A 110958-nucleotide genomic window follows, 5' to 3' on the forward strand; every position below is an offset into this window, starting at 1 on the left:
GCCCCTGAGGGGCCGGGCGCCGTCGTCGGCTCGCTCTTCCGAATCAGAACAGCAGCGAGGTGAGCCTCGTGCGCGCCGACGTGACGCGCGGATCGGCGGGACCGATCAGCTCGAACAGCTCGACCAGCCGCTCACGGACGCGGGTGCGGCTGTCGCCGTCGACCGCGGTGAACAGATCCAGCAGTCTGCCGAACGCGTCATCCACATGCCCGCCGGCGAGATCGAGATCGGCGACCTGGAACTGCGCGTCGACATCCGTCGGCCCGGCAGCCGCGGCCGCGCGAACCTGCTGCAGATCGAGGCCCTGCACGCGGTGCAGCAGGCGCACCTGGCCGAGCCCGGCCTTGGCGTCCTCGTCACGCGGATTCTCGGCGAGAGCCTTCTCGTACGCGCTGATCGCGCGGGCGTAGTCGCCGGCTTCGATCGCCTCGAACGCCTCCGCGTGCAGCGGCGGCAGCGGCGCCGGCTCGTCTGCATCCGCGGCCGGGGCCTCGTCGCCGAACGGGACCGAGCCGGTCACGCCGTTCTGTGCGGCGACCTCGAGCAGGCGGGCGAAGACCTCACGCACCTGCTCCTCGGGAACCGCACCGGTGAACATCGGCACAGGCTGTCCGCCGATCAGCGCGACGACCATCGGGATCGACTGGGCGCGGAAGGCCTGGGCGACCTGCGGGTTGGCGTCGACGTCGACCTTGGCGAGCACGACGCGTCCGCGCTGCTCGCGCGTCACCTTCTCGATGATCGGGCTGAGCTGCTTGCACGGCCCGCACCATTCCGCCCAGAGGTCGACGACGACGGGAACCGAGCGCGACAGCTCGAGGATCTCCCCGAACGACTGGTCCGTAACGTCGACGACGACATCCGGAGCGTCATCGCCGGGTGCGGCCGGCACTGCGGGTCCCGCCGGTGCGGAAGCCGCGGCCGGACGGTTGCGCAGAGAGGACAGGTCGACGGCGCCGCGCAGAGCGGCAGCGGAGATCTCGGTCACTGGTTCACCTTCACGCTGAGGAGGTCCTGATGGTATGCGAGGAGACGGATCTGCTCCTTGGAGCCCTGCGCGGGCACGGAGAAGAAGAGCTGGATGCCGTAGGTCGTCGTGAAGCCCTTCGCGGACTCCTTGACGCCGGTCAGCACGCTCGCCTCCTGATTGTCGCCGATCCGGATCACGGCATCGGCGGTGGTCGGTGTGATCGTATCCACGTCGTCGACGCGCACGGCCACCACCGCACCGCTCCCCAGAGTGGCGAGGGAGAGCGGCGTCTCGTCGGGTGCCTTCATGTCGAACGCGACCGACGAGGTGGTGTCGGCCTGCTTCTCCTTGAGCCCGGTGAGGACGTTGGTGCGACTGTCGCGGATACTCTGGGCGAGCTTCTCGGCGGTGGCGTCGAAACGACCGGCGAACTCGCTCTTGTCACCGTCGTCCACGAAATCGGAGAAGGCTTCCGCCACCTGATCGGGCGCCAGCGCGAGGAAAGGCGACTCCGCCGGGATGCGGGTCGTGCCGAGCCAGGCCGGTGCGACGTCGGGGAACTCAGCCGCGGCCGGCATGTCGGCCATCTCGGTGACGTGGTAGTTCGACCACGGATCGTCCTGTGTCATCGTCAGCAGGACGGGCGCTGCCTTCTCGTCCTTCTCGGAGACGGTCAGGGCGAGCACGGTGCGCGGCCAGCTGTCGGTCGCCTCCGGGAGCACGATCTTGACCCTGTCGCGCGGAGCCGTCAGCGGTTCGGTGCGCTCGGCGATGGCCCCGCGCAGAGCGTATTCCGTGCGCCGGCCCTCGAGCACGATGCCGGAAAGACGGGTCTCCGCGCGAGCGATGTCGAGATCTGTGTCGGCCTGCTTCACGACCTTGGCGATCTCCGAGACGATGCGCTGACCCTGCTTCTTCGTCACGACCGGGGGCTTCTGATCTTCGGGGGTCACCACCGTCGGCGTGGGAGTCGGCGTCGGCGTCTCCGCACCGAGATCCGGCCAGGAGTCCGAGGTGCAGCCGGTCGCGAGCACGGCGGTCAGAGTCAGGGCGGGAAGCCCGAGTGCGAGGCGGCGTCGCAGCGCCGTGCGCGGCGTGCGTCCGGATGCCCGTTCCTCGCCCTCGTCGGCGCCGGAGGCGGGCTCGGTCCGACCGCTCGCCGGACGGTCGTCGTCGACGGCGGTTCCGTCACCCTCGATGGCTTCACGCTCGGGAGCACCCTGCATCTCGATCGGCTGCGTCGCCGGAAGCGGCCCCGGACCCTTGCGCAGCGGCCCGCGTCCGCGACGCTGGTGTCGGATGGCCAGGAAGTAGAGCACGAGACCGGCCAGCAGGAGGATGCCGCCGGCGGTCATCAGCGGACCCGCCAGCGGGGTGCGGCTGTCGACGCCCCAGCTGACGGCGACGTCGTCGGGCGCGGGTGCGATGCCGTCACGCGCGATGAGCACGCTGTGTCCCGGCGTCAGCTGCATCCCGGTCACCAGGTAATCCTCCTCGGCGAACGAGTCGAGCCAGAGATCGGAGCCTGCCGGGTTGCGTCCCGAGGTCTCGCCGCCTCCGGCCGGTGCCTGCTGCGGCTCGACGGTCTCGCTCACCGGGCGATCGCCCTTCCCGAGGGTGACCTTCGTGTAGCTCGTGTCGGAGAGCCAGGCCTCGGCGTCGTCGGTGCGGGCGTAGGCGGCGAAGATCTCGCCCTCGCCGCGCACGAGCAGCGTCTGCAGTCCAGGGTGTGCGCTGAGCACCTCTGCATCGACGAGCAGATAAGGCTGTGATCCGTCGACGGAGAGCGCCATCGTCTGCTCTGTGGGCCCCATGAATATGGTGCGCTGGGCGATCCCGGCTCCGATGAGAACCGTGGCCAGCACGAAGGCCACGACGGCCCATACGAAACGCACGAATCAACTCCTTACGTGACCGGGCATCCGCCGCCGGTCCGCTCGACGTTTCAGACTAGCGAAACCAGCTGGGCATTACCCACGAAGCGGAGGTCCCGACCCGGCAGGATGCGCATGCGGCCCGTCGCGGGGGCGTCGCACCGAGCAGCAACTAGGATCTTCGCAGGTCGACCAGGAGAGCCATGAAGATACACAGTCCCTTTCGCACCGCGCTGGTGGCGACGCTCGGCGTGGGCCTGGGCCTGCTGCTGCTCGCCGGGGCGCAGACACTGTCGACGATCATCCTGTACATCGGCACGGCTCTGTTCCTGAGTCTGGGACTCGACCCGCTCGTCACCTTCCTCGAGAGCCGCGGACTCCCCCGCTGGGCCGCTGTGCTTCTCACCATCCTCGCCGTCCTGGGTGTCTTCGCCGCTGTCATCCTGATCGTGCTGCCCGTCGTCACCGATCAGATCACGCAGCTGGTGACGCGCATCACGCCGCTGTTCGTCAACGGCGAGCAGACCGTGAGCGACATCAAGGGCTGGCTCACCGACGCGTTCCCCAACCTCGAGGTGAACCTCGTGTTCGACTACATCGAGAGCTGGATCACCTCCGAGGAGTGGACCAAGAGCGTGACCGCATGGAGCACCACCATCGGCGAGGGCGTGTGGGTGGTCGGCGGCGCCGTGCTGGCCGGCGCGTTCGGTGCGTTCATCGTGCTGATCCTCACGATCTACATGACTGCCTCGACCCCCTCGCTCAAGCGCGCCGTCTACCAGCTGGTGCCGGCGTCCAGGCGCGAGCGCTTCATCGACATCGCAGACCAGATCACCGATTCGGTCGGCCACTACGTGATGGGCCAGGTCTCCCTCGGTGTGATCAACGGCATCCTGAGCATGATCTACCTGTCGATCATCGATGCCCCGTTCACCGCGGTGCTCGCCGTGGTCGCCTTCTTCTTCTCGCTCATCCCCCTGGTCGGGACCCTGACCGGATCGACGATCATCGTGCTCGCCTGCCTGCTGCCCGGGGTCGGTTCACCGGGGACGGCTCTGGCAGCGGCGATCTACTACTTCATCTACATGCAGCTCGAGGCGTACTTCATCGCGCCGCGCATCATGAGCCGTGCAGTGTCGGTTCCGGGAGCGGTGGTCGTCATCGCCGCCCTGTCCGGCGGTGCGCTGCTCGGGCTCCTCGGTGCGCTGATCGCCATCCCGGTCGCGGCGAGCATCCTGATCATCTACCGGCAGGTGCTGATCCCGCGCATGAACGAGCGCTGAGCGAGGATCGGCGCGCTCAGTCGATGCGCCAGCAGCGGGTGTGCCAGTGCCGGCGGGACGCGAGGTCGGCATTCTCCCCCATCACCCCGTCCGCACGCCAGACCACGACATGCGCGGTACCGGGAGAGATACTGCCCGCGCATCCGGGGCACCGATACTCCTTGTGCGCCTGACCCGACGAGATCGGCTGCACGATCCATTCCCGGCCGCGCTTCGTCTCGGTGCGCTTCCACCCGGCCAGAAGCCGGTCGAAGGAGTCGTCAGACGCGGCGCGCTCAGGCCTGCGGCGATGGGAGCGTGGCATGACGCCCGGTCACCACCAGTGGTTGCGCGTCCAGAAGTTGTACGCTCCGGCCCAGCTCCCGTAGCGCCCGACGGCGTACCCGTTGCCCCAGCGGAGGTTGTCGACAGGGTCGTAGCCGTTGCCGGGAACCTTGCTGCAGGGCAGCGCCTGCACGAGGCCGCACGCGCCCGACGACTTGTTGGTCGCGTTCGGGCTCCAGCCGCTCTCCTTGGAGACGATGTAGTCGACGTACGGCCAGTCGCTGCTCGCGATACCGGCAGCAGCCATCCACTCCTCCTTGGAGCCGCCACCCGTGTAGCGCGGCTGCGCGGGCGGGCTGCTCTTGGGAGCCGCTGCCTTCGTCTTCTCCGCCGGCGCCGGCGCGGGCGGAGGGGTGGGCTTCGGCTTCACGTAGACCTCGAAGGCACTGCGGTTGACAGACACGATGTCCGCACTCTCGACCGAGACGGTGATGCTCTGCGTGTCGGCGGAGGCGAGCGAGAAGGCGGTCACGGGCGCATCGGCCGGCTCGGGATCGGCGACAGCGACACCGCTCGGCGCCATCATGGCAGCGGAGATGCCGACGACCGCGAGGCCGGCCAGCACAGCGCTGACACGCTGACGCGTCGGGGTCCTCTTCGCACGCGAGACGGTCGGGCGCGTCGCGGTCGAGATCAATTCGTTATCGGGAGTCACGATGGCCACCAGTCTACGCACAGCTCAGCATCACATCCATGAGAACTCACCGAGAACGCCTCAGCGCACCGAGAGGAGCACTTCCACCGTGGCGTCGAGAAGGGCATCCACCTGCTCCTCCCGATAGCCACCGCGCTGCATGCGGAAGGCGGCGCTGCGCACCTGCTCGACGTCGAGCGGCTCGCCGTCCCGCAGGAATGCCGAGATGCGGTCGCCGACGTGATCGACCTCGTCCATCCGGTAGCCGAAGGTCAGGATGCTCGTGCGTGCGAACCGCTTCTTCGCGGGCCGGCTGAGGTGATCGAGCACCTGCTGAGCGTCCCCCCGCGCGCGAGCCACCCAGGCATCCACACCCACGCTGCTGATCGCCCGCTCGCGGGTGCGCTGCGCGAAAGCATCCTCCACCCGAGCAAGGGCCGCATCGACATCAGCGATGACGTACCCTCCCCTGACCAGGGGGAAGGATGCGGCGCGCACGTCGTCCGCCCCGAAATCGTCGCGCGACGCCTCGAACGCCGCTCGGGCGGAGTCGAGAAAGCTGTCGACCGCTGCACGGTGGTATCCGCGCTGGCGCCCCGTGGCCAACGGGAATGCCGGCGGCACCTCGTCATGTCCGGAGACGAGTGTCTCGAGGTCGGAATCAGTCATCAGGATCCGATCAGAGGGGTGAGGAGGTGGTACAGAGCGAGGGCCGGAACGGTGGAGGGAAGGATGCTGTCGAGCCGGTCGAGCAGACCGCCGTGTCCGGGAAGCCAGGAGCTCATGTCCTTGATACCGAGATCGCGCTTGAGCATCGATTCGCCCAGATCGCCGATGGTGGCGAAGATGAGGATCGCCGCGCCGAAGATCAGACCGCACCACCAGGGCAGCTGCAGCAGGAAGATCGCGAGGAGCACACCCACGGCGAGCGATCCGACCACCGCACCCCCGAAGCCCTCCCAGGTCTTCTTCGGGCTGATCCGCGGGGCCATGGGGTGCTTGCCGAAGGCGAGCCCCGCCGCGTACGCGCAGGTGTCGGCAGCGACCGCGACGGCGATGAATCCGAGCACCCACCACTCGCCGTTCTCTCGGCTCAGCAGCATGAGCGCCACCGAGGTCAGGAACGGCACGTACACCTGCACGAATGCCCCGACCACGACATCCGCGAGCACGGCGCCGTATGTGCGTCCGTCGGCGGCGACCATCTGCGCGATCATCCGCCACACGCTCACGAAGGCGACCGCGGCGATGAGCACGACCCAGCTCAGCCAGAGTGCGGCGAACGGTCCGGTCAGAAGAACAGCGGCACCCGCGATCAGCTGCGGGGCGATGTCCACCCGGCGCCCGCCGGTGCGCAGTGCCCGGGACAGCTCGTAGGTGCCGAGCAGACCGGCCGCGATCGCGATCGGCAGGAACAGCCATTTGATGAACAGCAGGGACGCGATGAGCACGGCGCCGAACGCCACGCCGATCAGGATGGCGACGATCAGATCGCGTCCCGTGCGCTGCTTGATCCGCTCGTTCGCCTGATCGAACTGCTCGCGGGCCTGCGTCACGTGGGACTCGAACTCGCCGCGCCTGGCGCGCCACTGCTCGCGCAGCGCATGCGACTCCGCCCCGTCGACGGCCGGCATCGGCGGACGAGGCGGGATGCGTCCGGCGTCGAAGGCCGGGAACGCCGCATCCGAGAGGGTCCGTTCCGCATCCGCGCCGCCGCTCCCGTCGCCGGCAGCCGGGCGCGCGGACCCATCGCCGCCAGCGGGAGCATCGCCCTGACGGGCTTTTCGTCGCGTCAGCGGCTGCTCGCCGGAATCGCTCTCGCCTGCCATGCCGTCAGACCTCGAGCAGCTCTGCCTCTTTGCGCTTGAGCGCGTCATCGATCGCGTCGACGTACTGACGGGTCAGGGCGTCGAGCTCCTTCTCTCCGCGGGCGAGCTCGTCCTCGCCAACCTCGGCCTTGAGTCCGTCGAGCTGATCCTTCGCCTTGCGACGGATGCCGCGGATCTGCACCTTGGCGTCCTCCCCCTTGGAGCGCACGAGCTTCACGTACTCCTTGCGGCGCTCCTCGGTCAGCTCCGGCATCGTCACACGGACGATGTTGCCGTCGTTCGTGGGGTTCGCTCCGAGGTTCGGCATGTCGCGGATGGCCTGCTCGATCGCCCGCAGCGCGCTCTTGTCGTACGGGGTGACGATGAGCGTGCGTGCCTCGGGGTTCGCCATCGAGGCGAGCTGGGCGATCGGCGTGGGCGAGCCGTAGTAGTCGACCATCAGCTTCTGGAACAGCTGCGGGTTCGCGCGCCCGGTGCGGACCGTGGCGAAGTCCTCCTTGGCGGCGTCGACCGCGCGGGTCATGCGTGCGGTGGTATCAGCGAGGACGTCCGCGATCACGGGTGCTCCTTAGGTCGTGGTTTTGGAACGATTCTATCCGGCGTTGTGCCGCCGAACCCTGAGCGACAGGTCGATCAGGGGGTGACGAGCGTGCCGATCGGCTCGCCGAGCAGCGCCTTGGTGACGTTGCCCGCAGGCTCCATGCCGAACACGCGCATGTCCATGTTGTTGTCCATGCACAGGCTGAATGCGGTGGAGTCGACCACCTTGAGACCGCGCTGCAGAGCATCGCGGTAGGTGACCTGCTCGATGCGCTCGGCGCTGGCGTCCTTCTTCGGATCGGCGGTGTAGATGGCGTCGACCCCGTTCTTCGCCACCAGCACCTCCTGCGCGCCGATCTCCAGCGCGCGCTGGGCGGCCACCGTGTCAGTCGAGAAGTACGGCAGACCGGCGCCGGCGCCGAAGATGACGACGCGCCCCTTCTGCATGTGCCGCTCAGCGCGTCGCGGGATGTAAGGCTCTGCCACCTGGGTCATCGAGATGGCCGACTGCACGCGCGTGGCGGCGCCGGCCTGCTCGAGGAAGTCCTGCAATGCGAGGGCGTTCATGACGGTGCCGAGCATTCCCATGTAGTCGGCACGGCCGCGGTCCATGCCGCGCTGGCTGAGTTCGGCGCCCCGGAAGAAGTTCCCTCCGCCGACCACGATGGCGATCTCGACACGGTCGACAGCTGCCGCGATGTCACGGGCGATCTGACCGACGATGTCGGGATTGACGCCGAGCTGGCCTCCGCCGAACGCTTCGCCGGAGAGCTTCAGGAGGACGCGCCGGCGTCCGGTGCCTTCGGTCATGGATGGGTTCCTCTCGTCCCGATTCAAGATAGTGCCTTCTGGGCATGAAGAAGGGGGTCCGGATCTCCGATCCGAACCCCCTTGAGGCTGTTACGCGCCGACCTTGAAGCGCGCGAAGTCGGTGACGGTGATACCGGCATCCTTCGCGACCTGGGCCACGGACAGCTTGTTGTCCTTCGCGTAGTCCTGCTCGAGAAGCGCGACCTGCTTGAAGTACGCGGTCACGCGACCCTCGACGATCTTCGGCAGAGCGGCCTCGGGCTTGCCCTCGTTGCGGGAGATCTCGGTGACGATGTCGCGCTCCTTCTCGACCTCGGCGGCCGGGACGTCCTCGCGGGAGAGGTACGACGGGTTCGCGAACGAGATGTGCTGCGCGATGCTGCGAGCGGTCTCGGCGTCCGAACCGCTGTACGCGACGACGACACCGATCTGCGGGGGCAGGTCCTTGCTGGTGCGGTGCAGGTACACCGAGACGTCGTCTCCGGTCACGGTGCGCACGCGACGCAGCTCGACCTTCTCGCCGATGATGGCCGCCTCGTCGGAGATCAGCTGCTCGACGGTCTGCTCGCCGGCCGGAGCGGCGAGCGCCGCCTCGACCGAGTCGGCGGCGACGGCTGCGACAGCGTCGGCGACCTTGTCGGCGAGCGAGATGAAGCGCTCGTTCTTGGCGACGAAGTCGGTCTCGCAGGCGAGCTCGATCAGCGTGACGCCGCCGTCGATCTCACGAGCGACGACGAGACCCTCGCTGGTGGAGCGGTCGGCACGCTTCGCGTTGCCCTTCGCGCCCTTGAGGCGAAGGATCTCGGTCGCCTTCTCGACGTCTCCGTCAGCCTCTTCGAGCGCCTTCTTGGTGTCGACCATTCCGGTGCCGAGCTGCTCGCGCAGCGCCTTGATGTCGGCGATGGTGAAGTTGGCCATGTGTGGTGGCTCCTTGCTTCGTATCTGAACGTGTGGGGTGACTTACTTGGCGTCTGCCTCGGTGGCGTCGGCTGCGGAAGCCTCAGCGGCCGCTGCCGGAGCCTCGGCTGCCTCAGCGGCGGGAGCCTCAGCGGCCTCTGCCGGAGCCTCGGCGGCCTCAGCGGCCGGAGCGTCAGCGGCTTCAGCGGCCGGAGCCTCAGCGGCCTCAGCGGCCGGAGCGTCGGAGCCCTCGAGGAGCTCCTTCTCCCACTCGGCCAGCGGCTCTGCGTCGCCCGACTCGGGGTTGTGCTTCTGCTGCAGGCCCTCGGCGGCGGCGTCGGCGATGATGCGCGTCAGCAGGGAGACCGAGCGGATCGCGTCGTCGTTGCCGGGGATCGGGTACTGGAAGTCATCCGGGTCGGCGTTCGTGTCGAGGATGCCGATCACGGGGATGCCGAGCTTCTTGGCCTCGTCGATGGCGAGGTGCTCGCGCTTCGCGTCGACGACCCACAGAGCCGACGGGGTCTTCGACAGGTTGCGGATGCCGCCGAGCGACTTGTGCAGCTTGTCGAGCTCGCGCTTCTTGAGGAGAAGCTCCTTCTTCGTGAAGCCCGACGCTGCGGGGTTCTCGTAGTCGAGCTCCTCGAGCTCCTTCATGCGAGCGAGACGCTTCGCGATGGTGGAGAAGTTGGTGAGGAGGCCACCCAGCCAGCGCTGGTTGACGTAGGGCTGTCCGACGCGGTCGGCCTGCTCGGCGAGGATCTCCTGCGCCTGCTTCTTGGTGCCGACGAAGAGGATGGTGCCGCCGCGGGCGACGGTCTCCTTGACGAAGTCGTACGCCTGGTCGATGTACGACAGCGACTGCTGCAGGTCGATGATGTGGATGCCCGAGCGCTCGGTCAGGATGAAGCGCTTCACCTTCGGGTTCCACCGGCGGGTCTGGTGTCCGAAGTGCACGCCGCTGTCGAGCAGCTGGCGGATGGTGACCACAGCCATGGTCGTCTCCTTGTTCTGACGCTGTCGCGTCGTTGAGGTTGATTCGCCGGTCGATCGACCGGCAGTCCTGGTGCCCGGCGCACACCCGCCCGCTCGAGAAGCGGGACCTGTGGGAGTGGATGCCACGACCTGAGTCGCTGTGGGCACGCGTAGTCACCTCGATTTCGAGGTGCTCCCCCAGTGTACAGGATCGTGCTCTGCGTGAACGTCCTGCACAGGTGCGTGAATCTGCCGGTTTCTCCCCGGTGATCGGCATCCCTCGACTCGCGGCGACGGCGGATGGGCGAAGGTGGGGCGATGCGCACCCGCTTCATCGCCCTCGTCCTCTCGCTGTCCCTGTCGCTCTTCGGCGGCACGGGCGATTCCCCCGCGGTCGAGGGCACGTGGCAGTGGCCGGTCGACGGCATCCGGTCGGTGGTCGAGCCGTTCCGCGCCCCCGCGCATGAGTACGGCCCGGGGCATCGCGGTATGGATGTCGCTGCCGTCGCGGGCGCTGATGTCGGGGCTCCTGCGGCCGGCGTCGTCGCGTTCCGTGGCACCGTGGTCGATCGTCCGCTCATCACGATCGATCACGGCGGCGGTCGTGTGAGCACCTGGGAGCCGGTCGCGTCGGCGTTGTCGCCCGGTGATGCGGTCGCCGCGGGGGATCTGATCGGGACGGTGGCGGCGGGCGGCCACGCGGAGCGCGGCGCGCTGCATGTGGGCGTGCGACTGGACGGGCGCTACGTCAACCCGCTGCCCCTGTTCGGCGCGGTGCCGCGGGCGATCCTGCTCCCGTGCTGCGACGTGTGAGCCTGCGGGCTGCCCCGTGCGTCACGCGCGTGGATGGGCGAGGCGGTAGCCGGCGAGCAGCCGCTCGGCCGACACGTGCGTGTAGATCTGCGTCGTACCGAGGCTCGCGTGCCCGAGGATCTCCTGCACGGTGCGAAGATCGGCCCCGCCATCGAGCAGGTGGGTGGCCGCGGAGTGCCTGAGCGCATGCGGGCCGACATGGTCGGCTCCGACAAGCGGACCGAGCACGCGGGAGACGAGGGCGTAGACGCTGCGGGAGCCGATGCGCGCTCCACGCGCGCCGAGGAACAGCGCGGGCGTCGTCTGCGCGGCGCGGCGCATCAGCGCCGGGCGACCTCTGGTCAGGTACGCGCCGATCGCATCGGCGGCAGGTGCACCGTACGGGACGACCCGTTCCTTGGCGCCCTTGCCCAGCACGCGCACGGTGCGTCGATGCATGTCCACGTCGTCGATGTCGATGCCGCACAGTTCTGAGACGCGCATGCCGCTGCCGTACAGCGCCTCGAGGATCGCATGGTCGCGCAGCGCGACCGGGTCGCCGTCCGCGGCCGCTGTGCGATGCCGGTCGAGCAGCTCGCGCATGCCGTCCTGCGAGGCGACGAGGGGAAGGGTCTTGGCGCGTTTCGGCGTCACCAGACGGAGGCTGGGGTCGACGGCGATGAGCTCGCTCTCGTGCGCCCACCCGAAGAACGAGCGCGCCGCCGCGGCGCGGCGAGCGAGCGTCGACCGGGCGTCGCCGCGCTGCGTTGCCCGCCACAGCCATTCACGCAGCGTCTCGAGGTCGATCTCGCGCAGGTCGGCGTCGTCGACGACGGCACCGAGGTCGGCGAGGTCGGAACGGTAGGCGCGCACGGTGGCGGGCGACAGCCGTCGCACTCGATCCAGGTACGACGTGAAGGATGTCACCGCGTCCGCATACCTCACCTCTCCAGCATGCCGCTCCCCCGCTGCTTCCCGGACGGGCGCGCCGGGAGATCACGCCGTGCTGCTACAGCTGCTGCCGCACGGGCGCACCGTCACTGCAGGCGCACCCACCCGTCGTCGCGCTGTGCGGCGAGGCCATCGAGGGCGACGAGCCCGAGCAGCGAGCGCACCCGCTCGATGGAGAGCCCGCTGCGGCAGGCGATGTCCGCCGTCTCTCGGGCGCTGCGCGTGCTCATCGCGTCGAACAGCCTGGTGCGGTCGTGATCCGGGGCAGCCGACGGCGCCGCCGTGGCCGCCGTCTCGCCCCACAGTTCTCTGACCTCCTGGGCGCTGGTGACGCACACCGCGTCGTACTCCCGCAGCAGCCGATGGCATCCGGCCGATGCCGCAGAGGTGATCGGCCCGGGCACCGCACCCAGCGGGCGGGCCAGCGACGACGCGTGCCCTGCGGTGTTCAGCGTGCCGCTTCGCCAGCCCGCCTCCACAACGACCGTCGCCAGGGTCGAGGCCGCGATGAGCCGGTTGCGGGCGAGGAAGCGCCACTTCGTGGGCGCCGACCCGCAGGGCACCTCGCTCAGCACGACGCCGGCCTGCCGGATCCGATCGAACAGCTGCTGATGCCCGATCGGGTACGCCCGGTCGACACCACCCGCGAGGAACGCAGCCGTCGACCCGCCGACACCCAGCGCCGCCCGGTGCGCCGCCCCGTCGATCCCGTACGCTCCTCCGGAGACGACGAGCGTCCCACCGGTCGCAAGGTCGCCCGCAAGCTCCGCGGCGACGTTCTCGCCGTACCCGGTGGCAGCCCTGGCGCCGACGATCGCCGCCGCGGTCTGAGCGCCCAGCACATCCGCGTCGCCCCGGGCCCACAGCAGCACGGGCTGATGGACGTCGAGGTCGCCGAGCCCGTCCGGCCAGAGCTCGTCACCGGGCAGCAGCAGGCGTGCTCCCACACTGTGCGCAGAGACCAGGGCATCCCGCACGGCGCGCGTGCTCGCACGAGGCCGCCAGCGCGCCATCGCCTCAGCGAGAGCCCGGGGTGCAGCCACCCCTGGGGGCATGAGGCTCGACTCACCGAACACGGTGCGCAGCGCCTCCACCGCACCCAGGCTCTGCAGCAGGGCGCCGGCGACACCATCGCCGGGCTCGACGAGAACCGACCACGCCACCCGCGCCGCCACCTCGTCGGGGTCCGCATCGGCACGCAGCAGGCGTGCGGTCGAGCGCAGATCCGGGTCATCGATGAGTTCGAGTCCCGTGGCGATCATGCCAGGAGTCCTTTCTTGAGGAACAGCGCCTGCCCGAGCTGATCGGCTCCGGGCGATGACAGACCGGCGAGATCGCTGAGAGTCCACGCGATCCGCAGCACCCGGTCGTACGCCCGCAGGGTGACCGCGCCCCGCTCCAGTGCGCGATCCAGCGGAGCCCGCACCGCGGGAGGCAGGCGCAGCGCGCCCTGTCGAAGCCTCTCCCCCGGCACCGCGCCGTTCACGCGCCACGGGCTCGCGCGCCATCGCTCCGCCGCCGCCGCTCGCGCGCGGGCGACGCGCTCGCGCGCCTCCGCGGTCGACATCGTCGATCGTTCGCCGGACGTCGCCCGGGATGCGGCGACCCGCGCGACCTGCAGATCGATGTCGACCCGGTCACGGAGAGGGCCCGACAGGCGTCCGGCGTATCGGCGGATGGCTGTCGGCGGACAGGTGCACTCCGCTGCGCGAACCCCGTAGTTGCCACAGGGGCAGGGGTTCATGGCGAGGACCAGCTGGAACTGCGCGGGGAAGCTCGCCGCGAATCCGGCCCGCACGATCTCGATGCGCCCCGACTCGAGCGGCTGGCGAAGCGCGTCGAGCGCCGCCCGCTGGAACTCCGGCGTCTCGTCGAGGAACAGCACGCCGCGATGCGCACGCACGATCGCTCCCGGCCGCGGCGCGCGGGATCCGCCGCCGACCAGCGCCGCCGCCGACGCCGTGTGGTGCGGCGCCTCGAACGGGGGCAGGACGTCGAGCCGGGTCACCGCGTCGCCGGTCAGCGATCGGATCGCCGCGACCTCGAGCGCCTCGGTCTCGGTCAGCGGCGGGAGGATGCCGGGCAGCCGACGCGCGAGCATGGTCTTGCCGGCGCCGGGCGGGCCGCTGAGCATCATGTGGTGCCCACCGGCGGCTGCGGTGATCAGCGCGTCGACCGCTTCGTCCTGGCCGATCACATCAGCGAGGTCCACCGTCTCATCGGCGGGGTCGCTGCGGGCGGTGAGAACGACAGGATCGGCATCGTCGACCTCGACGTCAGCGCCGTGCGCCACCGCGACCTCGGCGAGGGACACGGCGGCGTGCACCTCGACGCCCGGCACGAGCCGGGCCTCGGTCGCATTGGCATGCGGGACGATCACCCTAGTGAACCCGGCGCGCGCGGCCGCATAGACCGCCGGCAGCACGCCGGGCACGGGCCGCAGTCGGCCGTCGAGGCCGAGCTCGCCGATGTGCACCGTCGAGCGGACGGACTCCCGGCGCAGCGTTCCCCCGGTCGCGAGGGTCGCCACGGCGACACTCAGATCGAAGCCGCTTCCCGCCTTCGGCAGGTTGGCGGGCGACAGATTCACGGTCAGCCGCCGGCGCGGAAAGTCGAGTCCCGCGTTCACGCACGCGTTCCGCACGCGCTGCGCGGCCTCACCGAGAGCCTTGTCCGGCAGGCCGATGATCTGGAATCCCGGGGTCTGGTTGCTGAGATCGGCTTCGACCTCGACCATGTGCCCGTCCACCCCGGTCAATGCGACCGCCCACGTGCGCGCCGTGCTCATCGCAGGTCCTCGAGGTGCTCGAGCCGTGCGTCACGGGCATCCGGGCCTGTGAGCCCGATGATCTCGAGCCTGATTCGCCGCCCTGTCGACAGCTCGGGATGGGCTTCAGCCCACGCGAACGCCAGTCGCCAGAGCCGCCGGTGCTTGCGTTCGTCGATCGCCTCGAACGGATGCCCGAAGCGCTCGGAGCGACGCGTCTTCACCTCGATCACGCAGAGAAGACGCTCTCGGGTGGCGACGATGTCGATCTCGCCCTGCGCGCACCGCCAGTTGCGCTCGAGGATCTCGTAGCCGCAGGCGCTCAGGTGCTGCGCCGCCCGCTCTTCGCCCGCTCGCCCCAAGTCGTCTTTCGCTGCCATGACGACAGCCTGCGGTGTGGCGCGAACGCCGGGGCCCGGCATTCACGGTGATTGTGGAGAACCCGTCGACATCCCCGAACTGGGGACAGAGGTCACTTGCCGTCGAGCGACAGCTCCTCCGGCAGCTCGAACTCGCGGCGCTGCAGCTCTTCGACGTTGACGTCCTTGAAGGTCAGCACCCGCACGGCCTTGACGAAGCGATCGGCGCGGTAGATGTCCCACACCCAGACGTCGCTCATCGAGATCTCGAAGTAGAAGTCGTGCTCGGTGTCGCGGCGGACGACGTTCACCTCGTTCGCGAGGTAGAACCTGCGCTCGGTCTCGACGACGTACTGGAACTGGCCGACGACGTCGCGGTACTCGCGGAACAGCGCGAGCTCGAGCTCGCGATCGTAGTCGTCGAAGGCATCCTCATCCATGATGCCTCCATCCTATGAGCACTCGAGCGCTGATGCGGACTCCTCAGAACAGCGTCGGCGCGTCTGCGATCGCCCACGACGATCGGTGCAGCGGCGACAGACCCCTCTCGCGGATCGCCTGGCGGTGCTCCGGGCTCGCATAGCCCTTGTTGCGCTCCCATTGATAATCGGGATGCTCGGGGTGCAGCCCGGTCATGTGCGCGTCGCGCGCGACCTTCGCGATGACGGATGCCGCCGAGACCGACGCGCAGTCCCGGTCGCCCTTGATGATCGTGCGCACCCTGAGCGGCGCGGAGTGCACGCGGGAGACGTAGTCATGGTTGCCGTCGAGGATCACGAGGGTGCGCTCCAGGCTCGCGCCGGCATCGACGACCGCCTGCACCGCGCGGGACGCCGCGAGGCCGAGGGCGCGCATGATGCCCACCTCGTCGATCTCGGCGGCGCTCGACCAGCCCACGGCCGACAGCGGCACCCACCTGCTGGCGCGCTCGGCCATCTCGGGTCGGCGCTTCTCGGTGATCATCTTCGAATCCCGCAGCCCGTCGAGCACACGGCGGCGGGAGCCGGCCGCATCCATCACCGCCGCCCCGACGGCGACGGGACCCGCGAGTGCTCCCCTGCCGACCTCGTCCAGCGCGATGATGAGGTCGAACTCCTTGAGCATCCGACGCTCGAGCGTGAGCGTCGGGGCGATCACGCTCATTCGGTGGCGGGCACGGAGCGGAACACGTCGTCGTGCGTGTCTATGGGCCCGAACCTGTCGAGGGGCCAGGTGGTGAGGAAGGCGCGGCCCACGACGTTCTCGAGCGGCACGAAGCCGCTGCCGGGCAGATCCTGGTGCGCGCGGGAGTCCTGAGAGCGGTCGCGGTTGTCGCCCATCACCCAGATGCGGTCCTCCGGCACGGTGACGTCGAAATCGGTGTTCGAGGCCGCCGTGTCGCCCTGGGGAAGGTTGAGGTACGCGAGCTCGTTGATCGGCGAGCCGTTCACGGTGACCTGCCCGAGCGCGTTGCAGCAGACCACGTGATCGCCGGGCATGCCGATCACGCGCTTGACCAGATGGTCCTGGGCGTCGGTGGTCGAGATGCCCACGAAGGTGAGGGCCCAGTCGGCCGCCTCGACAAGCGGGGGCCGTGCCGGGGTCCGCGGCGCCGCCGGCAGCCAGCCGCCCGGATCCTTGAACACGACGACGTCACCGCGGTCGTATCCGCTCCAGCGGGGGGTGAGCTCGTCGACGAGGATGCGGTCGTCGACGAGCAGGGTGCGCTCCATCGATCCCGACGGGATGTAGAACGAGCGCACGATGAAGGTCTTGACCACGAACGACACCAGCGCCGCGATGAGGATGATGACAAGCACATCGCGAAGGAAGACCAGTGCGCCCCGGTGCCGCTGCGGTGGCTGAACTGCCGCGGGGGCATCGGATGTCATGTGGTTCCTCTTCATCGGCTCACCGCGCACGCGGCAGTACAAGGGTTGCACACCCGCGACCGAACGACAGAACCCCGGGACGAGTGTCCCGGGGTTCTGGTGCAAGGATGCGACGAGTCAGTTCTCGCGCTTCTCCTTGATCTTGGCCTTCTTGCCGCGCAGGTTGCGCAGGTAGTACAGCTTCGCGCGACGGACGTCACCGCGGGTGACGACCTCGATGTGGTCGATCACCGGCGAGTGCACCGGGAAGGTGCGCTCGACGCCCACCTGGAAGCTGATCTTGCGGACCGTGAAGGTCTCGCGCACGCCATCGCCCTGACGGCCGATGACGACACCCTGGAACACCTGAACACGCGAACGCGCACCCTCGGTGATGTTCACGTGCACCTTGACGGTGTCACCGGGGTGGAAGACGGGAATGTCGGAACGGAGCGAAGCCGCGTCGACGAAGTCGAGGATCTGCATGATCGTCTCTCTCTGCACTCGCCACAGGTCGGGTGCATGAATCAAAGGGATGAGAACGGGTGTGTGCCGAGCGGCGCGCGAGGCGTCCGCGGGTTCCCCTGAGGCAGAACCGGATCACGGCACAAACAGCTATTCTGCCATGAACCGCGCCCCTGCGCCACTCGGGCGGGTCCGTCAGAACTCCCGGTGACGAGACTCCTCGATGATGACGACGCCCGGCTCACTCCCGGCGCGATCGCCGCGCTGCTGCGGGGCGATCGTCGACCACGTCAGCGTCTCGCGCAGCCGCGCTCCCGCATCGCGGGCCTCATTCCAGAGCTGCCAGAGCTGCATCCAGAAGAGCGCGACCGCCGCGACGATGGCGGCCGTGAGCAGCCAGGGGAAGGCGCCGTCGATGAAGAAGCCGACGAGGATCGTCAGGACGTGCCACACCCCGAAGCCGGCGACATCGAGCCACGACACGGCGCGCTCGGCGCGCACCGACGGACGCGAGCGCGTCAGCAGCGTCAGCACGAGCTGAGCGACGAGAACGCCGGGAATCGCCATCAGCAGCACCCAGAGCAGCCCCCAGCCGCTCTGCCCGAAGATCGCCCAGCCGATCAGCATCCACGCCGGAAGGGCGAGCGATGCCGGCAGCAGCCAGCGGAACATCAGCCGTCGCAGGTCCATGCTCCGATGGTACGACCGCGCCTGCCGCTGCGGCCGGGTGTTCGCTGTGGGCATCGGCAGGGTGGGCATCGGGGAGAATGGATGCTGACGAGAGGAACCCCCATGATCGAACTGCGCACCCCCGCCGAGATCGACGAGATGCGCGCCGCCGGCCGCTTCGTCGCCGAGACCCTGGCGACCCTGCGCGATGAGACGAAGGTGGGGACGAACCTGCTCGCCATCGACGCCAGAGCGCATGACCTGATCCGCCGAGCCGGTGCCGAGTCCTGCTACATCGACTACGCCCCGTCGTTCGGTCGCGGTCCGTTCGGCAAGGTCATCTGCACCTCGGTGAACGACGCCGTGCTGCACGGACTCCCGCACGACTACACGCTGCGCGACGGCGACCTCGTCTCGCTCGACTTCGCGGTGTCGGTCGACGGCTGGGTGGCCGACTCTGCCGTCTCGTTCGTCGTCGGCACGCCTCGCGACGAGGATCTACGTCTCATCGACACCACCGAGCGCGCTCTCGACGCCGCCATCGCCGCCGCCGTCGTCGGCAACCGGATCGGCGACATCTCGGCATCCATCGCCGCCGTCGCGCACGACGAGGGCTACTCGATCAACACCGACTTCGGCGGCCACGGCGTCGGCCGCATCATGCACGGCGACCCGCACGTGCCGAACGACGGCCGTGCCGGGCGCGGATTCCCGCTGCGCGAGGGCCTCGTCTTCGCGCTCGAGCCGTGGTTCCTCGCCACGACCGACGAACTCGTGACGGACGATGACGGCTGGACGCTGCGCAGCGCCGACGGATCACGCGGCTCGCACTCCGAGCACACCGTCGCCGTCACGAAGGACGGCCCGATCGTGCTGACGGACCGTGGATTCCTCGGGGTCGACTGACCTCGAGCCGCTCGACGCCGCCCGGACGCTCCCAGAGCTCTCGCATGCGTTCTGCCTAGACTCGCATCCGACACCGCCCGACGACCCCGAGGGATACGCCGCACGATGACGACCTCCACGACCGAGACCTCCTGGCTCGGCTCACTCATCGACGCGGTGATCAGCCTGATGGACATCATCGGTCCGGTCGGCGCCGGCGTCGCGATCGCGCTCGAGAATCTGTTCCCGCCGCTGCCGAGTGAGGCGATCCTGCCGATGGCGGGGATCGCCGCCCACGACGGCGCCTTCGGCCTGTGGGAGGCCGTCGTGTGGACCACCGTCGGATCGCTGGTTGGGGCGCTCGCCCTGTACGGCCTGGGCGCCTGGCTGGGCCTGGAGCGCCTGCGACGCATCGCGGATCGTCTTCCCCTCGTCGACGTCTCCGACGTCGACCGCACGGTGGCGTGGTTCCGGCGTCACGGCGGGAAGGCCGTCTTCTTCGGCAGGTTCATCCCGATCTTCCGCAGCCTCATCTCGATCCCGGCCGGCGTCGCGCGCATGCCGCTGTGGCGCTTCGGTGCGCTGACGACGGCCGGCAGCCTGATCTGGAACACCGCGTTCATCCTCTGCGGCTGGTTCCTCGGCTCGGGATGGCACATCGTCGAGCAGTACGTGGACGTGGTTCAGAACATCGTCATCGTGGTCGTGGCGGTGACGATCGTCGTGCTCGCGGCCATCCGCATCCGCTCGCTGCGAGTGAAGCGCAGCGGCGACACCGCCTCTGAGCCGGGTGACGCGGCCACGGACGAGGTGCCGGTCACGTCAGGGCGCTGACGGCCGGCGCGGTCAGTCGGAGAGCAGGTCAGGACGGCGCGCGCGGGTGCGCTCGAGCTGCTGCTCGTGGCGCCAGGCGGCGATAGCGCCGTGGTTGCCGCTGAGCAGGATCGGCGGCACCTGACGGTCGCGCCACGCCGACGGCTTCGTGTAGGACGGGTACTCCAGCAGACCGTCCTCGTGCGACTCCTCGACCAGGCTCTCGGGGTTGCCGACCACGCCGGGGATGAGCCGCCCGATCGCCTCCACCATCGCCATCACGGCGACCTCTCCCCCGTTCAGCACGTAGTCGCCGAGGCTGATCAGGCGCACCTCGCCGCGTTCGGCGGCGTACTCGAAGACGCGCTCGTCGATGCCCTCGTAGCGCCCGCAGCCGAAGATCAGGTGCTCACGGGTCGCCAGGTCGCGGGCGGTGCCCTGCGTGAAGACCTCGCCAGCGGGCGAGGGGAAGATGATGGTCGGTCGGCCCTTCGACAGACTCGGGGATCCGCTTTCCGAACCGGAGAGCTGGTCGAGGGCGAGGCCCCAGGGCTCGGGCTTCATCACCATGCCGGCGCCGCCGCCGTAAGGCGTGTCGTCGACTGTCCGGTGCCGGTCGGAGGTCCAGTCCCGCAGGTCGTGGACGTGGAGATCCAGGATGCCCGAGTCACGAGCCTTCCCGAGCAGGGAGAGCGCGAGACCGTCGAAGTACGACGGGAAGATCGAGACGACGTCGATTCTCATCGGTGGACGCCGTCGCTCACTCGGAGGGCGCGTCGTCGCCCGCGTCTGCTGACGGAAGCTCCTCGAAGAGCCCCGGCGGCGGCGTGACGACGACACGACCGGCGGCGACATCGACGGTCGGCACGATGGCTTCGACGAAGGGGACCATGACCTCGCCCGACTCGGTCCGGACGATCAGGAGGTCCTGCGCAGGGAGGTGCTCGACCCGCGCGACCCGACCGACGACGACGTCGTCGCGCACCACATCGAGACCGACGAGCTGGTGCGCGTACCACGCGTCGTCCTCGGCCTCGTCGTCCTCGTCCATCCAGAGGATCGCCCGCACGAGCGACTCCGCCGCGGTGCGGTCGTCGACGCCGTCGAGGAAGACGACCGAGTTGCCGTTCATCACGCGGTACTCGCGGATGGTGACGGTCTTGCCGTGCCAGCTGGATGCCTCGGGCACCTGCAGCGTGAATTCGGCTCCCGGCACGAAGCGTCGCTCGGGGTTGTCGGTATACAGCTCGAGCTTCAACGCGCCCTTGAGTCCGTGCGCCTTGAGCAGGCGGCCGACGCGAAGCTGGTTCTTCTCGGCGGCCACGTCAGTCGTCCGCGACGTCGACGCGGACGCGGCGTCCGTCGGCGAGGGCGGAGATGAGCGTGCGCAGCGCCTTGGCGGTGCGGCCGCCGCGCCCGATCACGCGACCACGGTCATCCGGGTGCACGTGCACCTCGAGGAGGTCGCCCCGGGGCGACGCGGATGCGGTGATGCGGACATCGTCCGGGTGATCGACGATACCCTTGACGACGTGTTCGAGCGCGGCGGCGAGCACAGCGGATTACTCTGCGTCGGCGGCGGGAGCCTCAGCGGCCTCCGCGTCGGCGGCGGGAGCGTCGGCCGGGGCCTCCTCGGCCTTCTTCTCGACCTTGGGCTTGACGACCGACTTCTTGGCCGCGTCGACCTCGAAAGCAGCCTTCGGCTCAGCGACCTGGACGGTGGACTTCGCGTCCTTGTCGCCCTTGAACTTGCCCCAGTCACCGGTGAGCTTCAGCAGCGCGGCGACCTGCTCGGTCGGCTGCGCGCCGACGGACAGCCAGTACTGCGCACGGTCGGAGTCGACCGTGATCACCGAGGGGTGCTCGGTGGGGTGGTACTGACCGATCTCCTCGATCACGCGGCCGTCGCGCTTGGTGCGCGAGTCGGCGACGACGATGCGGTAGTGCGGTGCACGGATCTTGCCCATGCGCTTGAGACGGATCTTGACAGCCACGATTCTCCTGAATGGTGTGGAAAGAAAGATGAACCGGTCGCCTGGAGAGTGGGGTGCACATCCGGCGGAAGCTCTGAAGGGGTGACGGATGCTGGATAGAGGGTCGAGCAGCCGTCCGACCCACTATTCTGCCAGATTCGCGCGCTGTCCGCGAAACGACACGTCACGGCGTGCGCAGCGCCTCGGGCCGGCGTGTCAGACTGTGCGCGTGTCGATCGAATTCGCCCCCTCCGCTCGTTCGACCGTGGGGCTGGAGTGGGAGGTCATGCTCGCCGACCCGCGGACAGGAGATCTCGTCGGCCGGGCACCCGAGCTGCTGACCCGCCTCGAGAAGCAGAGCGCTCCGGAGCGTCACACCGTCACCGGTGAGCTGCTCACGAACACGATCGAGGTGACCAGCGGTGTCGGCACCACCGTCGCCGACGCGGTCGACGACGTCGCCGCCGCGATCGCCGCCGTGCGCCGCTCGACCGACCCCGCGGGGATCGAGCTGCTGTCGGCCGGCAGCCACCCCTTCGCCCAGTGGTTCGATCAGCGCGTGACCGACAAGAACCGCTATCACAAGCTCATCGAGCGCACCCAGTGGTGGGGCCGGAACATGATGATCTGGGGCATCCACGTGCACGTCGGCGTCGATGAGCAGGCGAAGGTCCTTCCGATCATGGGTGCACTCGCCGGGTTCCTCCCCCACCTTCAGGCGCTGTCGGCCTCCAGCCCTTACTGGGCCGGTGAGCGAACCGGCTACGCGTCGAACCGCGCGCTGGTGTTCCAGCAGCTGCCGACCGCGGGCCTGCCCTGGTCGATATCGACCTGGCAGGAGTTCGAGACCTTCGTCGACGACATGACCCGCACCGGGGTGATGGCCGATCCCTCCGAGATCAGGTGGGACATCCGCCCGGCGCCGAAGTGGGGCACGATCGAGGTGCGCGCCTGCGACGGCATGTCGACGCTCAGCGAACTGGCATCCGTCGCCGCACTCACGCAGACACTGGTGGAGTTCTTCTCCCGCGAACTCGACGAGGGCCGAGAGCTGCCGACGCTCCAACCCTGGTTCCACCGCGAGAACAAATGGCGGGCGTCCCGCTACGGCCTCGACGCGAAGGTCATCGTCGACCGTGCCGGATCCCAGGTGCCGGTACGCGAGCACATCAGCGCGGTCGTGGAGGACCTGATGCCGATCGCCGCTGATCTGAGGTGCACGGAGGAGCTGCAGGGTGTGCACACGATCGTCGAGCAGGGCGCCAGCTATTCGCGTCAGCTCGCGGCGGCCGACGCGGCGAACGGCGACCTGCGACAGGTCGTGCAGCACCTGATCCGGGAGTTCCGGGCCGGCCCCGAGCGCTCGGTCGACGCCTGATCCGCCAGTTCCGGGCCGGTCCCGAGCGTTCGGTCGACGCCGGAGACCCCGGTCGCCCCCGACCGATGGGCCCGGTCGGTCCAGACCCGTCCGCCCGTGCCGTCCGGTCAGTCGCTGTCGAGCAGTCGGCGCGCAAGTGCGTCGTCGAGCACGACGTCGGTGATGAGTCCGGCGCCGATCGCCGCCCGGAGCGAGCCGAGCTTGGCCGAACCCGAGACGACGCACACCCGGCGCGGCACACGCCTGAGCCGGTCGAGCCCGGGGCCGGTCGAACGTGCATTCAGCCGCACGTCGCGCCAGCTGCCGTCCGCACGGAAGAACACTGTCGCGACGTCGCCGATGACGGCATCCTCTTCCAGACTCCGGTAGTCGTCGCGACCGAGATAGCCGCCGACATACACACGGCTGGGCACATCGGCCCCAGGCGACCCCAGACCGAACACCGCGATGTCCATCTTCGCCTGGAAGGCGAGCACCCGTCGGGTGCTGCGCTCGCGCCACATCGCCTCGCGCGTGTCGGGGCTGTCGAAGAAGGCGGGGACCGGGAACTGCTCGACCTGGGCGCCGAAGGCATGACCGAAGCGCTGCAGGATGTCGCTGGAGTACTCCAGGCCGCTCGTCTGCGTGTTGCCCGCCCCGTTGAGCTGCACGAACGTCGTGCCGTGAGTCTCCTTGGGGATCAGCGAGCGGCTGACCGCACTGATCGTGGAACCCCACGCCACCCCCGCGACCATGTTCGAGTCGATGAACTGCGACAGGAGACGCCCGGCGGTGAGCGCGACGCGCTCGAGTCGCTCGACCTCACTGACGCGCTCCGCGATCGGGGCGATGTGCGCGGTGATGCCGTGCCGATCGTTGAGCCGCTGCTCGAGCATCCCCAGTCTCTCGAGTGGCGAATGGATCCGGATGTCGACCAGGCCGACCTCGCGGGCGAAGCTGAGCAGCCGCGACACCGACGATCGCGACGTCCCGAGGTCGCGGGCGATGACATCCATCGTCTGGTCCTGCATGTAGTACAGCTGCGCCGCGGTCAGCGCGGCGATCAGCTTTCGGTCGTGTGCGGCATCCGTGGCCATGTCGTCCTCCGCCGCGATTCTTGCACATATGTGCATCGGGGTTGCACGTGGCGCGCTGGGGGTCGATGCTGAGAGCATCCAGAGAAGAGGGAGGTCGAAGATGATCGAGTCGACGCACTCATCACGCGAACGCCAGCAGGTCGAAGCGGTGCGCGAGTCAGGACGCACCACGGTTCTCATCATCGGTGCGGGGATCAACGGCATCTCCACTTTCCGGGATCTCGCCCTTCAGGGCGTGGACGTTCTGCTCGTGGAGCGCGGCGACTTCGCATCCGGAGCCTCCGCCGCGTCGAGCCACATGATCCACGGCGGCATCCGCTACCTCGAGAACGGCGAGTTCCGCCTCGTGCGGGAATCCGTCCAGGAACGCAACGGTCTGCTCAAGATCGCGCCGCACTACGTCAAGCCTCTGCAGACCACCATCCCGATCTACTCGACCTTCTCGGGCATCCTCTCCGCACCCCTTCGCTTCCTCACGCACCGCAGCGGGAAGCCGCAGGAGCGCGGAGCCTTCCTGATCAAGGTCGGACTCACGATCTACGACACGTTCTCGCGCGACGGCGGAGTGGTCCCCCGTCACCGCTTCCTCGGCCGCAAGCGCTCGCTGGCGGAGCTGCCCTCGCTCGACCCGAAGGTCAAGTACACCGCCACCTACTACGACGCGTCGATGCACGATCCCGAGCGCCTCGCGCTGGACGTGCTGCAGGACGGCCGCGCCGCCCACCCGGCTGCCGTCGCACTCAACTACGTCGAGGCCGTCGGACGCACCGGCGACGGAGTGCTGCTGCGCGACCTGGAGACCGGCACCGAGTTCACGGTTTCGGCCGATGTGGTCGTCAATGCCTCCGGACCGTGGACCGACCTCACGAACGACGCTCTCGGCGAGGAGACCCGCTTCATGGGCGGCACCAAGGGGTCGCACATCGTGCTGGACCACCCCGAGCTGCTCGACGCGACCGGAGGAAGAGAGATCTTCTTCGAGCACTCCGATGGCCGCATCGTGCTCATCTACCCGCTCAAGGGCCGCGTGCTCGTCGGCACGACCGACATCGACGCGGATCCGCGCGAGGTGCCGGTGTGCACCGATGAGGAGATCGACTACTTCTTCGAGCTGATCCATCACGTGTTCCCGTCGATCGCGGTCTCCCGCGATCAGATCGTGTACACGTTCTCGGGCATCCGCCCGCTCCCCCGGCATGAGGACACCGCTCCCGGCTTCGTCTCGCGCGATTACCGGGTCGAGGTCGACCGCGGCGGGCAGGTGCCGCTGGTCAGCCTCGTCGGCGGCAAGTGGACCACCTTCCGGGCACTCGGCGAATCGCTCTCGGATGTCGTGCTCGGGCTGATCGGTCGCGGCCGCCGGATGTCGACCGACGGTCGTGCGATCGGCGGGGGCCAGGGCTTCCCGCGCACCGCACGTGCCCGACACACCTGGATGGAGCAGAACCTTCCCGGAGCCGGCGACCGCGCCGAGCGACTGCTCACTCGCTACGGCACGCGCGCCGCAGACGTGTGGCAGTTCATCCGCGACGGTGAGGACGCTCCGCTCGCCGACGGCGACCTGTCGACCCGAGAGCTGTTGTGGATGGTCGAGCGCGAGCACGCCGTCCGGCTGCAGGATGTCGTCCTGCGCCGCACGAGCCTCGCGTTCACCGGCGACCTCACCGTCGACATGCTCGTCGAACTGGCGGATGCCATGACTCCCCTGCTCGAGTGGGATGCCGAGCGTCGCGCCGCCGAGCTCGACGACACGCGCACCCTGCTCAACGAGCGTCACGGACTCGACCTTCCCGCACTTCCGTCGCATCAGAACGGCTGAAGCACAGACCGTCGCCTCCCCGCGACATGAATCCACCCATTGCCCGCGCCGGGGAGAGCGCGTGCAGCACGAAAGGTCAATGAAGACATGACTGATGTCAACCTCGGGTTGTACTTCCTCTCCGAGTTCGTCGGAACGGCGATGCTGATCCTGCTCGGATGCGGTGTCGTCGCCAACGTCGCGCTCGCAAAGAACAAGGGCTACGCCGGCGGGTTCCTCATGGTCAACTGGGGATGGGGCCTCGCGGTCTTCGCGGGTGTCCTCGTGTCGGCGTACTCCGGCGCACTCATCAACCCCGCAGTCGGACTGGGTCTGCTGATCGCCGGCAAGATCACGTTCGTCGCGTTCCTCGTCGCCACGGCTGCCGAGCTGCTCGGCGCCATCGTCGGCGCGGTGCTCGTCTGGGTCGCTTACAAGCAGCACTTCGACGAGGAGCCCGAGGCGGCCAACAAGCTCGGCGTGTTCTCGACGGGTCCCGCGATCCGCTCCTACGGCTGGAACCTGATCACTGAGGTGATCGGCACGTTCGTGCTGGTGTTCGTGATCTTCGCCTTCGCGGACTACGGCGACATCGAGGTCGGCACGCCCGGCGGCCTCGGCCCGCTCACCGCCCTGCCCGTCGCCCTGCTGGTCGTCGGAATCGGCGCCTCGCTCGGTGGTCCCACCGGGTACGCGATCAACCCGGCCCGAGACCTCGGCCCGCGCATCGCGCACGCGATCCTGCCGATCAAGGGCAAGGGCTCGAGCGACTGGTCGTACTCGTGGGTGCCGGTCGTCGGCCCGCTCATCGGCGCCGCCATCGCTGCGCTCCTCGCACCGGCTCTGCTGAGCCTCGCCTGACCCGAATCGATTTCAAAGGAGAAACAACATGGCTGAGTACATCATCGCGATCGATCAGGGCACCACGTCGAGTCGTGCGATCATCTTCGACCGCAAGGGCACCATCGTCGCCACCGGTCAGAAGGAACACGAGCAGATCCTGCCCAAGGCGGGCTGGGTCGAGCATGACGCGCTGGAGATCTGGCGCAACGTGCAGGAGGTCATCGGCCTGGCGTTGAGCCGTGCCGACCTCACCCGCCACGACATCGCCGCCGTCGGCATCACCAACCAGCGCGAGACCGCGGTGGTGTGGGACAGGAACACCGGCAAGCCGGTGTACAACGCGATCGTCTGGCAGGACACCCGCACCCAGGAGATCGTCGACCGTCTCGCGGCCGACGGCGGTGTGGAGCGGTTCAAGCCGGTCGTGGGTCTGCCGCTAGCGACCTACTTCTCGGGCACGAAGATCACCTGGATCCTCGAGAACGTCGAGGGTGCGCGCGAGAAGGCCGACGCGGGCGATCTGATGTTCGGCACCACCGACTGCTGGGTTCTGTGGAACCTCACCGGCGGCACGGACGGCGGCGTGCACGCCACCGATGTGACCAACGCGTCGCGCACCATGTTCATGGACCTCGAGACGCTCGAGTGGCGTGACGACATCCTCGAGGCGTTCGGCGTGCCGCGCTCGATGATGCCCGAGATCCGCTCGTCGTCTGAGGTCTACGGCGCCGCCGAGAGCTCGTCGCTGCTGCGTGAGACGCCCATCGCCGGCATCCTGGGCGACCAGCAGGCCGCCACGTTCGGTCAGGCCGCGTTCGAGAAGGGCGAGAGCAAGAACACCTACGGCACGGGCTGCTTCCTCATCTTCAACACAGGAGAGGAGATCGTGCACTCGAAGAACGGTCTGCTCACCACGGTCGGATACAAGCTGGGTGACGGTCCGACGCACTACGCGCTCGAGGGCTCGATCGCCGTCACGGGATCGCTGATCCAGTGGCTGCGCGACCAGCTCGGCATCATCGGCTCGGCACCCGAGGTCGAGGACCTCGCGCGCCAGGTCGACGACAACGGCGGCGTGTACATCGTGCCGGCGTTCTCGGGTCTGTTCGCGCCGTACTGGCGTCCGGACGCTCGCGGCGCGATCGTGGGTCTCACCCGATACTCGAACCGCAACCACATCGCCCGTGCCGCGCTCGAGGCCGTCGCCTTCCAGACGCGCGACGTGCTGGATGCCGTGAACGCGGACGCCGGAGTCGATCTCACCGAGCTGAAGGTCGACGGCGGCATGGTCGCCAACGACGCGCTCATGCAGTTCCAGGCCGATGTGCTCGGCGTACCGGTCGTGCGCCCGGTGGTCGCTGAGACCACCGCACTCGGCGCGGCCTACGCGGCAGGGCTCGCCGTGGGATTCTGGAGCGGGCTCGACGACCTCTCCGCCAACTGGCAGGAAGACAAGCGCTGGGAGCCGACGATGGACGCCGACGAGCGCGACCGCCAGCTGCGCCTGTGGCGCAAGGCGGTCTCGAAGTCGATGGACTGGGTCGACGCCGACGTGAAGTGACACCCTGTTGACGAAGCGGGCCCGGAGAGATCTCCGGGCCCGCTTCTTCATTCGCTCTCGGGAAGGAGCTCTTCGATCACGGCGAGGAACGCCCGCGCGACCGCGCGTGGCGCCCGCGCGTCCCACGCGGCGTACTCCACACGGAGCGGACCGTCCAGGACCTCGACCGGGACGGCGTCCGCCCGCGATCGGATGACGACACCCGGCGACAGCAGCGTGACGGCGAGTCCCGCCGCAACGAGTCCGAGCAGCAGCTCCGCGGAGTTCGCCTCGAAGGCGACATCGCGACCGAGACCGGATGCGGCGAACGCCGCGTCGCCCTGCGCCCGTCCGGACGTCCCCGCGGGGAAGTCCGCGAACACCGAACCCGCGAGATCGTGAAGGCGGATGCTTTCCCGTCCGGACAGCTCATGACCGGGTGGCACGGCGACGACGAGCCGCTCCCGTGCGAGCACGCGCAGGCCGACGCCGCCGGGGATGGTCTCGGCGCGGAGCCCGAGGAGCGCGACGTCGAGATCGCCGCGGCGGACGGCGGCGATCAGCGCGTCGCTGTTGCCGACCGTCAGCTCGACCCGAATGGCGGCGTGCGCCTCGCGGAATCGTGCGATCAGCGCGGGCACGTCGACGGCGGCGACCGTCGGGATGACGCCGACGCGCAGCGTGCCGATCACTCGCCCCGCCGCTGCCGCGGCATCCTCCTTCGCCGCATCCGCCGCGGACACGGCGATCCGCGCCTGCCGTAGGAAGGCTTCGCCCGCCTCGGTCAGACGCACGCTCCTGCTGGTGCGGGTGAACAGCATCTGTCCGAGTTCTCGTTCGAGCGCGGCGATCTGATGGCTCAGCGCGGACTGGGTGACGAAGCAGCGTGCGGCCGCGCGCGTGAAACTTCCGGTGTCGGCGACCTCGACGACGTAGCGCATCTGCTGCAGGTCCATGGACTCATGATTTCAGTTCATACCTATGGCGCGAAGCATGCGTTGGACTCATGACTCGGTCCGGAGCACGCTGGAACCATGAACCGGCTGACCCTGCTGCTCCTCACCGCCCTCGCCCCGATGGCCTGGGGCACGACGTACCTCGTCACCACCGAACTCCTGCCCGCGGGGCATCCGCTGCTCGCCGGTCTCCTGCGCGCGCTCCCCGCCGGCCTACTCGCGATCGCAATCGGACGCACACTCCCCCGCGGAGCGTGGTGGGGCAAGGCTGCGGCCCTCGGCATCCTCAACATCGGCGCCTTCTTCGCGCTGCTCTTCCTCGCCGCCGAGCGCCTTCCCGGAGGCGTCGCGGCCGCCGTCGCAGGCGTGCAGCCGCTCATCATCCTCGGACTCGGGTCGCTCATCCTCAAGGAGCGCATCCGCCCGCTCACGGCCGCCGCGGCGGTGGCCGGCGCCGGCGGCGTGGCACTGGTCGTGCTCGGCCCGGCCGCCGAACTCGACCTGATCGGCATCCTCGCCGCGCTCGGCGGCATCACGGCCACCGCCTTCGGCATCATCCTCACCAAGCAGTGGGGCCGGCCGAGTGGCGTCGGCCCGATCGCCTACGCGGGCTGGCAGCTGACCGCGGGCGGGCTCTTCCTCCTCCCGCTCACGCTGCTCCTCGAGGGAGCACCGACGAACATCGACGCCGGAGCCGTCCTCGGGTACATCTGGCTGGGCACGGCCGGCGGTCTCATCGCCTACACGCTGTGGTTCCGCGGCATCCAGCAGCTGCCGGTCGCCGCTCCGGGTCTGCTCGCCCTGCTCTCGCCCGTCGTCGCCACGGCACTCGGCGCGCTCGTCGCCGGAGAGACGTTCACACCGATGCAGGCCGCCGGCCTGGTGCTGGTCTTGACCGCGCTCATCGCCGGTCAGATCTTCGCGCACCGGACCAGGATGCCGTCCGCGCCTCGCGCCGAGGAGATCCGCACGGACGAGCTCGTCCGACGCTGACGGATCAGCCCTTGCCGAACAGCTTCTGAATCTCGGCGAGATCGGCCTCGCTGGGCGCCTTCTGGCCGCCGAGCCCGAAGCCGGTGCCGGTCGGCGTGGCGTTCGAGGTGGCGAGGCCCGCGTTCTCGGCGGCGCGCTTGGCCGGGTTGCCCGAGCGCGAGCCGCCGCTCTTGCCCTTGCCGCCCTTCTTGCCGCGCTTGCTCGACGCGCCGGGCTTGCCCATCGGCCCCATGCCCGGGATGTTCGGTGTGCCGCCGCGGGCGACGGTCTTCATCATCTTCGCGGCCTGCTCGAAGCGCTGCACGAGCTGGTTGACGTCGGTGACGGTCATGCCCGATCCCTTGGCGATGCGCAGACGGCGCGATCCGTTGAGGATCTTCGGGTTGCGTCTCTCGCCAGGAGTCATCGAGCGGATGATCGCCTCGGTGCGGTCGATCTCGCGTTCGTCGAAGTCCTCGAGCTGCTGCTTCATCTGTCCCATGCCCGGCAGCATGCCGAGCATCTTCTTCATCGAGCCCATCTTCTTCATCTGCTGAAGCTGGTCGAGGAAGTCCTCGAGGGTGAAGGCCTCGTTGGCGAGCTTCTCGGCCATCTTCATGGCCTCTTCCTCGTCGAAGGCCTGCTGGGCCTGCTCGATGAGGGTCAGGATGTCGCCGAGGTCGAGGATGCGGCTCGCCATGCGGTCGGGGTGGAACGGCTCGAGATCCTCGAGGTTCTCCCCCGTCGAGGCGAAGATGATCGGACGCCCGGTGACAGAGGCCACCGACAGGGCCGCACCACCACGGGCGTCACCGTCGAGCTTCGACAGCACGACGCCGGTGAAGTCGACGCCCTCTTGGAAGGCCTTGGCCGTGTTGACGGCGTCCTGACCGATCATCGCGTCGATGACGAACAGCACCTCGTCGGGGCTGGTCGCCTTGCGGATGTCGGATGCCTGCTTCATCAGCTCGGCGTCGACGCCGAGGCGTCCGGCGGTGTCGATGATGACCACGTCGTGCTGGTGGCGGCGCGCGTGCTCGACGCCGTCCTTCGAGACCTTCACCGGGTCGCCGACGCCGTTGCCCGGCTCGGGTGCGAAGATCGTGGCGCCGGCGCGCTCGGCGACCACCTGCAGCTGGTTCACGGCGTTGGGTCGCTGCAGGTCGGCGGCGACGAGCAGCGGCGTGTGTCCCTCGCCCTCGAGCTGCTTGGCGAGCTTGCCGGCGAAGGTGGTCTTACCCGAACCCTGCAGGCCCGCGAGCATGATCACGGTCGGCGGATTCTTGGCGAACTCCAGCCGGCGCTGCTCGCCGCCGAGGATCGCGACGAGCTCCTCGTTGACGATCTGCACGACCTGCTGCGCGGGGTTCAGCGCCTTGTTGACCTCGTCGCCGAGGGCGCGCTCGCGCACCTTCGAGGTGAAGTCCTTGACGACGACGAGTGCGACGTCGGCATCCAGCAGTGCGCGACGGATCTCGCGGACGGTGCCGTCGACGTCGGCGGGGGTCAGCTTTCCCTTCGTGCGCAGATTGCGGAAGGTCTCGGTGAGCCGATCGGAGAGCGTGCCAAAGGTAGCCATGGTGCCTCCGATTCTACGCGAGCGGCGCCTCCACCCTGACTGCCGGGGCGAACGCACCGTGTCACGGGCATCCGTCGACCAGCGTTCGAGCAGGTCGTCGATCGGATCAGACATGAGTGCCTCCTCCAGCGGCTTCCACCCATGACCTGCCCGACAAACTCGAAACGTCCGCTCATCCCCACGGAAGATCGTGGATGCTGCGCAGGGCGTGGTCGAACTGCGCCTCGAGCGAGGCCTGCCCGGCGCCCTGCTCGGCCCACACGCGCAACGACGAGAGCACTGCGGTGGCCAGCGCCGATCCCAGGATGTCCGCGCGGATCTCGTCGATTCCCGCGCTGCGAGCGGCGGCGGCGACAGCAGACGAGATGCGTGCGTGGCGGAGGCCGGTGTCGCGCAGGAGCTCCTGCTCCAGCCCCATCGCCGAGGCGTTGCGCAGGGCGAGGGCCAGCGGGTCCGGCGCGAAGGCGTGCACGATGGGCTCGACCGCTGCACGCACCGCGGGGCCGTCGGCGTCCGTTCCCAGACGCGCCAGCGCGACCAGCGCGGCGTCGACCCTCGCGTCGAATGCCGACCAGAGCACGTCGCTCTTCGACGAGAAGTAGTTGAAGAAGCTCGATCGGCTCACTCCGGCGCGACGGGTGATGTCGATGATGGACGTCGCTTCGTACCCCTGCTCGAGGAACAGCTCGCAGGCGGCCTCGGCGAGCGTCTCGCGGGACGACGCCCGGGGGCGCCCTGCGCGCGAAGCCGGTCTCATAGCGATCAGCGTAGCCGCGCGTCGTGCGCATCGATCGCGCGGACGGCGTATTGTGGGTGCGACGCCTTTCTTGGACACCATCCAACAATCGAGAGAAGCTCCGATGCTCGACATCCAGACCCCCGGTCTCGCCCCCGACTACGTGCCCTACCTCGACGGGTGGGAGCTGCAGCGCAGCGTCCACCATGACGTGGTCGCAGGCACCCGACCCGACACTCTTCTGCTGCTCGAGCACGAGGCCGTCTACACCGCGGGCAAGCGCACCGAGGATCACGAGCGCCCGCAGAACGGCACTCCCGTCGTCGACGTCGACCGCGGCGGCAAGATCACCTGGCACGGCCCCGGCCAGCTCGTCGGGTACCCGATCGTCCGGCTTCATGAGCCGATCGATGTCGTCGCGCACGTGCGCCGGCTCGAGCGGCTGCTCATCGGCATCCTGAGACCGCTCGGTGTCGACGGTTATCAGGTCGACGGGCGCAGCGGCGTCTGGGTGCGACGCCCGCTCGGTGAGGACAAGGTCGCCGCCATCGGCGTGCGGGTGCAGCAGGGGGTGACCATGCACGGCTTCGCGATCAACTGCGACAACACGCTGGCCGGGTTCCGCGGCATCATTCCCTGCGGGATCACGGACGCGGGGGTGACGACCGTGAGCGAGGTCACCGGCAGGCGGACAGCGCCGACCGACATCGTGCAGAGCGTCGCGGATGCCTTCACCGTCGAGTACGCGACCGAGAACGAAGGAGTCGCCGCATGAGCGCCGCCCACCCCGACGGGCGCAGGCTGCTGCGGCTCGAAGTGCGCAACGCGGAGACCCCGATCGAGCGCAAGCCCGAGTGGATAAAGACCAAGGCCCGGATGGGCCCGGAGTACACCGCTCTGCAGTCGCTGGTGAAGACCGAGGATCTGCACACGGTCTGCCAGGAGGCCGGCTGCCCGAACATCTTCGAATGCTGGGAAGACCGCGAGGCGACCTTCCTCATCGGCGGGTCGCAGTGCACCCGCCGATGCGATTTCTGCCAGATCGACACCGGCAAGCCGGATGCCTATGACACCGACGAACCGCGACGGGTCGCCGAGAGCGTGCAGCGGATGGGCCTGCGCTACGCCACGGTCACCAGCGTCGCGCGCGACGACCTGCCCGACACGGGCGCATGGCTGAACGCCGAGACCGTGCGGCAGATCCACGCCATGAACCCGAACACGGGGGTCGAGCTGCTCGCGAACGAGCACAACGCCGACCCTGCCTTCCTGGGGCAGATCTTCGACGCGCGGCCGGAGGTGTTCGCACACAACGTCGAGACGGTCCCGCGGATCTTCAAGCGCATCCGCCCCGCGTTCGCGTACGAGCGCTCGCTGAGCGTGATCACGCAGGGACACGATGCGGGCCTCATCACCAAGTCGAATCTCATCCTCGGCATGGGCGAGGAGCCGGAGGAGGTCGTGCAGGCGCTGCAGGACCTGCACGACGCCGGATGCGACATCATCACGATCACGCAGTACCTGCGTCCCACACCGCGTCACCTGCCGGTCGCCCGCTGGGTGAAGCCGGACGAGTTCGTGCAGTTCAAGGCCGAAGCCGAGCGCATCGGGTTCCTCGGCGTGCTCGCAGGTCCCCTGGTGCGCTCGTCGTACCGCGCCGGGCGGCTGTGGGCGCAGTCGATGATCTCGAAGGGGCGCGACATCCCGCCGCACCTCGCGCACATCGCCGAGAGCGCCGACCTCGGATTCGCGCAGGCGGTCTAGACGGTCTCCGCTTGGCCAGGTGCTGAGGTGCTGGAGGGGCCACGCGCCCCGAGGCTCCGGGCAGCGCGCCAGCGCTGTCTGGAGTGGGCGTGGGGATCAGTCGGCGCTGGTGACCGACTGCACCGAGCCGTCGGATGCCAGGTTCACCAGCAGCACCTCATCGGTCTCGTCTGCGTCGAGCGCATACTCGAGCACCGCGAACGGCTCCGACCCGCCGTGCTCGTCGGCGAGGATCGTCATGCTCGACAGTCGCAGCGACCGGATGATGTCGACCGCGGCATCGCCGCTGACGTCGACCAGCACGTCTTCGAGGTGGTCGCCGAACGCCTCCTGCTGCTGCAGGATGTACTCGGTCACCTCGCTGGTGCGGTCGTCGACCTCGGTGAGCATGGCGTCGCGCACCGTCGCATCCAGATCCTCGATCCCGGCGATCAGCGCAGCAGCCACGTCGAGCGCGGCCATCGACACGTCGTCCTGATCCGGTGCAGTGAGGTCGACGGTGACTGACTGGTCGCCGAAGTCGACCCGCTCCGTCCAGAAGATGGCGCCGTCGGGCCCCGAGGACAGCACCCCGAAATAGTCGTGTTCGATCGCCATATCGCTATGAAACCAGCCTCTCCGCGGCGGCGGTAGTCCCAGGTCGTGTCATGCGCTGACGAGCGACGAGACGAAGACGTGCGGGGTGAAACCGGTCAGATCGTCGATGCCCTCACCCTGGCCGAGCAGCTTCACCGGGATGCCCGTGCGCTCCTGTACGGCGAGCACGAAGCCCCCCTTGGCCGAGCCGTCGAGCTTGGTGATGACGAGTCCGGTGACGCCGGCGTGCTGCAGGAAGGATTCGGCCTGCATGACGCCGTTCTGGCCGGTGGTCGCGTCGAGCACCAGCAGAACCTCGCTGATCGGCGCCTGCTTCTCGATGACGCGGCGCACCTTCGACAGCTCGTCCATCAGCCCGCTCTTGGTGTGCAGGCGTCCGGCGGTGTCGATGATCGCGATCTCGATGCCCTGGTTCTTGGCGTACTCGACCGTCTGGAAGGCGACGGATGCCGGGTCCTGCCCCTCCTGCTGCGGGCGGACGATGGCCGCTCCCCCGCGCTGCGCCCAGGTCGCGAGCTGCTCGACGGCGGCCGCACGGAAGGTGTCGGCGGCGCCGACCACGACGCTGCGCTCGAAACCGCGCAGGAACTTGGTGAACTTGCCGATCGTCGTGGTCTTTCCGACGCCGTTCACGCCGACCACGAGCACGACGGCCGGGCGCTCGGTGAGCTTGAGCGTGGTGTCGAACTTGGCGAATCGCTCTTCGAGGGTCTCGCGCAGCATGCGCTGCAGGTCGCGCGGATCGGTGGTGCGGTAGCGCTCGACGTTCGCACGCAGCTCATCGATCAGCTGCTCGGTGATGTCGGGCCCGAAGTCGGCCGTGATCAGCGCTGTCTCGAGGTCTTCCCATGTCGTCTCGTCGATCGTGGGCTTGACGAACATGCCGCGCAGCGCGCGACCGAGGGACCAGGACTTCTCCGCCATCCCCCCAGCCTAGGCGTTCGTGGGGGACGACCGGATCAGGCGGATGCCGCGGCGCGGTCACCCACGCGCTGGCCGACGACGGCCGAGACGCCGTCCTGGCGCATGGAGACGCCGTACAGGGCGTCGGCGATCTCCATCGTGCGCTTCTGGTGCGTGATCACGAGCAGCTGCGAACTCTCGCGCAGCTGCTCGAAGACGGTGAGCAGTCGCCCGAGGTTCGCGTCGTCGAGCGCGGCCTCCACCTCGTCGAGGATGTAGAACGGGCTGGGCCGAGCCTTGAAGATCGCGACCAGCAGCGCGACGGCGGCCAGCGACCGCTCGCCGCCGGAGAGCAGCGAGAGCCGTTCGATCTTCTTGCCGACCGGACGCACGGCGACCTCGATCCCCGTGGTCAGCATGTCGTCCGGGTTCGTCAGCGAGATGCTCCCGGAGCCACCGGGGAACAGCAGCGGGAACACCTCCCCGAAGGCCTGCCTGGTGTCTTCGAACGCGGCCGCGAAGATCGTCTGCATGCGCTCATCGAGCTCGGCGATGATCGTGAGCAGATCCTGGCGAGTCTTGGTCAGGTCGGCGAGCTGCTCGGTGAGGAAGGCATGCCGCTGCTCGAGCGCCGCGAACTCCTCGAGTGCGAGGGGGTTCACCCGGCCGAGCTGCGCGAGCTTGCGTTCGGCGTCCTTCAGACGCCTCTCCTGGATGCGACGGTCGAACGGGATGTCTGTCGCCCCGTCGTCGCCGTCGGGCGTAGCGCCCGGATCGTGCGGAACGAGCTCATCGGGGCCATACTCTGCGACGAGAACATCTTCGTCCAGCGCGAGCTCCGATGCCACTCGGTCGAGGAGGCTGCTGAGATGCAGCTTCTTCTCATGGATCTGCAGCTCGAGTCCATGGACGCTCTCGGTGAGTCCGGCGAGCCGATCCCGCAGCGAGCTCTCCTGTTTGCGCAGAGCGACGAGCTCCTCGTTGTGCGCCGCACGCTCGGCCTCGGCTGCGGCGAGGGCCACCCGGGCCTCGCTCACCGATCGGTCGATCGAGTCGAGCACGCGCGGCAGCTCCTCGGTGACAGCCGATGCGGCGGCCCGCTGTGCACGACGGATCACAGCCCGTCGGGCGGCCTCGGCCGCGGCATCCCTCTCCTGCTCGCGCTGGCGCTCGAGAGCGACCACCCGTGCCTGTGCGGCGCGCACGCGCTCCCGCAGGGTCTCGATCTCGAGCCGAGCACGGACCTCGCCCTCGCGCGCCGTCTCCAGCGCGTCGAGCAGCCCGTCCCGGGCGGAGGCATCGAGCATCGGGCGCGGCTCGGACTCGGCCGCCTGCAGTTCGCCCTTCGCCGCTGCGGCCTTCTCTTCGGCATCAGCGACGGCGGACTGCGCCTGCGCGAGGCTTGATTCGAGCCGCTCGCACTCGGCGACCGCAGCCTCGTGCTGCACGGTCACGCGGTTGACCTGCTCGGCCTGGTTCGCCAGTGCGGCGTCGTGCTCGCGAAGGGCGCGCAGGGCGTCCTTCGCGACCCGCCGCGCCGTCTCGACGCGCTCGGTGGCGTTCACCCGGGCCTCACGCAGCGCGTCGACGACGGTGTGCACTTCGGCCAGTCGGTCGCTCGCGGCGTCGCGCTCGGCCATCAGCTCGAGACGTGACGTCTCGCCGGATCCGGCTCGCAGCGTGTGCGCCGTGACCACCTCACCGGTTCTGGTCACGATCGTCATGCGATCGTCACCCATCGCGTCGAGAGTCCGGCGCACGCCGCGGGCGGCGTCGAGATCGTCGGCGATCAGCACGCTGGCGAGCAGAGACCGCACACCGTGCGGCGCATCGACGACATCCGCTGCGGCGACCGCCCCGTCCACGCCGGAGGTGACGACCGCCGAGGACACCGTGCCCTCGGCGACGACGAGGTCGACCGTTCCCCGTGAGCCCTGCGCCACGATCGCGAACGCGTCGTCGACGGCATCGACCAGCACGCCCTCGGCGAGCGGACCGAGCACGGCGGCGATCGCGCCCTCGAACCCCGGGCGCACCTGCACGGAGTCCCCCACCAGGCCGCGGACGCCTGCGGCTCCGGATGCCACGATCTCGGCCGCACCGCCCGTCAGCGACAGTGCGCTGGTGAGCGCCGCCGCCTTGGCTGTCAGCGCGTCGGCCTCACGCTCGGCCTCATGCAGCCGCTCCCGCAGCGAGTCGCGCTCGGATTCCGCGACGGCGACGTCCTTCTGCGCCTGGTCGTACGCGGCGGCGTACTCCGCAGCCGAGCCGTCGGGTGCATGCGCGTCATCGATGGCCGCGCGCGCGTCGGCTGCCTCGCGGCGACGCTGGTGAGCCGATTCGAGCGCCTGCTCCTGTCGAAGCACCGCGCCGCGCACGGCGGCCAGCGCCGATGCCGCTACGTCGGCGTTGCCGCGCAGGGTGTTCAGCCGCATGTCGTACCGCGACACCAGCGCGCTCTGCTCGGCGATCTCGACGTCGAGGGTGTCGAGCTCGGCGCGGGCGTTCACGACGTCCCGGCTCGCGGCGACCGCAGCGTCCTGCGCGTCGCCGAGGCCCTCCGAGATGCGCGTGATCTCATCGGAAGCCTCATCGATGGCGTCCTGCGTGACCGTGATCGCCGTGACCGCGTCGTCGCCTTCGCCGCCCAGCAGTGCGAGGCGTTGGTTGGCGAGCGTGTACAGACTGCGCATGCGCTCCTGAACCTGCTCCAGCGCGAAAGAGACGCTGCGCGCGCGGTCGACGGCGGCGGAGTTCTGCTGCTGCTCGAGCCGCTGGATTCCCGCGCGCACACCCTCGGCCTGCTCCGAGAGCACGAGACGCTCGGTGTGCCGCTCGTGCTCGGTGCGGGTGTGATCGGCGAGGGCCGTGCGCAGGGCGACCACATCGTCGGCGAACAGTCGCGCCTTGGCATCGCGCACCACCGCCGCGATCGTCTGCGCCTCGCGGGCGATCTCGGCCTGCCTGCCCAGCGGCTTCAGCTGGCGACGGATCTCGCCGGCGAGATCGCTGAGCCGGGTGAGATTCGTCTCCATCGCGTCGAGCTTGCGGACCGTCTTCTCCTTGCGACGACGGTGCTTGAGGATGCCGGCTGCTTCCTCGATGAAGCCGCGACGGTCTTCCGGCGACGCCTGCAGCACGGTGTCGAGGCGTCCCTGGCCGACGATGACGTGCATCTCGCGCCCGAGACCCGAATCGCTGAGCAGCTCCTGCACGTCGAGCAGCCGGCAGCTCGACCCGTTGATGGCGTACTCGCTCGAGCCGTTGCGGAACAGCGTGCGGCTGATCGTCACCTCGGCGTAGTCGATGGGCAGCGCGCCGTCGCTGTTGTCGATGGTCAGCTGCACCTCTGCGCGGCCGAGAGGCCCGCGGGTCGACGTGCCCGCGAAGATGACGTCTTCCATCTTCCCGCCGCGGAGGGTCTTGGCCCCCTGCTCCCCCATCACCCAGGCGAGCGCGTCGACGACGTTCGACTTGCCAGACCCGTTCGGTCCGACGATGCAGGTCACACCGGGTTCGAACACGAAGGAGGTGGGTTGCGCGAACGATTTGAAGCCCTTGAGCGTCAGGCTCTTCAGATGCATGCCGGCGCCTTCGAGGTCAGGGTGTCCACGGGTCAGACGCTACCGGAATGACGCGGTACGACGCGGATTCCGCGCCGTATTCGACGGCTTCTGCACAGACGGTGACCTGCACGCGACACGCCGACGTCGGAGAAAATGCTTGACGGGAGCTGTGCGTGTTCACTAGCGTGGCGTCCGATCACACGAGAGGAGGTCACCATGATCACGAACGACAGCGCCGCCTGGTTCTTCACCACGTCGCCCGTCTGCGCGCCATTCGCCGCCGTGCCGGTGACCTTCGCGCTCTCTCAGGGCTAGAACCACACCGCCTCTCCCGATCTCTCCGACGCGTCCGCGCGTCAGATCGATGATCGCCGTCGTCGCCTCGCAGGCGTGCGACCTCCGCCCGCATCGCGGGCCTCGTCCGTCAGCATCCTGACGCTCCCGCTCGGACTGGGTCCGTGTCGGCCGTCTCGAGACGCTGCGTTCCCGGGCGCCGATTCCGTCGTTCGCGACGGTGGGTTCGCCCAGCCATCACCACAGAAAGCGCACACATCGTGAGCACCGTTCTGCTGTCCGATCAGCGACAGCAATCCACGTCCATCCATCCACCGGATACCGAGGGTCTCCAGACCATCAGCATCCCCGATCGAGACGGTCTGCAGCGTCTGACGCTCACCGACCGGCTCTTCTTCCGTGCCGGGCTGTGGCTGCTGCAGCGCAGCACCCGCGACCGTCACGAGGAGTTCCCATCGCCTGTGCCGGAGCTCGACCGCCGCCCGATCCGCGAGACCGAGGCGATGGCCCTGCTGGTGTGGGGCTATCAGCGCAACTGGCTCTGAGAGGCAGATGATGTCCGTCACCCTTCCCGCCGGCGCCACCCTGCGTCCGCTCGAGCTCCCCGCCCGAGCGGACGCGGGGCCGTCCCCTGCAGTATGCGCCTACGCCGCCGTTCGCAACGAGGTGCTCATCGAGACCACCGGTCGCGACGACGATTGCCTCACCGCCTCGGAGCTGCTGTCGACGCTCTCGTCCACACCCGACCGCGACCGGCTTCACTGGGCGATCGAGCTCGGCGGTGACATCGTCGGGCGCTGCGCCCTCGACATCCTGCATGACGACGGCGGCGCGACCGCGTTCGTCACCGTCGCCCTGCTCCGTCGCGCGTGGGGCCGTGGGATCGGACCAGCCGCGTACGCGCAGCTCGAGACCATGGCACGGGATGCCGGGGTGCGCAAGCTGCTGCACTGGTCGGAGCACCACGACGCCGAGACTCCGCTGCCCCGGCTCGACTCCCCCACCGGATTCGGGTCGGCTCCCCTCGACCGCGCGGCACGCTTTCTGCAGCGCACCGGCTTCCGGCTGGAGCAGGTCGAACGAGGAAGCACGCTGGCCTGGCGCGAGAGCACCGGTGAACGTCTGCGCAGCCTGCGCGGTGATGCGGCCGACCACGCTGCGGACTACCGCATCGTGCAGTGGACGATGCCGACGCCCGACGAGCAGGTCGAGGGCTACGCCTGGATGAAGTCGCGCATGTCGACCGACGTGCCCGACGGAGACCTGGGGATGCCGGAGGAGACCTGGGACGCGGAGCGGGTGCGCCGAGAAGAGTCGCGTCTCACGCAGCGCGGCTGGACCCTGCTCGTCACCGCCGCGCAGCACGTCGTCACCGGCGAGCTCTGCGCGTTCAACGAACTCGCGCTCGGTCAGGACGAGAGGTCGAGCACGCACCAGTTCGACACCCTCGTGCTCTCCGAGCATCGCGGGCATCGACTCGGGATGCTCGTGAAGACGGCGGGTCTGCTGGCCTGGCGCGACAAGCATCCGCTCTCCGCCCGGGTCACCACCTGGAACGCCGAGGAGAACCGGCCGATGCTCTCCATCAACGAAGCCATCGGCTTCACGCCGATCGCCTACGAGGGCGCCTGGAGAAAGGACCTCACATGAGCACCACCACGACCACCGACACGAACGGAATCACCATCACCGCTCTGACCGTGCCGGAGACGCTGGACGGCCCGGATGCGGCGGACTTCCGCACCTTCGTCGCGCTGAACAACGCCATCTGCCTCAGCGACACGGGATTGCACGACCTGGGCACGACCGCCGAGGAGATGCTGCCGCACTGGCGGGCGACGACCGACCATCTGCAGCGGACACTGCTGGCCCATGAGAACGGCGGGATCGTCGGCGCGGTGACCGTGAGCCACGCGACCGCAGAGCCCACCAGCGCGGAGATCGATCTGATGGTGATGCCCGAGAACTGGGGGCGCGGCATCGAACGGGCGCTGCTCTCGGAGGCGGAGGCCGAGATCCGTCGGCTCGGCCGCGAGGTGATCCAGACCTGGACCCTGCACCGCCCCGACCCGGGCGAGGACCCCCTGGTTCCGAAGACCGGATGGGGACGGGTGTCGCGCACGCCCGTTGCGCAGCTGCTCGCCGACCACGGCTTCACGCTCGAGCAGGTGGAGCGCAACAGCGCGTTCGACCTGCAGGGAGATCTCGCACCGATCGAGCGCATGCTCGCCGCCGCTCTGGCCGTGGCAGGAGACGAGTACCGCCTCGTCGAGTGGACGGTGCCCACCCCGCCCGAGCTGCGCTCGGGGTACGCGTGGGCGCTGTCGCGGATGTCGACGGACGCGCCCAGCGGCGATCTCGAGGTCGACGAGGAGATCTGGGATGCCGATCGCATCGCCCGGCGCGACGCGCGATTCATCGAGGGTGGCCAGACTGTCTCGGTCACCGCGGTGGAGCATGTGGCGACGGGCGCGCTCGCCGCGTTCAACGAGCTCGTCACCGGCACTGATCCGGAGGGGGTGACGCACCAGTACTGCACGCTGGTGCTCAAGGAGCACCGCGGTCACCGCCTGGGCCAGATCGTGAAGTGCGCGAACGTCCTGCGCTGGCGCGGGATCGCGCCGCAGTCGCCGCGCATCACGACCTTCAACGCGGAGGAGAACCGCCCGATGCTCGACATCAACGAGGCGATGGGCTTCCAGCCGGCCTCATATGCGGGCGCCTGGCAGAAGAAGCTGACCCGATGATCCTCACCACGCCACGCCTCGACCTGCGCGAGCTGACCGATGATGACCTGCCGGCGCTGCGCGACATCCTGCAGGATCCCGAGACCATGACCGCGTACGAGGGCGCGTTCGACGAGGACATGGTGCAGGCCTGGCTGGCCCGGCAGAAGGACCGCTACCGCGACGACGGCTTCGGGCTGTGGGCCGTCATCCTGCGCGAAACGGGCGAGATGATCGGCCAGTGCGGGCTCACCAGGCAGCCCACCCTCGGCGAAGACGTGACCGAGGTCGGCTACCTCTTCATCCGCGCGCACTGGCACCGCGGCTATGCGATCGAGGCGGCGACCGGATGCCGTGATCATGCGTTCACGGTGCTCGGGACGGACCGCGTGTGGGCACAGGTGCGCGACACGAACATCGCGTCGATGAACGTCGCGATCCGACTCGGGATGACCGTGCGCGGACGGTTCCTCAAGCACTACCGCGGCGTGAACATGCCCCACCTCGCGTTCGCGATCGATCGCCCTGCGGCGTGACCCTCAGGTCATCGCCGACGCTGACAGCGCGGGCAGTAATGACTCGAGCGGTTCATGAACGCCTCGCGGCGGATCGGGCTGCCGCATCGCGGGCAGGCCTCTCCCCCTCGTCCGTACGAGTTGAGCGAGTGCGCGAAGTAGCCGGCCTGCCCGTTCACGTTCACGTACTGCGCGTCGAAGCTCGTGCCGCCCTCGGCCAGGGCCTTCTCGAGCACGAGGCGCACCTCGCCCATCAGCCGGCGCAGCGCTTGCACCGAGATGTTGGTGCCGTGCGTCTCGGGGTGGATGCGCGCGGCCCACAAGGACTCGTCGGCGTAGATGTTGCCGATCCCGCTGACCAGTGACTGGTCGAGCAGGATGCGCTTGATCGCGCTGGAGCGCCGTCGGATGCGGTCGATCACGTCGCGCTCATCGAACGCGGGATCCAACGGATCTCGCGCGATGTGCGCCACCTGCGACGGCACGACTGAATCGTCGGTGCCGTAGCCGCCGGGGGCATCATCCGGAGTGGGCAGCAGCCGGTCGACGGCCAGTGAGCCGAAGGTGCGCTGATCGGCGAACACGACGGCCAGCACGCCGTGACGGGGATGCTCGATGCGCAGCCGCACGCGCTCGTGACGCTCGAGCGGAGCATCCGGATCGCGAAGCAGCATCTGCCCGCTCATGCCGAGATGCGCGACGAGAGCTTCTGCCTCGCCCGGGCGGTCGCGGAGCGGCAGCCAGAGGAACTTGCCGCGCCGTGCGGCGGCGCGCACGCCGCGGCCCTCGAGACGGCCGACGAAGTCGGCGGCGTCGAGCGGATGCCGGGTGAGCGCGCGCTCATCGAGCACATCGACCGAGAGCACGCGCGCCCCGGTGACGACGGGCGCGAGACCGTGACGGACGACCTCGACTTCGGGAAGCTCTGGCACGCCGGATCAGACCCGGTCGCTGAGCAGACGCCACGCCGTGAGCGCGGCAGCCATCTCGGCTGTCTTCTTGCTCGTGCCGACGCCGCTGCACGACACCTCACCGACCCGCACCGTCGCCGTGAAGACGCGGTCATGATCGGGGCCGGTCGATTCGATGGAGTACACCGGCGGGGGCGACCCGAGGCGGGCCGCCAGCTCCTGCAGGCTCGTCTTCGGGTCCATCGCGGCACCGTAGCGCTCGGGATCGGCGAGCAGCGGCTCGGTCAGCCGCAGCACCAGCTCGGTCGCGGCATCCGGACCGGCAGAGAGGAAGGTCGCGCCGAAGACGGCTTCCATCGTGTCGGCGAGGATCGAATCCTTGTCACGACCGCCGGTCTGCTCCTCGCCCCGTCCGAGGCGGAGGTGTTCGCCGAGCCCGATGACGCGAGCGACCTCGGCGAGGGCGACGGTCGAGACGACGCTTGCGCGCCGTTTGGCCAACTCGCCCTCGTCGAGGTCGGGAAGCGTGGTGAAGAGCATGACGGTCACCGCGAGTCCGAGCACCGAGTCCCCGAGGAACTCGAGACGCTCGTTGTTCGGGATGCCGCCGTGCTCGTACGCATAGGAACGATGCGTGAGCGCTCGTTCCAGCAGCTCAGGATCGATGTCGACGCCGAGCTTCTCGACCAGCGAGGCTCGCCCCGTGAGAATCTCGGTCATGACCGATCCGATCAGATGTCGGCGACCTTGCGGCCCTTGTACTCGAGGAACAGCTCGGTGCCCTGCGAGTCGGTGACGACCTTCGCCTGGTGAGGACGGCTGTAGACGACCTGACCGTTCTCGATGGTCTTCACCAGAGCGGTCGGCGTCGCCTTCCACTGCGCGCGGCGCGAGCGGGTGTTCGAACGGGAGACCTTGCGCTTCGGGGGGTTACCAGCCATGACTAGCTCTCTTCTTTCTCGGCGGCGTGACTCTCTGCCGCGCCGTCCTGGTCTGTGATCTGTCGGAGCGCGCTCCACCGAGGATCGATGGGAGCAGGGCTCTCTGCACCGGCGCTCTCGGTCAGCCTCTCACCCGTGCTCGGGTCGAGACCCGGGCAGTCCGGCTGACACACCGGCTGAAATGGAAGCGACAACACGATCGCCTCCCTGACCAGAGTTTCAAGATCCACGTGGTCGTCTTGAACTTCGAAGTCAGTTTCTTCCTCACCAGGATACGCGAAAAGCTCCTGGAACTCGACTTCGACAGGCGCGGAGATCTCGGTGAGGCAGCGCCCGCACTCTCCGGAGTACTCCGAATCAGCGGTTCCCGACACGAGGATCCCCTCGTGCACGGACTCGAGACGCACATCGAGATCGAGGGTCTCGCCGGCTTCGACCGAGACGATGCCCTCACCCCACTTCTCACTGAGAGTCACTTCGAAGCGGTGCTCGCGCATCTCGCCCGGCTTGCGGACGATGTCACGGACAGGGAGGAAGAAGGGGCCGTCGACTCGGGATTTCACCTGGCCATGCTACCCGTCGCCACATGGGTGCGGGCCGAACGGCTCAGAGCCCGCGGGCTCCCGTGTCGAGGAACGAGGCGACCACGGGCGGCACGAAGGGCGAGACGTCGCCGCCCAGCGCGGCGACCTGCCGCACCAGCGAGCTCGACACCATCGCGTGGGCCGGGTCGGGCAGCAGGAACACCGTCTCGATATCTGCCAGGTGGCGGTTCACGATCGCCATCGGCGACTCGTAGGCGACGTCGACCTGCGACCGGATGCCCTTCACCAGCACCCCCGCGTCGACATCGCGGGCGTAGTCGACGAGCAGGCCCATGCTCCACGATCCGACGATGATGTGCCCGCCGACGCCAGCCTCGGCGATCGACTGCTCGAGGAGGCTGAGTCGCTGCGCGATGGGCAGCATCGCCTCTTTGCCGGGGTTGTGCACCACCAGCACGTGCAGCTCGTCGTAGAGACGGGCAGCACGCGAGATGACGTCGAGGTGGCCCAGCGTGGGCGGGTCGAACGATCCGGGAACGACGGCGATCCGAGAATTCACTTCGACTTACTCCGTTCGCTCAGTACAAGCACTGGTTCAGCCTATGACACCGCACCCTCAGTTCTTGCTGAGGGCCGCCCGATCCGACTCGCTCACGCGACCGGCGATCGCGACGCGCAGACCCGGATGCTCGACCAGCATGGGGTCGTCCTTCAGGATGTCGGCGGCGATGTCGCGCGCGTAGGCGATGAGTCCGGCATCCTTGACCACCCGAAGCAGACGCAGCGACGACTTGACGCCCGCCTGAGCCGCGCCGAGCACGTCGCCCTCGCCGCGCAGCTCGAGATCGACCTCGGCCAGCTCGAAGCCGTCGAGCGTGGCGGCGACCGCCTCGACCCGCTCTCTCGCGAGCGATGCCCCCTCCGCCTCGGTCACGAGCAGGCAGAGCCCAGGGTGCTCACCGCGGCCCACGCGACCGCGCAGCTGGTGCAGCTGCGACACGCCGAACCGATCGGCGTCCATGATGACCATGGTCGAGGCGTTCGGCACGTCGACGCCGACCTCGATCACCGTCGTCGCGATGAGCAGGTCGATCTCGCCGCGCGCGACGGCGCGCATCACTGCATCCTTCTCCTCCGCCGGCATCTTGCCGTGCAGCACCGCGCGCCGCACTTTGCCGAGCACTGGATGCGTGGCGAGCAGCTCATCGAGCTGAACCACACCCCACCGAGGTCCCTTGCCCTCGACGTCGGCGGGAGGCTGGTCGTCGGCCTCGACGGATTCCTTCGCGGTGTCGATCGCCGCGCACACGGCGAACACCTGGCGGCCGTCCGCGATCTCCTCGGCCGCACGGGCCCAGACCCGCTGGAACCACTCGGGATGCTCGGCCAGCGGAGCGACATGGGTCGTGATGCCGGCGCGCCCGGCCGGCATCGAGCGGATGACGGAGGTGTCGAGGTCGCCGAACACGGTCATCGCCACGGTGCGCGGGATGGGTGTCGCCGTCAGCACGATCGCGTGCGGGGCGGTGCCCTTGGCGCGCAGCATCTCACGCTGCTCGACGCCGAATCGGTGCTGCTCGTCGACGACGACGAGCGCCAGGTCGGCGAAGGTGGTCTTCTCGGAGAGCAGCGCGTGCGTGCCGATGACGATCAGCGACTGGCCGGATGCCACCCGCAGGGCGGCCTTGCGCCGCGCCGGCGCGGACATCTGCCCGGTGAGCAGGGTCGGCATCAACTCGGCCGCCGTGTCCGGACCGAGCATCTTCGTGATCGATCGCAGGTGCTGCGCGGCGAGCACCTCGGTGGGGGCGATGAGCGCAGCCTGCCCTCCGGACTCGGCCGTCTGCAGCATCGCTCGCAGCGCGACGAGGGTCTTCCCCGACCCGACCTCGCCCTGGATCAGCCGGTTCATCGGCCGATCGGCGCTCAGGTCGGCGGCGATCTCGGCTCCGACGCGCTGCTGGTCGGGAGTGAGCGTGAAGGGCAGCCGGGCGTCGAAGCGCTCCAGCAGTCCGCCGCTGCGGGCGAGCCGTGGAGTGGCGGTCAGCGCGCGTACCTGGATGCGCTGCTGCAGCAGCGCCGTCTGCAGCACGAGAGCCTCGTGCATGCGCAGCGTGCGAACGGCCGGATCGATGTCGGCCTTGCGCCGCGGCCGATGGATCGCGTCGAGCGCCTGGCGGGCGGTGAGCAGCCCTTCGCGAGCGCGGATGTCGTCGGAGAGGGGGTCGGGGAGGTCGCCGAGCTGGTCGAGCACGACGCCGATCAGCTTCGCGATCTGCCAGCTCTGCATGGCGGAGGTCGCCGGGTAGATCGGAATGGGCACGTCCTGCAGGGCATCCGCCTGGCGGTAGGCGCTCTCGGCGTCGTCGAAGAGCTGGTAGTCGGGATGCGCGAATTGCACCCTGTCTTTGAACACTCCGACCTTGCCCGAGAAGATGCCGCGGCGACCGACCGACAGCTCTTTCCTGCGCCATTCCGCCTGGCCGAGGTTCTTCGCGAAGAAGGTCAGCGACATCTGGCCGACGCCGTCGCCGATGATGACCTCGAGCATGGCGCCGCGCCGGTTGCGCATCTCGCGGGCCGTCGCGGAGATGACCTCGCCCACGATGGTGACGGTCTCGCCGATCGGCAGCTCGAGGATCGGCGTCAGCTCGCCGCGATCGGCGTAGCGCCGCGGATAGTGCCCCAGCAGATCGCCGACGGTGGTCATCCTGAACGCCTTATCGAGGGTCTTGGCCGTGGACGTGCCGACGGCGGTCGTCAGCGGCGTGTCGAGCTCGAAGGGCATGGTTCGAGTCTACGGAGGGCCGGAGACAGGGACCGATTGTCGTATCGTGATCGGGTGACGAGGATCATCGCCGGCGAGGCACGCGGCGCACGGCTCGATGTGCCGGGTGCCGGAACCCGCCCCACCAGCGACCGTGTTCGCGAGTCGCTCTTCGGAGCGCTGGAGTCGATGGATGCGATCGACGGTGCCCGGGTGCTCGATCTGTACGCCGGCAGCGGCGCGCTCGGCCTCGAGGCGTGGAGTCGCGGCGCCCAGCGCGTCGAGCTCGTCGAGATCTCACGGTCGGCGGCGACCATCGTCGGTCGCAACGCGGATGTCGTGGCCAAGGCGATGAGCGCGGCGCCCGCCGCGAGAGTGCACCAGAGCACCGTGCGTGCCTACCTCTCGCGCGCGCAGGGCCCGTTCGACCTCGTGTTCACCGATCCGCCGTACGACCTGGACGACGCGGCGATGACCGCGGACCTGGTCGCGCTCGCGCCGCTGCTGTCACCGGAGGCGGTGGTGGTCATCGAACGCGGGAAGCGCGCGACTCCCCCCGACCTCGACGCCGCGGGGCTCGCTCTCATGAGAGAGAAGGCGTACGGCGACACACGGGTGTGGTGGGCGGAACCTGCCGGTCACGGGGTCTGACCGCGCCGCACCCTCAGCGCGCGTGGTCCCAATCCCGATACGGGTCCCATCCCGCCTCGGCGACCGGTCTGCCGTCGACGAGCACGGGCGCGTCAGCGCGCGCGGTCACCGTGCCGATCCGCTCGAAGCCGGCTGGCACGGCTCCCGCAGGAAAGGTCGCCAGCAGGCCGTGATCCTCTCCCCCGCCCAGGGCACGGCCGCGGTCGCCGCCGAACGCCAGCGCATCCAGCGCCGCGCCGGAGAGCGCGATCGTCACGCCCGACGCATCCGCCAGGCGTGAGGCGTCCAGGGCGAGGCCGTCGGAGACGTCCATCATGGCTGTGGCTCCGGCATCCGCCGCCATCGGCCCGAGGGCGAGCGGAGGCACCGGGCGGAGCTGCCGATCCAGCGCACCCTGCTGCACGGGATCCAGCGTCGAGCGATCCACCGGCACCGCGGCCGCCCCGTCGCGGAAGCGGGCGAACAGCAGACCCAGCCCCGCCGCGGCCACGCCGAGTTCGCCCGCGAGGGCCACCACATCGCCGTCACGCGCACCGGCACGGGTGACGGCAGATCGCCCGCCCAGATCCCCCAGCGCGGTCACCGCGATCATCAGCCGCTCGGAGACGGTGAGGTCGCCGCCGACGACTGAGCACCCCGGGGCGAGCTGAGCGCAGCACTCCCGGAAGCCGTCGGCCATCGCCTCGATGAACGACAGCCGCATGTCGGCCGGCACGGCGAGCGACACGAGCAGGGCCGTGGGAACGGCGCCCATCGCGGCGATGTCGGAGAGGTTGACGGCCGCGGACTTCCAGCCGAGGTCGTAGCCGCTCGACCACGCGATCCGGAAGTCGGGCCCTTCGACCAGGGTGTCGGCGCTGGCGACGATCGACCCGGACGGGGCGGCGATCACCGCCGCGTCGTCGCCGGGGCCGAGCACGGCGTGCGCTGCCGGTGCGGTGCGGGCGAGGATCGCGCGCAGAACCGCTCCCTCCGAGATGTCGCCGATGAGCGGGTCGTCGTCGGAGCCGGATGCCATGCCGACAACGGTAGCCTGGAATCATGCTGAGCCGTCTCGCCCTGATCACCGGTGCGGCGATGATGCTCGCACTCACCGGATGCTCGAGCACCGTCGCCCTCACGCCCGCCGCCGACGCGAACAGCCCGGAATGCGCCGAAGTGACGGTGCGCCTGCCGGAGAGCGTCGCCGGGCAGGACCGGCGCTGGACCGACGCACAGGCGACCGGTGCGTACGGGAACGACGGGAAGACCAGCGTCATCCTGACCTGCGGCGTCGCCGTGCCCGGCCCGACCGCCGACCTGCAGTGCGTGACGCTCGAGGGCATCGACTGGCTCGTAGACGAGTCGGAGGCGCCGCGGATGCGCATGACCACCTATGGCCGTGATCCCGCGGTGCAGGTCTTCGTCGACACGACGATCGTCAGCGCCAACGATGTGCTCACCAGTTCGGGCATCGTGTCGGGCGTGCGGATGATCGAGGCCGAGGGAGCCTGCACGGCACCGGACGAGCTGCCCGAGTAGCCCTTCGCAGGCTCAGGGACCCCGGAGTGCTCAGCGACCCGGATACCTCAGCGGCGCAGGCCACCCTCGATCAGCTCGGTGATCAGCTCGCCGTAGCTCATGCCCGACGCGATCCAGCATTTCGGGTACATCGAGATGGGCGTGAACCCGGGCATCGTGTTCAGCTCGTTGACGACGATCTCGCCGTCGGCTGTGAGGAACACGTCGACCCGCGCGAGGCCTCTGCCGTCCACCGCCTCGAACGCGCGCACGCCGATCTGCTGCACGGCCGCGATCTCGGCATCCGTCATCTCCGCCGGGCACACGACGTCGACGCCGTCGCCACCGAGGTACTTGCCCTCGAAATCGTAGAAGCCACGCGATGTGAGCACGATCTCGCCCGGCAGCGACGCGCGCACCGCGTCGGCGGTCTCGAGGATCGCGACCTCGATCTCCCGGCCGACGATGCCCGTCTCGACGAGCACCTTCTCGTCCTCCGCGAAGGCCACCTCGAGAGCCGCGTCGAGCTCGCCGAGGCTCTCGACCTTCGACACGCCGACGCTGGATCCTGCCCGGGCGGGTTTGACGAACAGCGGCAGGCCGAGCTCGGCGATCGCCGCGCGCAGCGGTGCCGAGTCCTTCTGCCAGGCGCGCTGCCGCACGGTCACCCACGGCGAGACGGGGATGCCCTCGGATTCGAGCGCCACCTTCATGAAGTGCTTGTCCATGCACATCGCAGAGTCGAGCACTCCGCCGCCGGCATACGGGATCTCGAGGATGTCGAAGAAGCCCTGGATCGTGCCGTCCTCGCCGTGCGTGCCGTGCAGGATCGGCAGCACCACGTCGACGGCGGCGAGGTCGACGGCCGACCCGTCGGGCGCGATCACACGCAGCACACGGTCGCCGCCGGCCTCCGGCCAGCGGATCCGGGTGCCGTTGTCGAGCACCTCGGGCATGTTCGCGGCGTCCAGCGCGAACTTCGCCGGGTCGTCCTGCTCGAGCACGAAAGCGCCCTCGCGGGTGATCCCGACCGGGATCACGTCGTAGCGATCGCGGTCAATCGCCGCCAGCACCCCGCCCGCCGTTGCGGAGCTGATCGAATGCTCGCTGGAACGCCCGCCGAAGAGCACCACCACCGTCTGCTTGTCCATGTCTGGTCGTCTCCTCCTGGGGAGTGTCGTCGTCGGTGGTGAGGTGCGGTGCGATGTCGCGGGGGTCCATCCGCCCGTCGAGCACCATCTTCACCTGCTCCACGATGGGCATGTGCACTTCGGACTCGTGCGCGAGCTGAAGGATGGGAGCGACCGAGGCCAGGCCTTCAGCGGTCTGGTTCATCTGCTTCACCACATCGTGGAAGCTGTACCCCTGCCCCAGCAGACGCCCGGCCGTGTTGTTGCGGCTGAGCGGCGACTGGCAGGTCGCGATGAGGTCACCGAGGCCGGCGAGACCCTGCAGCGTCTCGGGGCGAGCGCCGTTCGCGACGGCGAAGGCGGTCATCTCGACCAGTCCTCGGGTGATGATGGATGCCTTGGTGTTCTCGCCGTAGCCGACGCCGTCGACGATACCGATGGCGACGGCGATGAGGTTCTTCAGCACCCCGCCGAACTCGGTGCCGATCACGTCGGTGTTCACGAACGAGCGGAAGTAGCGGTTGCGCGCGGTGCGGGCCACGGCATCCGCCGTCTCCTGGCTGGCAGAGGCGATCACGGCCGCGGTGGGCTGCTCCCGCGCGATCTCGAGCGCGAGGTTGGGTCCGGATGCCACGGCGATCCGATCCGGATCGCACTGCAGCTCCTGCGCGATCACCTGGCTCATCCGCAGGCCCGACGAGCGCTCCACGCCCTTCATCAGGCTGACGATCGGGATGTCCCGGTCGGCGATCAGCGGGCGCAGCGCCTTCAGGTTCTCGCGTAGGGTCTGGCTGGGCACCGACAGATACACCTGCTGAGCGCCGTCGAGGGCATGTGCCAGCTGATGAGTCGCGTCGATGCTGCGGGGCAGGTTGATGCCGGGCAGGTACTTCGAGTTGCGCTTGGCCTCGGCGATCTCCTGCGCGAGCTCAGGCCGGCGAGCCCACATGGTGACCTGGGCGCCGCCGTCGGAGAGGATCTTGCCGAACGTGGTTCCCCAGCTGCCCGCGCCGATCACGGTGGCGCGCACGCCTGACGGCTGCGGTATGCGCTTATGAATCAAGGCGTCCCGTCTCCTTCTGCCCGTGCTCGCCCGGGTTCCAGCGCTTCACGGGAGCCTGCTCGTCGCGCAGCTGCTCGAGCAGGGCGGTGATGGCTGCCATCAGACGCTCGGTCGCGATGGTGAGCACTCGGGGGTCGCCTGCGCGATCGCGCAGGTCGGACAGATCCACCGGATCGCCGATCAGCACGTGGACGCGCTTGCGCAGCGGCCAGAGGCTGAGCCCCTTCTGGTAGCGCCCCATGATCTGCTGGGTGCCCCACTGCGCCATCGGGATGAGCGGGATGTCGCCCGTGAGCGCGAGGCGCACCGCACCCGACTTGCCGCGCATCGGCCACATCTCGGGGTCTCGCGTCAGAGTCCCCTCGGGGTACACGATGACGCCGCGACCGTTCTCGACGAGGTCGCGGGACTGCATGATCGTCTGCTTCGCGCCCGATGCCGACGACGCGCGCGCGACGGGGATCATCCCCGTCCTGCGCAGGATCCAGCCGAGCACGGGCACGCGGAACAGGCTGTCCTTCGCCATGAACCGCGGCAGACGCCCGGTGCGGTACACGGCGATCGCCACGATCAGCGGATCGAATTCGGAGTAGTGGTTCGGTGCCAGCACGAAGGCGCCCGTACGGGGCAGCTTCTCGGCGCCGGACACGGTGATCTTCGCCAGCAGCGACACCAGCGGGATGACGAGCACCGCAAGCGGCCAGAAGATGCTGGGACGGCTGCGTTCCGAGGCGGCCATCAGCTCACCGCACGACGTCGAAGTCCGCACCCAGGGCGCGGAGCTTGTCGAGGAACTTCTCGTAGCCGCGGCTGAGGATGTCGACTCCGGAGACCTGCGACTCGCCGTCGGCCGTGAGGGCGGCGATCACATGGCTGTAGCCGCCGCGCAGGTCGGGAACCACGATGTCGGCCGCGTGCAGCGGCGTGGGTCCGGTGATGACCGCCGCCTGCTCGAGCTCTCGACGCGGCACGCGGCGCGGCCCGTTCTGCAGCCCGTGCGGGTGCACCTCGATGTCGGCGCCCATCTTCACCAGGGCCTGCGTGAAGCCGAAGCGGTTCTCGTAGACCGTCTCGTGCACGATCGAGCGGCCCGGCGCCTGGGTCAGCGCCACGATCAGCGGCTGCTGCCAGTCGGTCATGAAGCCGGGGTGCACGTCGGTCTCGACGATGACGGGCTTGAGCTCGCCGCTGCGACGGAAGAGGATGCCGTCCTCCTGCACGTCGAACCAGCCGCCCGCCTTGCGGAAGACGTTGAGGAAGGTGAGCATCTCCTGCTGCTTGGCCCCGGCGACGAAGATCTCGCCGTCGGTGGCCAGCGCGGCGCTCGCCCACGATGCGGCCTCGTTGCGATCGAAGATGGCGCGGTGGTCGTAGCCGCGAAGCGTGTCGACGCCCTCGATGAGGATGACGCGGTTGGGCTCGTACGAGATGATCGCGCCCATCTTCTGCAGCACGGCGATGAGATCCATGATCTCGGGCTCGATGGCGGCGTTGCGCAGCTCGGTCACGCCCTCTGCGCGCACGGCGGTGAGCAGCACCTGCTCGGTGGCGCCGACGCTCGGGTAGGGCAGGTGGATGTTAGCGCCCTTGAGACCGTTGGGGGCGGAGAGGCGGATGCCGCTCGGCTGCTTCTCGACGACCGCGCCGAACTTGCGCAGCGCGTCGAGGTGGAAGTCGATCGGGCGGTCGCCGATCCGGCATCCGCCGAGGTCGGGGATGAACGCCTGGCCGAGACGGTGCAGCAGAGGCCCGCAGAACAGGATCGGGATCCGCGACGCTCCCGCGTGCGCGTCGATCTCCTCGTAGTGGGCCGATTCGACGTCGCTCGGGTCGAGGATCAGCGAGCCGGGCTCGTCGCCCTCGCTGACGGTCACGCCGTGCACTTCGAGCAGCGAGCGCACCACGGCGACGTCGCTGAGGTCGGGGACGTCGCGCAGCGTGCTCGCCGTCTCGCCGAGCAGGGTCGCGACCATCGCCTTCGTGGCGAGGTTCTTGGCGCCCTTGACGTCGACGCGTCCGCGCAGCGGCCTGCCGCCGCGGATCGCGAGGACGGATCCGGCGGGAGCCGGAACCCGGTCGTCTACAGCAACTCGCGGCGATGTCGTCATTCGGGCCTCATCTTCTTCGGGACGTCACGGCGTTCGCCACGATGTCTGCGTCTGTCACGGCGGATGCCGCAGGGCTTGTGGCCCTCGGGCCCACGCTGCTCCGCCCTATCGGACCGGAAGCGTGCGTGGCCGCCACGACTCGCGACGGGCCTCGAACTGCGCGATCTTGTCTTCGTTGCGCAGGGTGAGCCCGATGTCATCGAGCCCTTCGAGGAGCCGCCATCTAGTGTAATCGTCGATCCCGATCGGGGCCTGGAAGACAGCCTCGGAGCCCGGTGCCGAACCGGGTACGGTCACGGTGCGGGACTCGAGGTCGACCGTGATCGAGCGCCCTGGCTGCTCGTCGATCAGCTGCCAGATCCGCTCGATCTCCGCCTCCTCGACGGTCGCGGCGAGCAGACCCTGCTTGCCCGAGTTGCCGCGGAAGATGTCGGCGAATCGCGGTGAGAGCACGACCTTGAAGCCGAAGTCGCGCAGCGCCCAGACGGCGTGCTCGCGGCTGGATCCGGTGCCGAAGTCGGGCCCCGCGACCAGCACGGACGCGCCCTGGTAGGGCGTCTGGTTCAGCACGAACTCCGGATCCTGACGCCAGCCGTGGAACAGGGCGTCTTCGAAGCCGGTCTTGGTCACTCGCTTCAGGAACACCGCGGGGATGATCTGGTCGGTGTCGACGTTCGAGCGCTTCAGCGGAGCGGCGATGCCGGTGTGGGTGGTGAACTTCTCCATCAGATGCTCGCTTCCAGGTCTGCGGGGCTCGACAGTGTGCCTCGGATCGCGGTCGCGGCGGCGACGAGCGGCGAGACCAGGTGGGTACGACCGCCCTTGCCCTGACGGCCCTCGAAGTTGCGGTTCGACGTCGACGCGCAGCGCTCGCCAGGGGCGAGCTGATCGGGGTTCATGCCGAGGCACATCGAGCATCCGGCGAAGCGCCATTCGGCGCCGAACGCCTCGACGATCTTGTCGATACCCTCTGCTTCCGCCTCGAGACGCACGCGGGCCGATCCGGGGACGACCATGACGCGCACGCCGTCAGCCTTCTTCTTCCCGTCGATGATCGACGCGAAGGCGCGCAGATCCTCGATGCGGCTGTTCGTGCACGAGCCCATGAACACCGCGTCCACCTTGACTTCCTTCAACGGGGTGCCGGGGGTCAGGGCCATGTACTCGAGCGCGCGCTCGGCGGCGGCGCGCTCGTTGGCGTCGGCGATCGCGGCCGGGTCAGGAACGGATGACGACAGCGAGCTGCCCTGGCCGGGGTTGGTGCCCCACGTCACGAACGGCTCGAGCTCGCCGGCGTCGATGAACACCTCGGCGTCGAAGGTCGCGCCCTCGTCGGTCGGCAGGGTGCGCCAGTAGGCGACCGCGTCGTCCCAGTCCTGGCCCTGCGGCGCGTGCGGCTTGTCCTTGACGTAGGCGAACGTGGTCTCGTCGGGGGCGACCATGCCGGCGCGCGCACCTGCCTCGATCGACATGTTGCAGATCGTCATGCGGCCCTCCATCGAGAGGTCGCGGATCGCGCTGCCGCGGTACTCGAGCACGTAGCCCTGCCCCCCGCCGGTGCCGATCTTCGCGATGACGGCGAGGATGACGTCCTTCGCGGTGACGCCGGGGCGCAGGGTGCCCTCGACGTTGATGGCCATGGTCTTGAAGGGCTTCAGCGGCAGGGTCTGGGTCGCCATGACGTGCTCGACCTCGCTGGTGCCGATACCGAACGCCATCGCGCCGAAGGCGCCGTGCGTGGAGGTGTGCGAGTCGCCGCAGACCACCGTGATGCCGGGCATCGTGAGCCCGAGCTGCGGGCCGACCACGTGCACGATGCCCTGCTCGGCATCGCCCAGCGAGTGCAGGCGCACGCCGAATTCGGCGGCGTTGCGGCGCAGCGTCTCGATCTGCGTGCGGCTGGTGAGGTCGGCGATCGGCTTGTCGATCGCGAGGGTCGGGGTGTTGTGGTCTTCGGTCGCGATCGTCAGGTCGAGCCGGCGAAGCGGACGCCGCTCGGCGCGGAGCCCGTCGAACGCCTGCGGGCTGGTGACCTCGTGCACGAGGTGCAGGTCGATGTAGATGAGATCGGGTTCGCCGTTCTCGCCCTTGACGACGAGGTGATCGTTCCAGACCTTCTCGGCCAGGGTGCGCGGCGCTGTGCTGCTGGTCATGCGGTGTTCCTTAGATGGCTCGAAGAGTCGGCCCATGATGGACTCCGCGACGAGGAAGGCCTTAGATCGAGGTCCCGTCGCGGCTGCTAAGAAGAAGAACCACCCGCCGCATGCCGGTCAGTTTACACGGCGTCGACGGGTGGCCCTCCCGCGTGTGTCGCACTGCGGAACCCGTCGGGTTCAGCTCTCGAGGGCGGCCTTCCTGTCGCGTCGCGAGGCGACCAGGCTGGCGATCGTGGCGACGGCCATCGAGGCGAAGATGACGCCGAGAGACACCCAGTTGTTGATGTCGGGGGCCCATTCGATCGGCTGCCCACCGTTGATGAAGGGCAGCTCGTTCTCGTGCATCGCGTGCAGGATCAGTTTGACGCCGATGAACGCGAGGATGAACGCCACGCCGTAGTGCAGGTAGCGCAGCCGGTCGAGCAGATCGCCGAGCAGGAAGTAGAGCTGGCGCAGCCCCATCAGGGCGAACAGGTTCGCCGTGAACACGATGAACGGGTTCGTGGTCACCCCGAAGATGGCGGGGATGGAGTCGACCGCGAACATCAGGTCGGTGACACCGAGCGAGACGAAGACGATGAGCATCGGGGTGAAGATCTTGCGTCCGCCCACGACGGTGCGCAGCTTCGGGCCGTCGTACTCGTCGCTGATCGGGATGACGCGGCGGATCTGACGGACGATGAAATTCTCGGTCTTGGCGTCTTCCTCCTCCTTGTCCGGCATGGCCTGGCGGATGGCGGTGAAGACCAGGAAGGCGCCGAAGACGTAGAAGATCGGGCTGAGGTGCTCGACGGCCGCGCCGACGATGAGGATGAAGATCGCGCGCAGGATCAGCGCGATGATGATGCCGACCATCAGCGCTTCCTGCTGATAGCGACGTGGCACCGAGAACTGCGCCATGATCAGCACGAAGACGAACAGGTTGTCGATGGAGAGGCTGTACTCCATCGCCCATCCGGTGAGGAAGTCGAGCGACGACTTCGTGTCGCCGAAGAAGAACAGCGTCCCGGCGAAGATCAGCGCGAGTGCGACGTAGAACGCCACCCAGAGGCTGGATTCCCTGGTGGACGGGATGTGCGGCCGCTTGAGGATGAGCAGGAGGTCCGCGATGAGGATCACGGTGAGCACGATGAGGGACGTGACTTCGAACCAGACGGGAATCAAGGACTGATGCCTTTCGGAGGGTGCGGTGAGTACCGAAAGTCTCTCCCCCGCATGTGTGACATGCGCCGCGCGGCCGGAGCAGCTTTGATGGTGCTCGTGATGACGATCCGCGCGATGTCGGGATACTCCCCCTCGCTGAGTCGATCGTAGCGGATTCTGAGACGGTCGCCTGTGTCAGGACACCTGCATATGAGAGACACTCGGACGACAGCGAACGGAAGAGGATGCCGAACAGCACGCAGGACCGCGAGTGGGCCGCTCGAGCCGCATCCGGTGATCAGGATGCGTTTCGGGCGATCTATCGCGCCTACGTGCGCCCGGTCTACTGGATCGCCCACGGGATCCTCGGCTCGCCGTCCGACGCCGAGGACATGGTGCAGGAGACGTTCGTGGTCGCCTGGCGGAAGCTGCCGGGCTTCGAGCTGCTCGGAGACTCCCTGCTGCCATGGCTCGCGACGATCTGCCGCTTCCAGTCGGCGAACCGCCTGCGGCGGCTGCGCCGCGAGAGTGCGCACACCGCGGATGCGGTGGACGACGCGCTTCCGGGCACGGTCGGCGTCGAGGATCAGGTGATCGCGTCGTCGCTCGCCGAGCGGATCGCGGCGGAGGTGGCGCGGCTCGACGACACCGATCGGGAGATCTTCCGGTTGTGCGCGGTGGAGGGGTACGCCTACGAGGCGGCCGCGGCGCAGCTGGGCGTGAGCCACGCCGCCGTTCGCAACCGTCTCTCCCGAGTGCGCTCGCGACTTCGCGGCGCGGTGAAGGAAGTGAGAGACGCATGAGCGAGAAGAGCGGACTGCCTCCGCTGAGCGACGAGCGCATCGCGGAGATGGAGCGCACGATCGTCGATCGGATCGCACACGAACCGCGTGCGAGCGCGAGCCCCGCGGCTGATGGACATCGACGTCGACGCCGGTGGGTCACAGCGCTCGGGGTGGCTGCGGCGTTCGCCGCCGGCGCGCTCATCGCGCCGCCGCTGCTGAACGGACTCGGATCGGCGATGCCCAGCGGAGGCGGCGACTCCGCGGCCGTGGCGCCGGCCCGCGATGCGGACGGCGCGCGCCAACATGCCGAGGCGGACTCCGCTGACGGCGCCGTAGACGGCTGGGCCTCCTCCGGTGGGGCGGTTGCTCCCCGAGATGAGAATGGCAGCAAGGGTGCGGACACGCCCTTCGCGACTCTCGACGACACCCGGGAGATCGTGGTGACCGCCGAGATGACGCTGCGGGTGCGCGATGCCGAGAAGGCTGCGGACGACATCACAGCTCTGGCAGCCGAGCACGGCGGGTTCGTCGAGTCCGCGTCGCTCGGGCTCGACCCGAGCGCGGGCGACATCGTTCCCGACGAGCCGCGCGAGCCGGGCTCCGGCTGGATCAGCATCCGGGTTCCCGCCGCCGATCTGAACGCGGTGATGGCTGCCGCAGGCGAGGAGGCCGATGTCCTGAGCTCATCGATCTCGCGCGACGACGTCACCTCGACAGCCGTCGATCTGCGGGCTCGGGTCGCCTCGGCCCGCACCTCGGTCGAGCGTCTCACAGACCTCATGAGCAAGTCCGGGTCAGTGGCCGACCTGATCGTCGCGGAATCGGCACTGAGCGAGCGCCAGGCGCAGCTGGAGAGCTACGAGCAGCAGCTGAAGACCCTCGAGGAGCAGGTCACTCTGTCGACCCTCTCGATTCAGCTCACCGAGAAGACGACCGCGACCGAGGCGGACCCCGCGGGGTTCGGCGATGGTCTGCTTGCGGGGTGGAACGGCCTGATCGCGAGCATGAACGGTGTCGTGGTCGTCATCGGATTCCTCCTCCCGTGGCTCGGCATCGCCGCGATCGTGCTGCTCGTCGTGTGGCTGATCCGTCGCCGGCGGCGTCCGCAGGCGACGGACTGAGCCGGCGCCGGGCACGACGCACAAGGCTCTTCCCTGCCCGTGCATCCGTCCGGTACCGTGCGGCCATGACAGCCACCACTTTCCTCCCTCGGTACGCGATCGTCACGGCATCCGACTCCGGGATCGGAGCGGCCACCGCGCTCGCGCTCGCTGACGCCGGCCTGGATGTCGGCATCACCTGGCACAGCGACGAAGAAGGGGCCGAGCGGACCGCGGCCGGAGTGCGCGAACGAGGCCGCAACGCCGTCGTCACGCGCTTCGACGCGACCGACCTCGACCGGGTGGCGGGGGTGGTCGACGATCTCGCCGACGCGCTCGGCGGGCTCGACGTGTTCGTGAACAATGCGGGGGCGAGCGTGTCGCGCCGGTTCATCGACGTGCCCCTGCCCGAGTGGCGCGAGACGGTGGCGCTGAACCTCGACGGGGCGTTCGCCGGGATGCAGACGGCGGCACGTCGCATGGTCGCCGCCGGCACGGGTGGACGGATCATCGCCGTGACGAGCGTGCACGCGCACCAGCCGCGTGTCGGCCTGGCCGCCTACATCGCGGCGAAGCACGGACTGTCGGGACTCATCAAGACCATGGCGCAGGAGCTCGGTGCGCACGGCATCACCGCCAACGCCGTCGCGCCCGGCGAGATCGCGACGGCTGCGAGCGGGCGCACGTCCGCCGACGCCGATCGCACCCACCGGCCCGGGGTGCCGCTCGGCCGACCGGGCAAGGCCGAGGAGGTCGCGGCAGTGATCGCCTTCCTCGCCTCGGCAGAGGCGAGTTACGTGACGGGTGCGGAGTGGAGCGTGGACGGCGGGATGCTGCAGATGGGCCCCCAGGCGGGATCGCACCTCACCGACGACTCCTGGCGTGAGGGCTGAGCGCTGCCGGATGCGATGAAGGCCCTCCGGGTTCCGGAGGGCCTTCATCGTGTCAGTGACCCCAGCGGGATTCGAACCCGCGTTACCGCCGTGAGAGGGCGGCGTACTAGGCCGCTATACGATGGGGCCGTCACTGCAACCGTTCAAGTATGCCATGACTGATCCGGGGCACAAAATCAGCCCCGCACCTCGCACGGAGGTCGCTTCCGACGCGATCCTCGACATGCAGAAGGCCCTCCGATCACTCGGAGGGCCTTCTGTGTCGCTGTGACCCCAGCGGGATTCGAACCCGCGTTACCGCCGTGAGAGGGCGGCGTACTAGGCCGCTATACGATGGGGCCGTCCGGCCCGGAGGGCCGATGTGGCAACCGTGCAAGTCTGTCACGGCGGGTGCGAGCATTCCAAATCGACGGCGCCAGCTGCGGCGTCACGGGCGTGTCGCGTCGCCCGGCTTGCCGAGTCGCACCCGGAAGAGTTGACTTCCGTCATGCGCATCACGAAGTACGAGCACGCGGCACTGCGAGTCGACGCGGGCGGCGAGACCCTCCTGATCGACCCGGGGTCGTTCACCACTCCGCTCGACGACCTCGGCGGCGTGGTGGCGGTCGTCATCACGCACGAGCATCCCGATCACTGGACCGCGGCGCACCTCGACAGGGTTCGTCGCGCGGCTCCCGGCATCCCCGTCTTCAGCACGCCGGGCGTGGCCGCCGACGCGCCCGACCACGACATCACCGTCGTGGCGCCGGGCGACGAGGTGACGGCAGGCGAGTTCACCCTGCGATTCTTCGGCGGCGCGCATGCGGTGATCCACGAGAGCATCCCGCAGATCGAGAATCTCGGCGTCCTCGTGGACGATGAGCTGTACTACCCCGGAGACTCCTACGCGGCCCCCGAGGGCGTCGAGGTGAACACGCTCGCCGCTCCCCTCGGCGCGCCGTGGCTGAAGATCGGCGAGGCGATGGACTTCGTTCTCGCCGTCGCGCCTCGCCGCTGCTTCGGCACCCACGACATGACTCTGTCGACCGTCGGGCGCACCATGCACCGTCAGCGCCTGCAGTGGGCGACGGAGCAGGGTGGCGGGACGTTCTTCGAACTCGATCCCACCCAGAGCCTGGACGTCTGACTCAGAGCCCGGGCTGGGCCGCCCGCACCCGCAGATCGCGTGCGAGATCGTCACGCGATTCGATCACCAGACGCCGCAGCGCGCCCGGCGCGTCGGCGTTCTGCTCGAGCCAGGCATCCACAAGATCCGTGCTCTCTGTCGCAGGGAACAGACCGCGCACGAGACGCTGCGCGAGCTCGATGCTGCGCTCGGCCCAGGCATCCCGGATCCGGGTGAAGTACTCCACGTCGAAACCGGCGATGAGATCGCGGCGTCCACCGGCGCGGAAGCCGGAGATGGTCGCGTCGAGGTGGTCGTTGCTCAGGCTGAGATCGCTCCAGGCCGAGTCCCACGCCCCGGCGCGCGTCGCCGCGACGGGGCGCGATGCCAGGGCGCGGATCTCAGCGGTCCGACCGGCCGCCGTGTCGTCGGCGGCACGCTCGGCGGCGATCGCCGCTGCATCGGCATGCCCGGTCGCAGCCAGAGCGGTCAGCAGCAGCCAGCGCAGATCGGCGTCGATCGGGAGCCCCTGCGGGGCATCACCGTCGAGGATGGCCCGCACGCCGGCGGCGCGGGAGTCATCGAACGACGAGGCCGCGGCGAAGGCGCGGGCCCACGACAGCTGAGCGTCGCTGCCGGAATCGGCATCCTGCAGGGCCGACCAGGTCGAGTCGACCCAGGAGCGGCGCCGCTCTGCACGCTCGTCGTCGACGACATAGTGCTCGATCGCGAAGGCGGCATTCGCCAGTGTCGCGCTCAGCAGTGCGACGTTCGGCTCGGCCGGTGCATGCGTGCGCACGATGTCGAGGTAGCGGGTCGCCGCGAGCTCGCCGTCACGCGTCGCGTTCCAGAGCGACGACCAGATGAGGCCCCGCGCCAGCTCGTCCGACAGGGTCGACAACGAAGCGGCGACGGTGCCGAGCGAACGCTCGTCGAGTCGCACCTTGGCGTAGGTGAGGTCGTCGTCGTTGAGCAGGATGAGGTCGGCATCCGGGATCTCGACCTCGGTGCGCTCCTGCTCGACGGTCAGCTCGATGCGCTCGCGCAGCGCGAGCGCCTCGTCGACGCGGTCGTACAGCCCGACGCGCAGCCGGTGCGGGCGGGGGGCGACGTCACCGCTGTCCTGCACGATGACACGCCTGCCGTCGGCATCCGTCTCGAGCCAGAGAGCCGAGACCCCGCTGGTCTCGAGCCACGAGCGCGACCAGTCGCGCAGCGGCTGGCCGGATGCCCCCTCGAGCTGGTCGAGCAGGTCGTCGAGGGTGGTGTTTCCGAACGCGTGCGCGGCGAAGTAGCGCCGGGCGCCCTCGAAGAAGGCATCCTCACCGACGAACGCGACGAGCTGCTTCAGCACCGACGCGCCCTTGGCGTAGGTGATGCCGTCGAAGTTCAGCTTCGCGGCTTCGAGATCGGGGATGTCGGCGACGATCGGGTGGGTGGTCGGCAGCTGGTCCTGCCGGTACGCCCACGTCTTGCGGCTGTTCGCGAAACGCGCCCACGCATCCGTGAAGCGCGTGGCCGCGGCCGACGCGTGCGTGCCCATGTAGTCGGCGAACGACTCCTTCAGCCACAGGTCGTCCCACCAGCGCATGGTGACGAGATCGCCGAACCACATGTGGGCCATCTCGTGCAGGATCGTGTTGGCGCGCGCCCCGCGCTGCGCGTCGGTCGCGGCTCCCCTGGTGATGTACGCCTCGGTGAAGGTCACCAGTCCCGGGTTCTCCATGGCGCCGAGGTTGTACTCCGGCACGAAGATCTGGTCGTACTTGCCCCACGGGTACGGGTACGCGAAGGCGTCCGAGAAGAAGTCCAGGCCCTGCCGGGTGACCTCGAGGATCTCGTCGGCCTCGAGGTGCTCGGCGAGCGATGCCCGGCACAGCACACCGAGGCCGATCCGCTGGTCGCCGCGCGCCCACTCGCCGTCGATCCGGGCGTAGGGGCCTGCGGCGACGGAGGTGATGAAGCTCGAGATGGGCAGGGTGGGCGCGAACTCCACCGTCTGCACGCCGATGCCCGGTGTCACGTGCGCGGGCGACTGGTTCGACAGCACATGCCAGCCGGCGGGAGCGACCACCCGGAACGTGTACGCGGCTTTCAGATCCGGCTGCTCGAAGCACGCCATGACCCGACGGGAATCGGCCGGCTCGTACTGCGTGTACAGATACGTCTCGCCGTCGACCGGGTCATGGAAGCGATGCATGCCCTCTCCCGAGCGGCTGTACGCCGCGACGCCCTCGACGCGCACGACATGCGAGCCGCCGAGACCGTCGAGCAGGATGCGGGCGCCGTCCCAGCGCACCTCCCGCTCGTCTCCGTCGACCGTGACACGGTCGACGGACTCGCCGATGAAGTCCAACCAGGTCTCCGCCTGGTTCGCGTCGAACGTCAGCGTCGTCGCGGTCGGGAATCCGGTGCGGGCGCGCTCGGGGGCACCGGCGAGGTCGAGTTCGACGCGCACCTCGTGCAGCGTGATCGACGCTGCACGGCGGGAGGTCTCGTCGCGAGACAGGTTGGCAGAGCTCATCCGTCCATCGTGTCACGTCGACGAGGCTCCCGCAGTGCCCGGCGCCCTCGGTGCAACCCCCTTCCCGTCGGACGCGGGTGGCGCGAGCGTGGCTCGGGCACGCCTACGCGAAAAGGAGCTGACATGACCGACGAGAGCACCAACGACCAGCTGACCTTCCAGAACCCCGTGGATCGCTTCCCCTCCATCTCCCCGCCGAAGCAGGATCAGCCCGAGCCGGGTCTTGACGAAGAGCTGGAACCGAAGGCCGACCGGGGCGAGCGGTCCTACCGCGGCACCGGGCGGCTCGAGGGGCGTCGTGCCCTGATCACCGGCTCCGACTCCGGGATCGGATCGGCGGTGGCCATCGCGTTCGCCCGCGAAGGCGCGGACATCGCCCTGTCGTACCTGCCGGAGGAGGAGGAGGATGCACAGCACGTGAAGTCGGTGATCGAGGACTGCGGTCGCCGGGCGTTCCTGTTTCCAGGAGATCTCACCGACCGCGACTTCTGCGCCGAGCTCGTCGAGAACGCGGTGCAGGCGCTCGGTGGGCTGGACGCGCTGGTGAACAACGCCGGCAAGCAGATCGCCGTCGAGGACATCGCCGACCTCGGCGACGAGCAGGTGACCGAGACGTTCACGACGAACATCATCGCGATGTTCCGCATCTCCCAGGCGGCTCTGACGCACATGCCCGCCGGATCGACCATCGTGAACACCACGTCGATCCAGGCGTACGAGCCGTCACCGCACCTGCTGGACTACGCCTCGACGAAGGCGGCGATCAACAACTTCACCAAGGGCCTCGCCCAGCAGGTCGCGGCGAAGGGCATCCGCGTGAACGCCGTGGCGCCCGGCCCGATCTGGACACCCCTGCAGGTGTCTGACGGGCAGCCGAAGGACGCTCTGCCCGAGTTCGGCAAGAGCACGCCGATCGGTCGCGCCGGTCAACCCACCGAGCTCGCCCCGGCCTACGTGTTCCTCACCTCGCCGGAGTCGAGCTACGTGCTGGGCGAGACCCTGAACGTGAACGGCGGCATGCCCACGCCTTGAGCACGCGCGATGTCGCCGGTGCGGATCACGCCGTGGTGCGCACCGGCGCCTTCGCGAGCGCCTGCTCGAGGTCGGCGAGCAGGTCGTCGGCGTTCTCGAGCCCGATGGACAGTCGCACCACGTCGGCTCCCGGGCGCGCCTCCGGTGCGACCGGGCGGTGGGTGAGAGCGGCGGGATGCTGGATCAGCGAGTCGACTCCGCCGAGCGAGACGGCATGGGTGAACAGCCGCACCGCTCCGGTGAGCGCTTCGGCGGCGGCGTACCCGCCGGAGAGCCGGATGGAGATCATCGCTCCCCCGCCGCGCATCTGCCGGCCGATGAGGCCGCGCTCGTCATCGAACTCGGGGTAGAGCACCTCGCTGACCGCAGGGTTCTGCTGCAGCGCGAGGGCGAGCGCGCGAGCCGAGCTCTGCTGCGCCTGGATGCGCATGGGGAGCGTAGCGAGGCCGCGGTGCAGCAGATAGGCGCCCAGCGGGTGCAGCAGAGCACCCGTGATGGCTCGCACCCGGCGGAGCGCTTCGGCGGTGCTCTCGCTGCACGAGATGACGCCGGCGATGACGTCGCCGTGGCCGCCGATGTACTTCGTCGCGCTGTGCATCGACATGGCCGCGCCGAGGTCGAGCGGATTCTGCAGCAGCGGCGTCGCGAACGTGTTGTCGACGAGCACCGGGATGCCGTCGGACTGCGCCACGACGGCGGCGATGTCGACGAGGTCGAGCGTGGGGTTCGCAGGGGTCTCGAGCACGACCATGCCGGTGTCGGGGCGGATGCTCGCTGACACCTCGTGCTCATGGCAGAACGTCACCTCCGCCCCCAGCAGTCCGGAGTCGAGCAGGTGATCGGTGCCGCCATAGAGCGGTCGCACGGCCACGATGTGCCGCTTGCCGACCGCGGTGGTGTGCGCGAGGATCGCCGCGGTCATCGCCGCCATCCCGGAGCCGAAGGCGACGGACGCCTCGGAGTGCTCGAGCTCGGAGAGCGCCTCTTCGAAGCGTGCAACCGTGGGGTTCCACAGCCGGGCGTACACGTTGCCGCCGTCGGGCAGCGGGTGGCCTCCGGTGGCCATCGACTCGTACGAGTCGCCGCCGTGCAGGATGTCGGGCAGCGGGTTCGTCGACGAAAGATCGATCGGGGCGGCGTGGACACCGAGGGCGCCGAAGTCGGCGCGGCCAGCGTGGACGGCAACGGTGTCGGGGTGCAGCGGCATGTCGGACATGCCCTCGATCCTGCTCTTCTCGTTCAGCGCAGTCCAGCCGGGTTGTCGCAAGCGGCCATCGCGCGTGCGTATGTTGTTTCCTGAGCAAGTCACCGCCGATCTCGGGAGGGCAACCTTGGCACCAGCACAGCAGGGCGTCGTGGACGAACTCGATCTGCGCATCCTGGCAGCGCTGATCGACGAGCCGCAGACGCCCATCAAGGATCTGGCTCAGGCGCTGGGCATCCCTGCATCCACCTGCGCTTTCCGGATGAGGGCGCTGCGCAACCGCGGCGTGATCACCGGCTCCCGACTGCAGGTGGATGCGGCCAGCATCGGAGCTCCCGTGCAGGCGATGATCCGCGTACGGCTGGGCAATCACAGCAGGGACGGCGTCGAGGCCCTCTTCGATGCCCTCGCCGCGACGCGAGGAGTGCTGCAGGTCTTCCACATCGCCGGAGCCGATGACTTCCTCGTGCACGTCGCCGTCGCCGACTCCGCCGCACTGCGCGACATCGTGCTCGAGCGCATCACGGTGCACGACATCGTCAGGGCGACGGAGACGCAGCTGGTGTTCGAGCTGCGCGACGGAGCCGGTGTCGTGCCCCGGCCCCCGAGGCCCTGAGGCCCTGAGGCTCAGCGCTCCGTCGTGACCTCGTCGGACCGGTCGGAGACAGGCTGCCCGGCGAAGCGACGGGTGCCGAGCCACAGGACCACGCCGACGGCCAGCAGGATCGCCGCGAACAGCCAGACCATCGGTCGCTGCTGGCTGAGCAGCACGAGGCACGAGATCACCCCCAGCACGGGCACGAACGTCCACACCCGGAAGTGCTCATGCTGCACCTTGTCGCGACGCAGCACGAGCACCGACACGTTCGCGCTGATGAAGACCAGAAGAAGCAGCAGCACGACCGTCTCCGCGAGCGTCGCGAGGTCGCCCACGAGGGTCAGCAGCATGGCCACGACCGTGGTCGACACGATCGCCACCCACGGCGTGCGCCGGCGGGGCAGCACGCGCCCGAGCGGCGAGGGCAGCAGACCCTGCTCGGCCATGCCGAACGCGAGCCGGCTGGCCATGATCATGGTGAGCAGAGCGCCGTTGGCCACCGCGATCAGGGCGATGAGGCTGAACAGCCACGACGGAACGCTGACCCCGGTCGCCTCGACGACGGCGAGCAGCGGTCCGGTCGACTCCTGCAGCTCGTCGGTCGGCAGCGCGGCAGCACTGGCGACTCCGACGAGCACGTACACGATGCCGGCGGTGACCAGCGCGCCGAACAGCGCCCGCGGGTACACGCGGCTGGGTCGCTTGACCTCTTCGATCACATTCGCCGAGGTCTCGAATCCGACGAACGAATAGTAGGCGACGATCGCACCGCCCAGCACGGCGCCCGCCACGCCGACGCCGTCGGGCAGCTGGGTCGCCCGGCCGAGGTCTCCCCCGCCCCCGCCGACGAACATCGCGACCACGACGATGACGATCACGAGCCCCGAGAGCTCGATGGCCGTCATCACCAGATTCGTGCCCATCGATTCCCGGATGCCCCTGGCGTTGAGCAGTCCGACCAGAACGAGGAACACCATCGCCGCGGGGATCACCGGCACATCGATGAAGGTGGCCAGGTAGTCGCCCGAGAAGGCGATGGCGAGACCGGCCGCGCTGACGACGCCCGCGGCGAGCATGCTGAACCCGACCAGGAACGACAGCAGGGGGCTGCGGAAGGCGCGCTCGGCGAACACCGCTGCTCCCCCGGCCCGAGGATACTTGGTCACCAGCTCTGCGTAGGATCCCGCGGTGAGTAGCGCGAGCAGCAGGGCCACGATCAGCGGCGCCCACAACATGCCGCCCGCGCTCTCGGAGAGCACGCCCATGAGGGCGTAGATTCCGGCTCCGAGCACGTCACCGAGGATGAACGCGAACAGCATCGGCCCGCTGATCGCTCGACGCAGGCGGGGTGGGTTCTCGGCGGTTTCCATTCTGCCGACGCTAGAGGGCGGCGATCGAGGGCGCACCCGCCTTGACACTCGGGTGACCCAGCCGGTACGTGCCCGCCGCTGCTCGAATCAGGCCGTCGCGTCCGCCTCCCGGCGCGGCAGCACCCACCCCGCACGCGGGAAGTGGCACGTGTATCCGTTCGGGTGGCGCACCAGGTAGTCCTGATGCTCGGGCTCGGCCTCCCAGAACGGACCGGCCGGTTCGATGGTGGTGACCGCGGGGGCGGGCCACAGACCCGAGGCGTCGACGTCGGCGATGGTCTCGCGCGCGACGCGCTCCTGCTCCGCGTCGAGCGGGAAGATCGCCGAGCGGTAGCTGCTGCCGATGTCGTTGCCCTGGCGGTTCAGGGTCGACGGGTCGTGGATCTGGAAGAAGAAGGCGAGGATGTCGCGGTACGTCGTCTCTGCGGGGTCGTAGACGATCTCGAGCGCCTCGGCGTGCCCTGGGTGGTTGCGGTAGGTCGGGTGGTCGTTCTCACCGCCGGTGTAGCCGACGCGCGTCGCGAGCACGCCCGGCTGACGGCGCACGAGATCCTCCATGCCCCAGAAGCATCCGCCGGCGAGCACGGCCGTCTCGGCCCCGTCGCGGCGGGTGATCTCTCCGGTGTCGTGTGCTCCGCTGGTCATGTGTGTCTCCTCGTGTGTCGTGACAGGGGTCGCCTGTCGCCGGTCTTCCATTCTGCCTCCGCTCCGCGGCGGGAGGGCCGGTCACCGGAGCCGATCCGCCGGGAATGCGGCGCGCACAGTCTAGGTTGGTGCTCAGAGCCGCTTCCCGGCCGGTCACCGCATCCGAGGAGAGAAATGCGTCCCTATCTCGACAAGTCCGCACCTGACGTCTGGAAGGCCGCCGGAGAGTACTCCCAGGCCGTGGCGAGCGAGGCCGAGCGCAAAGGGCTCTCGCTGCAGGAGAGCGAGTACATCAAGGTGCGCGCCTCGCAGATCAACGCGTGCGCGTTCTGTCTCGATCTGCACACCCGCGAGGCCCGCGGCGCGGGCATCCCCCAGCAGAAGATCGACATGCTTCCCGCATGGCGAGAGACGTCGCTGTACTCCGAGCGCGAGGCGGCCGTGCTCGCGGTCACGGAAGCCGCGACGCGCATGCCTCTCACCGAGGAGGCGAAGGCGGATCTCTCGGGCGCACGTGCCGTTCTCGGAGACGAGGCGTTCGCCGCCGCCGAATGGGTCGCTCTGACCATCAACATGTTCAACCGCATCTCCATCCTCAGCGAGCACCCGGTGCGTCCTCGCGGCGATGACGGCACGGTGCTGTCATGACAGACGTGCGCTTCGAGATCCGGGATGTGCCCGCCGAGTCCCGGTATGTGCTGATCGACCGCGGCGACGACGGCAACCAGGCGAGGGAGATCGGCGAGGAGTCTTACGTCGATGTGGGCGGCGATCGGGTGCTGCACCACACTGAGGTGTCGGAGGAGTACAGCGGGCAGGGGCTGGCGTCGACGCTGGTGCGGGCCGTCGTCGACGACGTGATCGCCGCGGGGAAGAGCATCGTGCCGGTCTGCGAGTACGTCGCGGCGTGGCTGTCCAAGCATCCGGAGTATCAATCGCACGTCGTCGAGCGTCGCCGCGAGCACAACGCGGCGATCCGGGCCCGGCAGGGCTGAGTCAGTCGCGCGGGCGCAGCCGCACGGTCGGCAGCGGCGGCGCGGGCAGCGGAGCGAGCTGGTCCTCGCGGAACGGGCCGAACAGCGCCGGCTTGCCCTCGTCGCGAGGATCGACCGGCGCGAAGCCCAGCTCTGCCTGGTAGCGGCGGCGGAACTCCTCGATCTCGTCATGACTGCGCCCGATGAAGTTCCACCACATCACGATCTGCTCACCGAGCGGCAGACCGCCGAGCAGGATGACGCGCGCGCCGTCCGCTCCCGCGTCGATCATCATGGTGTCTGCGCCGGTGGGCACGTAGCCGAGTTCGCGGTGCTGCACCGGAGCGCCGTTCACGACGATCGATCCGGTCTCGGCGAGAGCGGCGTGCTCGAAGTCACGGCGCACCGGCAGCGTCACCCGCGCGCCGGGCTCGAGGGTCAGCTCGGCGCCGAGCATGTCGGGGGTGCGGGTGTCGACCGGGGAGGTCGATCCGAGCAGCGATCCGATGAACACCCGTGCGGTCGCCCCGGCGAGTTCGACGGCCTCGGGCGCGTAGTGCGCGAACGCGTGCTCAGTGAACCTGGTGGCATCCGGCAGTGCGTACCAGAGCTGCACCCCGTGCAGCACGGTCGTCTCGGGCGTGCTGATCTCCTGGTGGGTGATCCCCTGGCCCGCGATCATCAGATTCAGCTCTCCCGGCAGGACCGCCGCGGCGACCCCGTTCGAATCGAGATGGTCGATGCGGCCGGTGAACAGCCACGACACCGTCGCGAGTCCGGTGTGCGGATGCCGCGGCACCTCCATGCCGCCCGTCTCGGCGACGTCGTCGGGGCCGTAGTGATCGAGAAAGCACCACGCCCCGACCAGCGATCGGCGTCTCTGCGGCAGGGTGCGGTAGACCGTCATCGCCCGGATACCGCCGAGCGGAACCTCACGCGGCGCGAGCACCTCGACCGACGTGCACGGCTCACCAGGACCGAGAACGCTCAGCGGCGGATCCTTCTCGAGATTGGTCATCGCGGCTCCTCGGGCTGTTGCGACGGCATGCGGGATGACGTCAGCGTAGCCGTCAACCTTGCGGATCCGCCCGTGCCCGACGACACAGCCGCGATGGATGGCACCTCTGACGTCGCGAGGTCAACCCCCTCCTTTTCGCGGGCCGTAGAGCCCACTCTGAAGATCACGTGGGCGCGATCCGCTCCGCCCGCCCGACGTCAGGAGTCGAGATGAGCACATCGAATTCGGATCCTCGTGGCCATGAGCCCGCAGCGGTCTCGGCCGAGCGAGGACCCACACACCGCGAAGAGGTTCTGGGACGCGAGCAGGAGCGGTTCGGAGGGTTCAAGTGGGGCTCGGCCCTCTTCGGCTGGCTCACCGCGACCGGGACGGCGGTTCTGCTGACGGCGCTCCTGAGCGCGGTCGGTGCCGGTCTCGGCCTCGGTGTCACGGAAGGCGACGTCGAGGATGCCGCGGATAAGGTCGGCGCGAATGCCCAGACGGTCACCATCGTCGGCGCGATCGCGCTGGCGGTCGTGCTGTTCGTCGCCTACTACTGCGGCGGCTACGTGGCCGGCCGGATGGCACGGTTCTCGGGCGCCAAGCAGGGACTGGCCGTATGGATCTGGGCGATCGTCATCGCGGTCGTGGTCGCCATCGTCGCCGCGGTGGCCGGTGCGCAGTTCAACGTCCTCGGTCAGCTGAACAGCTTCCCGCGGATCCCGATCGATGAGGGCGATCTGACGGTCACCGGCATCATCACCGCGATCGTCGTGGCTCTCGTCAGCCTGGGCGGCGCGATTCTCGGTGGCATCGGCGGCATGCGCTACCACCGCCGGGTGGACCGCACAGGACTCGGACGGTGAACCGTCGGCGGCAGAGGCCAACCGCCTCCGCCGCCACCCGACAGTAAGGCAACCTCATGATCGAATCACACAAGATCAACAGTCTGTTCGACGCCGATGTCGTCGACGCCGATGGGTCGAAGATCGGCACGGTGAAGCACGTGTACGTCGATCCGGACGGCGGTCAGCCGCTGTTCGTCGGCGTCACCACCGGCTGGTTCGGCATGTCGGAGTCGTTCGTGCCGCTGCGTGACGCGGACTTCGACGGAGAGGCACTTCACGTCGAGTACGACAAGGACACGGTCAAGAACGCCCCTCGCATCGATGCCGACGGCAGCCTGACCGACGAAGACATCGACCGCATCCAGCACTATTACGAGGGTGGCGACACCGAGGCCTCGGACGACCACTCAGGAGTGGACGACTCAGGAGTGGACGGCTCCGGCTACGACGATGCGCGTCAGCGGGCGGACGACCGGGTCACGAGCCGAGACGACCCTCTGACGGGCGATCCCATCGTCGTGCACGACCAGCGCCCTCCACGCAAGCGGATCCGCATCCACAGGTACGTGATCGCGGATGAGCGGACAGCAGACCAGTCACGTGATCTCGGAGCTGATCAGCTGCGCCGCGACCAGGAGTGAGCGCCACGGCGCGGGCTGGTTCTGCACCCGCGCCGTCGATCAATCGAGGATGACCTCGCCCGTGTCGGCGTCGACGGTGACCTCCACCTCATCGGAACCCTGCATGAGGTCGAACTGGTACTCACGGCGTCCGTCGTCCCATTCGAGCTTCCATCCGCGCAGCGGCCCGTCCACCTTCGCGGTGGCCAGATCGAGCGCCTCGTCGTAGCTCATCGGGTCGTCCAGGCTGAACTCCTTCTCCTGGTCGTCCGTGGTGTCCTTCTTCTGCGAGACGATCTCGCCGCTGCTCGCATCGATCTCGATCTCATGATCGGTGGTGCCGTCGAGGATCTTCACCTCCCACTCCCAGGCCGCGTCGCGTTCGTCGTAGTCGAGTTCGATGCTGTGCATGAATCCGGCGCCGACGGCGTCCATCGCGGTCTTCACCGCGTCCTCGGCGCTGATCGGAAGCTGCGTCTCCCGCAGGTCGATGTCGGCTCCGGCCGCCGCGCTCGCCGATCCGCTCGGAGCAGCCGGCTCCCCGCTGCTCTGGGATGGGCCGCTGGCGGCCGAGCCGGACGGCGACGGCGTGGCACTCTGCGGGGTGCATCCAGCCATCCCGAGTGCGAGAGCGACGGCGCAGACACCGATGCCGGTGCGGGCGAAAGTCGTGCGGGTGCTGAGGTGCAGGGTTGGGCGGAACATCTGGTTCTCCTGTCGTCTGCCGTTCTTGTTCATGTGGTCACTGTCGGTGCCCGCTCATGCCGAGTGCTTGAGCAGATCGACGATCTCCTGCACGCCCTGATGCACCGAGACGGCACCGGCGTCGGTCAGCACGCCGCCATCGGTGCCACCAGTCTCGACGCCGACGGCCACGACGCCCGCCTTCGCTGCGGCGATCATGTCCCAGCGCGCGTCTCCGATCGCCACACAGCGCTCAGCCGGCACGCCGGCGCGCTCGATCGCGACGGCGAAGACATCCGGTTCGGGCTTGGCGGTCTCCACGTCCTCCGCGGTGGTGATCGCGTCGATCCACGGCTCGGCGTCGAGCACTTCGAGCTGACGGTCGACCTCCTCCTGAGGTGCGGAGGTCGCGAGCACCACCCGTGTGCCGCGCTCGTGCAGGAAACGCAGCAGCTCGCTCGCCCCCGGCAGCAGGCGGAGCTGGTCGGACAGGTCACTGTAGTGCGCGGAGTGCCTCGCGGAGATCCGGTCGCGCTGATCGTCATCGGCCTGCGGAGCGATGCGATCCAGCAGTTTGTCGGAGTCGAGACCGATCGCGGCGTGGATAGATGCCGCCGGAGCGTCGGTGTCTACGTCACGCAGCGCGCGCTGCCACGCGATGACGTGCAGGTAGTTCGAGTCGACGAGGGTGCCGTCGACGTCGAGCAGATACGCGTCGGCCGTCAGCAGCGGGTCGGCGTGCTCTGAAGACGGTGTCGGTGAGTTCATCTGGCTTCTCCTCTGTGGTGTCTCTGAGGCGGCCGAAAGCCGGCCGCGATGGCGCGAGGCCCGACTCAGGCGTCGTCGGTGCTCGGTGCGTGCTCGCTCCAGTCGTCACGCTCATCGCGCATGACGTCGCGCGTGCGCAGAACCCCCTGCGCGTGCTCGAGGGCCTTCCGGTTGAGGCGCGTGATCATGTCGTCGTTCTCCTCTTGGCTGAGACGCTGTCCGTCCAGACTGCGACAAGCGCGGGCCGAACCGAAGGGACTGGCGGGTTGAGAGCCCGGATGTTAGATGCGCTGCCGCGCATTCGATCCGATCAGGTACCGGCTCCGAACCACTCAGCAAGCGGCCGTCAGGGCTGAGCGGAGGATCGGGGAGCAATGTCGAAGCAGAGTCGTCGGGTCGTGTTCATGATCTTCGCCGCGGTCGCGGGCGTGGTCAGTGGTCTCGTTTTCCTCGCCGCCGCGGAACTCTCGGCTCTGCTGGTGGCTCGGGATGCGAGCCCGGTGCTGGCGGTGGGCTCGTTCATCATCGATGTCGTTCCGCAGCCGCTGAAGGAATTCGCCATCTCGACGTTCGGCGAGTTCGACAAGGTCGCGCTGCTGATCGGACTGGGACTGGCCGTCGTGATCGCGTCGGCTGTGGCGGGCGTCCTGCAGCTCGGCCGGCCGCCTCTCGGGGTGGTCGCGCTCGGTGTGGCCGGGGCGCTGTCGGTGGCCGCGACCACGACGCGCGCCGGCGTCACGCCCTTCGCGTTCCTTCCTCCGATGATCGGCGCGGTCGTGGGAAGCGTGGCACTCGTCTTCCTCTGCCGGCGGCTCGCATCCTGGCAGCATTCGGCCGCAACCCCCGCCGCCGAAGCCGGCACCGACGACGGCATGGCAGTCGACCGACGCCGGTTCTTCGCGCTCGCCGGAATCGCCGGCGCTTCCGCTCTGGTCGTCGGGATCACTGCGCGGGCTGTGAACGCGGCGACGGCGTCCGTCGTGGCGATCCGCAAGGGTCTGCGCCTGCCCGCCGCTCGAACATCCGTGTCCATCCCGGAGGGCGCCCAGCTCGACGTCCCCGGCATCACGCCGCTGTTCACCCGTAACGCCGATTTCTATCGCGTCGACACCGCGCTCACCGTGCCGACCGTCGATCCCTCGACCTGGCGGCTGGTGATCGACGGCATGGTCGACAAGCGGGTCGAGCTCACCTTCGACGACCTGGTGAGGATGGGGCTGGACGAGTACGCGATCACGCTCACCTGCGTGTCGAACGTCGTCGGTGGCGACCTGGTCGGCAACGCGATGTGGCTCGGGGTGCCGATCCGGGATGTTCTGCGGCTGGCCGCCCCGCACGCCGACGCCGACATGGTGCTGTCCCGCAGCGTCGACGGATACACCGCCAGCACACCGTTGTCGGCGCTCACCGACGATGGGCTCGACGCGATCTTCGCCGTGGGCATGAACGGTGAGCCACTCCCCCTCGAGCACGGATTCCCCGTTCGCATGGTGGTGCCCGGGCTCTACGGGTACGTGTCGGCGACGAAGTGGGTGACACAGCTCACCGTCACCACGTTCGAGAAGGACCAGGCGTACTGGACTCCGCGCGGCTACAGCGCAGAAGCTCCGATCAAGTTCTCGTCGCGTATCGACACCCCGAAGATCGGCAAGAGCGTCGCGGCGGGACGCATCGCGATCGCGGGCATGGCGTGGGCGCAGACGGTCGGCATCGAGGCCGTCGAAGTGCGCATCGACGACGGCGACTGGCAGCGCGCGACCCTGTCGACGCCGATCAACACCGACACCTGGGTGCAGTGGGTGCTGGAGTGGGATGCCACCCCCGGTACCCACTACGTCACGGTGCGCGCGATCAACAAGAGGGGTGAGATGCAGATCGAGGAAAGCGCCCCGATCGCACCCGACGGGTCGGCCGGATGGCAGCGGTCGCTGGTCTCGGTGACGTGAGCGGCGGTCTCCCTCAGAGGTGTCGCGCCGGGTCGCGGATGCCGTCGACAGCCTGCCCGCGCTGCGCAGCCGAAGTGAGCCGGTATGCGCTCATGCGCGCTTGGAGGCGATGAACGAGTCGAAGTCGAACTGGTACTTTGCCGCACTCGAAACAGAAAACCCCCGCCTGAGCGGGGGTTCTTCTCTGCTGGGGTACCTGGACTCGAACCAAGAACAACTGAACCAGAATCAGCCGTGTTGCCAATTACACCATACCCCAAGGGCGAAACCGCAGCCTCGCACCGAGAGTCAAGCTTACCCGAGCGGGATGCAGATGGCGAATCGATGCCGGATGCCCGGGCGTGGCGCGCCGGACCCCATCACAACTCGCCCATCCGGGCCGGCTTCGTCCACCGCAGGAAGACCGTCGACCGCGTGATGCGTGCGAGGTCTGCCAGCAGGGCGCCCACCTTCGTGCCGATGCACAGGCTCAGGAACATCATCGGCGCGGAGGCCAGCGCCTGCGCGTCAAAACTCGCCAGCGACACCAGACCTACCGTGCCGGGCACGAGCAGCAGGAACGCCGGCTGGAAGGAGACGGTAGCGGGTACGGCGAGCAACACACGCTCGAGCACCCGAGCGGCGACGAAGAGCACGGCGGCGGCGATCCCGATCGCGACGACGCTGCCCACCATCGGACTGAACATCGCGAGCACGGCGTAGGTGCCGGTCATCGCCGCGATGCACACGAGCGTCAGCCGGAAGCCCGACCCGAACGCCAGGCCGATGCCGGTGGCCAGCACGATGACGGCGAGCCACGCAGTCCACAGCGGCGGCAGGGCGTCCCACCCTGCACTCTCGTTCGACAGCTGTACGGCCTCGCCGACCAGCGCCGCCGATGCCGAGTCGACGCGCAGGCCGGTCAGAGCGGCCCCCGCATACAGGCCTGCGGCCATGAACGCCAGCATGATGAGCCCGTACATCAGGCGCGATGCGCCGGTCACGATGTCGGTCGAGGTCAGCTCGAGCAGCGCATTCGTGATCAGCGCACCCGGAACGAGGATCGCCACCGGCGCGCACACCGCGAACAGCGGCACGGGGCCCAGGTCGAGAGCGTTCGCCACGACCCCGACCAGCAGCGTCGACAGGAACGACGACACGAACGGCGCCACCGCGGCCGCCGCGCGCACGCGCATCATCAGCATCGTCAGTGCGCCGACCAGCAGGCCAACGATCAGGGCGAGCACCGCCGCCCACCAGGGGCAGCGGAACAGCACCGCGAGCGACACCGACAGCATGCCGCATCCGATCACGCTCTGCAGACCCGGCATCCGGCGCGGGGTCGCCCGGATCGCCGCCATTCGATCGGGCGCGGATGCCAACGACACGGCGCCCATCTCCAGGTCGCGCACCAGCCTGCTGGCGCGCGCCGACTGACGGAAGGTCAGCGCTTCGCCCTTGCCGATGACCGTTGTCGTCGCCGATGCCGATCCGGGACGGCTGACCATCACCATCTCGGGAAGGATCGCGAATTCGAGGCTCGTCTCGGGTGCCGCGCGACGGCTCACCTGCTCGAGAGATCCGCGCACGTCGGTCACCGACGTGCCGCACTCGAGCAGCAGCACCCCGAGATCGCCGATGATGACATCCGTCTCGGCGGCGGGCATCACGGCATCCGGTGCCTGACGGGTCACGCCAGGAAGTCAGCGAGCATGCGCAGCCGCCGCAGCGACTCGTCCTTGCCCAGCAGCTCCATCGACTCGAACAGCGGCGGCGAGACGCGCCGACCCGTCAGGGCAACACGCGGTGGGCCGTACGCGACGCGAGGCTTCAGCCCGAGCTCATCGACGAGCTTGCCCGAGAGCGCCGCCTGGATGGCATCCGGGGTGAACTCCTCGACGGACTCGAGAGCCGCCGCGCACGCCTCGAGCACCTCGGCGGCGTTCGCCGGCAGACCCTTCAGCGCATCGGCCTCGTACGAGACGTTGTCGGTGAACAGGAAGCCGAGCATGCCCGCGGATTCGCCCAGCAGCTGCATGCGCTCCTGCACGAGCGGCGCCGCGCGGAACGCGAGCACGATCTGCTCGTGGGACGGCTCGCCGCCGAACACGTCGGCCGCGGCGAGATAGGGCAGCATCCGCTCGGCGAAGTCCTTCTCATCCAGCATCCGGATGTGGTCGCCGTTGATCGACTCGGCCTTCTTCTGGTCGAAGCGAGCCGGGTTCGGGTTGACGTCGGCGATGTCGAAAGCGGCGATGAACTCGTCGAGCGAGAAGACGTCGCGGTCGGCCGCGATCGACCAGCCCAGCAGCGCGAGGTAGTTCAGCAGGCCCTCGTGGATGAAACCGCGGTCGCGGTGCAGGAACAGGTCGGCCTGCGGGTCGCGCTTGGACAGCTTCTTGTTTCCGGTCTCACCGAGCACGAGCGGCATGTGCGCGAAGCGTGGCACGAAGGTGGTGACGCCGGCCTGGATCAACGCGTCGTACAGAGCGAGCTGACGCGCGGTCGACGGCATGAGGTCCTCGCCGCGCAGCACGTGGGTGATGCCCATCAGTGCGTCGTCGACCGGGTTCACGAAGGTGTAGAGCGGCACGCCGTTGGGGCGCACGACGACGAAGTCGGGGAAAGACCCTGCGGGGAAGGTGACCTCACCGCGGATGAGGTCGACGTAGGTGAGATCTTCGTCGGGCACGCGCAAGCGCAGCGCCGGCTGACGGCCCTCGGCGCGGAACGCGGCCTTCTGCTCGTCGGTGAGGTCGCGATCGAAGTTGTCGTAGCCGAGCTGCTTCGCCCGGCCGTTGGCCTCGTTGCGGGCGTCGATCTCCTCCGCTGTGGAGTAGCTCTCGTACAGCGCGCCGGTCGCGAGCAGCCTCTCGATCACACCGCGGTAGATATCGTGACGCTCGGACTGGCGGTAAGGCGCGTGCGGCCCGCCGACCTCGACACCCTCGTCCCAGTCGATCTTCATCCAGGTGAGCGCGTCGACCAGCTGGCGGAAGCTCTCCTCGCTGTCACGCGCGGCATCGGTGTCTTCGATGCGGAAGATCAGCTTCCCGCCGTTGTGCCGGGCGTAGGCCCAGTTGTACAGCGCCGTGCGCACCATGCCGACGTGCGGCAGGCCGGTCGGCGAGGGGCAGAAGCGCACACGGACGTCGGATCCGGTCGCAGTGGTGGTGAGGGGATGCACGGTAGCCATATCCCCTCGATTCTATCCGGGGCGGATGCCGGGTCCCGGCCCGCTCGAGAGCGGTCAGCCGAGGCGCTCTACGGCGCCGCGGATGCGCCCGAAGGGCGACAGCGCCGTGATGGCGGCGACCAGCACGAGCGCGACCGTGGCGAGGCCACCGTAGCCGAACTGCGTGAGCACGATGCCCGCGCCGGCGGCGCCGACCGCCGCGGTGAGGCTCATCAGCGAGTCGCTGACGCCCTGTCGGCGCGGGCGCATGAGCACGGTCGATGATTCGGTGAGCAGCGCTGCCCCGGCGACCGTCGCCGCGCTCCAGCCGAGACCGAGCAGGATCAATGCGACCATCACACCCGCCGGCTGCTCTCCGGCGAAGATGGCGGTGAGCAGAGAGGCGGCGAGCACACCCTGCCCGAGCAGCACCACCTGGATGCGGCCCCACCGGTCAGCGAGGATCCCGAACAGCGGCGACAGACCGTACATGCCGGCCACGTGCAGCGCGATCGTGACGCCGACCAGCAGCGTGACCTCCTGAACGGCGCCGTGCCCGCCGCTGTGCGCCATGTGCTTCAGATGGATGGGCGTCATCGCCATGACGGATGCCATCACGGCATGGGATCCCGACACGGCGAAGATCGCGTAGCGGGCGACGACCGGACGGTCGGTGTCCGCGCCGAGAATCGCGCCCTTGGCCGACGACCCGGCCAGGCGCAGGGCTGTCAGGAGCGGATCGGGCCGCAGTGCGATCACGTACAGCACGAGCGCAACCGCCTGCGCGACGAGCGAGAAGAGGTACGAACCGGTGAGCGGCGGCATCCCGATCAGCGCACCCACCTCTTCGCCGATCGGCAGCAGCAACGGCCCGGTCACGCCCCCGACCGTGGTCGACCAGACGACGATTGACAGATCGCGGCCGCGGTGCGCAGGCTGGGCGAGGTCGGTGGCGGCGAAACGCGACTGCAGGTTGCCGGCGTTGCCCATGCCGATCATGATGATGCCGACCAGCAGCAGCGGGAACACGCGCAGCGCGGCCGAGATGATCACGATGCCGATGCCCATGAGGGCGAGCAGGTTGCCCGCGGTCAGCGACATCCGGCGTCCGCGACGCGCGGCGAAGCGCGCCAGCGGTATCGCGAAAGCCGCCGCCCCGAGGGTGACAGAGGCGGTCGCCAGACCCGAGAGCGCGTCATCGCCCGAGAGGTCGGCGGCGAGAAGAGCCCCGAGCGAGACGGTCGCGCCGAACGCGATGCCGCCGAGCACCTGGCCGGCGGCGAGCACCCCGACCGTGCGGCGCTGGATGGCGCGCAGCTCGTCGATCGTCGGAGTGGTCACCGCGCTCACGCCGCGGGAGCGGCGTCGCGTACGGGATTGCGCAGCACGCCGATCCCGCTGATCTCGACCTCGACGGTGTCGCCGGCGACGATCTCGCCGACTCCCGCGGGTGTGCCGGTCATGATCACATCGCCCGGCAGCAGGGTGAACGCGGCAGAAGCGTACGCGACGATGTCGGCGACCGAGTGGACCATGTCGGTCAGCGGAGCCTGCTGGCGGGTCTCTCCGTTCACGCGGGTCTCGAGCAGCGCGGTGGCCGCGTCGAACTCGGTCTCGATGGTGGGCCCCAGCGGGCAGAAGGTGTCGAAGCCCTTGCCGCGCGTCCACTGGCCATCCTTGCGCTGCAGGTCGCGCGCGGTCACGTCGTTGCCGATCGTGTAGCCGAAGACGTAGTCGAGAGCGTTCTCGGCGCTGACGTTCTTGGCGATGCGACCGATCACCGCGACGAGCTCACCCTCGAACTCGGTGCGCTCCGAGATCGTCGGGCGCACGATGCTGTCGCCGGGGCCGACGACGGCGGTGTTGGGTTTGAGGAAGAGCAGCGGCTCCTCTGGGGCGACGTTGCCGAACTCAGCGGCGTGGTCGTGGTAGTTGCGGCCGACGCACACGACCTTCGAGCGTGGGATCACCGGGGCGAGCAGCGCGACGTCGGCCGCGCGCACACGATCCCCCGTCGGCTGGTAGCCGGCGAACATCGGGTCTCCCTCGAGCACGACGATCTCGTCGTCGTCGAGGATGCCGTACCGGATGCCGTCATTGTGACTGAAACGCGCGATCTTCACCCCGTCAGCCTATCCCCGCCGTTGCTCCCTATCCCCGCCCTCTCCCCCACGCCCCCACGCCCACATCTGCCGAGAGATCGTGCTGTAGCCGCCTTTCCGTCATTCCGGATCGGTCCAGATCCGCCCTGGAGAGGAGCATCAGTCGTGCCTCAGTTAGATCGATCCTTCATCGCATCTCGGAAGAGTGCCCCTGCTGCCGGAGCACAAACGGGCCCTCCACAGGCCCAGTGGTATCTCGCCGCCTGTGCAGAACAAGTCACCGGATCGCCGACACCCCGCGTAAACCCCGACACCCCGTCCTATCGACGCTGACATCACGGGGTGTCGGCGACAGGACGGGGTGTCGGCGCAAAAAGGGAGGTGGGAGAGACGTCAGTCGATGCGGACGAGCCAGCCGTGCTTGTCGTCGCGGCGGCCGTACTGGATGTCGGTCAGCTCCTCACGCAGCGACAGGGCCAGCTCGCCGAGAGGCTGCTTGTCTTCGAAGTCGTCCGACACGAGGGCGCCGATCGGGGTGACGACGGCGGCCGTGCCGCAGGCGAACACCTCGACGATGTCTCCGGATGCCACACCCTGACGCCACTCGTCGAGCGAGACGGCACGACGCTCGACCGTGAGCCCGCGGTCTTCGGCCAGCTGCAGCAGCGAGTCGCGCGTGATGCCCTCGAGGATGCTCTCGGACTGCGGGGTCACGACACGGCCGTCCTTGTAGACGAAGACGACGTTCATGCCGCCGAGCTCTTCGACGTTGCCGTCCTGATCGAGGAAGACGACCTGGTCGCAGCCCTGCGCCGCGGCCTCTGCCTGAGGCAGCAGGCTGGAAGCGTAATTGCCGCCGGTCTTGGCAGCCCCGGTGCCACCCCTGCCCGCGCGGGCATACGTCTTCGACAGCCAGATGCGCACCGGCTTCACCCCGCCGGTGAAGTAGGCGCCGGCGGGTGAGGCGATCAGGTAGTACGCGACCTTCTTGGCGGGGCGCACACCGAGGAACGCCTCCTTGGCGAACATGAACGGACGCAGATACAGGCTCTGGTCGACGCCCGACGGCACCCAGGCGCCATCGACGGCGATGAGCTCGCGGATCGACTGCACGAAGTACTCGGTGGGCAGTTCGGGCAGGGCGAGGCGACGGGCGCTGCGGCGCAGCCGCTCGGCGTTGCGGTCGGGCCGGAATGTGTGCACCGAGCCGTCGGCGTGGCGGTACGCCTTGATGCCCTCGAAGATCTCCTGCCCGTAGTGCAGCACGGCGGCTGCCGGGTCGAGCGAGATCGGGCCGTACGGCTGCACGCGCGGACGGTGCCAGCCACCCTTCTCCGACCAGCAGATGTCGACCATGTGGTCGGTGAAGTTCGTGCCGAAGCCCGGGTTCTGCAGGATCTCCTCGCGCTGCGCGGGGCTCTTGGCTGCGAGGTTCTTCGTCACGGCGAACGTGAGCTCAGCGGTGTCGGAGCTGGCCGTGGTGGCGGTGTCGGTCATATCTGTCCTCTGTCGGGATGCGGCGGCGATGCGCGCGTGCTCTCAGATTACGCCTGCAGACGGGCGATGATCGCGTTGCCCGTCTCGGCCGTGGTGCGGGCGCCGTCGCGGCTGGCGATGTCGGCTTCGACGGCCTGCTGCACCCGCGCGGATTCGTCGCGCAGGCCGAGGTGATCGAGCAGCAGGGCGACCGACAGGATCGCTGCGGTCGGGTCTGCCTTCTGCTGTCCGGCGATGTCGGGCGCCGAGCCGTGCACGGGCTCGAACATCGAGGGGAACGCGCCGTCGGGGTTGATGTTGCCCGAGGCGGCGAGCCCGATGCCGCCGGTGACGGCACCGGCGAGGTCGGTGAGGATGTCGCCGAACAGGTTGTCGGTGACGATCACGTCGAATCGTGCCGGGTCGGTCACGAGGAAGATGGTGGCCGCGTCGACGTGCAGGTAGTCGACGGTGACGCCCGGATGCTCGGACGCCACCTGATCGACGATCCGCTTCCAGATGGCTCCCGCGTGCACCAGCACGTTGGTCTTGTGCACGAGGGTGAGCTTCTTGCGTCGCCGCTCGGCGAGGTCGAATGCGTAGCGGACGACGCGCTCGACGCCGAACGCCGTGTTGACGCTCGTCTCGTTGGCGACCTCGTGCGGCGTGCCCTTGCGGATCGCGCCGCCGTTGCCGACATAGGGTCCTTCGGTGCCCTCCCGCACGACGACGAAGTCGATGTCCCCGGGGTTCGCCAGCGGGCCGGATGCTCCGGGGAACAGCTTCGAGGGGCGCAGGTTCACGTAGTGGTCGAGCTCGAAACGCAGCTTCAGCAGCAGGCCGCGCTCGATGTTGGCATCCTTCAGGCGCTCATCGCCCGGCGTGCCGCCGACGGCGCCGAGCAGGATCGCATCGTGCGAGCGGATGGCCCCCAGATCGTCGTCGGTGAGAGTGTCGCCGGTCGCGAGATACCGGTCTGCACCGAGGGAGAACGGCGTCTTCTCGAACGTCACCTCGCCGCCGGCTGTGACCGCGTCGAGTACGCGCTCAGCCTCGGCGATGACCTCTCGTCCGATGCCGTCACCCGGGATGACGGCCAGCTTCACGACGCGCGACATGAGTCTCCTTGAGAGCACGGCTCGTCCGCGGCGCGGGTCGCCGCGGACACTGCCTCCAGCGTAGCGGCGCCCGCGCGGCGGCCACGCCGGATGTCAGCGTGCTGGACGAAGGGTGGTCGCGGCGACGGCGATGGCGGATGCCACGAGCAGGGCCCCGATGAGAGAGGTCGTCACGATGCCGGAGTCGAAGGCATGCGCCGCGGCTCGCCACAGGGCATCCGCCTGCGCGGCCGGCAGATCCTGCGCGGCCGCGTAGGCCCCGGCGAGGGTCTCGCGAGCCTGGGCGGCGGATGCCTTGGGCACGCCGTCAGGGATCGTGAGCGCGCCCCGGTAGAAGGCGGTGATGATGCCGCCCAGCACGGCGGTGCCGAGCACCGCCCCGAGCTCGTACGCGGTCTCGGAGACAGCGCTGGCCGCACCTGCCTTCTCCGCCGGAGCGTGCGCGAGGATCAGCTCGTTCGAGATGGTCTCCGCGGCGCCGATCCCGATCCCGAGCACGACGAACGCCACGATCAGCCAGGCGACGCTGTTCCACTGCGCGGTGAACGCGACGATGACGTATCCCCCGACCGACAGCAGCAGGCCGGCGGGAACCACGATGTGCGGCGGCACGCGACGCGAGATCGGCACCACGCTGAGCCCGGCGACGATCATGGCGGCCATGCCGGGCACCAGCGCGAGGCCGGCGACCATCGGCGAGAGCCCGAGCACGAGCTGCAGCTGCTGAGGGACGAAGTAGAGGAATCCCACGAGCGCGATCACGCTGAGCAGGTTCACGAGGATCGCGCCGCTGAAGCCGCCGCGCCGGAACAGGCTCATGTCGAGCATGGGCGTCTCTGCACGCAGCTGGCGACGCACGAACAGCCAGCCCATCACGAGGCCGATGAGCACGAGGGCCGCGGCGCCGATCGTCGGCCCGTCGACGGCGAACGACTTGATGGCGTAGACGACGGGGATCATGGCCGCCATCGACAGCAGGATGCCGATCGGATCGATGCGTCCGGGGTTCGGGTCGCGACTCTCGGGCAGCAGCCAGAAGCCGCCGATGAGCAGCGGGATGAGCATGGGCACCGCGATGAGGAACACCGAGCCCCAGGCGAAGTGCTCGAGCAGGAATCCCCCGACGACGGGTCCCAGCGCCGATCCCGCCGAGAACCCCGAGGCCCAGATCGCGATCGCGAGCCTGCGCTGGTCGCGATTCGGGAAGATCGAGCGCAGCAGCGACAGCGTCGACGGCATCAGCATGGCGCCGAAGAAGCCGAGCGCCGCGCGTGCCGCGATGAGCAGTCCCGCCGTCGGCACGAAGGCCGCCAGCACCGAGACGACCGCGAAGCCGGTGGCGCCGATGAACAGCATCCGGCGTCGGCCGAACCGGTCGCCCATGACGCCCATGGTGACGAGCAGGCCCGCGAGCACGAGGGAGTACACGTCGATCACCCAGAGCTGCTCGGCGCCCGTCGGGCGCAAGGCGAGCGAGATCTCGGGCAGGGCGAAGCTGAGCACGGTGTTGTCGACCGAGACCAGCAGCACCGGCAGCATCAGCACGGCCAGGGCCGCCCACCCCCGCGCGCCGACGCGCGGGCCGTCTTCGTGGGTCAGCCGAATCGGGGCTGTGACGGACATGGGTGGCACCTTTTCTGTGTATGGATCGGTCGCATTTCTAAACCGTCCGGCTGGTACAGTAACACGGAAGCCCGATCGTCCGGAGTACCCGATGTCCCGTCCCCCACTTGCTCGCGAACGCGTGCTCGACGCCTATCAGAGCATCCTCATCGCCGAGGGTGAGCGTGCCGCGACCCTCGAGGCGGTCGCCCGCGAAGCCGGGGTGTCGAAGGGCGGACTGCTCTACCACTTCGCGTCGAAGGACGACCTGGCCGCCGGACTCGTCGCCCGCCTGGCGGCGCTGACCGACGACGACCTCGGGCGGATGGCCGCCGCCGAAGACGGCGTCATCGCCTATTACGTGCGCACGTCGGTGATGGAGGACGACGACCTCGACCGCGCTCTGATCGCGACGAGCCGGCTCGCGCAGGGCGGCTCCACCGCGGCATCCCGAGCGCTGCGCGACGTGCGGATGCGCTGGGCCGACGCCATCCGACCGCACGTACGCGACGAGACCGCGCTCGACCTGGTCATGCTCCTCAGCGACGGGCTCTACTTCAACAACTCTTTGGCCGAATCGGGCGACGAGCAGAACGCGCTGAGCGAGTTCGTGCCGACCGGCGCCGCTCTCGATCGGCTGATCTCCCTGGTGCTGGAGGCGACGACGCGGGTCCCGGAGTGATCCGGACCCCGCGTCGCGTGCTGCGGTGCTGCGCTGGTCTCCGCCAGCCGAGGAGCCAGATGTCGGCTGCCTACCGCGCGCAACCGGCATCCGGCTCCCGACCGGATGAGACCAGCGACGGGCGAGGCGGCGCGTCAGCGCAGCGGAGCGGTCAGACCTCGGCGATCTCGATCTGGCGGAACAGGTCGGCGTCGATCGCCGCGCTGACATCCTCGAGAAGGTCGTCCGAGACGGGCGAGTCCAGCGTCAGAACGCTGAGCGCCTGCGCGCCCGCGGCCTGACGCGCGATCTGCATGCCGGCGATGTTGATGCCGGCGTCGCCGAACTTCTGGCCGTAGACCGCGACGATGCCGGGGCGGTCGGTGTACAGCATCACGACGTGGTGCTTCTCGATGGGCAGCTCGATCGCGTGCTCGTTGATCGACACGAGCTTCTCGATCTGCTTCGGGCCGGTGAGGGTGCCCGACACGGCCAGCTGCGAGCCGTCGGAGAGGGCCCCGCGCAGCGTGATGACGTTGCGGTACTCCTCGCTGATCTCGTCCTGCAGCAGGCGCACGGCGATGCCGCGCTGCTCGGCGAGCAGGGGCGCGTTCACATACGACACCGTCTCGCTGACGATGTTGGTGAAGACGCCCTTGAGCGCGGCGAGGCGCAGCACGCTGACGTCGTAGTTGTTGAGCTCACCGTGCACCTCGACGTCGAGGCTGGTGATCGGCGCCTGGGCGAGTGCCGAGAAGATCTGACCGAGCTTCTCGACCAGCGGGATGCCCGGACGCACGTACGGATCGATCACGCCGCCGGCGACGTTGACCGCGTCGGGCACGAGGTCGCCGCCGAGCGCGAGTCGCACCGAGCGGGCGACCGAGACACCGGCCTTCTCCTGCGCCTCATCCGTGCTGGCCCCGAGGTGCGGGGTGACGACGACGTTGGGCAGGCCGAGCAGCGCCTGGGCGGTGCTGCCCTCGGCCGGGGGCTCGGAGGTGAACACGTCGAGACCGGCGCCGGCGATCTCGCCGGCGACGAGGGCCTCATGCAGGTCGCCCTCGTCGATCAGGCCACCGCGGGCGACGTTGACGACGAAGGCGGTCGGCTTCATGCCCGCGAACTGCTCGGCAGCGATCATGCCGGTCGTCTCAGGCGTCTTCGGCATGTGGATGGTGATGAAGTCCGACTCGGCGACGAGCTCGTCGAGCGTGACGAGCTGCACCCCGAGCTGCTGCGCGCGAGCGCCGGTGACGTAGGGATCGTAGGCGATGACGCGCATGTCGAAGGCGTTCAGTCGCGCCGCGACGAGTGCGCCGATCCGGCCGAGGCCGATGATGCCCACGGTCTTCTCGAACAGCTCGGCTCCGGTGAACGAGCTGCGCTTCCATGCGCCGCTCGACAGAGACGCGTGCGCAGCGGGGATGCGACGGGCCAGGCTCAGGATGTGCCCGACGGTGAGCTCTGCGGCCGAGACGATGTTCGACGTCGGCGCGTTGACGACCATCACGCCCGCTGCGGTGGCGGCCTTGATGTCGACGTTGTCGAGCCCGACGCCAGCCCGGGCGACGACCTTCAGCTTCGGTGCGTGAGCGAGCGCCTCGGCGTCGATGCGCGTGGCGGAGCGCACGAGCACCGCGTCGGCGTCGGCGAGGGCCGCGAACAGCGCCTCACGATCGGTTCCATCGACCTCGCGGACGTCGAAGTCGGGCCCGAGTGCCTCGATCGTCGCGGGCGAGAGCACCTCTGCGAGCAGGACGACGGGCTTGGTGGCGGTGTTGTTCGGCACAGATATCCTTCGGGGCAGGACGAGCGATGGTCAGCCGATGCGCCGCACGCCGTCGGGGCGCGATCGCGACACACTTTACCTCAGCGTGGGCAGCGCGCCCGACCGTGTGACGGCCCGAGACGGCGAGCAGGATGCCGGGGGTCAGCCGAGCAGCGATGCGCCATTGCGCAGCGCGAAGCTCAGGGTGTCGAGCCAGAACACCGCGCTGAGCCCGAGCCCCGCGAGCATCACGACGATGAACACTCCGAATGGGCGACGACGGGTGAGCAGCAGCGCGACCGTGAACACGATCATCGGAACGATCACCGGCATCACCAGCAGGGTCCAGCCGTACCCGCTGATGCCCGCCTGCGCCATCTCGATCAGATAGAAGGTGGCATTCCAGATGACGAATGCATAGGCCAGTCCCAGGATGCCGGTGGCGAACCCGCGCACCAGGCTGACGAGACGGGATGCCGTCGGCGCGGCGGCCGAAGTGCTCTCACTCACAGCACTCCACCTCCCCCGGCGACGACGAACGGCCACGGCACGAGCAGGGCGGCGCCGACCACCAGCGCGCTGATGCGCACCCAGTCCCTGCCCCCGCGGGTCATCATGAGCGTGGCCGTGAACCACAGAGCCGGAGCGAGCACCGCGATCCACATGCTCGCGAGGTACAGCGGAGCCGGCAGCATGAACATCGCCTTCGCCTGCATCCCCACTCCGCCGATCGCCCAGCCGATCGTGTAGAGCAGATACACCCCGCCGAAGATGCCGAGCAGCACGAGAGTCGCGGTGCCGATCCCGTGCGGCTCGTCATCGACGTCCGCGTCATGGCCGGGGACGGCGTCCCGGCCGGAGTCGACGGTCGCGGATGCCACCTCGGCGTCACCTGCAGCGGCACGATCTGCAGGTCGCCGATCCGCGGGACGACCGCGCGTGACATCTGGGGTCGGTGCACGGCGCGTTTCCGGGCGGCGCGCCTCGAGCGCGTCGTCGCCGTCCCAGCTGAGAGCGTCATCCTCGGGGTCGGGATTCATCCCTCCAGCGTACCCACGCCGATCCGCACCGCCCACTAGGCTCTTGCTCACACAGCATCCGGGAGGACGATCGTGACAGACGACCGCGGGCGAGTCCCCGCACCTCGCGATGGGAGCGATGCGGCCGGGCACACGTGGCGGCCGACGGCCGACGCCAAGCAGAAGTCGACGATGCTGCGCGTGATCGCCGCCGTGCTCTGGGCCGTCGCCATCGGCGCAGAGGCCGTCGCGATCTTCTGGCTGCTGCGCCAGCGCGAGACGACCGGCGGCGACGGTGAGCTCCAGCGCGATCCGGAGAGCGGGCTGCTCGTTTCGGGCGACGGCGAGTCGGCCTTCCCTCAGTGGGCGTTCATCACTCTGCTCGTGCTGCTCGTCGTCATCGCCGCTCTCGCGATCGGGGGCTCGATCCTGTGGAAGAAGGCGAACCGTCTGGATCCGGCGAAGAGATCCGACACCGTGCGCTTCTTCGTGCAGAACCAGCTCGGAGCCATCATCGCCGTGGTGGCCTTCCTGCCCCTGATCATCATGATCTTCCTGAACAAGGACCTGGACGGGCGGCAGAAGACGATCGCCGGCGCCGTCGGCATCGTCCTCGCCGTCATCGCGACGATCGTCGGGGTCGACACGAACCCGCCCTCCGTCGAGCAGTACACCGCCGACCAGTCAACGGTCATCCAGCTGCTCGGCAAGGACGAGGTGACCTGGGTCGACGGCGGCAAGGTCTATCACGTGTGCGATCAGGTCCCTGACATCCAGACCGGCAGCGAGATCAGGTACGGCACGACAGCCGACGCAGTGGAGGCCGGGAAGACCCGGCTGACGCTCGAGTTCGCCTCCGAGCTGCGCACCTGCGCGCTGCCTGTGCCGTCCAATGCCGACGAGATCGCCGGCGCCCTGCGCCGGATCCGCGACGGCGAAACGGTGACGCTGCCCGCGCCGGTGTGGGCTCAGGACGACACACCGCCGGTCGTGGTCGAGGACGCCCCGGCGGAGGGCTGACCCCGAGCGCGGCTGCAGAAGGGCCCGCATGCAGAAGAGCGCGGCAGCAGAAGGAAAGGGAGGCACCCGGCGAACCGGATGCCTCCCTTTCACGAACGGGATCAGCGCGCGGCGCTGCCCTCGATGTAGTCCTCGTCCTGCGACTTCCAGGCGAACAGCGAGCGCAGCTCCTTGCCGGTCGCCTCGATCGGGTGGCCCTGCTCCTTCTCGCGAAGGGCGAGGAACTCCTCGGCGCCGTTGTCCTGGTCCTCGATGAAGCGCTTCGCGAACGCACCCGACTGGATGTCGGCGAGCACGCCCTGCATGCGCTCCTTGACACCGGCGTCGATCACGCGCGGGCCCGAGACGTAGTCGCCGAACTCGGCCGTGTCGGAGATCGACCAGCGCTGCTTGGCGATGCCGCCCTCCCACATCAGGTCGACGATGAGCTTGAGCTCGTGCAGCACCTCGAAGTAGGCGATCTGGGGCTGGTAGCCCGCCTCGACCAGCGTCTCGAAGCCGGCCTGCACAAGGTGGCTCATGCCACCGCAGAGCACAGCCTGCTCGCCGAACAGGTCGGTCTCGGTCTCTTCGGTGAAGGTGGTCTTGATCACACCGGCGCGGGTGCCGCCGATCGCCTTCGCGTACGAAAGGGCGAGATCCCAGGCCTTGCCCGACGCGTCGCGCTCGACGGCGATGATGTCAGGGATGCCACGGCCGGCGACGAACTCGCGACGAACGGTGTGGCCCGGGGCCTTGGGGGCGATGAGGATGACGTCGACGTCCTCGGGAGCGTCGATGTAGCCGTAGCGGATGTTGAAGCCGTGCGCGAAGGCGAGGGCCTTGCCCGCGGTCAGCTTGTCCTTGATCGACTCGTTGTAGATCGTGCGCTGGTGCTGGTCCGGCGCGAGGATCATGATGACGTCGGCCCACTCGGCTGCGTCAGCGACGTTCTTGACGGGGAAGCCCGCCTCCTCCGCCTTGACGATCGACTTCGAGCCGTCCTTGAGGGCGATGGTGACCTCGACGCCCGAGTCGCGAAGGTTCATGGCGTGGGCGTGGCCCTGCGAGCCATAGCCGACGACGGCGACCTTCTTGCCCTGGATGATCGAGAGGTCGGCGTCTGCGTCGTAGAAGATCTCGGTGCTCACGGTGTTGTTTCTCCTTGCTAGTGGTTCGTAAGTTCTGTCAGCCGCGCATGACGCGCTCGGTGATGCTCTTGCCGCCGCGGCCGATCGCTAGCAGGCCCGACTGGGCGAGCTCCTTGATGCCGAAGGGCTCGAGCGCGCGCAGCAGCGCCTGCACCTTGCCCTGATCGCCGGTGACCTCGACGACCACGGCATCCGGCGCGTAGTCGACGATCGATGCGCGGAACAGGTTCACGATCTCGAGCACGTTCGACCGGGTGTTGTTGTCGGTGCGCACCTTGATGAGCATGTGCTCGCGCTGCACCGAGGTCGACGGCTCGAGCTCGACGACCTTGATCACGTTGATCAGCTTGTTCAGCTGCTTGGTGACCTGCTCGAGCGGCAGGGCGTCGACGTCGACGACGACCGTGATGCGGGAGATCCCCGCGACCTCGGTCACGCCGACGGCGAGGGAGTGGATGTTGAAGCCGCGGCGGGCGAACAGTCCGGCGACGCGGGTCAGGATGCCGGGGGTGTCCTCGACGAGAAGGCTCAGCACGTGTGTGGACATGGCTCAGATCTCCTCGTCGAATGCCGGGGCGTGGTCGCGCGCGTACTGGACGTAGCTGTTGCTCACGCCCTGCGGGACCATCGGCCACACCATCGCGTCGGCGCTCACGACGAAGTCGATCACGACCGGACGGTCGTTGGTCTCCAGAGCGGTCTGGATCGCAGCATCCACGTCCTCCTCCTTCTCGACTCGCAGGGCGAGGCAGCCGTACGCCTCGGCGAGCTTGACGAAGTCGGGGATGCGCACCGTGCCGTGCCCCGTGTTCAGGTCGGTGTTCGAGTGGCGCCCGTCGTAGAACAGCGTCTGCCACTGACGCACCATGCCGAGCGAGGAGTTGTTGATGATCGCGACCTTGATCGGGATGTTGTTGATGACGCAGGTCGCGAGCTCCTGGTTGGTCATCTGGAAGCATCCGTCGCCGTCGATCGCCCAGACCACCCGGTCTGGTTCGCCGACCTTGGCGCCCATCGCGGCGGGAACCGAGTACCCCATGGTTCCCGCGCCGCCGGAGTTGAGCCACGAGTTCGGACGCTCGTACTTGATGAACTGCGCAGCCCACATCTGGTGCTGTCCGACACCGGAGGCGTAGATCGCCTCGGGCCCGGTGAGCTCGCCGATGCGCTGGATGACGTACTGCGGCGACATCAGGCCGTCGTCCGGCTGAGCGTACCCGAGCGGGAACTCCGACTTCAGCCCGCCGAGGTACGACCACCACTCCTCGGTGTCCGGCTTCCCGCCGCCGATCGTGCCGCGGAACGCGGTGTCGAGGTCGACGAGCACATCGCGCACATCGCCGACGATCGGCACGTCGGCCGTGCGGATCTTCGAGATCTCCGCCGGGTCGATGTCGACGTGCACGACCTTCGCGTTCGGGGCGAACAGTGCCGCCTTGCCCGTGACGCGGTCGTCGAAACGCGCGCCGAGCGAGACGATGAGGTCGGACTCCTGCAGCGCCAGCACCGCCGGGACGGTGCCGTGCATACCGGGCATCCCGAGGTGCTGCGGGTGCGAGTCGGGGAAGGCGCCACGGGCCATCAGCGTGGTGACCACCGGGGCGCCGGTGGACTCGGCGAGCGTCAGCAGCTCGGCCGAGGCGTGCGCGCGGATCACGCCTCCGCCGACGTACAGCACGGGCTTCTTCGACTCGGCCAGCAGCATGGCTGCGGCCTGGATCTGCTTGCCGTGCGCCTTGGTCACGGGGCGGTACCCGGGCAGGTCGATCCGCGGCGGCCACACGAACGGCGCGGACTGCTGCTGTGCGTCTTTCGTGATGTCGACGAGCACCGGACCGGGACGGCCGGTCGAGGCGACCTCGAACGCGGCGGCGATGGCACCGGGGATGTCCTCCGCCCTCTTGACGAGGAAGGAGTGCTTCGTCACCGGCATGGTGATGCCGACGATGTCGGCCTCCTGGAAGGCGTCGGTCCCCATCAGGGTCGAGAACACCTGACCGGTGATCGCGACCATCGGCACCGAGTCCATGTACGCGTCGGCGATCGCGGTGACGAGGTTCGTCGCGCCGGGGCCGGAGGTGGCGATGCAGACGCCGACCTTGCCGGTCGCGGCGGCGTAGCCCTCAGCGGCGTGGCCTGCGCCCTGCTCGTGGCGCACGAGCACGTGGCGCAGCCCCGAGGCGTCCATGAGCGGGTCGTAGACCGGCATGATCGCCCCCCCGGGAATACCGAACACGTCGGTGACCCCGAGGTTCTGGAGCGAACGGACGACGGCCTCGGCGCCGGAGATCTCCGGCGTGGTGGATGGGCGGGCGGGCGGCCGCGGAACCGCGGGCGCGGATTCAGGAGTCATTTGGCATCCTTGGTGATCTGTGTCGTCTGGAGGTCAGCCAGTCACCGCGCCCTGTGCGGCAGAGCGCACGAGACGGGAGTACTTGGCGAGGACGCCACGGGTATAGCGCGGGGGAAGAGGCTCCCAGCCTTCCCGGCGGGAGCTCAGCTCAGTCTCCTCGACGAGTAGCTCGAGGGAGCGAGCCGCGATATCGACCCGTATCAGATCACCATCGCGCACGAAGGCGATGGGACCAGCGTCCACCGCTTCGGGTGCTATGTGGCCGATGCACAGTCCGGTTGTGCCGCCTGAGAATCGTCCGTCCGTCAAGAGTAGTACATCTTTTCCGAGCCCCGCGCCCTTGATGGCCGCGGTGATGGCGAGCATCTCGCGCATGCCAGGACCGCCCTTGGGGCCCTCGTAGCGGATCACGATCACGTCACCCGCGTTGATCTCGCCGGCCGCCAGCGCGTCCATCGCGCCGCGTTCACGTTCGAACACTCGTGCCGGGCCCTCGAAGACGTCGGCGTCGAAGCCGGCCGACTTCACCACAGCGCCCTCAGGCGCGAGTGAGCCGTGCAGGATCGTGATCCCGCCGGATGCATGGATCGGGTTGTCGAAGGTGTGGATGACGTCGCCGTCGACGGGGTCCGGGTTCAGGTCGCGCAGGTTCTCGGCGACGGTCTTGCCGGTCACCGTGAGCGCGTCGCCGTGGATCAGGCCCTCGTCGAGCATCGCCTTCATGATCACGGGGATGCCGCCGTGCCGATCGACGTCGTTCATCACGTACTGGCCGAACGGCTTCATGTCGGCGACGTGCGGGGTACGGCTGCCGATGCGGTTGAAGTCGTGCAGCGAGAGCTCGATACCCGCTTCGTTGGCGATGGCGAGCAGGTGCAGCACGACGTTCGTCGATCCGCCCAGGGCCATGGCCAGTGCGATGGCGTTCTCGAACGACTCCTTGGTGAGGATGTCCTTGGTCGTGATGCCCTGACGCAGCAGGTTCACGACGGCCTCACCCGAGCGGTGCGCGAAGTAGTCTCGCCGGCGGTCGGCCGCGGGCGGTGCGGCCGAGCCGGGCAGGCTCAGGCCGAGCGCCTCGGCGACGGATGCCATGGTGTTGGCGGTGTACATGCCGCCGCAGGCGCCCTCGCCGGGCGCGAACGCGCACTCGATGCGCTTGAGGTCCTCTTCCGACATCCGGCCCGCACGACAGGCGCCGACGCCTTCGAACGAGTCGATGATCGTGATGTCCTTCTCGGTGCCGTCCGACAGCTTCACCCAGCCCGGGGCGATGGAGCCGGCGTACAGGAACACGCTCGACAGGCCCAGGCGTGCACTGGCCATCAGCATGCCGGGGATCGATTTGTCGCAGCCGGCGAGCAGCACGGTGCCGTCGAGACGCTCGGCCATGATCACCGTCTCGACCGAGTCGGCGATGACCTCGCGCGAGACGAGCGAGAAGTGCATGCCCTCGTGTCCCATCGAGATGCCGTCCGAGACCGAGATGGTGCCGAACTGCAGCGGGTACCCGCCGCCGGAGTGCACACCCTCCTTGGCGCCCTGCGCCAGGCGGTCGAGGCTCAGGTTGCACGGCGTGATCTCGTTCCAGCTCGACGCGATGCCGACCTGCGGCTTGTCCCAGTCGGCGTCGCCCATGCCCACGGCGCGGAGCATGCCGCGGGAGGTGGTGGCCTCGATGCCGTCGGTGACGACGCGGCTGCGGGGCTTGATGTCGATGTCTGGCTGGGCGCCCGACATACCGGGCTGGGAATCGCGGGTGGACATGACCGAAGTCTATTCGGGTCGGGTGGCCCGTTCCGACGCGATGACTTCCAGAAGCTCGGCGATCTGCTGTGGGGATCGCACACGCAGTGTGGCGGCGGTCTCCCCCGGTCCGACGCGCACGCCGAGATCGTCGTCGGTGAGCACGCGCAGCGCATCCTCGTCGGTGACGTCGTCGCCGGCGAACAGGATGCCCGTGGCGCCCGTGTGCGCGCGCAGCACGGCGATCGCGGTGTCCTTGCCCTCGTCGCGCGAGGAGTACTCGAGGATGCGGTCGCCGGTGCGGCGGCGCCAGTGCCTGGCCCGTCGTGCGAACACCTCGTCGACCGCGGTGAAGGCTCTGCGCTCCACCTCGGGTTTCGCGGGGCGTCCGTGGATGCCGATCCCGAACGTCTTGCTCTCGAGCTCCACGCCCGGGTAGTCGCTCAGCAGCGGGGCGAGCTCGTCGAGCAGCGCGTCGCGCAGCATCCTGTCGGCGTCGCCTGACTCGGCATCCGCCTCACCCTCGCCGGGATACCAGTACTGTGCCCCGTGGGACGCGGCCAGCACGATCGGCGAGTCGTCGCCGTGCTCGGCGATCTCGCGCAGGTGCACGAGGCTGCGGCCCGAGATGAAGGCGACCGTCGTGTTCGGCAGCGCGGTGATGTCCGTGAGCGCCTTCTTCACCGTCGGTATCGCTCGCGCCGACATCGGGTCGGGGACGAGCTCGGATGCTGTGCCGTCGAAGTCGAGGGCGACCAGCAGCGTCTCGGTGCGGGCGATCGCCGACACCGAGGGGTCGGTCAGGCCGGGCTGCCAGTCGCGGGTCATCCGTGGGCTCCTTCGTGTCGACGTTGGCGGTTGCGCCCGGCCTGCTCGAGCGCGCGGAGGAACGACTGCGACCACGCGTTCACGTCGTTCTCGAGCACGCGCTTGCGCAGTGCGCGCATCCGCCTGCCCTGATCAGCACCGGGCATCTCGATCGCCCCGACGATGGCGTCCTTGAGGCCCTCGATGTCGTGCGGATTGATCCGCAGCGCCTTCCGCAGCTCGTCGGCTGCTCCGGCGAACTCGCTGAGCACGAGCACGCCGCGGTTGTCGGCACGGGTGGCCACGTACTCCTTGGCGACGAGGTTCATGCCGTCGCGCAGGGCGGTCACGAGCATCACGTCTGCGGCGAGGTACATGGCGACCATCTCCTCGCGCGGGAATCCCTGGTGCAGGTAGCGGATGGCCGTGTGCCCGAGCGTGTCGTGGTCGCCGTTGATGCGCCCGATCGCCAGCTCCACCTCGTCGCGCAGATGCATGTAGGCGTCGACCCGCTCGCGACTCGGGCTGGCGACCTGGATGAAGGCGACGTCCTCGACCGAGATGCGTCCCTGATCGAGCAGCTCGCCGTATGCCTTGATGCGGTGCCGGATGCCCTTCGTGTAGTCGAGCCGGTCGACGCCGAGCAGGATGTGCTTCGGGTTGCCCAGACCCTCGCGGATCTCGAGCGCTCGCGCGCGGATGTCGGGCCGCTGCGCGAGCTCGCGGTACGGGGTGGTGTCGATCGAGATCGGGAAGGCCTTGACCAGCGGCATCCGCCCGTCGGGAAGGGTGATGGTGGATGCCTTCGTCTCGTGGCCCAGGCGGCGCTTGGCCGCCGCGAGGAAGTTCGCCGCGTCCTGCGCCCGCTGGAACCCGATCACGTCGGCGCCCAGCAGCCCGCGCAGCACCTGATCGCGCCAGGGAAGCTGGGCGTAGAGCCCGTGCGAGGGGAACGGGATGTGGTGGAAGTACCCGATGGTGACGTCGGGGCGCAGCCCCCGCACCATCTCCGGCACGAGCTGCAGCTGGTAGTCGTGCACCCAGACGGTGCCGCCCTCTGCGACGGCCGCCGCTGCGGCCTCTGCGAAGCGCAGATTGACGGCGACGTACGCCTCCCACCATTCCCGGTGGTACTGCGGCGGCGCGATGACGTCGTGGTACAGCGGCCAGATCGTGTCGTTCGAGAAGCCTTCGTAGTAGTCCCGGATCTCCTGCTCGCTCAGGGTCACCGGAAGCAGCCGGATGCCGTCGGCCTCGAACGGCTCGATCGCGAGATCGGCCTGGCCCGCCCAGCCGACCCAGGCGCCGTCGACGCTGCGCATCATGGGCTCGAGAGCCGCTACCAGCCCGCCGGGAGACGTGCGCCAGATCTCCTCGCCCTCGGGGGTGATGATCCGATCGACCGGAAGGCGGTTGGCGACGACCACGAACTCTGCGGCGACCATGAGACTCCTCTGCTCGGAGAGTCCAGGCTATCGATGACCGCGGCGAGGGCTACGGGGGTTGACGCAGCGGCCTCAGCGCTGCACGGGGCTGATCAGACGATTGACGATGCCGGCGATCAGCACGATCCCCGCGGCGACCAGTGGCAGGACGAGCGCGAACTGCGTGCCGGCGCTCTCCGCGATCGCCCCGGTTGCGGCGGCCGCAGCCGCCTGGCCGACGACGACGCCCGAGCCGAGCATGGTCATCACCGTCGCCGAGCGGCCGAGCGGGCTTCGCGCGGCGCCGAGGCTGTACTGCGTGACGATGGTCGGCCCGACCCCGACACCCATCAGTGCGAGCGCGACGAACATCGCGCTCACCGATCCCGCGACCGCGAAGAGCACGGAGCCCGCCGCGAGGATCGTCGCGAACACGATCCAGCGGGCGTGCAGCGTGAACCGCGGCGGCAGCCACGCGACGCCGAGCGCGAGCACGGCCGAGCCGACGCCCATCACGCCGTACAGCAGCCCCGCCTGCTCGGCTGCGCCCCGGTCTGCCATGAACGAGGTCAGCGCGGTGAGAGAGGCGCCGAAGAACAGGCCGATGCCGAAGATGCCGACCACGACCACGAGCAGGGCGGGGCGGAACAGCTCGCGCACGGCCGACGGCGCCCGGCCGTCGGAGCCGCGCTCGACCGACACGCGGCGACCGGTGGGGTGCAGCGCGAAGGCGCCGACGAAGAGCAGCGTCAGCGCCGACGCGATCGCGATGGGCGCCCACGGGGCGATGAACGAGGCGAGGATGCCGACGAGGAAGGGGCCGAACACGAACACGGTCTCGTCGGCGGCAGACTCGTACGACATGGTCGCCGAGGTCGTGCGCGCACGGCGCGACTCGGGCATCCGCTCGGCGATGATCGTGACCAGCCGGGAACGCGACATCGGCGAGACCTGCGGGGCCGTCGCGCCGATGGTGAACGCTGACGCCAGCACGACGGCGTCGGCCACGGGCGCGTAGACGATCAGAGCGAAGACGGCGAGCATCGCGGCGTTCAGCACCCCGCAGAGCAGCAGCACGGGACGCTGGCCCCACCGGTCGGCGGCGGCTCCGAGGAACGGGCCGACCAGTGCCGTGCCCAATCCGACGGCGGCGGAGGTCAGCCCGCCGAGGCTCAGCGAGCCGCGGACGGTGACGACCATGGTCAGCACCCCGACGACCATCATGGCGAACGGCAGTCGCGCGATGAACGCGATGACGAAGTACGGGATGCCGGTGAGCCGGAGCAGGCTCGTCGAAGGGGCGGAGATCTGTGTCATGTGGCTCTCACGCGTGCGGGGACGCGGGTCGGGTGCCGCCGTTGTCCGCCGGGATGCCGGCGGCCGGTAGATACACAGCAGGATCTGCTGTCAACCCTACCCGAGCATCCGTTGCCCTCGGATAGCGTGGAGCCATGCGCTATCTCCTTCGCACCGGACTCTTCAGCGCCATCTCCACGGGGTGGACCCTGCTGCGCGGCTCGCGCGGTCAGAAGTTCACGTGGCGGGCGATCCTCGCCTGGGTGAGCTGGGCGATCACCCTCTCACTCGCGATCGGCGCCGTGAAGGACATGCGCCGCCTCGATAAGGGACTCCCCGTCTCGGACGACTCGCCGTTCGCACCGAAGCCCGATAAGAAGGACCTGCGCGAGAAGCGTCGCGACGAGGTCAAGCGCATCTCGAAGCAGCGCTGATCCCCCTCCCGAGGAGGGATCAGCGGAGCGTGCAGGTCTCCCGGACGCTCAGCGCGTGAGGATCAGCGCCTCGCCCTGACCGCCACCGCCGCACAGGGCGGCGACGGCGGTGCCGGATCCGCGCTTGACGAGTTCGTGCGCGAGATGCACGACGAGTCGCGCGCCGCTCGCCCCGATCGGATGCCCGACGGCGATGCCGCCGCCGTGCACGTTGACGATCTCACTCGACAGCCCCAGCTCCTGCTGGGAACGGGCGACGACTGCGCCGAACGCCTCGTTGATCTCGACGATGTCGAGCTGGTCTGCGCTGATGCCCTGCTTCTCGAGCGCCCGCTCGATCGCCCGGGCGGGCTGCGCCTGCAGCGAGTTGTCGGGCCCCGCGGTCTGCCCGTTCGCACCGATGACGGCGAGCACCGGCCACCCCTGGGTGTCGGCGTTCTCGCGGGTGGTCACGATGACGGCCGCGGCGCCGTCTGAGATCTGCGATGCGTTCCCGGCGGTGATGGTGCCGCCCTCCGCGAAGGCGGGGCGGAGCCCTGCGAGCGACTCGACGGTGGTGTCGGCGCGGACGCCCTCGTCCTTGGTGAGGGTCACCGGGGCGCCCTTGCGCTGCGGCACCGACACCTCGACGATCTCGGCGTCGAACACGCCCTCCGCCTGCGCCGCCGCGGCACGCTGGTGCGACAGCGCGGCGACCGTGTCCTGGATCTCGCGGGTCATCTCGAACCGCGGGTTGTGGCGCTCGGTCGATGCGCCCATGCTCTCGCGGTCGTACGCGTCGGTGAGGCCGTCGTGGGCCATGTGGTCGAGCACCTCCACGCTGCCGTAGGTCCATCCGTCGCGTGAGCCCATCAGCAGGTGCGGCGCGCGGGTCATCGACTCCATGCCGCCCGCGACGACGGTGGTGGCGTCGCCGGTGCGGATCATGCGCGCAGCGTCCACGATCGCGGTGAGGCCCGAGAGGCAGACCTTGTTGACCGAGCTCGCCGGCACGTCCCAGCCGATGCCGGCGCCGATGGCGGCCTGGCGAGCGGCGTTCTGACCGGATCCCGCGGCGAGCACCTGGCCCATGATGACCGCGTCGACGGCATCCGGAGCGATGGCTGCCTGCTCGAGCGCGCCGCGGATGGCCAGTGAGCCGAGCTGCGGGGCGGTGAACGACGCCAGCTGCCCCTTCAGTCGCCCCTGCGGGGTGCGGGCGGCGGCGACGATGACGATGTCGCTCATGAGTTCTCCTTCAGGGTCTCTGCGATGTTCAGCTCGGGTTCGGTGGCGTCGATGACGTCCTGCACGCTCACGCCCGGTGCCGTCTCGACGAGCACCAGCCCGTCGTCGGTGACGTCGATGACGGCGAGGTCGGTGATGATCCGGTCGACCACTCCCCTGCCGGTGAGCGGCAGCGCGCAGTCGTTCACGATCTTCGCCGACCCGTCCTTCGCGACGTGCTCCATCAGGACGATAACGCGACGCGCGCCGTGGACGAGGTCCATCGCACCGCCGGGTCCTTTGACCATCTTGCCGGGGATCATCCAGTTGGCCAGGTCGCCCGCGGCCGAGACCTGCATGGCACCGAGGATGGCGGCGTCGATCTTCCCGCCGCGGATCATGCCGAAGCTCGTGGCCGAGTCGAAGAACGCCGCCCCCGGCAGCAGCGTGACGGTCTCTTTGCCGGCGTTGATCAGGTCGGGATCGACGTTCTCCTCGCTCGGGTACGGACCGACCCCGAGGATGCCGTTCTCGGACTGCAGCACGACGGTAACGCCATCCGGCACATGGTTGGGAACCAGGGTGGGCAGACCGATGCCGAGGTTGACGTACTCGCCGTCGGCGAGCTCCTGCGCGGCGCGGGCCGCCATCTGGTCACGCGTGAGTGCCATGATCAGGCTCCTTCCTGGCGCACGGTCCGACGCTCGATGCGCTTCTCGATGCCGCTGCCCACCTCGACCACGCGGTGCACGTACACGCCGGGCAGGTGGATGCCGTCGGGGTCGAGCTCTCCGGGCTCGACGAGCTCCTCGACCTGCGCGATGCAGATGCGCCCTGCCATAGCCGCGAGCGGATTGAAGTTGCGTGCGGCCTTGTTGAACACGAGATTGCCGTGCCGGTCGCCCTTCAGCGCGTGTACGAGGGCGAAGTCGGTGGTGATCGCCTCCTCGAGCACGAAGTCCCGCTGCTCACCGTGCACGTCGAAGCTGCGCACGTCCTTGGCCGGCGAGGCCACCGCGATCGAACCGTCGGCGTTGTACCGGCGTGGCAGGCCGCCCTCGGCGACCTGCGTGCCGACGCCGGTCTGGGTGAAGAAGGCGGCGATTCCGGAACCGCCGGCGCGCAGCTTCTCGGCGAGGGTTCCCTGCGGGGTGAGCTCGAGCTCGAGGTCTCCCTCGAGGAACTGCCGCTCGAACTCCTTGTTCTCGCCGACGTAGGAGGACGTCATCTTCCGGATCCGCCGCGAGGCGAGCAGGATGCCCAGGCCCCAGTCGTCGACGCCGCAGTTGTTGCTGACGACACTGAGCTCGCCGGTGCCCTGCGCGTGCAGCGCCTCGATGAGCTTCATGGGATTGCCCGAGAGACCGAAGCCGCCGACGGCCAGCGAGGCGCCGTCCGGGATGTCGGCGACGGCCTCCGCAGCGGATGCGAACTGTTTGTCGATCAAGACCACTCCTTCGTGTGCGGTGCTTCCAGCATCCGCCCGCCCGGGTCGGCGGGCAAGGAACCGCTTGCGATGTGGTCGCAGAGCGAGCTAGCGTCCACATTGTGGAACCAGCTGCCGCATCACGTCGCACCGTGCCCGGGGCCCAGGCCGTCGCGCGGGCGGCGGCGCTGCTGCGTCTGGTGTCGGCATCTGCCGACGGCGCCGGCCTGCAGTCGCTGGCCCGGGATGCCGGGCTCAGCCGCTCGACGGCGCATCGCCTGCTCACGGCACTGCGCGTCGAGGGACTCGTCGACCAGGACGAGGCCACGGCCCGCTGGATGCCCGGACCCGAGCTGTATCTGATGGGAACAGTGGCCGCCGCGCGGTACGACATCACCGAGCTGTCTCGCGACATCGTGCGCTCGCTGGCCGTCAAGACGGAGGAGAGCGCGTTCCTCTCCACACGTCGCGCCGACGAGACGGTGTGCCTCGTCCGCGAGGAGGGCCCATTCCCCATCCGCTCGTTCGTGCTCAGCGAGGGAGTGCGCTTCCCCCTCGGCGTCGCGAGCGCCGGGCTGGCGATCCTCGCCTTCCTGCCCGACCACGATGTGGATGCCTATCTTCAGCGGCACCCCGAGCTCGAGCACAGCTGGGGCTCGGTGCACGCCGACACGCCGCTGCGGCGGCGCCTGCGCGAGACGAGAGCGCGCGGCTACGCGGTGAATCCCGGCCTGATCGTCGAGGGATCGTGGGGCATGGCCGCGGCCGTGTTCGACCGCCAGGGCCGGCCGGACTGGGCGCTCAGCATCACCGGTGTGGAGTTCCGTTTCGGCCCCGATCGGCTGCCGCAGCTGGGACGCACTCTGCTCTCGCATGCGCACCAGCTCTCGTCGCGGGTCGCGAGCGGCCGACGCTGAGCCAATAGATACCGACAGATATATACTGTTCGGTATGCATAAAGCCGAAGCGATCACCGCGATCGTGCTCGCCGCGCACGCGCTGGCGCGCATCGCGGCCCACGACGCCGGGAATGACGCGCCATCCGCGCAGTGGCGCACCCTCAGCATCCTCGAGCAGCAGGGCGGACTGCGCCTCGGCGCCCTGGCATCCGCCGCCCGCACGACGCAGCCGGGCATGACACGGCTGATCGGCGCGCTCGAGCACGCCGGACTCGTCGAGCGCACCGCCGACCCCGACGACTCGCGTGCCATCGTCGTCACGGCGACGGAGGCGGGCATCCGCGCCCTTCACGACTGGCGCACCGAGCTGGGCGCCACTCTCGCCCCGCGCTTCGAACGTCTCGGCGAAGACGACTGGCGTGCGATCGAGCGCACCGCCGCCATCCTCGGCGAGCGCGCGCAGAGCACACCCGACCACACGACAGGAGCACACGAATGAGCGGAGCACCACAGGGATCGATCTGGCGGCAGCCGGCACAGGTGTGGGCGGTCGCGTTCGCCTGTGTGGTCGCGTTCATGGGCATCGGCCTGGTCGACCCGATCCTCCCCGCGATCGCCGAGTCGCTCGAGGCATCCCCGGTCGAGACCGAGCTGCTCTTCACCAGCTACCTGCTGGTCACCGGTCTGGCCATGCTCGTCACGAGCTGGATCTCCAGCCGAATCGGCGCGAAGGCGACCCTGCTCGTCGGCCTCGGGCTCATCGTGGCATTCGCCCTGCTGTGCGCCCTGAGCGGCAGCGTCGACTGGGTGATCGGGTTCCGCGCCGGCTGGGGCCTGGGCAACGCGCTTTTCATCTCCACCGCGCTGGCGACCATCGTCGGTGCGGCCGCCGGAGGCAGCGGCGCCGCCATCGTGCTCTACGAGGCGGCACTCGGGCTGGGCATCGCGGTCGGGCCGCTGCTCGGCGGACTGCTCGGCGAGCTCAGCTGGCGCGGCCCGTTCTTCGGCGTCGTGGCGTTGATGGCGATCGGATTCATCGCGGTGCTCGCGCTCGTCCACACTGACGGCGAACGCCGCGAGCCGATGCCGTTCTCGGCACCGTTCCGCGCGCTTCGACGCCCCGCCCTCGCTGTGCTCGCCGTGGCCGCCCTGTTCTACAACATCGGCTTCTTCGTGCTGCTGGCGTTCTCGCCGTTCCCGCTCGGCTTCGGAGCCCTGGGCATCGGCTTGACCTTCTTCGGCTGGGGTGTGGCTCTCGCTGTGACCAGCGTCTGGGTGGCTCCCGCCCTCATGCGCCGCACCTCGCGTGCATCGATCATGCTCGTCACCCTGCCGCTGCTGGCCGCCGCCCTCGTCACGGCAGGCCTCGTCGTCGCCAGCCCTGCCGCGCTCGTGGTGTGCATCGTCGTGGGCGGTCTGCTGCTGGGCGTGATGAACACGGTCCTGACCGAGGCCGTGATGGAGGCCACGGACCTGCCCCGGTCGGTCGCATCGTCGGCGTACTCGGCCGTGCGCTTCCTCGGCGGCGCGATGGCGCCGCCCACGGCCGCAGCCCTCGCCCACGCGTACGGCGACACGGTGCCGTACCTGTTCGCCGCGGGCGCCGTGCTGCTCGCCGCACTGACGGTGCTGTTCGGGCGCCGCGCGCTCTCCCGCATCGACGACTCCGCCGCAGGCACCGCTGACGAGGCTGCGGCTATCCTCATCGGAGACGCCGCGTGAGCGGCATCCGCGCTTCCCACCGCTGAGGAGACCGCCGTGACCAGCCCCGACACCCTTCCGCCCCGCAGCCGTCTCGTTCGCGATCGGCTCGCCGAGGTGGGGATCGACGCCCGCATCGTCGTGCTGCCCGAGTCGGCGCACACCGCCGCTCTGGCGGCGCAGGCGATCGGATGCCCGGTGGGGGCGATCGCGAACAGCCTCGTGCTCGTCGCCGACGGCGAGCCGATCCTGGTGATGACGAGCGGCGCGCACCGCGTCGACTTCAGCGTGCTCGCCGAGCAGATCGGTGCGCAGACGGTGGCCATGGCACCGCCGGCGGTCGTGCGATCGTCGACGGGCCAGGTGATCGGCGGGGTGGCGCCGGTCGGTCATCCCGCTCCCCTGCCCACGCTGATCGACGAGTTCCTGAGCGCGTTCGATGAGGTGTGGACGGCCGGCGGCACGCCCCAGACGGTCATGCCGCTCGGCTTCGCCCAGCTGATCGAGGTGACCGGCGCCAGGCTGGTGCGGGTGCGGTGATCACTCGACCATCAGGTCGTCGATCTCGAGATCCTCGTCGAGCAGGCAGTAGATGATGAGGTCGGGGTACTCCTCGGGGGCGATGAAGAGCAGGGTGATCCCGCCGTCACCGAACACGACCACCCCGTCGAGAGCGATGTCGTCCTTCAGTGCCTGCAGCGCCTCGACCATGCCCGCTTCGTCGTCTTCGTCCTCGTAGGCGGCTTCTATCAGCTCTTCGACGACCTCGCGCTCGCGCGCTTCGAGGATCTCCTCCGTGAGGCGTGCCAGGGCGTGCTTCACGGTCTCCTGCATCGTGTCGAGGTCGGGCAGGTCCTCACGCTCGACGGGCACCTCTTCCTCGTCGTCGTCCTCATCGTCGTCGTCGTAGTCGAACTCCTCGTCGAATTCGTACTCGACGATGACGCGTCGACCTCCGGGCAGATCGACGGTCGCGGTGAGCGCGCCGTCCTCGTCGGTGTCGATGTCATCGAGATCGATCATGAGAGCCACCTCCTGTCCGACATGTTCTCACCGGTGCGCCCGAGACGGAAGAGCCGGACGGGACGCCGTGCGCCCGGAGTGCTGCTCTAGGGTCGTCGCATGAGAAGAACGCGCGGACGGGTCGTCGACGTCGACACTCTCGAGGACTTCGATCGCCGTCTCGCTGCAGGCGTCCACTCGCTCTCGGGCTGGCGCATCCGCGCGCTCGACCTCACCGCACGCAGCGGCGCTCTGCGGTCGGTCGATGTCGCCGGGTCGCTGTTCCTGGGCTGCCGCCTCACCCTCGCCGATGAGTCGTCGGTGCGGGCACGGGGTGCGGTGGTGTTCCCCGAGCTTCCCGGCATCCCGATCGACACCTACCGCACCGCCCTGTACACCCCGGCCGACCTCTACGGAGACGGCGACTACGCCGACAGCCTCGACGCGCGCACCTACGCCTGGTCGAAGCGCGAGACGTCGCAGGATGCCGCACTCGCGAAGTCGCTGCACGATCACACCATCGACCTCGCGCTCTCGGAGTGGGTGGTGGGCAGGCGGCTCGTCGGTGTGATGGGCGGACACGCGGTGGCGCGCGGCAGCCGGGAGTACGCCGAAGGGGTCGAACTCGGGCAGCACCTGTCGCAGAAGCTGACGGTCGCGACCGGCGGCGGACCGGGTGCGATGGAGGCCGTCAACCTGGGTGGCCACCTCTCGAACCGAGGAGCGGATGCCCGGGAGCAGGCACTGTCGATACTCGCCGCGGTGCCGGGCTTCTCGCCGAGCATCGCCGCCTGGGCCGACGCGGCATTCGCCGTGCGACGCGAGTTCCCCGACGGAGGCGACTCGCTCGGCATCCCCACCTGGCACTACGGACACGAGCCGCCGAACCTGTTCGCGAGCGCAATCGCCAAGTACTTCCGCAACGCGCAGCGCGAGGCGATCCTGCTGGAGGTGTGCCAGGCGGGGATCGTGTTCCTGCCGGGTTCGGGCGGAACCGTGCAGGAGATCTTCCAGGACGCGTGCGAGAACTTCTACGCGGACGAATCGTCGGTCGCCCCGATGATCCTCGTGGGGCGCGCCTACTGGACCGAGCACTACCCCGTCTGGCCGCTGCTCACGGCGCTGGCCGCAGGCCGGGCGATGGAGCGCCATGTGCACCTCGTCGACACCGCGCAGGAGGCCGCGGTGCTGGCATCCGGGGGCGTGTGACGACGCAACCCGCCCGGCGGCCCGGTGCGATTTTGCGCGGCCGCGGCCCGCTGGTAATGTAATTCCTCGGCCGGGGAAATTTTCCGGGCCACGCACCTCTAGCTCAATCGGCAGAGCAACTGACTCTTAATCAGTGGGTTCAGGGTTCAAGTCCCTGGGGGTGCACGGACAAGCCCCGGTAGATCTCGCCATCTACCGGGGCTTCTCTGCTTTCGCTTCTCGCTGCGCGTCGCGCGACGTAGAGTTCCGGGATGGAGATCACGCCCGACGTCGTCGTCACCCTGCGCCCCGACGAGGTGTTCGTCTTCGGCAGCAATGCAGCCGGTCGGCACGGCGGGGGCGCCGCCCGCATCGCCCACGAGAGGTTCGGCGCGGTGTGCGGTGAGGGACACGGACACCACGGGCAGTCATACGCGATCGACACGATGAGCGGCCTCGACGTGCTCGCGCGTGAAGCCCGCGCATTCGTCGACTTCGCCACCGAGCATCCCGACCTGCGGTTCCTGCTGACCCCGGTGGGCTGCGGCATCGCCGGGTACACGCCCGAGCAGATCGCTCCCCTGTTCGCGGGTCTGCCCGGCAACGTCGCCGTCCCCTCCTCCTTCGTCCCGCACCTCTGACGCCTGGCCCGGCAGATCGGGATGAACGGACCGTTTCGTGTCTGGACCGATATGCTGCGAGCCGGTTCAGCGGAGGGTCGCGGCCTATCCTGGATAGGTGACCGACACCCGCGACGACGCCGACCTCGCTGCCGATCTCGCCCTCGCTCTCCGTCTGGCGGACGCAGCGGACGCCCAGTCGCTGCCCCGGTTCGACGCCGCCGATCTGCAGGTCTCGCGCAAGGCCGACCGCTCGCACGTCACCGACGCCGACCTGGCCACCGAGCGCGCCATCCGCGAGCTGCTCGCAGCCGAGCGCCCCGCCGACGGCATCTTCGGCGAGGAGTACGGCGCCGAGGGCGACACCCATCGCCAGTGGATCATCGACCCGATCGACGGCACGGCGAACTTCCTGCGCGGGGTGCCGCTGTGGGGCACGATGATCGCTCTCGCGATCGACGGCGTGCCGCGCGTCGGCGTGGTCAGCATGCCTGCCCTGGCCCGCCGCTGGTGGTCAGCCGACGATCTCGGCGCGTGGACGAACGCCGCCGACGGCCCCCGCCGCCTTTCGGTGTCCGACGTGGACTCGCTCGACGACGCGAGCATCAGCTTCCAGAGCATCGGGCAGTGGGCTGACGCCGGGAAGCTTGCCGAACTCCACGCCGTCGCCGACCGGGTGTGGCGCGACCGCGCCTACGGTGACGTGTACAGCTACATGCTTCTCGCCGAAGGCCGAATCGACATGGTCGCCGAGTTCGACGTCAAGGAGTACGACATCGCCGCAGCCGTGGCGATCGTTCGAGAAGCCGGCGGCCGCATGACCGCCTTCGACGGAGCCGAGACCCTGTCGGCGCTGTCCACGCTCGCCACGAACGGCATCCTGCACGACCCCTTCCTGTCCCTGTTCCGCGACGCGCACCTCCCCTGAGCGCACCGCTCCCCCTCCCCGGAATCCCTCTATGAGCCCCCGCATCCCCCTCACGTTCAGCGCGCTCGCAGCCGTTCTGCTGCTGGCATCGTGCGCCGCCCCCGAGGCCACGCGCCCACCGTCATCGAGTTCGTCGATGAGCACCGAGCCGACCACCACCGCGAGCACGGCACCGGCCGACGTCGAGACGCCGACCCCGGGCGCCGAGCCCACCTGCAAGACGATCATCACCCCGGGCACGGTCGACGCCCTGACCTCCCAGGGATGGACGTCGAAGCAGCAGGAGCTGCGCATCGGCGAGACGCTGGTGCCGGACGGTCTGCTGTGCATGTGGGCAGACTTCAGCACGGCATCCGACCACGGCCAGATGTACGGGTGGGGCACGCTCGACGCGCGCACCTCCGACGTCGCTCAGGCGAACCTGAAGCGCGACGGCTGGCTGCGCTCGAGCGAGGGAGACCAGGTGTACTTCACCGAGGATCCCGCCTACGCCATCGCAACCGACGAGGACGGCTTCGGCATGACCTACGAGTTCGGCGACGGCTGGGTGAAGTTCGCAGACACGAAACAGGGCCTGCTGCTCATCGAGTGGAAGGGATGAGCGAACAGGCCCGGTTGTGAAGGCGCCGCCCGGTTAGCGGCGCCTTTCGTCACTTCTGGCGGTGGCCCCAGTTGTCGGAGCGGCGAGTCGCGCTTCCGCGCTGCCGCATCACGTACGCCATGGCGATGCTGACCATGATGATGCCGGCGCTGAACGCCACACCCTGCCATGCCGGCATCTCCCACGCGGCGCCGAGAAGCCACATACCACCCATGAACAGCACGAGGAACACGATGAAGTCGACCATGTCGAAGCCTTTCCGATCGTCGGATTACCCTCTCAGCTTACCGGTCTGATGGGGCGCCCCGCGGATGCCCCGGTCGGGGTCGCGCGGCTAGAGTTGTGGCATGCCGAGGACCCGCCCGTGACCGCGACGACCCGCGGTCCGTCGCGCCGCGGGCGCCCGGGACACGACCGCGCCGACGTCATCCGCGTCGGCGTCCAGCTCTTCAATGAGCAGGGCTACGATGCGACGTCCGTGTCGGATCTGACCGCGCGGCTCGGCGTCACGAAGTCGGCGCTGTACCACCACGTCGACTCGAAGGAGCAGATCCTCGAGATCGCCCTCGACGACGCGCTGGGCGGTCTGGAGGATGCCCTGGATGCCGCCCTCGAGCATCCCACCGCCGGTGAACGGCTCACCGCCATCGTCGACGGCGCCGTGCGGGTGCTGACCGGGCGGCAGCCGCAGGTGACGCTGCTGCTGCGCCTGCGCGGCAACAGCGACCTCGAGCTCGCCGCGCTCGAGCGCCGTCGCCGCTTCGATCACACGGTCACCGGCCTCGTGCAGCAGGCGCAGGCGGAGGGGCTCGTGAGAGCGGATCTGGATGCCGGTGTCGCCACCCGCCTGATCTTCGGGATGATCAATTCGGTCGTCGAGTGGTATCGGACGGACGGCCCCGTCGACCCGGAGCTGCTCGGCGCGGAGATCCGCGCGGTCGCGTTCGACGGGTTGCGCCCTCGGGCGTGACGCGAACGCGACGTCTCGGGGCTGATGTTCCACAGTGACAGCGGCTGGTGGAGCTGGGGGGAATCGAACCCCCGTCCGACGCTGCTCATCCACGTCTTCTCCGGGCGCAGTCTGTGGAGGCGTTCTGCTCGGCTCCGACCTTTGTCACAGACACCTAAGTCGACGAGCCCAGTCTGGGAAGAGTCCCACGTGACGTCCAGACGCCATCACGCAGCTAGATCCCTAGATGACGCCAGGGTCCGTATCGGGATCAGATACGGTCTGACGGACTATCGGGCTCGCTTAGGCAGCGAGGGCGAAGTCGTTGCGCTTGGTTTCGGCAACTATGGTTTTGCAGGGAGCGTTCACGAGATAACCCTGCATCCTCGGCCCGCTTCTCGTCGATACACAGGCGCCGTCGAAACCGATCAGCCCCGTGGACCTTCTTGCGAAGGAGCCGCTGTCACACTGTGGAATTACCAGCGGGAGCATGTGCTCCCGAGCATCACAGACTACAACGGATCCGACCCGGATGCTATTCCGGGGCGAGGCTGTGGCCGGTGTGCCGTACAGTCGCTCGCATGAGCGAAGTCATCATCACCGTCCGCGGCGAGCACGAACTGCGCGTCGCACCCGAGCGGGCCACCATCCGGCTCACCGTGGCCCTCGACGGTCCTGACCGCGAGGAGGTCGTGCGCCGGACGCTGGCGCTCGCGGAGCCGGTGCGCGAAGGCATCACCGCACAGGAGCAGGCGGGGAGCGTGACCGCGTGGTCGAGCCAGCGGCTGAGCGTGTACGCCGAGCGGCCCTGGAACGCCGACGGCCGGAGGCTCGCGCCCGTGTACCGGGCAAGCGTCGACTTCACCGCCACCTTCGCCGACATCTCCGAGCTGTCGCTCTGGGCGACCGAGCTCTCCGGCGAAGACGGCGTCGCGCTCGGCGACGTCGACTGGCATCTGACCCCGGAGACGGAACGCGATGTGGAGCGCGAGGTCGCGACTCAGGCGGTCGGCGTCGCCGTGTCGCGCGCTCAGGCGTACGCCGAGGCGCTCGGACTGCGCACCGTGACCCCGCTGGAGATCGCTGATCGTGGATTGATCTCCGCCGAGGCTCCCGGCTTCGCGCCGGTCGCGATGCGCGCTGCGGGCGCATTCGACGCGTCGCCCGCGATGGAGTTCCAAGGCGAGGAGATCACCGTCTCGGCGACCGTGGAGGGCCGCTTCTCGGCATCCTGATCCGGCATCGGGCGCGTGCGGATCCGCACGCGCCCGCCCGACGCATCAGCCGATCGCGAAGGGCGCGAGCTCGGCGGCCAGACGCTCGGAGACGTGCGCGTGCACAGCCGTGCCGTTCTCCTCATGCTCGGACGAGACCAGCACACCGCTCTCGTGCACCGCCGAGATGAGGTCCCCCC

General features: G+C 69.0%; 116 protein-coding genes, 4 tRNA genes and 1 other RNA gene (1 of these 121 only partly in view). 42 read left to right on the top strand and 79 right to left on the bottom strand.

The features are described 5' to 3' along the window. Positions 1–43 precede the first annotated feature (43 nt). Together ACWGSM_RS01790 and ACWGSM_RS01795 are read right to left on the bottom strand one after the other, a co-directional pair. The gene (locus tag ACWGSM_RS01790) at positions 44–988 is read right to left on the bottom strand and encodes a tetratricopeptide repeat protein (RefSeq protein WP_452321271.1); all 945 of its coding nucleotides are present in this window, start codon (positions 986–988) and stop codon (positions 44–46) included. Then, positions 985–2865, bottom strand: a complete 1881-nt coding sequence (locus tag ACWGSM_RS01795) for a glycosyl transferase (RefSeq protein ID WP_452321272.1) — start codon at positions 2863–2865, stop codon at positions 985–987. Before ACWGSM_RS01795 ends, ACWGSM_RS01790 begins: the two co-directional genes overlap by 4 nt. A gap of 182 nt (positions 2866–3047) precedes the next feature. On the opposite strand from ACWGSM_RS01795, the gene ACWGSM_RS01800 reads away from it, so the two are divergent. After that, positions 3048–4127: an AI-2E family transporter gene (locus tag ACWGSM_RS01800; protein WP_452321273.1), complete on the top strand. Its 1080-nt coding sequence runs from the start codon at positions 3048–3050 to the stop codon at positions 4125–4127. Positions 4128–4143: 16 nt separating this feature from the next. Here the strand turns inward: ACWGSM_RS01800 and ACWGSM_RS01805 are convergent, their stop codons facing one another. The 8 genes from ACWGSM_RS01805 to rpsB form a co-directional block, all read right to left on the bottom strand. Then, positions 4144–4431 carry a hypothetical protein gene (locus ACWGSM_RS01805; protein ID WP_452321274.1) on the bottom strand — a complete coding sequence of 96 codons (288 nt, stop codon included), beginning with the start codon at positions 4429–4431 and terminating at the stop codon, positions 4144–4146. Between the two features lie 9 nt (positions 4432–4440). After that, positions 4441–5106 carry an aggregation-promoting factor C-terminal-like domain-containing protein gene (locus ACWGSM_RS01810; protein ID WP_452321275.1) on the bottom strand — a complete coding sequence of 222 codons (666 nt, stop codon included), beginning with the start codon at positions 5104–5106 and terminating at the stop codon, positions 4441–4443. A 60-nt stretch (positions 5107–5166) separates the two neighbouring features. Beyond that, entirely contained in the window at positions 5167–5754 is a 588-nt protein-coding gene (locus tag ACWGSM_RS01815) for a DivIVA domain-containing protein (protein ID WP_452321276.1), read from the bottom strand. After that, positions 5754–6914 carry a phosphatidate cytidylyltransferase gene (locus ACWGSM_RS01820; protein WP_452321277.1) on the bottom strand — a complete coding sequence of 387 codons (1161 nt, stop codon included), beginning with the start codon at positions 6912–6914 and terminating at the stop codon, positions 5754–5756. The genes ACWGSM_RS01815 and ACWGSM_RS01820 overlap by 1 nt, the downstream gene beginning before the upstream one ends. Before the next feature lie 4 nt (positions 6915–6918). Continuing rightward, positions 6919–7473 carry a ribosome recycling factor gene (gene frr, locus ACWGSM_RS01825; protein WP_313355693.1) on the bottom strand — a complete coding sequence of 185 codons (555 nt, stop codon included), beginning with the start codon at positions 7471–7473 and terminating at the stop codon, positions 6919–6921. Positions 7474–7547: 74 nt separating this feature from the next. Continuing rightward, on the bottom strand, positions 7548–8264 hold the full coding sequence (gene pyrH / locus ACWGSM_RS01830) for a UMP kinase (RefSeq protein WP_452321278.1): 717 nt from the start codon (positions 8262–8264) through the stop codon (positions 7548–7550). Between the two features lie 90 nt (positions 8265–8354). Beyond that, positions 8355–9182 (bottom strand): translation elongation factor Ts, encoded by an 828-nt coding sequence (gene tsf / locus ACWGSM_RS01835; RefSeq protein ID WP_452321279.1) that lies wholly within the window; start codon positions 9180–9182, stop codon positions 8355–8357. Positions 9183–9224: 42 nt separating this feature from the next. Continuing rightward, complete coding sequence (rpsB, locus tag ACWGSM_RS01840; protein WP_452321280.1) at positions 9225–10157, bottom strand: 30S ribosomal protein S2; 933 nt, start codon at positions 10155–10157, stop codon at positions 9225–9227. A gap of 297 nt (positions 10158–10454) precedes the next feature. Here rpsB and ACWGSM_RS01845 point away from each other — a divergent pair, with 297 nt between their 5' ends. Beyond that, positions 10455–10949, top strand: coding sequence for a murein hydrolase activator EnvC family protein (locus ACWGSM_RS01845; RefSeq protein WP_452321281.1), 495 nt, complete (start codon positions 10455–10457; stop codon positions 10947–10949). A 21-nt stretch (positions 10950–10970) separates the two neighbouring features. Here the strand turns inward: ACWGSM_RS01845 and ACWGSM_RS01850 are convergent, their stop codons facing one another. From ACWGSM_RS01850 to ACWGSM_RS01890, 9 genes are all read right to left on the bottom strand, one after another. Then, positions 10971–11873, bottom strand: a complete 903-nt coding sequence (locus tag ACWGSM_RS01850; protein WP_452321282.1) for a tyrosine-type recombinase/integrase — start codon at positions 11871–11873, stop codon at positions 10971–10973. Between the two features lie 92 nt (positions 11874–11965). Further along, positions 11966–13141 carry a DNA-processing protein DprA gene (locus tag ACWGSM_RS01855; RefSeq protein ID WP_452321283.1) on the bottom strand — a complete coding sequence of 392 codons (1176 nt, stop codon included), beginning with the start codon at positions 13139–13141 and terminating at the stop codon, positions 11966–11968. Continuing rightward, positions 13138–14667 carry a YifB family Mg chelatase-like AAA ATPase gene (locus tag ACWGSM_RS01860; protein ID WP_452321284.1) on the bottom strand — a complete coding sequence of 510 codons (1530 nt, stop codon included), beginning with the start codon at positions 14665–14667 and terminating at the stop codon, positions 13138–13140. Before ACWGSM_RS01860 ends, ACWGSM_RS01855 begins: the two co-directional genes overlap by 4 nt. After that, the gene (locus tag ACWGSM_RS01865) at positions 14664–15026 is read right to left on the bottom strand and encodes a YraN family protein (protein WP_452321285.1); all 363 of its coding nucleotides are present in this window, start codon (positions 15024–15026) and stop codon (positions 14664–14666) included. The genes ACWGSM_RS01860 and ACWGSM_RS01865 overlap by 4 nt, the downstream gene beginning before the upstream one ends. Before the next feature lie 92 nt (positions 15027–15118). After that, positions 15119–15445, bottom strand: coding sequence for a DUF2469 family protein (locus ACWGSM_RS01870; RefSeq protein WP_101186491.1), 327 nt, complete (start codon positions 15443–15445; stop codon positions 15119–15121). A 43-nt stretch (positions 15446–15488) separates the two neighbouring features. Further along, positions 15489–16148: a ribonuclease HII gene (locus ACWGSM_RS01875; RefSeq protein ID WP_452321286.1), complete on the bottom strand. Its 660-nt coding sequence runs from the start codon at positions 16146–16148 to the stop codon at positions 15489–15491. Then, positions 16145–16876 carry a signal peptidase I gene (gene lepB, locus ACWGSM_RS01880; protein ID WP_452321287.1) on the bottom strand — a complete coding sequence of 244 codons (732 nt, stop codon included), beginning with the start codon at positions 16874–16876 and terminating at the stop codon, positions 16145–16147. Before lepB ends, ACWGSM_RS01875 begins: the two co-directional genes overlap by 4 nt. 117 nt (positions 16877–16993) lie before the next feature. Further along, positions 16994–17341, bottom strand: coding sequence for a 50S ribosomal protein L19 (rplS, locus tag ACWGSM_RS01885; RefSeq protein ID WP_313356260.1), 348 nt, complete (start codon positions 17339–17341; stop codon positions 16994–16996). A 174-nt stretch (positions 17342–17515) separates the two neighbouring features. Then, positions 17516–18010, bottom strand: coding sequence for an MFS transporter permease (locus ACWGSM_RS01890; RefSeq protein WP_452321288.1), 495 nt, complete (start codon positions 18008–18010; stop codon positions 17516–17518). Positions 18011–18112: 102 nt separating this feature from the next. Here ACWGSM_RS01890 and map point away from each other — a divergent pair, with 102 nt between their 5' ends. Both map and ACWGSM_RS01900 read left to right on the top strand, forming a co-directional pair. Continuing rightward, the gene (map, locus tag ACWGSM_RS01895; RefSeq protein WP_452321289.1) at positions 18113–18895 is read left to right on the top strand and encodes a type I methionyl aminopeptidase; all 783 of its coding nucleotides are present in this window, start codon (positions 18113–18115) and stop codon (positions 18893–18895) included. A 105-nt stretch (positions 18896–19000) separates the two neighbouring features. Next, the gene (locus ACWGSM_RS01900; RefSeq protein WP_452321290.1) at positions 19001–19708 is read left to right on the top strand and encodes a DedA family protein; all 708 of its coding nucleotides are present in this window, start codon (positions 19001–19003) and stop codon (positions 19706–19708) included. Positions 19709–19720: 12 nt separating this feature from the next. Here the strand turns inward: ACWGSM_RS01900 and trmD are convergent, their stop codons facing one another. Genes trmD through rpsP form a run of 4 tightly spaced genes read right to left on the bottom strand, consistent with a single transcriptional unit; the run spans position 19721 to position 21681 of the window. Continuing rightward, positions 19721–20431, bottom strand: a complete 711-nt coding sequence (trmD, locus tag ACWGSM_RS01905; protein ID WP_452321291.1) for a tRNA (guanosine(37)-N1)-methyltransferase TrmD — start codon at positions 20429–20431, stop codon at positions 19721–19723. Between the two features lie 16 nt (positions 20432–20447). Further along, positions 20448–21011, bottom strand: coding sequence for a ribosome maturation factor RimM (rimM, locus tag ACWGSM_RS01910; protein ID WP_452321292.1), 564 nt, complete (start codon positions 21009–21011; stop codon positions 20448–20450). Between the two features lies 1 nt (position 21012). After that, positions 21013–21243 carry an RNA-binding protein gene (locus tag ACWGSM_RS01915; RefSeq protein ID WP_071644715.1) on the bottom strand — a complete coding sequence of 77 codons (231 nt, stop codon included), beginning with the start codon at positions 21241–21243 and terminating at the stop codon, positions 21013–21015. Between the two features lie 6 nt (positions 21244–21249). Then, entirely contained in the window at positions 21250–21681 is a 432-nt protein-coding gene (gene rpsP / locus ACWGSM_RS01920) for a 30S ribosomal protein S16 (protein WP_452321293.1), read from the bottom strand. Positions 21682–21889: 208 nt separating this feature from the next. Here rpsP and ACWGSM_RS01925 point away from each other — a divergent pair, with 208 nt between their 5' ends. Beyond that, positions 21890–23038 carry a glutamate--cysteine ligase gene (locus tag ACWGSM_RS01925; RefSeq protein WP_452321294.1) on the top strand — a complete coding sequence of 383 codons (1149 nt, stop codon included), beginning with the start codon at positions 21890–21892 and terminating at the stop codon, positions 23036–23038. 107 nt (positions 23039–23145) lie between these two features. Here ACWGSM_RS01925 and ACWGSM_RS01930 read toward each other — a convergent pair whose 3' ends face one another. Then, positions 23146–24114: a sugar-binding transcriptional regulator gene (locus ACWGSM_RS01930; protein WP_452321295.1), complete on the bottom strand. Its 969-nt coding sequence runs from the start codon at positions 24112–24114 to the stop codon at positions 23146–23148. A gap of 100 nt (positions 24115–24214) precedes the next feature. Here ACWGSM_RS01930 and ACWGSM_RS01935 point away from each other — a divergent pair, with 100 nt between their 5' ends. The 3 genes from ACWGSM_RS01935 to glpK all read left to right on the top strand — a co-directional run bounded on the left by ACWGSM_RS01935 (position 24215) and on the right by glpK (position 28316). Beyond that, entirely contained in the window at positions 24215–25933 is a 1719-nt protein-coding gene (locus tag ACWGSM_RS01935) for an FAD-dependent oxidoreductase (protein WP_452321296.1), read from the top strand. Positions 25934–26020: 87 nt separating this feature from the next. Beyond that, positions 26021–26773: an MIP/aquaporin family protein gene (locus ACWGSM_RS01940; protein WP_452321297.1), complete on the top strand. Its 753-nt coding sequence runs from the start codon at positions 26021–26023 to the stop codon at positions 26771–26773. 28 nt (positions 26774–26801) lie between these two features. Next, entirely contained in the window at positions 26802–28316 is a 1515-nt protein-coding gene (glpK, locus tag ACWGSM_RS01945; protein WP_452321298.1) for a glycerol kinase GlpK, read from the top strand. A 47-nt stretch (positions 28317–28363) separates the two neighbouring features. On the opposite strand, the gene ACWGSM_RS01950 is transcribed toward glpK, so the two are convergent. Next, on the bottom strand, positions 28364–29251 hold the full coding sequence (locus tag ACWGSM_RS01950) for a LysR family transcriptional regulator (protein ID WP_452321299.1): 888 nt from the start codon (positions 29249–29251) through the stop codon (positions 28364–28366). A 78-nt stretch (positions 29252–29329) separates the two neighbouring features. Here ACWGSM_RS01950 and ACWGSM_RS01955 point away from each other — a divergent pair, with 78 nt between their 5' ends. Next, positions 29330–30244: an EamA family transporter gene (locus tag ACWGSM_RS01955; protein WP_452321300.1), complete on the top strand. Its 915-nt coding sequence runs from the start codon at positions 29330–29332 to the stop codon at positions 30242–30244. Between the two features lie 4 nt (positions 30245–30248). Here ACWGSM_RS01955 and ffh read toward each other — a convergent pair whose 3' ends face one another. Both ffh and ACWGSM_RS01965 read right to left on the bottom strand, forming a co-directional pair. After that, entirely contained in the window at positions 30249–31802 is a 1554-nt protein-coding gene (gene ffh, locus ACWGSM_RS01960; RefSeq protein WP_452321584.1) for a signal recognition particle protein, read from the bottom strand. 172 nt (positions 31803–31974) lie between these two features. Then, the gene (locus tag ACWGSM_RS01965) at positions 31975–32559 is read right to left on the bottom strand and encodes a TetR/AcrR family transcriptional regulator (RefSeq protein WP_452321301.1); all 585 of its coding nucleotides are present in this window, start codon (positions 32557–32559) and stop codon (positions 31975–31977) included. 103 nt (positions 32560–32662) lie between these two features. Between ACWGSM_RS01965 and lipB the strand changes: the two genes are divergently transcribed. Both lipB and lipA read left to right on the top strand, forming a co-directional pair. Then, positions 32663–33313 carry a lipoyl(octanoyl) transferase LipB gene (gene lipB / locus ACWGSM_RS01970; protein WP_452321302.1) on the top strand — a complete coding sequence of 217 codons (651 nt, stop codon included), beginning with the start codon at positions 32663–32665 and terminating at the stop codon, positions 33311–33313. Next, a complete protein-coding gene (lipA, locus tag ACWGSM_RS01975; protein WP_452321303.1) occupies positions 33310–34302 on the top strand; it encodes a lipoyl synthase in 993 nt (330 codons plus the stop codon). The genes lipB and lipA overlap by 4 nt, the downstream gene beginning before the upstream one ends. 96 nt (positions 34303–34398) lie before the next feature. On the opposite strand, the gene ACWGSM_RS01980 is transcribed toward lipA, so the two are convergent. Genes ACWGSM_RS01980 through smc form a run of 3 tightly spaced genes read right to left on the bottom strand, consistent with a single transcriptional unit; the run spans position 34399 to position 39386 of the window. Beyond that, positions 34399–34899, bottom strand: coding sequence for a DUF2004 domain-containing protein (locus ACWGSM_RS01980; protein ID WP_452321304.1), 501 nt, complete (start codon positions 34897–34899; stop codon positions 34399–34401). A gap of 48 nt (positions 34900–34947) precedes the next feature. Continuing rightward, positions 34948–35823, bottom strand: coding sequence for a signal recognition particle-docking protein FtsY (gene ftsY, locus ACWGSM_RS01985; RefSeq protein WP_452321305.1), 876 nt, complete (start codon positions 35821–35823; stop codon positions 34948–34950). Between the two features lie 35 nt (positions 35824–35858). After that, positions 35859–39386 carry a chromosome segregation protein SMC gene (smc, locus tag ACWGSM_RS01990; RefSeq protein ID WP_452321306.1) on the bottom strand — a complete coding sequence of 1176 codons (3528 nt, stop codon included), beginning with the start codon at positions 39384–39386 and terminating at the stop codon, positions 35859–35861. Between the two features lie 536 nt (positions 39387–39922). Between smc and ACWGSM_RS01995 the strand changes: the two genes are divergently transcribed. The 4 genes from ACWGSM_RS01995 to ACWGSM_RS02010 are packed head-to-tail and all read left to right on the top strand — an operon-like array spanning position 39923 to position 42924. Next, complete coding sequence (locus tag ACWGSM_RS01995; protein ID WP_452321307.1) at positions 39923–40207, top strand: hypothetical protein; 285 nt, start codon at positions 39923–39925, stop codon at positions 40205–40207. 7 nt (positions 40208–40214) lie between these two features. Further along, entirely contained in the window at positions 40215–41312 is a 1098-nt protein-coding gene (locus ACWGSM_RS02000; RefSeq protein ID WP_452321308.1) for a GNAT family N-acetyltransferase, read from the top strand. Continuing rightward, a complete protein-coding gene (locus tag ACWGSM_RS02005) occupies positions 41309–42409 on the top strand; it encodes a GNAT family N-acetyltransferase (RefSeq protein WP_452321309.1) in 1101 nt (366 codons plus the stop codon). The genes ACWGSM_RS02000 and ACWGSM_RS02005 overlap by 4 nt, the downstream gene beginning before the upstream one ends. After that, the gene (locus ACWGSM_RS02010) at positions 42406–42924 is read left to right on the top strand and encodes a GNAT family N-acetyltransferase (RefSeq protein WP_452321310.1); all 519 of its coding nucleotides are present in this window, start codon (positions 42406–42408) and stop codon (positions 42922–42924) included. The genes ACWGSM_RS02005 and ACWGSM_RS02010 overlap by 4 nt, the downstream gene beginning before the upstream one ends. Before the next feature lie 8 nt (positions 42925–42932). On the opposite strand, the gene mutM is transcribed toward ACWGSM_RS02010, so the two are convergent. The 6 genes from mutM to ACWGSM_RS02040 all read right to left on the bottom strand — a co-directional run bounded on the left by mutM (position 42933) and on the right by ACWGSM_RS02040 (position 48088). Next, the gene (mutM, locus tag ACWGSM_RS02015) at positions 42933–43835 is read right to left on the bottom strand and encodes a bifunctional DNA-formamidopyrimidine glycosylase/DNA-(apurinic or apyrimidinic site) lyase (RefSeq protein ID WP_452321311.1); all 903 of its coding nucleotides are present in this window, start codon (positions 43833–43835) and stop codon (positions 42933–42935) included. A gap of 6 nt (positions 43836–43841) precedes the next feature. After that, positions 43842–44534: a ribonuclease III gene (gene rnc, locus ACWGSM_RS02020; protein WP_313354374.1), complete on the bottom strand. Its 693-nt coding sequence runs from the start codon at positions 44532–44534 to the stop codon at positions 43842–43844. Between the two features lie 11 nt (positions 44535–44545). Next, positions 44546–44755, bottom strand: coding sequence for a 50S ribosomal protein L32 (gene rpmF / locus ACWGSM_RS02025; protein ID WP_313354372.1), 210 nt, complete (start codon positions 44753–44755; stop codon positions 44546–44548). Positions 44756–44757: 2 nt separating this feature from the next. After that, entirely contained in the window at positions 44758–45252 is a 495-nt protein-coding gene (locus ACWGSM_RS02030; protein ID WP_452321585.1) for a YceD family protein, read from the bottom strand. Between the two features lie 109 nt (positions 45253–45361). After that, positions 45362–45859 carry a pantetheine-phosphate adenylyltransferase gene (coaD, locus tag ACWGSM_RS02035; RefSeq protein WP_313354369.1) on the bottom strand — a complete coding sequence of 166 codons (498 nt, stop codon included), beginning with the start codon at positions 45857–45859 and terminating at the stop codon, positions 45362–45364. Between the two features lie 57 nt (positions 45860–45916). Continuing rightward, positions 45917–48088, bottom strand: a complete 2172-nt coding sequence (locus ACWGSM_RS02040; RefSeq protein ID WP_452321312.1) for an ATP-dependent DNA helicase RecG — start codon at positions 48086–48088, stop codon at positions 45917–45919. A 54-nt stretch (positions 48089–48142) separates the two neighbouring features. Between ACWGSM_RS02040 and rsmD the strand changes: the two genes are divergently transcribed. Then, positions 48143–48718 (top strand): 16S rRNA (guanine(966)-N(2))-methyltransferase RsmD, encoded by a 576-nt coding sequence (gene rsmD, locus ACWGSM_RS02045; RefSeq protein ID WP_452321313.1) that lies wholly within the window; start codon positions 48143–48145, stop codon positions 48716–48718. 13 nt (positions 48719–48731) lie between these two features. Here rsmD and thiL read toward each other — a convergent pair whose 3' ends face one another. After that, positions 48732–49736 (bottom strand): thiamine-phosphate kinase, encoded by a 1005-nt coding sequence (gene thiL / locus ACWGSM_RS02050; protein WP_452321314.1) that lies wholly within the window; start codon positions 49734–49736, stop codon positions 48732–48734. Positions 49737–49759: 23 nt separating this feature from the next. On the opposite strand from thiL, the gene ACWGSM_RS02055 reads away from it, so the two are divergent. Continuing rightward, on the top strand, positions 49760–50239 hold the full coding sequence (locus ACWGSM_RS02055; RefSeq protein ID WP_452321315.1) for a DUF3515 family protein: 480 nt from the start codon (positions 49760–49762) through the stop codon (positions 50237–50239). A 47-nt stretch (positions 50240–50286) separates the two neighbouring features. On the opposite strand, the gene ACWGSM_RS02060 is transcribed toward ACWGSM_RS02055, so the two are convergent. The 7 genes from ACWGSM_RS02060 to ACWGSM_RS02090 form a co-directional block, all read right to left on the bottom strand. Continuing rightward, entirely contained in the window at positions 50287–51369 is a 1083-nt protein-coding gene (locus ACWGSM_RS02060) for a D-alanine--D-alanine ligase family protein (RefSeq protein ID WP_452321316.1), read from the bottom strand. Further along, positions 51275–52378 (bottom strand): NAD(P)H-dependent glycerol-3-phosphate dehydrogenase, encoded by a 1104-nt coding sequence (locus ACWGSM_RS02065; protein ID WP_452321317.1) that lies wholly within the window; start codon positions 52376–52378, stop codon positions 51275–51277. Before ACWGSM_RS02065 ends, ACWGSM_RS02060 begins: the two co-directional genes overlap by 95 nt. Positions 52379–52400: 22 nt before the next feature. Further along, positions 52401–53150, bottom strand: coding sequence for a lysophospholipid acyltransferase family protein (locus ACWGSM_RS02070; RefSeq protein ID WP_452321318.1), 750 nt, complete (start codon positions 53148–53150; stop codon positions 52401–52403). Between the two features lie 4 nt (positions 53151–53154). Next, the gene (murA, locus tag ACWGSM_RS02075) at positions 53155–54519 is read right to left on the bottom strand and encodes a UDP-N-acetylglucosamine 1-carboxyvinyltransferase (protein ID WP_452321319.1); all 1365 of its coding nucleotides are present in this window, start codon (positions 54517–54519) and stop codon (positions 53155–53157) included. A 105-nt stretch (positions 54520–54624) separates the two neighbouring features. Beyond that, positions 54625–55245, bottom strand: a complete 621-nt coding sequence (gene leuD, locus ACWGSM_RS02080) for a 3-isopropylmalate dehydratase small subunit (protein ID WP_452321320.1) — start codon at positions 55243–55245, stop codon at positions 54625–54627. Further along, complete coding sequence (gene leuC / locus ACWGSM_RS02085; RefSeq protein ID WP_452321321.1) at positions 55245–56672, bottom strand: 3-isopropylmalate dehydratase large subunit; 1428 nt, start codon at positions 56670–56672, stop codon at positions 55245–55247. The genes leuD and leuC overlap by 1 nt, the downstream gene beginning before the upstream one ends. A 180-nt stretch (positions 56673–56852) precedes the next feature. Further along, a complete protein-coding gene (locus ACWGSM_RS02090; RefSeq protein ID WP_452321322.1) occupies positions 56853–57839 on the bottom strand; it encodes a TerC/Alx family metal homeostasis membrane protein in 987 nt (328 codons plus the stop codon). Between the two features lie 224 nt (positions 57840–58063). Here ACWGSM_RS02090 and ACWGSM_RS02095 point away from each other — a divergent pair, with 224 nt between their 5' ends. From ACWGSM_RS02095 to ACWGSM_RS02105, 3 genes are all read left to right on the top strand, one after another. Continuing rightward, positions 58064–58621 (top strand): RNA polymerase sigma factor, encoded by a 558-nt coding sequence (locus ACWGSM_RS02095; protein WP_452321323.1) that lies wholly within the window; start codon positions 58064–58066, stop codon positions 58619–58621. After that, on the top strand, positions 58618–59724 hold the full coding sequence (locus ACWGSM_RS02100; protein ID WP_452321324.1) for a DUF4349 domain-containing protein: 1107 nt from the start codon (positions 58618–58620) through the stop codon (positions 59722–59724). Before ACWGSM_RS02095 ends, ACWGSM_RS02100 begins: the two co-directional genes overlap by 4 nt. A gap of 65 nt (positions 59725–59789) precedes the next feature. Next, the gene (locus ACWGSM_RS02105) at positions 59790–60596 is read left to right on the top strand and encodes an SDR family oxidoreductase (protein ID WP_452321325.1); all 807 of its coding nucleotides are present in this window, start codon (positions 59790–59792) and stop codon (positions 60594–60596) included. 56 nt (positions 60597–60652) lie between these two features. Here ACWGSM_RS02105 and ACWGSM_RS02110 read toward each other — a convergent pair. Further along, positions 60653–60725: transfer RNA gene (locus ACWGSM_RS02110), tRNA-Glu, on the bottom strand. Positions 60726–60864: 139 nt separating this feature from the next. Beyond that, positions 60865–60937 (bottom strand) — tRNA-Glu (locus ACWGSM_RS02115). A 146-nt stretch (positions 60938–61083) separates the two neighbouring features. Between ACWGSM_RS02115 and ACWGSM_RS02120 the strand changes: the two genes are divergently transcribed. Beyond that, entirely contained in the window at positions 61084–61722 is a 639-nt protein-coding gene (locus ACWGSM_RS02120) for an MBL fold metallo-hydrolase (protein WP_452321326.1), read from the top strand. Between the two features lies 1 nt (position 61723). Here ACWGSM_RS02120 and pepN read toward each other — a convergent pair whose 3' ends face one another. After that, on the bottom strand, positions 61724–64225 hold the full coding sequence (gene pepN, locus ACWGSM_RS02125) for an aminopeptidase N (protein ID WP_452321327.1): 2502 nt from the start codon (positions 64223–64225) through the stop codon (positions 61724–61726). Between the two features lie 123 nt (positions 64226–64348). Between pepN and ACWGSM_RS02130 the strand changes: the two genes are divergently transcribed. Continuing rightward, complete coding sequence (locus ACWGSM_RS02130; RefSeq protein ID WP_452321328.1) at positions 64349–65257, top strand: SDR family oxidoreductase; 909 nt, start codon at positions 64349–64351, stop codon at positions 65255–65257. A gap of 25 nt (positions 65258–65282) precedes the next feature. On the opposite strand, the gene ACWGSM_RS02135 is transcribed toward ACWGSM_RS02130, so the two are convergent. Next, a complete protein-coding gene (locus tag ACWGSM_RS02135) occupies positions 65283–66473 on the bottom strand; it encodes a trans-sulfuration enzyme family protein (protein ID WP_452321329.1) in 1191 nt (396 codons plus the stop codon). Between the two features lie 139 nt (positions 66474–66612). On the opposite strand from ACWGSM_RS02135, the gene ACWGSM_RS02140 reads away from it, so the two are divergent. Continuing rightward, positions 66613–67077, top strand: coding sequence for an Lrp/AsnC family transcriptional regulator (locus tag ACWGSM_RS02140; RefSeq protein WP_452321330.1), 465 nt, complete (start codon positions 66613–66615; stop codon positions 67075–67077). Between the two features lie 11 nt (positions 67078–67088). On the opposite strand, the gene ACWGSM_RS02145 is transcribed toward ACWGSM_RS02140, so the two are convergent. After that, on the bottom strand, positions 67089–68429 hold the full coding sequence (locus ACWGSM_RS02145) for an APC family permease (RefSeq protein WP_452321331.1): 1341 nt from the start codon (positions 68427–68429) through the stop codon (positions 67089–67091). Between the two features lie 87 nt (positions 68430–68516). Beyond that, on the bottom strand, positions 68517–69074 hold the full coding sequence (gene msrA / locus ACWGSM_RS02150; RefSeq protein WP_452321332.1) for a peptide-methionine (S)-S-oxide reductase MsrA: 558 nt from the start codon (positions 69072–69074) through the stop codon (positions 68517–68519). A gap of 174 nt (positions 69075–69248) precedes the next feature. Here msrA and ACWGSM_RS02155 point away from each other — a divergent pair, with 174 nt between their 5' ends. Next, a complete protein-coding gene (locus tag ACWGSM_RS02155) occupies positions 69249–69722 on the top strand; it encodes a carboxymuconolactone decarboxylase family protein (RefSeq protein WP_452321333.1) in 474 nt (157 codons plus the stop codon). Further along, positions 69719–70069: a GNAT family N-acetyltransferase gene (locus ACWGSM_RS02160; protein WP_452321334.1), complete on the top strand. Its 351-nt coding sequence runs from the start codon at positions 69719–69721 to the stop codon at positions 70067–70069. The genes ACWGSM_RS02155 and ACWGSM_RS02160 overlap by 4 nt, the downstream gene beginning before the upstream one ends. A gap of 1 nt (position 70070) precedes the next feature. Here the strand turns inward: ACWGSM_RS02160 and ACWGSM_RS02165 are convergent, their stop codons facing one another. Further along, positions 70071–71066: a pirin family protein gene (locus ACWGSM_RS02165; protein WP_452321335.1), complete on the bottom strand. Its 996-nt coding sequence runs from the start codon at positions 71064–71066 to the stop codon at positions 70071–70073. A gap of 209 nt (positions 71067–71275) precedes the next feature. Here ACWGSM_RS02165 and ACWGSM_RS02170 point away from each other — a divergent pair, with 209 nt between their 5' ends. Next, complete coding sequence (locus tag ACWGSM_RS02170; protein ID WP_452321336.1) at positions 71276–71911, top strand: hypothetical protein; 636 nt, start codon at positions 71276–71278, stop codon at positions 71909–71911. A gap of 56 nt (positions 71912–71967) precedes the next feature. Further along, positions 71968–72534 carry a PRC-barrel domain-containing protein gene (locus ACWGSM_RS02175; RefSeq protein WP_452321337.1) on the top strand — a complete coding sequence of 189 codons (567 nt, stop codon included), beginning with the start codon at positions 71968–71970 and terminating at the stop codon, positions 72532–72534. 39 nt (positions 72535–72573) lie between these two features. Here ACWGSM_RS02175 and ACWGSM_RS02180 read toward each other — a convergent pair whose 3' ends face one another. The 3 genes from ACWGSM_RS02180 to ACWGSM_RS02190 form a co-directional block, all read right to left on the bottom strand. Beyond that, entirely contained in the window at positions 72574–73251 is a 678-nt protein-coding gene (locus ACWGSM_RS02180; RefSeq protein ID WP_452321338.1) for a PepSY domain-containing protein, read from the bottom strand. A gap of 21 nt (positions 73252–73272) precedes the next feature. Then, complete coding sequence (locus tag ACWGSM_RS02185) at positions 73273–73965, bottom strand: HAD family hydrolase (protein ID WP_452321339.1); 693 nt, start codon at positions 73963–73965, stop codon at positions 73273–73275. Positions 73966–74030: 65 nt separating this feature from the next. Continuing rightward, positions 74031–74153, bottom strand: a complete 123-nt coding sequence (locus ACWGSM_RS02190) for a hypothetical protein (protein WP_452321340.1) — start codon at positions 74151–74153, stop codon at positions 74031–74033. Positions 74154–74339: 186 nt separating this feature from the next. Here ACWGSM_RS02190 and ACWGSM_RS02195 point away from each other — a divergent pair, with 186 nt between their 5' ends. Then, positions 74340–75911: a molybdopterin-dependent oxidoreductase gene (locus ACWGSM_RS02195; protein ID WP_452321341.1), complete on the top strand. Its 1572-nt coding sequence runs from the start codon at positions 74340–74342 to the stop codon at positions 75909–75911. A gap of 187 nt (positions 75912–76098) precedes the next feature. On the opposite strand, the gene ACWGSM_RS02200 is transcribed toward ACWGSM_RS02195, so the two are convergent. From ACWGSM_RS02200 to ACWGSM_RS02235, 8 genes are all read right to left on the bottom strand, one after another. Further along, positions 76099–76170: transfer RNA gene (locus tag ACWGSM_RS02200), tRNA-Gln, on the bottom strand. A 100-nt stretch (positions 76171–76270) separates the two neighbouring features. Further along, complete coding sequence (locus ACWGSM_RS02205; RefSeq protein WP_452321342.1) at positions 76271–77584, bottom strand: threonine/serine exporter family protein; 1314 nt, start codon at positions 77582–77584, stop codon at positions 76271–76273. Then, complete coding sequence (gltX, locus tag ACWGSM_RS02210; RefSeq protein ID WP_452321343.1) at positions 77581–79086, bottom strand: glutamate--tRNA ligase; 1506 nt, start codon at positions 79084–79086, stop codon at positions 77581–77583. Before gltX ends, ACWGSM_RS02205 begins: the two co-directional genes overlap by 4 nt. A gap of 54 nt (positions 79087–79140) precedes the next feature. Next, positions 79141–80406, bottom strand: coding sequence for an MFS transporter (locus ACWGSM_RS02215; RefSeq protein ID WP_452321344.1), 1266 nt, complete (start codon positions 80404–80406; stop codon positions 79141–79143). 5 nt (positions 80407–80411) lie between these two features. Then, positions 80412–81188: a fumarylacetoacetate hydrolase family protein gene (locus tag ACWGSM_RS02220; RefSeq protein WP_452321345.1), complete on the bottom strand. Its 777-nt coding sequence runs from the start codon at positions 81186–81188 to the stop codon at positions 80412–80414. Positions 81189–81560: 372 nt separating this feature from the next. Continuing rightward, entirely contained in the window at positions 81561–82664 is a 1104-nt protein-coding gene (locus ACWGSM_RS02225; RefSeq protein WP_452321346.1) for a branched-chain amino acid aminotransferase, read from the bottom strand. A gap of 47 nt (positions 82665–82711) precedes the next feature. After that, positions 82712–83761 (bottom strand): 3-isopropylmalate dehydrogenase, encoded by a 1050-nt coding sequence (locus tag ACWGSM_RS02230; RefSeq protein WP_452321347.1) that lies wholly within the window; start codon positions 83759–83761, stop codon positions 82712–82714. Between the two features lie 93 nt (positions 83762–83854). Further along, entirely contained in the window at positions 83855–85384 is a 1530-nt protein-coding gene (locus tag ACWGSM_RS02235; protein ID WP_452321348.1) for an MFS transporter, read from the bottom strand. 91 nt (positions 85385–85475) lie between these two features. On the opposite strand from ACWGSM_RS02235, the gene ACWGSM_RS02240 reads away from it, so the two are divergent. Continuing rightward, positions 85476–86045: a TetR/AcrR family transcriptional regulator gene (locus ACWGSM_RS02240; protein ID WP_452321349.1), complete on the top strand. Its 570-nt coding sequence runs from the start codon at positions 85476–85478 to the stop codon at positions 86043–86045. Between the two features lie 151 nt (positions 86046–86196). On the opposite strand, the gene serA is transcribed toward ACWGSM_RS02240, so the two are convergent. From serA to ACWGSM_RS02255, 3 genes are all read right to left on the bottom strand, one after another. Next, positions 86197–87816 carry a phosphoglycerate dehydrogenase gene (gene serA, locus ACWGSM_RS02245; RefSeq protein WP_452321350.1) on the bottom strand — a complete coding sequence of 540 codons (1620 nt, stop codon included), beginning with the start codon at positions 87814–87816 and terminating at the stop codon, positions 86197–86199. A 141-nt stretch (positions 87817–87957) separates the two neighbouring features. Continuing rightward, positions 87958–88305, bottom strand: coding sequence for a hypothetical protein (locus tag ACWGSM_RS02250; protein WP_452321351.1), 348 nt, complete (start codon positions 88303–88305; stop codon positions 87958–87960). Further along, positions 88302–88835, bottom strand: a complete 534-nt coding sequence (locus tag ACWGSM_RS02255) for a hypothetical protein (RefSeq protein ID WP_452321352.1) — start codon at positions 88833–88835, stop codon at positions 88302–88304. The genes ACWGSM_RS02250 and ACWGSM_RS02255 overlap by 4 nt, the downstream gene beginning before the upstream one ends. Positions 88836–88907: 72 nt before the next feature. Between ACWGSM_RS02255 and ACWGSM_RS02260 the strand changes: the two genes are divergently transcribed. Further along, entirely contained in the window at positions 88908–89834 is a 927-nt protein-coding gene (locus tag ACWGSM_RS02260; RefSeq protein WP_452321353.1) for a hypothetical protein, read from the top strand. Between the two features lie 101 nt (positions 89835–89935). Here the strand turns inward: ACWGSM_RS02260 and ilvC are convergent, their stop codons facing one another. The 7 genes from ilvC to ACWGSM_RS02295 form a co-directional block, all read right to left on the bottom strand. After that, complete coding sequence (gene ilvC / locus ACWGSM_RS02265; protein WP_452321354.1) at positions 89936–90964, bottom strand: ketol-acid reductoisomerase; 1029 nt, start codon at positions 90962–90964, stop codon at positions 89936–89938. Between the two features lie 37 nt (positions 90965–91001). After that, positions 91002–91511: an acetolactate synthase small subunit gene (gene ilvN, locus ACWGSM_RS02270; RefSeq protein WP_452321355.1), complete on the bottom strand. Its 510-nt coding sequence runs from the start codon at positions 91509–91511 to the stop codon at positions 91002–91004. Positions 91512–91514: 3 nt separating this feature from the next. Then, positions 91515–93317, bottom strand: a complete 1803-nt coding sequence (locus tag ACWGSM_RS02275) for an acetolactate synthase large subunit (protein ID WP_452321356.1) — start codon at positions 93315–93317, stop codon at positions 91515–91517. 33 nt (positions 93318–93350) lie between these two features. Beyond that, positions 93351–95084 (bottom strand): dihydroxy-acid dehydratase, encoded by a 1734-nt coding sequence (ilvD, locus tag ACWGSM_RS02280; protein ID WP_452321357.1) that lies wholly within the window; start codon positions 95082–95084, stop codon positions 93351–93353. Between the two features lie 9 nt (positions 95085–95093). Continuing rightward, positions 95094–95891, bottom strand: a complete 798-nt coding sequence (otsB, locus tag ACWGSM_RS02285; RefSeq protein WP_452321358.1) for a trehalose-phosphatase — start codon at positions 95889–95891, stop codon at positions 95094–95096. Continuing rightward, positions 95888–97315: an alpha,alpha-trehalose-phosphate synthase (UDP-forming) gene (locus tag ACWGSM_RS02290; RefSeq protein WP_452321359.1), complete on the bottom strand. Its 1428-nt coding sequence runs from the start codon at positions 97313–97315 to the stop codon at positions 95888–95890. The genes otsB and ACWGSM_RS02290 overlap by 4 nt, the downstream gene beginning before the upstream one ends. 72 nt (positions 97316–97387) lie before the next feature. Further along, the gene (locus tag ACWGSM_RS02295) at positions 97388–98611 is read right to left on the bottom strand and encodes an MFS transporter (RefSeq protein ID WP_452321360.1); all 1224 of its coding nucleotides are present in this window, start codon (positions 98609–98611) and stop codon (positions 97388–97390) included. 134 nt (positions 98612–98745) lie between these two features. Here ACWGSM_RS02295 and ACWGSM_RS02300 point away from each other — a divergent pair, with 134 nt between their 5' ends. Beyond that, positions 98746–99024, top strand: coding sequence for a hypothetical protein (locus ACWGSM_RS02300; protein WP_452321361.1), 279 nt, complete (start codon positions 98746–98748; stop codon positions 99022–99024). Positions 99025–99072: 48 nt separating this feature from the next. On the opposite strand, the gene ACWGSM_RS02305 is transcribed toward ACWGSM_RS02300, so the two are convergent. The 3 genes from ACWGSM_RS02305 to ACWGSM_RS02315 are packed head-to-tail and all read right to left on the bottom strand — an operon-like array spanning position 99073 to position 101677. Continuing rightward, positions 99073–100251, bottom strand: a complete 1179-nt coding sequence (locus tag ACWGSM_RS02305; protein ID WP_452321362.1) for an acetyl-CoA C-acetyltransferase — start codon at positions 100249–100251, stop codon at positions 99073–99075. Beyond that, complete coding sequence (locus tag ACWGSM_RS02310; protein WP_452321363.1) at positions 100248–100901, bottom strand: CoA transferase subunit B; 654 nt, start codon at positions 100899–100901, stop codon at positions 100248–100250. Before ACWGSM_RS02310 ends, ACWGSM_RS02305 begins: the two co-directional genes overlap by 4 nt. 2 nt (positions 100902–100903) lie before the next feature. Beyond that, positions 100904–101677, bottom strand: a complete 774-nt coding sequence (locus ACWGSM_RS02315; protein WP_452321364.1) for a CoA transferase subunit A — start codon at positions 101675–101677, stop codon at positions 100904–100906. 101 nt (positions 101678–101778) lie between these two features. On the opposite strand from ACWGSM_RS02315, the gene ACWGSM_RS02320 reads away from it, so the two are divergent. Genes ACWGSM_RS02320 through ACWGSM_RS02335 form a run of 4 tightly spaced genes read left to right on the top strand, consistent with a single transcriptional unit; the run spans position 101779 to position 104796 of the window. Next, on the top strand, positions 101779–102573 hold the full coding sequence (locus ACWGSM_RS02320) for an IclR family transcriptional regulator (protein ID WP_452321365.1): 795 nt from the start codon (positions 101779–101781) through the stop codon (positions 102571–102573). A gap of 34 nt (positions 102574–102607) precedes the next feature. Next, on the top strand, positions 102608–103054 hold the full coding sequence (locus tag ACWGSM_RS02325) for a MarR family winged helix-turn-helix transcriptional regulator (RefSeq protein ID WP_452321366.1): 447 nt from the start codon (positions 102608–102610) through the stop codon (positions 103052–103054). After that, positions 103051–104277 carry an MFS transporter gene (locus tag ACWGSM_RS02330; RefSeq protein ID WP_452321367.1) on the top strand — a complete coding sequence of 409 codons (1227 nt, stop codon included), beginning with the start codon at positions 103051–103053 and terminating at the stop codon, positions 104275–104277. Before ACWGSM_RS02325 ends, ACWGSM_RS02330 begins: the two co-directional genes overlap by 4 nt. A gap of 36 nt (positions 104278–104313) precedes the next feature. Beyond that, the gene (locus ACWGSM_RS02335) at positions 104314–104796 is read left to right on the top strand and encodes a YbaK/EbsC family protein (protein WP_452321368.1); all 483 of its coding nucleotides are present in this window, start codon (positions 104314–104316) and stop codon (positions 104794–104796) included. On the opposite strand, the gene ACWGSM_RS02340 is transcribed toward ACWGSM_RS02335, so the two are convergent. Next, the gene (locus tag ACWGSM_RS02340) at positions 104797–105279 is read right to left on the bottom strand and encodes a hypothetical protein (protein WP_452321369.1); all 483 of its coding nucleotides are present in this window, start codon (positions 105277–105279) and stop codon (positions 104797–104799) included. 99 nt (positions 105280–105378) lie between these two features. On the opposite strand from ACWGSM_RS02340, the gene ACWGSM_RS02345 reads away from it, so the two are divergent. From ACWGSM_RS02345 to ACWGSM_RS02365, 5 genes are all read left to right on the top strand, one after another. Continuing rightward, positions 105379–106467: an LOG family protein gene (locus tag ACWGSM_RS02345; protein ID WP_452321370.1), complete on the top strand. Its 1089-nt coding sequence runs from the start codon at positions 105379–105381 to the stop codon at positions 106465–106467. Between the two features lie 92 nt (positions 106468–106559). Then, a tRNA-Lys gene (locus tag ACWGSM_RS02350) sits at positions 106560–106632 on the top strand. Between the two features lie 86 nt (positions 106633–106718). Next, positions 106719–107087 (top strand): A1S_2505 family phage non-structural protein, encoded by a 369-nt coding sequence (locus tag ACWGSM_RS02355; RefSeq protein ID WP_452321371.1) that lies wholly within the window; start codon positions 106719–106721, stop codon positions 107085–107087. 97 nt (positions 107088–107184) lie between these two features. Continuing rightward, positions 107185–107994: an inositol monophosphatase family protein gene (locus ACWGSM_RS02360; protein WP_452321372.1), complete on the top strand. Its 810-nt coding sequence runs from the start codon at positions 107185–107187 to the stop codon at positions 107992–107994. 31 nt (positions 107995–108025) lie between these two features. Beyond that, positions 108026–108595 carry a hypothetical protein gene (locus ACWGSM_RS02365; protein ID WP_452321373.1) on the top strand — a complete coding sequence of 190 codons (570 nt, stop codon included), beginning with the start codon at positions 108026–108028 and terminating at the stop codon, positions 108593–108595. Between the two features lie 49 nt (positions 108596–108644). Here the strand turns inward: ACWGSM_RS02365 and ACWGSM_RS02370 are convergent, their stop codons facing one another. After that, on the bottom strand, positions 108645–108842 hold the full coding sequence (locus ACWGSM_RS02370) for a hypothetical protein (RefSeq protein ID WP_452321374.1): 198 nt from the start codon (positions 108840–108842) through the stop codon (positions 108645–108647). 117 nt (positions 108843–108959) lie between these two features. On the opposite strand from ACWGSM_RS02370, the gene ACWGSM_RS02375 reads away from it, so the two are divergent. Continuing rightward, the gene (locus tag ACWGSM_RS02375; RefSeq protein ID WP_452321375.1) at positions 108960–109565 is read left to right on the top strand and encodes a TetR/AcrR family transcriptional regulator; all 606 of its coding nucleotides are present in this window, start codon (positions 108960–108962) and stop codon (positions 109563–109565) included. A gap of 45 nt (positions 109566–109610) precedes the next feature. Here the strand turns inward: ACWGSM_RS02375 and ssrA are convergent. Beyond that, positions 109611–109980, bottom strand: a transfer-messenger RNA (tmRNA) gene (gene ssrA, locus ACWGSM_RS02380). 145 nt (positions 109981–110125) lie between these two features. Between ssrA and ACWGSM_RS02385 the strand changes: the two genes are divergently transcribed. Further along, on the top strand, positions 110126–110779 hold the full coding sequence (locus ACWGSM_RS02385; protein ID WP_452321376.1) for an SIMPL domain-containing protein: 654 nt from the start codon (positions 110126–110128) through the stop codon (positions 110777–110779). A gap of 45 nt (positions 110780–110824) precedes the next feature. Here the strand turns inward: ACWGSM_RS02385 and hflX are convergent, their stop codons facing one another. Then, a protein-coding gene (gene hflX, locus ACWGSM_RS02390) for a GTPase HflX (RefSeq protein ID WP_452321377.1) crosses the window boundary here: on the bottom strand, positions 110825–110958 show its 3' end. The gene runs 1375 nt beyond the window's last position; 134 of the gene's 1509 nt are visible here — the last part of the coding sequence; its start codon lies beyond the right edge, outside the window; its stop codon occupies positions 110825–110827.

This window comes from Microbacterium sp. NPDC055521, assembly GCF_053619695.1.

Coding starts and splice junctions, on each gene's coding strand:
- ACWGSM_RS01800 (WP_452321273.1), top strand. CDS start 3,048: ATGAAGATACACAGTCCCTTTCGCACCGCGCTGGTGGCGACGCTCGGC.
- ACWGSM_RS01805 (WP_452321274.1), bottom strand. CDS start 4,431: ATGCCACGCTCCCATCGCCGCAGGCCTGAGCGCGCCGCGTCTGACGAC.
- ACWGSM_RS01815 (WP_452321276.1), bottom strand. CDS start 5,754: ATGACTGATTCCGACCTCGAGACACTCGTCTCCGGACATGACGAGGTG.
- ACWGSM_RS01820 (WP_452321277.1), bottom strand. CDS start 6,914: ATGGCAGGCGAGAGCGATTCCGGCGAGCAGCCGCTGACGCGACGAAAA.
- pyrH (WP_452321278.1), bottom strand. CDS start 8,264: ATGACCGAAGGCACCGGACGCCGGCGCGTCCTCCTGAAGCTCTCCGGC.
- tsf (WP_452321279.1), bottom strand. CDS start 9,182: ATGGCCAACTTCACCATCGCCGACATCAAGGCGCTGCGCGAGCAGCTC.
- rpsB (WP_452321280.1), bottom strand. CDS start 10,157: ATGGCTGTGGTCACCATCCGCCAGCTGCTCGACAGCGGCGTGCACTTC.
- ACWGSM_RS01845 (WP_452321281.1), top strand. CDS start 10,455: ATGCGCACCCGCTTCATCGCCCTCGTCCTCTCGCTGTCCCTGTCGCTC.
- ACWGSM_RS01855 (WP_452321283.1), bottom strand. CDS start 13,141: ATGATCGCCACGGGACTCGAACTCATCGATGACCCGGATCTGCGCTCG.
- ACWGSM_RS01860 (WP_452321284.1), bottom strand. CDS start 14,667: ATGAGCACGGCGCGCACGTGGGCGGTCGCATTGACCGGGGTGGACGGG.
- ACWGSM_RS01865 (WP_452321285.1), bottom strand. CDS start 15,026: ATGGCAGCGAAAGACGACTTGGGGCGAGCGGGCGAAGAGCGGGCGGCG.
- ACWGSM_RS01870 (WP_101186491.1), bottom strand. CDS start 15,445: ATGGATGAGGATGCCTTCGACGACTACGATCGCGAGCTCGAGCTCGCG.
- ACWGSM_RS01875 (WP_452321286.1), bottom strand. CDS start 16,148: ATGAGCGTGATCGCCCCGACGCTCACGCTCGAGCGTCGGATGCTCAAG.
- lepB (WP_452321287.1), bottom strand. CDS start 16,876: ATGACATCCGATGCCCCCGCGGCAGTTCAGCCACCGCAGCGGCACCGG.
- rplS (WP_313356260.1), bottom strand. CDS start 17,341: ATGCAGATCCTCGACTTCGTCGACGCGGCTTCGCTCCGTTCCGACATT.
- ACWGSM_RS01890 (WP_452321288.1), bottom strand. CDS start 18,010: ATGGACCTGCGACGGCTGATGTTCCGCTGGCTGCTGCCGGCATCGCTC.
- map (WP_452321289.1), top strand. CDS start 18,113: ATGATCGAACTGCGCACCCCCGCCGAGATCGACGAGATGCGCGCCGCC.
- ACWGSM_RS01900 (WP_452321290.1), top strand. CDS start 19,001: ATGACGACCTCCACGACCGAGACCTCCTGGCTCGGCTCACTCATCGAC.
- trmD (WP_452321291.1), bottom strand. CDS start 20,431: ATGAGAATCGACGTCGTCTCGATCTTCCCGTCGTACTTCGACGGTCTC.
- ACWGSM_RS01930 (WP_452321295.1), bottom strand. CDS start 24,114: ATGGCCACGGATGCCGCACACGACCGAAAGCTGATCGCCGCGCTGACC.
- ACWGSM_RS01935 (WP_452321296.1), top strand. CDS start 24,215: ATGATCGAGTCGACGCACTCATCACGCGAACGCCAGCAGGTCGAAGCG.
- ACWGSM_RS01940 (WP_452321297.1), top strand. CDS start 26,021: ATGACTGATGTCAACCTCGGGTTGTACTTCCTCTCCGAGTTCGTCGGA.
- glpK (WP_452321298.1), top strand. CDS start 26,802: ATGGCTGAGTACATCATCGCGATCGATCAGGGCACCACGTCGAGTCGT.
- ACWGSM_RS01950 (WP_452321299.1), bottom strand. CDS start 29,251: ATGGACCTGCAGCAGATGCGCTACGTCGTCGAGGTCGCCGACACCGGA.
- ACWGSM_RS01955 (WP_452321300.1), top strand. CDS start 29,330: ATGAACCGGCTGACCCTGCTGCTCCTCACCGCCCTCGCCCCGATGGCC.
- ffh (WP_452321584.1), bottom strand. CDS start 31,802: ATGGCTACCTTTGGCACGCTCTCCGATCGGCTCACCGAGACCTTCCGC.
- ACWGSM_RS01965 (WP_452321301.1), bottom strand. CDS start 32,559: ATGAGACCGGCTTCGCGCGCAGGGCGCCCCCGGGCGTCGTCCCGCGAG.
- lipB (WP_452321302.1), top strand. CDS start 32,663: ATGCTCGACATCCAGACCCCCGGTCTCGCCCCCGACTACGTGCCCTAC.
- lipA (WP_452321303.1), top strand. CDS start 33,310: ATGAGCGCCGCCCACCCCGACGGGCGCAGGCTGCTGCGGCTCGAAGTG.
- ACWGSM_RS01980 (WP_452321304.1), bottom strand. CDS start 34,899: ATGGCGATCGAACACGACTATTTCGGGGTGCTGTCCTCGGGGCCCGAC.
- ftsY (WP_452321305.1), bottom strand. CDS start 35,823: ATGGCGGAGAAGTCCTGGTCCCTCGGTCGCGCGCTGCGCGGCATGTTC.
- smc (WP_452321306.1), bottom strand. CDS start 39,386: ATGCATCTGAAGAGCCTGACGCTCAAGGGCTTCAAATCGTTCGCGCAA.
- ACWGSM_RS02000 (WP_452321308.1), top strand. CDS start 40,215: ATGATGTCCGTCACCCTTCCCGCCGGCGCCACCCTGCGTCCGCTCGAG.
- ACWGSM_RS02005 (WP_452321309.1), top strand. CDS start 41,309: ATGAGCACCACCACGACCACCGACACGAACGGAATCACCATCACCGCT.
- ACWGSM_RS02010 (WP_452321310.1), top strand. CDS start 42,406: ATGATCCTCACCACGCCACGCCTCGACCTGCGCGAGCTGACCGATGAT.
- rnc (WP_313354374.1), bottom strand. CDS start 44,534: ATGACCGAGATTCTCACGGGGCGAGCCTCGCTGGTCGAGAAGCTCGGC.
- rpmF (WP_313354372.1), bottom strand. CDS start 44,755: ATGGCTGGTAACCCCCCGAAGCGCAAGGTCTCCCGTTCGAACACCCGC.
- ACWGSM_RS02030 (WP_452321585.1), bottom strand. CDS start 45,252: ATGCGCGAGCACCGCTTCGAAGTGACTCTCAGTGAGAAGTGGGGTGAG.
- ACWGSM_RS02040 (WP_452321312.1), bottom strand. CDS start 48,088: ATGCCCTTCGAGCTCGACACGCCGCTGACGACCGCCGTCGGCACGTCC.
- thiL (WP_452321314.1), bottom strand. CDS start 49,736: ATGGCATCCGGCTCCGACGACGACCCGCTCATCGGCGACATCTCGGAG.
- ACWGSM_RS02055 (WP_452321315.1), top strand. CDS start 49,760: ATGCTGAGCCGTCTCGCCCTGATCACCGGTGCGGCGATGATGCTCGCA.
- ACWGSM_RS02060 (WP_452321316.1), bottom strand. CDS start 51,369: ATGGACAAGCAGACGGTGGTGGTGCTCTTCGGCGGGCGTTCCAGCGAG.
- ACWGSM_RS02070 (WP_452321318.1), bottom strand. CDS start 53,150: ATGGCCGCCTCGGAACGCAGCCGTCCCAGCATCTTCTGGCCGCTTGCG.
- murA (WP_452321319.1), bottom strand. CDS start 54,519: ATGACGACATCGCCGCGAGTTGCTGTAGACGACCGGGTTCCGGCTCCC.
- leuD (WP_452321320.1), bottom strand. CDS start 55,245: ATGGAGAAGTTCACCACCCACACCGGCATCGCCGCTCCGCTGAAGCGC.
- leuC (WP_452321321.1), bottom strand. CDS start 56,672: ATGACCAGCAGCACAGCGCCGCGCACCCTGGCCGAGAAGGTCTGGAAC.
- ACWGSM_RS02095 (WP_452321323.1), top strand. CDS start 58,064: ATGCCGAACAGCACGCAGGACCGCGAGTGGGCCGCTCGAGCCGCATCC.
- ACWGSM_RS02100 (WP_452321324.1), top strand. CDS start 58,618: ATGAGCGAGAAGAGCGGACTGCCTCCGCTGAGCGACGAGCGCATCGCG.
- ACWGSM_RS02105 (WP_452321325.1), top strand. CDS start 59,790: ATGACAGCCACCACTTTCCTCCCTCGGTACGCGATCGTCACGGCATCC.
- ACWGSM_RS02120 (WP_452321326.1), top strand. CDS start 61,084: ATGCGCATCACGAAGTACGAGCACGCGGCACTGCGAGTCGACGCGGGC.
- pepN (WP_452321327.1), bottom strand. CDS start 64,225: ATGAGCTCTGCCAACCTGTCTCGCGACGAGACCTCCCGCCGTGCAGCG.
- ACWGSM_RS02130 (WP_452321328.1), top strand. CDS start 64,349: ATGACCGACGAGAGCACCAACGACCAGCTGACCTTCCAGAACCCCGTG.
- ACWGSM_RS02135 (WP_452321329.1), bottom strand. CDS start 66,473: ATGTCCGACATGCCGCTGCACCCCGACACCGTTGCCGTCCACGCTGGC.
- ACWGSM_RS02145 (WP_452321331.1), bottom strand. CDS start 68,429: ATGGAAACCGCCGAGAACCCACCCCGCCTGCGTCGAGCGATCAGCGGG.
- msrA (WP_452321332.1), bottom strand. CDS start 69,074: ATGACCAGCGGAGCACACGACACCGGAGAGATCACCCGCCGCGACGGG.
- ACWGSM_RS02155 (WP_452321333.1), top strand. CDS start 69,249: ATGCGTCCCTATCTCGACAAGTCCGCACCTGACGTCTGGAAGGCCGCC.
- ACWGSM_RS02160 (WP_452321334.1), top strand. CDS start 69,719: ATGACAGACGTGCGCTTCGAGATCCGGGATGTGCCCGCCGAGTCCCGG.
- ACWGSM_RS02165 (WP_452321335.1), bottom strand. CDS start 71,066: ATGACCAATCTCGAGAAGGATCCGCCGCTGAGCGTTCTCGGTCCTGGT.
- ACWGSM_RS02170 (WP_452321336.1), top strand. CDS start 71,276: ATGAGCACATCGAATTCGGATCCTCGTGGCCATGAGCCCGCAGCGGTC.
- ACWGSM_RS02175 (WP_452321337.1), top strand. CDS start 71,968: ATGATCGAATCACACAAGATCAACAGTCTGTTCGACGCCGATGTCGTC.
- ACWGSM_RS02180 (WP_452321338.1), bottom strand. CDS start 73,251: ATGAACAAGAACGGCAGACGACAGGAGAACCAGATGTTCCGCCCAACC.
- ACWGSM_RS02185 (WP_452321339.1), bottom strand. CDS start 73,965: ATGAACTCACCGACACCGTCTTCAGAGCACGCCGACCCGCTGCTGACG.
- ACWGSM_RS02190 (WP_452321340.1), bottom strand. CDS start 74,153: ATGATCACGCGCCTCAACCGGAAGGCCCTCGAGCACGCGCAGGGGGTT.
- ACWGSM_RS02195 (WP_452321341.1), top strand. CDS start 74,340: ATGTCGAAGCAGAGTCGTCGGGTCGTGTTCATGATCTTCGCCGCGGTC.
- gltX (WP_452321343.1), bottom strand. CDS start 79,086: ATGGCTACCGTGCATCCCCTCACCACCACTGCGACCGGATCCGACGTC.
- ACWGSM_RS02225 (WP_452321346.1), bottom strand. CDS start 82,664: ATGACCGACACCGCCACCACGGCCAGCTCCGACACCGCTGAGCTCACG.
- ACWGSM_RS02230 (WP_452321347.1), bottom strand. CDS start 83,761: ATGTCGCGCGTCGTGAAGCTGGCCGTCATCCCGGGTGACGGCATCGGA.
- ACWGSM_RS02235 (WP_452321348.1), bottom strand. CDS start 85,384: ATGTCCGTCACAGCCCCGATTCGGCTGACCCACGAAGACGGCCCGCGC.
- ACWGSM_RS02240 (WP_452321349.1), top strand. CDS start 85,476: ATGTCCCGTCCCCCACTTGCTCGCGAACGCGTGCTCGACGCCTATCAG.
- ACWGSM_RS02255 (WP_452321352.1), bottom strand. CDS start 88,835: ATGAATCCCGACCCCGAGGATGACGCTCTCAGCTGGGACGGCGACGAC.
- ilvN (WP_452321355.1), bottom strand. CDS start 91,511: ATGTCCACACACGTGCTGAGCCTTCTCGTCGAGGACACCCCCGGCATC.
- ACWGSM_RS02275 (WP_452321356.1), bottom strand. CDS start 93,317: ATGACTCCTGAATCCGCGCCCGCGGTTCCGCGGCCGCCCGCCCGCCCA.
- ilvD (WP_452321357.1), bottom strand. CDS start 95,084: ATGTCCACCCGCGATTCCCAGCCCGGTATGTCGGGCGCCCAGCCAGAC.
- otsB (WP_452321358.1), bottom strand. CDS start 95,891: ATGACCCGCGACTGGCAGCCCGGCCTGACCGACCCCTCGGTGTCGGCG.
- ACWGSM_RS02290 (WP_452321359.1), bottom strand. CDS start 97,315: ATGGTCGCCGCAGAGTTCGTGGTCGTCGCCAACCGCCTTCCGGTCGAT.
- ACWGSM_RS02295 (WP_452321360.1), bottom strand. CDS start 98,611: ATGACACAGATCTCCGCCCCTTCGACGAGCCTGCTCCGGCTCACCGGC.
- ACWGSM_RS02300 (WP_452321361.1), top strand. CDS start 98,746: ATGCGCTATCTCCTTCGCACCGGACTCTTCAGCGCCATCTCCACGGGG.
- ACWGSM_RS02305 (WP_452321362.1), bottom strand. CDS start 100,251: ATGAGCGACATCGTCATCGTCGCCGCCGCCCGCACCCCGCAGGGGCGA.
- ACWGSM_RS02310 (WP_452321363.1), bottom strand. CDS start 100,901: ATGGCACTCACGCGTGACCAGATGGCGGCCCGCGCCGCGCAGGAGCTC.
- ACWGSM_RS02325 (WP_452321366.1), top strand. CDS start 102,608: ATGCATAAAGCCGAAGCGATCACCGCGATCGTGCTCGCCGCGCACGCG.
- ACWGSM_RS02330 (WP_452321367.1), top strand. CDS start 103,051: ATGAGCGGAGCACCACAGGGATCGATCTGGCGGCAGCCGGCACAGGTG.
- ACWGSM_RS02340 (WP_452321369.1), bottom strand. CDS start 105,279: ATGATCGATCTCGATGACATCGACACCGACGAGGACGGCGCGCTCACC.
- ACWGSM_RS02345 (WP_452321370.1), top strand. CDS start 105,379: ATGAGAAGAACGCGCGGACGGGTCGTCGACGTCGACACTCTCGAGGAC.
- ACWGSM_RS02355 (WP_452321371.1), top strand. CDS start 106,719: ATGGAGATCACGCCCGACGTCGTCGTCACCCTGCGCCCCGACGAGGTG.
- ACWGSM_RS02365 (WP_452321373.1), top strand. CDS start 108,026: ATGAGCCCCCGCATCCCCCTCACGTTCAGCGCGCTCGCAGCCGTTCTG.
- ACWGSM_RS02370 (WP_452321374.1), bottom strand. CDS start 108,842: ATGGTCGACTTCATCGTGTTCCTCGTGCTGTTCATGGGTGGTATGTGG.
- ACWGSM_RS02385 (WP_452321376.1), top strand. CDS start 110,126: ATGAGCGAAGTCATCATCACCGTCCGCGGCGAGCACGAACTGCGCGTC.